Annotated in this window: 112 protein-coding genes, 1 tRNA gene and 1 pseudogene (2 of these 114 only partly in view); 30 read left to right on the forward strand and 84 right to left on the reverse strand. The window is 44.7% G+C overall.

Translation table 11 applies throughout. The features are described 5' to 3' along the window. Positions 1–155 carry the final stretch of a MerR family transcriptional regulator gene (locus AOU00_RS12240; RefSeq protein WP_061829826.1) on the forward strand. The gene continues 262 nt to the left of window position 1, outside the view, so the window shows 155 of its 417 coding nt (coding positions 263–417); its start codon lies off the left edge, out of view; it ends in the stop codon at positions 153–155. Between the two features lie 89 nt (positions 156–244). Next, positions 245–1,120 carry a GNAT family N-acetyltransferase gene (locus AOU00_RS12245; protein WP_061829768.1) on the forward strand — a complete coding sequence of 292 codons (876 nt, stop codon included), beginning with the start codon at positions 245–247 and terminating at the stop codon, positions 1,118–1,120. A gap of 48 nt (positions 1,121–1,168) precedes the next feature. Here AOU00_RS12245 and AOU00_RS12250 read toward each other — a convergent pair whose 3' ends face one another. Continuing rightward, positions 1,169–1,726 carry a GNAT family N-acetyltransferase gene (locus AOU00_RS12250; RefSeq protein ID WP_061829825.1) on the reverse strand — a complete coding sequence of 186 codons (558 nt, stop codon included), beginning with the start codon at positions 1,724–1,726 and terminating at the stop codon, positions 1,169–1,171. Positions 1,727–1,948: 222 nt separating this feature from the next. Between AOU00_RS12250 and AOU00_RS12255 the strand changes: the two genes are divergently transcribed. Then, positions 1,949–3,079 carry an RDD family protein gene (locus AOU00_RS12255; protein WP_237166365.1) on the forward strand — a complete coding sequence of 377 codons (1,131 nt, stop codon included), beginning with the start codon at positions 1,949–1,951 and terminating at the stop codon, positions 3,077–3,079. Between the two features lie 294 nt (positions 3,080–3,373). Continuing rightward, positions 3,374–4,414, forward strand: coding sequence for a CdaR family transcriptional regulator (locus AOU00_RS12260; RefSeq protein ID WP_081112444.1), 1,041 nt, complete (start codon positions 3,374–3,376; stop codon positions 4,412–4,414). Positions 4,415–4,587: 173 nt separating this feature from the next. Here the strand turns inward: AOU00_RS12260 and AOU00_RS12265 are convergent, their stop codons facing one another. Together AOU00_RS12265 and AOU00_RS12270 are read right to left on the reverse strand one after the other, a co-directional pair. Next, complete coding sequence (locus AOU00_RS12265; protein WP_061829766.1) at positions 4,588–5,733, reverse strand: glycerate kinase family protein; 1,146 nt, start codon at positions 5,731–5,733, stop codon at positions 4,588–4,590. 21 nt (positions 5,734–5,754) lie between these two features. After that, on the reverse strand, positions 5,755–7,050 hold the full coding sequence (locus AOU00_RS12270; protein WP_061829765.1) for a GntP family permease: 1,296 nt from the start codon (positions 7,048–7,050) through the stop codon (positions 5,755–5,757). 317 nt (positions 7,051–7,367) lie between these two features. On the opposite strand from AOU00_RS12270, the gene AOU00_RS12275 reads away from it, so the two are divergent. From AOU00_RS12275 to gnd, 4 genes are all read left to right on the forward strand, one after another. Further along, complete coding sequence (locus AOU00_RS12275) at positions 7,368–8,099, forward strand: GntR family transcriptional regulator (protein ID WP_061829764.1); 732 nt, start codon at positions 7,368–7,370, stop codon at positions 8,097–8,099. Continuing rightward, positions 8,092–9,630, forward strand: a complete 1,539-nt coding sequence (gntK, locus tag AOU00_RS12280; protein ID WP_069290720.1) for a gluconokinase — start codon at positions 8,092–8,094, stop codon at positions 9,628–9,630. Before AOU00_RS12275 ends, gntK begins: the two co-directional genes overlap by 8 nt. A 27-nt stretch (positions 9,631–9,657) precedes the next feature. Beyond that, positions 9,658–11,004: a GntP family permease gene (locus AOU00_RS12285; protein WP_023991059.1), complete on the forward strand. Its 1,347-nt coding sequence runs from the start codon at positions 9,658–9,660 to the stop codon at positions 11,002–11,004. Positions 11,005–11,111: 107 nt separating this feature from the next. Further along, complete coding sequence (gene gnd, locus AOU00_RS12290; RefSeq protein WP_069290721.1) at positions 11,112–12,515, forward strand: decarboxylating NADP(+)-dependent phosphogluconate dehydrogenase; 1,404 nt, start codon at positions 11,112–11,114, stop codon at positions 12,513–12,515. 114 nt (positions 12,516–12,629) lie between these two features. Here the strand turns inward: gnd and AOU00_RS12295 are convergent, their stop codons facing one another. The 3 genes from AOU00_RS12295 to AOU00_RS12305 form a co-directional block, all read right to left on the reverse strand. Then, the gene (locus AOU00_RS12295) at positions 12,630–13,001 is read right to left on the reverse strand and encodes a DMT family transporter (RefSeq protein ID WP_069290722.1); all 372 of its coding nucleotides are present in this window, start codon (positions 12,999–13,001) and stop codon (positions 12,630–12,632) included. Further along, the gene (locus tag AOU00_RS12300; RefSeq protein ID WP_069290723.1) at positions 13,001–13,552 is read right to left on the reverse strand and encodes a TetR/AcrR family transcriptional regulator; all 552 of its coding nucleotides are present in this window, start codon (positions 13,550–13,552) and stop codon (positions 13,001–13,003) included. Before AOU00_RS12300 ends, AOU00_RS12295 begins: the two co-directional genes overlap by 1 nt. A gap of 240 nt (positions 13,553–13,792) precedes the next feature. Further along, positions 13,793–14,749: an endo-1,4-beta-xylanase gene (locus AOU00_RS12305; protein ID WP_069290724.1), complete on the reverse strand. Its 957-nt coding sequence runs from the start codon at positions 14,747–14,749 to the stop codon at positions 13,793–13,795. A gap of 324 nt (positions 14,750–15,073) precedes the next feature. On the opposite strand from AOU00_RS12305, the pseudogene AOU00_RS12310 reads away from it, so the two are divergent. The 5 genes and pseudogenes from AOU00_RS12310 to AOU00_RS12335 all read left to right on the forward strand — a co-directional run. Continuing rightward, positions 15,074–15,307, forward strand: a pseudogene (locus tag AOU00_RS12310) (TetR/AcrR family transcriptional regulator); the annotation flags it as partial. Between the two features lie 226 nt (positions 15,308–15,533). Further along, the gene (locus tag AOU00_RS12315; protein WP_061829758.1) at positions 15,534–15,980 is read left to right on the forward strand and encodes a GNAT family N-acetyltransferase; all 447 of its coding nucleotides are present in this window, start codon (positions 15,534–15,536) and stop codon (positions 15,978–15,980) included. A 428-nt stretch (positions 15,981–16,408) separates the two neighbouring features. Further along, complete coding sequence (locus tag AOU00_RS12320) at positions 16,409–17,854, forward strand: DEAD/DEAH box helicase (protein WP_069290725.1); 1,446 nt, start codon at positions 16,409–16,411, stop codon at positions 17,852–17,854. Between the two features lie 854 nt (positions 17,855–18,708). Next, positions 18,709–19,299, forward strand: a complete 591-nt coding sequence (locus AOU00_RS12330) for an RNA polymerase sigma factor (protein WP_061829755.1) — start codon at positions 18,709–18,711, stop codon at positions 19,297–19,299. Then, positions 19,260–20,327, forward strand: a complete 1,068-nt coding sequence (locus tag AOU00_RS12335) for a DUF4367 domain-containing protein (RefSeq protein ID WP_069290727.1) — start codon at positions 19,260–19,262, stop codon at positions 20,325–20,327. Before AOU00_RS12330 ends, AOU00_RS12335 begins: the two co-directional genes overlap by 40 nt. A gap of 91 nt (positions 20,328–20,418) precedes the next feature. On the opposite strand, the gene AOU00_RS12340 is transcribed toward AOU00_RS12335, so the two are convergent. Next, positions 20,419–20,994 carry a histidine phosphatase family protein gene (locus tag AOU00_RS12340; RefSeq protein ID WP_069292041.1) on the reverse strand — a complete coding sequence of 192 codons (576 nt, stop codon included), beginning with the start codon at positions 20,992–20,994 and terminating at the stop codon, positions 20,419–20,421. Positions 20,995–21,183: 189 nt separating this feature from the next. Here AOU00_RS12340 and AOU00_RS25830 point away from each other — a divergent pair, with 189 nt between their 5' ends. Continuing rightward, entirely contained in the window at positions 21,184–21,675 is a 492-nt protein-coding gene (locus AOU00_RS25830; protein ID WP_081330706.1) for a MerR family transcriptional regulator, read from the forward strand. A gap of 61 nt (positions 21,676–21,736) precedes the next feature. Further along, positions 21,737–21,967 (forward strand): hypothetical protein, encoded by a 231-nt coding sequence (locus tag AOU00_RS12345; RefSeq protein WP_216637470.1) that lies wholly within the window; start codon positions 21,737–21,739, stop codon positions 21,965–21,967. 67 nt (positions 21,968–22,034) lie between these two features. Here the strand turns inward: AOU00_RS12345 and AOU00_RS12350 are convergent, their stop codons facing one another. After that, positions 22,035–22,958, reverse strand: coding sequence for an AraC family transcriptional regulator (locus AOU00_RS12350; RefSeq protein WP_061829750.1), 924 nt, complete (start codon positions 22,956–22,958; stop codon positions 22,035–22,037). Positions 22,959–23,143: 185 nt separating this feature from the next. Between AOU00_RS12350 and AOU00_RS12355 the strand changes: the two genes are divergently transcribed. Beyond that, positions 23,144–23,890: an SDR family oxidoreductase gene (locus tag AOU00_RS12355; protein WP_061829749.1), complete on the forward strand. Its 747-nt coding sequence runs from the start codon at positions 23,144–23,146 to the stop codon at positions 23,888–23,890. A gap of 60 nt (positions 23,891–23,950) precedes the next feature. Here the strand turns inward: AOU00_RS12355 and AOU00_RS27465 are convergent, their stop codons facing one another. From AOU00_RS27465 to AOU00_RS12380, 6 genes are all read right to left on the reverse strand, one after another. Continuing rightward, the gene (locus AOU00_RS27465; RefSeq protein WP_257785378.1) at positions 23,951–24,076 is read right to left on the reverse strand and encodes a hypothetical protein; all 126 of its coding nucleotides are present in this window, start codon (positions 24,074–24,076) and stop codon (positions 23,951–23,953) included. A 293-nt stretch (positions 24,077–24,369) separates the two neighbouring features. Continuing rightward, a complete protein-coding gene (locus AOU00_RS12360; protein ID WP_061829748.1) occupies positions 24,370–25,869 on the reverse strand; it encodes a malate:quinone oxidoreductase in 1,500 nt (499 codons plus the stop codon). Positions 25,870–26,230: 361 nt separating this feature from the next. Beyond that, a complete protein-coding gene (locus AOU00_RS12365) occupies positions 26,231–26,887 on the reverse strand; it encodes a P-loop NTPase family protein (protein WP_237166367.1) in 657 nt (218 codons plus the stop codon). A gap of 274 nt (positions 26,888–27,161) precedes the next feature. Then, a complete protein-coding gene (gene araA, locus AOU00_RS12370) occupies positions 27,162–28,586 on the reverse strand; it encodes an L-arabinose isomerase (RefSeq protein ID WP_069290728.1) in 1,425 nt (474 codons plus the stop codon). A 39-nt stretch (positions 28,587–28,625) separates the two neighbouring features. After that, on the reverse strand, positions 28,626–29,321 hold the full coding sequence (locus AOU00_RS12375; RefSeq protein WP_069290729.1) for an L-ribulose-5-phosphate 4-epimerase: 696 nt from the start codon (positions 29,319–29,321) through the stop codon (positions 28,626–28,628). 1 nt (position 29,322) lies between these two features. After that, complete coding sequence (locus tag AOU00_RS12380; protein WP_061829744.1) at positions 29,323–30,936, reverse strand: xylulokinase; 1,614 nt, start codon at positions 30,934–30,936, stop codon at positions 29,323–29,325. A gap of 629 nt (positions 30,937–31,565) precedes the next feature. On the opposite strand from AOU00_RS12380, the gene AOU00_RS12385 reads away from it, so the two are divergent. Beyond that, positions 31,566–32,654, forward strand: coding sequence for a GntR family transcriptional regulator (locus AOU00_RS12385; protein ID WP_061829743.1), 1,089 nt, complete (start codon positions 31,566–31,568; stop codon positions 32,652–32,654). A 218-nt stretch (positions 32,655–32,872) separates the two neighbouring features. Next, positions 32,873–34,867 (forward strand): serine hydrolase domain-containing protein, encoded by a 1,995-nt coding sequence (locus tag AOU00_RS12390; RefSeq protein ID WP_069290730.1) that lies wholly within the window; start codon positions 32,873–32,875, stop codon positions 34,865–34,867. 172 nt (positions 34,868–35,039) lie between these two features. Here AOU00_RS12390 and AOU00_RS12395 read toward each other — a convergent pair whose 3' ends face one another. The 5 genes from AOU00_RS12395 to AOU00_RS12415 form a co-directional block, all read right to left on the reverse strand. Continuing rightward, positions 35,040–36,839, reverse strand: a complete 1,800-nt coding sequence (locus AOU00_RS12395; protein ID WP_069290731.1) for a helix-turn-helix transcriptional regulator — start codon at positions 36,837–36,839, stop codon at positions 35,040–35,042. Between the two features lie 100 nt (positions 36,840–36,939). After that, positions 36,940–37,527, reverse strand: a complete 588-nt coding sequence (locus AOU00_RS12400; protein WP_061829740.1) for a sensor domain-containing protein — start codon at positions 37,525–37,527, stop codon at positions 36,940–36,942. Positions 37,528–37,799: 272 nt separating this feature from the next. Next, positions 37,800–38,402 carry a class I SAM-dependent methyltransferase gene (locus AOU00_RS12405; RefSeq protein ID WP_061829739.1) on the reverse strand — a complete coding sequence of 201 codons (603 nt, stop codon included), beginning with the start codon at positions 38,400–38,402 and terminating at the stop codon, positions 37,800–37,802. 230 nt (positions 38,403–38,632) lie between these two features. After that, positions 38,633–39,166, reverse strand: a complete 534-nt coding sequence (locus AOU00_RS12410) for a YceI family protein (protein WP_061829738.1) — start codon at positions 39,164–39,166, stop codon at positions 38,633–38,635. Positions 39,167–39,389: 223 nt separating this feature from the next. Beyond that, on the reverse strand, positions 39,390–40,724 hold the full coding sequence (locus AOU00_RS12415) for an SMI1/KNR4 family protein (protein ID WP_061829737.1): 1,335 nt from the start codon (positions 40,722–40,724) through the stop codon (positions 39,390–39,392). A gap of 275 nt (positions 40,725–40,999) precedes the next feature. Between AOU00_RS12415 and AOU00_RS12420 the strand changes: the two genes are divergently transcribed. Then, positions 41,000–41,380, forward strand: a complete 381-nt coding sequence (locus AOU00_RS12420) for a hypothetical protein (RefSeq protein WP_061829736.1) — start codon at positions 41,000–41,002, stop codon at positions 41,378–41,380. A 67-nt stretch (positions 41,381–41,447) separates the two neighbouring features. Here the strand turns inward: AOU00_RS12420 and AOU00_RS12425 are convergent, their stop codons facing one another. From AOU00_RS12425 to AOU00_RS12440, 5 genes are all read right to left on the reverse strand, one after another. Then, positions 41,448–41,966 (reverse strand): hypothetical protein, encoded by a 519-nt coding sequence (locus tag AOU00_RS12425; protein WP_069290732.1) that lies wholly within the window; start codon positions 41,964–41,966, stop codon positions 41,448–41,450. Between the two features lie 141 nt (positions 41,967–42,107). Further along, complete coding sequence (locus AOU00_RS12430; protein WP_061830409.1) at positions 42,108–42,668, reverse strand: DUF4303 domain-containing protein; 561 nt, start codon at positions 42,666–42,668, stop codon at positions 42,108–42,110. A gap of 267 nt (positions 42,669–42,935) precedes the next feature. Then, positions 42,936–44,900 (reverse strand): elongation factor G, encoded by a 1,965-nt coding sequence (locus AOU00_RS12435; RefSeq protein WP_061830410.1) that lies wholly within the window; start codon positions 44,898–44,900, stop codon positions 42,936–42,938. 554 nt (positions 44,901–45,454) lie between these two features. Further along, a complete protein-coding gene (locus AOU00_RS27470; protein WP_257785379.1) occupies positions 45,455–45,580 on the reverse strand; it encodes a hypothetical protein in 126 nt (41 codons plus the stop codon). A 53-nt stretch (positions 45,581–45,633) separates the two neighbouring features. Next, positions 45,634–46,218: a TetR/AcrR family transcriptional regulator gene (locus AOU00_RS12440; RefSeq protein WP_061830411.1), complete on the reverse strand. Its 585-nt coding sequence runs from the start codon at positions 46,216–46,218 to the stop codon at positions 45,634–45,636. Positions 46,219–46,349: 131 nt separating this feature from the next. Here AOU00_RS12440 and AOU00_RS12445 point away from each other — a divergent pair, with 131 nt between their 5' ends. Then, positions 46,350–47,501, forward strand: a complete 1,152-nt coding sequence (locus AOU00_RS12445; protein WP_061830412.1) for a YhgE/Pip domain-containing protein — start codon at positions 46,350–46,352, stop codon at positions 47,499–47,501. 146 nt (positions 47,502–47,647) lie between these two features. Here the strand turns inward: AOU00_RS12445 and AOU00_RS12450 are convergent. Next, positions 47,648–48,846, reverse strand: a protein-coding gene (locus AOU00_RS12450) for an IS3 family transposase (protein ID WP_419538110.1) whose coding sequence is annotated in 2 segments (ribosomal slippage) — positions 47,648–48,546 and positions 48,546–48,846 — 1,200 coding nt in all. Because the reading frame shifts where the segments join, the coding sequence is not laid out codon by codon here. 294 nt (positions 48,847–49,140) lie between these two features. Beyond that, positions 49,141–50,034: a polysaccharide deacetylase family protein gene (locus AOU00_RS12460; protein WP_061830414.1), complete on the reverse strand. Its 894-nt coding sequence runs from the start codon at positions 50,032–50,034 to the stop codon at positions 49,141–49,143. Between the two features lie 495 nt (positions 50,035–50,529). Between AOU00_RS12460 and AOU00_RS12465 the strand changes: the two genes are divergently transcribed. Further along, positions 50,530–51,612: a hypothetical protein gene (locus AOU00_RS12465; RefSeq protein WP_155765238.1), complete on the forward strand. Its 1,083-nt coding sequence runs from the start codon at positions 50,530–50,532 to the stop codon at positions 51,610–51,612. 106 nt (positions 51,613–51,718) lie between these two features. Here AOU00_RS12465 and AOU00_RS12470 read toward each other — a convergent pair whose 3' ends face one another. The 4 genes from AOU00_RS12470 to AOU00_RS12485 are packed head-to-tail and all read right to left on the reverse strand — an operon-like array spanning position 51,719 to position 54,787. Continuing rightward, a complete protein-coding gene (locus AOU00_RS12470) occupies positions 51,719–52,477 on the reverse strand; it encodes an SDR family NAD(P)-dependent oxidoreductase (RefSeq protein ID WP_061830416.1) in 759 nt (252 codons plus the stop codon). Beyond that, positions 52,470–53,552, reverse strand: coding sequence for a 3-oxoacyl-ACP synthase III family protein (locus tag AOU00_RS12475; protein WP_061830417.1), 1,083 nt, complete (start codon positions 53,550–53,552; stop codon positions 52,470–52,472). Before AOU00_RS12475 ends, AOU00_RS12470 begins: the two co-directional genes overlap by 8 nt. Positions 53,553–53,562: 10 nt before the next feature. After that, on the reverse strand, positions 53,563–53,781 hold the full coding sequence (locus AOU00_RS12480) for an acyl carrier protein (RefSeq protein ID WP_061830418.1): 219 nt from the start codon (positions 53,779–53,781) through the stop codon (positions 53,563–53,565). A 31-nt stretch (positions 53,782–53,812) separates the two neighbouring features. Further along, positions 53,813–54,787 (reverse strand): 3-oxoacyl-ACP synthase III family protein, encoded by a 975-nt coding sequence (locus AOU00_RS12485; RefSeq protein WP_061830419.1) that lies wholly within the window; start codon positions 54,785–54,787, stop codon positions 53,813–53,815. A 331-nt stretch (positions 54,788–55,118) separates the two neighbouring features. Here AOU00_RS12485 and AOU00_RS27475 point away from each other — a divergent pair, with 331 nt between their 5' ends. Continuing rightward, entirely contained in the window at positions 55,119–55,247 is a 129-nt protein-coding gene (locus AOU00_RS27475; RefSeq protein WP_257785380.1) for a hypothetical protein, read from the forward strand. 300 nt (positions 55,248–55,547) lie between these two features. On the opposite strand, the gene AOU00_RS12490 is transcribed toward AOU00_RS27475, so the two are convergent. From AOU00_RS12490 to AOU00_RS12500, 3 genes are all read right to left on the reverse strand, one after another. Then, positions 55,548–55,973 (reverse strand): hypothetical protein, encoded by a 426-nt coding sequence (locus AOU00_RS12490; RefSeq protein WP_061830450.1) that lies wholly within the window; start codon positions 55,971–55,973, stop codon positions 55,548–55,550. A gap of 103 nt (positions 55,974–56,076) precedes the next feature. After that, on the reverse strand, positions 56,077–56,556 hold the full coding sequence (rlmH, locus tag AOU00_RS12495; protein WP_069290734.1) for a 23S rRNA (pseudouridine(1915)-N(3))-methyltransferase RlmH: 480 nt from the start codon (positions 56,554–56,556) through the stop codon (positions 56,077–56,079). Positions 56,557–56,716: 160 nt separating this feature from the next. Further along, positions 56,717–57,568 (reverse strand): DNA-binding protein, encoded by an 852-nt coding sequence (locus AOU00_RS12500; protein ID WP_069290735.1) that lies wholly within the window; start codon positions 57,566–57,568, stop codon positions 56,717–56,719. Between the two features lie 177 nt (positions 57,569–57,745). Between AOU00_RS12500 and AOU00_RS12505 the strand changes: the two genes are divergently transcribed. Further along, positions 57,746–58,090, forward strand: a complete 345-nt coding sequence (locus AOU00_RS12505) for a helix-turn-helix domain-containing protein (RefSeq protein WP_061830422.1) — start codon at positions 57,746–57,748, stop codon at positions 58,088–58,090. An 82-nt stretch (positions 58,091–58,172) separates the two neighbouring features. On the opposite strand, the gene AOU00_RS12510 is transcribed toward AOU00_RS12505, so the two are convergent. The 4 genes from AOU00_RS12510 to AOU00_RS12525 form a co-directional block, all read right to left on the reverse strand. After that, positions 58,173–58,661 (reverse strand): DinB family protein, encoded by a 489-nt coding sequence (locus AOU00_RS12510; protein WP_061830423.1) that lies wholly within the window; start codon positions 58,659–58,661, stop codon positions 58,173–58,175. Positions 58,662–58,689: 28 nt separating this feature from the next. Beyond that, entirely contained in the window at positions 58,690–59,625 is a 936-nt protein-coding gene (locus tag AOU00_RS12515) for an AraC family transcriptional regulator (RefSeq protein ID WP_061830424.1), read from the reverse strand. A 112-nt stretch (positions 59,626–59,737) separates the two neighbouring features. Beyond that, positions 59,738–59,905: a CxxH/CxxC protein gene (locus tag AOU00_RS12520; protein ID WP_013373879.1), complete on the reverse strand. Its 168-nt coding sequence runs from the start codon at positions 59,903–59,905 to the stop codon at positions 59,738–59,740. A 105-nt stretch (positions 59,906–60,010) separates the two neighbouring features. Beyond that, on the reverse strand, positions 60,011–60,775 hold the full coding sequence (locus tag AOU00_RS12525) for a class I SAM-dependent methyltransferase (protein ID WP_069290736.1): 765 nt from the start codon (positions 60,773–60,775) through the stop codon (positions 60,011–60,013). A 233-nt stretch (positions 60,776–61,008) separates the two neighbouring features. Here AOU00_RS12525 and AOU00_RS12530 point away from each other — a divergent pair, with 233 nt between their 5' ends. After that, the gene (locus AOU00_RS12530; protein WP_069290737.1) at positions 61,009–62,730 is read left to right on the forward strand and encodes a cellulase family glycosylhydrolase; all 1,722 of its coding nucleotides are present in this window, start codon (positions 61,009–61,011) and stop codon (positions 62,728–62,730) included. An 85-nt stretch (positions 62,731–62,815) separates the two neighbouring features. Here the strand turns inward: AOU00_RS12530 and AOU00_RS12535 are convergent, their stop codons facing one another. Beyond that, a complete protein-coding gene (locus AOU00_RS12535; RefSeq protein WP_061830427.1) occupies positions 62,816–64,051 on the reverse strand; it encodes a S1C family serine protease in 1,236 nt (411 codons plus the stop codon). 503 nt (positions 64,052–64,554) lie between these two features. Here AOU00_RS12535 and AOU00_RS12540 point away from each other — a divergent pair. Next, positions 64,555–64,761, forward strand: coding sequence for a hypothetical protein (locus AOU00_RS12540; protein ID WP_025723164.1), 207 nt, complete (start codon positions 64,555–64,557; stop codon positions 64,759–64,761). Here the strand turns inward: AOU00_RS12540 and AOU00_RS12545 are convergent. The 32 genes from AOU00_RS12545 to rpsF form a co-directional block, all read right to left on the reverse strand. Continuing rightward, complete coding sequence (locus AOU00_RS12545; RefSeq protein WP_023991120.1) at positions 64,730–65,536, reverse strand: MBL fold metallo-hydrolase; 807 nt, start codon at positions 65,534–65,536, stop codon at positions 64,730–64,732. The two genes, AOU00_RS12540 and AOU00_RS12545, sit on opposite strands and share 32 nt — an antisense overlap. Positions 65,537–65,542: 6 nt before the next feature. Next, on the reverse strand, positions 65,543–66,307 hold the full coding sequence (yycI, locus tag AOU00_RS12550; RefSeq protein WP_028540969.1) for a two-component system regulatory protein YycI: 765 nt from the start codon (positions 66,305–66,307) through the stop codon (positions 65,543–65,545). 18 nt (positions 66,308–66,325) lie between these two features. Next, on the reverse strand, positions 66,326–67,666 hold the full coding sequence (locus tag AOU00_RS12555) for a YycH family regulatory protein (protein ID WP_061830428.1): 1,341 nt from the start codon (positions 67,664–67,666) through the stop codon (positions 66,326–66,328). Continuing rightward, a complete protein-coding gene (walK, locus tag AOU00_RS12560) occupies positions 67,663–69,492 on the reverse strand; it encodes a cell wall metabolism sensor histidine kinase WalK (protein WP_039272088.1) in 1,830 nt (609 codons plus the stop codon). Before walK ends, AOU00_RS12555 begins: the two co-directional genes overlap by 4 nt. Beyond that, entirely contained in the window at positions 69,489–70,220 is a 732-nt protein-coding gene (gene yycF, locus AOU00_RS12565) for a response regulator YycF (RefSeq protein ID WP_039272089.1), read from the reverse strand. Before yycF ends, walK begins: the two co-directional genes overlap by 4 nt. Positions 70,221–70,452: 232 nt before the next feature. After that, positions 70,453–71,973, reverse strand: a complete 1,521-nt coding sequence (locus tag AOU00_RS12570; RefSeq protein WP_039272091.1) for a M23 family metallopeptidase — start codon at positions 71,971–71,973, stop codon at positions 70,453–70,455. A 326-nt stretch (positions 71,974–72,299) separates the two neighbouring features. After that, on the reverse strand, positions 72,300–72,959 hold the full coding sequence (locus AOU00_RS12575) for a hypothetical protein (protein WP_061830429.1): 660 nt from the start codon (positions 72,957–72,959) through the stop codon (positions 72,300–72,302). Between the two features lie 147 nt (positions 72,960–73,106). Further along, entirely contained in the window at positions 73,107–73,823 is a 717-nt protein-coding gene (locus tag AOU00_RS12580; protein WP_081330708.1) for a GntR family transcriptional regulator, read from the reverse strand. A 27-nt stretch (positions 73,824–73,850) separates the two neighbouring features. Then, the gene (locus tag AOU00_RS12585) at positions 73,851–74,858 is read right to left on the reverse strand and encodes a CehA/McbA family metallohydrolase (protein ID WP_061830431.1); all 1,008 of its coding nucleotides are present in this window, start codon (positions 74,856–74,858) and stop codon (positions 73,851–73,853) included. Continuing rightward, positions 74,851–75,318 (reverse strand): hypothetical protein, encoded by a 468-nt coding sequence (locus AOU00_RS12590; protein ID WP_061830432.1) that lies wholly within the window; start codon positions 75,316–75,318, stop codon positions 74,851–74,853. The genes AOU00_RS12585 and AOU00_RS12590 overlap by 8 nt, the downstream gene beginning before the upstream one ends. After that, positions 75,315–76,829, reverse strand: a complete 1,515-nt coding sequence (locus AOU00_RS12595) for a hypothetical protein (protein WP_061830433.1) — start codon at positions 76,827–76,829, stop codon at positions 75,315–75,317. The genes AOU00_RS12590 and AOU00_RS12595 overlap by 4 nt, the downstream gene beginning before the upstream one ends. A gap of 31 nt (positions 76,830–76,860) precedes the next feature. Continuing rightward, a complete protein-coding gene (locus tag AOU00_RS12600; protein WP_069290739.1) occupies positions 76,861–77,703 on the reverse strand; it encodes an ABC transporter permease in 843 nt (280 codons plus the stop codon). 2 nt (positions 77,704–77,705) lie between these two features. Beyond that, entirely contained in the window at positions 77,706–78,875 is a 1,170-nt protein-coding gene (locus AOU00_RS12605) for an extracellular solute-binding protein (RefSeq protein WP_039272103.1), read from the reverse strand. Between the two features lie 98 nt (positions 78,876–78,973). Beyond that, positions 78,974–80,005: an ABC transporter ATP-binding protein gene (locus AOU00_RS12610; RefSeq protein WP_061830435.1), complete on the reverse strand. Its 1,032-nt coding sequence runs from the start codon at positions 80,003–80,005 to the stop codon at positions 78,974–78,976. 53 nt (positions 80,006–80,058) lie between these two features. Further along, positions 80,059–80,883 carry an ABC transporter permease gene (locus AOU00_RS12615; RefSeq protein ID WP_039272106.1) on the reverse strand — a complete coding sequence of 275 codons (825 nt, stop codon included), beginning with the start codon at positions 80,881–80,883 and terminating at the stop codon, positions 80,059–80,061. 203 nt (positions 80,884–81,086) lie between these two features. Further along, positions 81,087–82,373, reverse strand: a complete 1,287-nt coding sequence (locus tag AOU00_RS12620) for an adenylosuccinate synthase (RefSeq protein WP_029518946.1) — start codon at positions 82,371–82,373, stop codon at positions 81,087–81,089. 376 nt (positions 82,374–82,749) lie between these two features. Then, positions 82,750–84,108: a replicative DNA helicase gene (gene dnaB / locus AOU00_RS12625; RefSeq protein WP_013373892.1), complete on the reverse strand. Its 1,359-nt coding sequence runs from the start codon at positions 84,106–84,108 to the stop codon at positions 82,750–82,752. Between the two features lie 2 nt (positions 84,109–84,110). Next, the gene (gene rplI / locus AOU00_RS12630) at positions 84,111–84,554 is read right to left on the reverse strand and encodes a 50S ribosomal protein L9 (protein ID WP_013312788.1); all 444 of its coding nucleotides are present in this window, start codon (positions 84,552–84,554) and stop codon (positions 84,111–84,113) included. Beyond that, entirely contained in the window at positions 84,551–86,539 is a 1,989-nt protein-coding gene (locus AOU00_RS12635; protein ID WP_069290740.1) for a DHH family phosphoesterase, read from the reverse strand. The genes rplI and AOU00_RS12635 overlap by 4 nt, the downstream gene beginning before the upstream one ends. 11 nt (positions 86,540–86,550) lie before the next feature. Continuing rightward, the gene (locus tag AOU00_RS12640) at positions 86,551–87,468 is read right to left on the reverse strand and encodes a DUF2232 domain-containing protein (RefSeq protein ID WP_039272110.1); all 918 of its coding nucleotides are present in this window, start codon (positions 87,466–87,468) and stop codon (positions 86,551–86,553) included. 5 nt (positions 87,469–87,473) lie between these two features. Then, complete coding sequence (locus tag AOU00_RS12645) at positions 87,474–87,776, reverse strand: MazG-like family protein (protein WP_013312791.1); 303 nt, start codon at positions 87,774–87,776, stop codon at positions 87,474–87,476. A gap of 121 nt (positions 87,777–87,897) precedes the next feature. Further along, positions 87,898–88,326, reverse strand: coding sequence for a CBS domain-containing protein (locus tag AOU00_RS12650; RefSeq protein ID WP_013312792.1), 429 nt, complete (start codon positions 88,324–88,326; stop codon positions 87,898–87,900). Between the two features lie 45 nt (positions 88,327–88,371). Beyond that, entirely contained in the window at positions 88,372–89,430 is a 1,059-nt protein-coding gene (locus AOU00_RS12655) for an LCP family protein (protein WP_069290741.1), read from the reverse strand. A 236-nt stretch (positions 89,431–89,666) separates the two neighbouring features. After that, positions 89,667–90,608, reverse strand: coding sequence for a D-alanyl-D-alanine carboxypeptidase family protein (locus AOU00_RS12660; protein WP_061830438.1), 942 nt, complete (start codon positions 90,606–90,608; stop codon positions 89,667–89,669). Positions 90,609–90,767: 159 nt separating this feature from the next. After that, positions 90,768–91,733 carry an ABC transporter ATP-binding protein gene (locus AOU00_RS12665; protein WP_039272116.1) on the reverse strand — a complete coding sequence of 322 codons (966 nt, stop codon included), beginning with the start codon at positions 91,731–91,733 and terminating at the stop codon, positions 90,768–90,770. After that, on the reverse strand, positions 91,730–92,713 hold the full coding sequence (locus AOU00_RS12670) for an ABC transporter ATP-binding protein (protein WP_023991142.1): 984 nt from the start codon (positions 92,711–92,713) through the stop codon (positions 91,730–91,732). Before AOU00_RS12670 ends, AOU00_RS12665 begins: the two co-directional genes overlap by 4 nt. 13 nt (positions 92,714–92,726) lie before the next feature. Beyond that, entirely contained in the window at positions 92,727–93,650 is a 924-nt protein-coding gene (opp4C, locus tag AOU00_RS12675; protein WP_061830439.1) for an oligopeptide ABC transporter permease, read from the reverse strand. 11 nt (positions 93,651–93,661) lie between these two features. Next, entirely contained in the window at positions 93,662–94,624 is a 963-nt protein-coding gene (locus AOU00_RS12680) for an ABC transporter permease (RefSeq protein WP_061830440.1), read from the reverse strand. A gap of 68 nt (positions 94,625–94,692) precedes the next feature. Then, entirely contained in the window at positions 94,693–96,432 is a 1,740-nt protein-coding gene (locus AOU00_RS12685) for an ABC transporter substrate-binding protein (protein ID WP_061830441.1), read from the reverse strand. Between the two features lie 525 nt (positions 96,433–96,957). Next, positions 96,958–97,230, reverse strand: coding sequence for a 30S ribosomal protein S18 (gene rpsR, locus AOU00_RS12690; protein WP_013312800.1), 273 nt, complete (start codon positions 97,228–97,230; stop codon positions 96,958–96,960). 21 nt (positions 97,231–97,251) lie between these two features. Next, complete coding sequence (gene ssb, locus AOU00_RS12695; RefSeq protein ID WP_013312801.1) at positions 97,252–97,743, reverse strand: single-stranded DNA-binding protein; 492 nt, start codon at positions 97,741–97,743, stop codon at positions 97,252–97,254. Positions 97,744–97,792: 49 nt separating this feature from the next. After that, positions 97,793–98,077: a 30S ribosomal protein S6 gene (rpsF, locus tag AOU00_RS12700; protein WP_013312802.1), complete on the reverse strand. Its 285-nt coding sequence runs from the start codon at positions 98,075–98,077 to the stop codon at positions 97,793–97,795. Positions 98,078–98,384: 307 nt separating this feature from the next. Between rpsF and AOU00_RS12705 the strand changes: the two genes are divergently transcribed. Together AOU00_RS12705 and AOU00_RS12710 are read left to right on the forward strand one after the other, a co-directional pair. Continuing rightward, the gene (locus AOU00_RS12705) at positions 98,385–98,579 is read left to right on the forward strand and encodes a YjzC family protein (RefSeq protein ID WP_013312803.1); all 195 of its coding nucleotides are present in this window, start codon (positions 98,385–98,387) and stop codon (positions 98,577–98,579) included. A 366-nt stretch (positions 98,580–98,945) separates the two neighbouring features. Next, entirely contained in the window at positions 98,946–99,263 is a 318-nt protein-coding gene (locus AOU00_RS12710; protein WP_061830442.1) for a hypothetical protein, read from the forward strand. Positions 99,264–99,486: 223 nt separating this feature from the next. Here the strand turns inward: AOU00_RS12710 and AOU00_RS12715 are convergent. The 3 genes from AOU00_RS12715 to AOU00_RS12725 all read right to left on the reverse strand — a co-directional run bounded on the left by AOU00_RS12715 (position 99,487) and on the right by AOU00_RS12725 (position 100,819). After that, positions 99,487–99,577: transfer RNA gene (locus tag AOU00_RS12715), tRNA-Ser, on the reverse strand. Between the two features lie 77 nt (positions 99,578–99,654). Further along, positions 99,655–99,879 carry a DUF951 domain-containing protein gene (locus tag AOU00_RS12720; protein WP_025723137.1) on the reverse strand — a complete coding sequence of 75 codons (225 nt, stop codon included), beginning with the start codon at positions 99,877–99,879 and terminating at the stop codon, positions 99,655–99,657. Beyond that, positions 99,869–100,819 carry a mechanosensitive ion channel family protein gene (locus tag AOU00_RS12725; protein WP_061830443.1) on the reverse strand — a complete coding sequence of 317 codons (951 nt, stop codon included), beginning with the start codon at positions 100,817–100,819 and terminating at the stop codon, positions 99,869–99,871. Before AOU00_RS12725 ends, AOU00_RS12720 begins: the two co-directional genes overlap by 11 nt. A 251-nt stretch (positions 100,820–101,070) precedes the next feature. Between AOU00_RS12725 and yyaC the strand changes: the two genes are divergently transcribed. Beyond that, entirely contained in the window at positions 101,071–101,676 is a 606-nt protein-coding gene (gene yyaC, locus AOU00_RS12730; protein ID WP_051717975.1) for a spore protease YyaC, read from the forward strand. Here the strand turns inward: yyaC and AOU00_RS12735 are convergent. From AOU00_RS12735 to rpmH, 11 genes are all read right to left on the reverse strand, one after another. Next, positions 101,630–102,151: a DUF4446 family protein gene (locus AOU00_RS12735; protein ID WP_061830444.1), complete on the reverse strand. Its 522-nt coding sequence runs from the start codon at positions 102,149–102,151 to the stop codon at positions 101,630–101,632. The genes yyaC and AOU00_RS12735 overlap by 47 nt on opposite strands. 198 nt (positions 102,152–102,349) lie before the next feature. Further along, a complete protein-coding gene (locus AOU00_RS12740) occupies positions 102,350–103,192 on the reverse strand; it encodes a ParB/RepB/Spo0J family partition protein (protein WP_039272130.1) in 843 nt (280 codons plus the stop codon). Beyond that, complete coding sequence (locus AOU00_RS12745) at positions 103,185–103,946, reverse strand: ParA family protein (protein ID WP_013312810.1); 762 nt, start codon at positions 103,944–103,946, stop codon at positions 103,185–103,187. Before AOU00_RS12745 ends, AOU00_RS12740 begins: the two co-directional genes overlap by 8 nt. A 186-nt stretch (positions 103,947–104,132) precedes the next feature. After that, positions 104,133–104,951, reverse strand: coding sequence for a nucleoid occlusion protein (gene noc / locus AOU00_RS12750; RefSeq protein ID WP_013312811.1), 819 nt, complete (start codon positions 104,949–104,951; stop codon positions 104,133–104,135). Between the two features lie 431 nt (positions 104,952–105,382). Beyond that, positions 105,383–106,105 (reverse strand): 16S rRNA (guanine(527)-N(7))-methyltransferase RsmG, encoded by a 723-nt coding sequence (gene rsmG, locus AOU00_RS12755; RefSeq protein ID WP_039272134.1) that lies wholly within the window; start codon positions 106,103–106,105, stop codon positions 105,383–105,385. Beyond that, positions 106,105–107,994, reverse strand: coding sequence for a tRNA uridine-5-carboxymethylaminomethyl(34) synthesis enzyme MnmG (gene mnmG, locus AOU00_RS12760; RefSeq protein WP_069290742.1), 1,890 nt, complete (start codon positions 107,992–107,994; stop codon positions 106,105–106,107). The genes rsmG and mnmG overlap by 1 nt, the downstream gene beginning before the upstream one ends. Positions 107,995–108,091: 97 nt before the next feature. Further along, positions 108,092–109,468, reverse strand: a complete 1,377-nt coding sequence (gene mnmE, locus AOU00_RS12765) for a tRNA uridine-5-carboxymethylaminomethyl(34) synthesis GTPase MnmE (RefSeq protein WP_039272137.1) — start codon at positions 109,466–109,468, stop codon at positions 108,092–108,094. Between the two features lie 128 nt (positions 109,469–109,596). Next, the gene (jag, locus tag AOU00_RS12770) at positions 109,597–110,358 is read right to left on the reverse strand and encodes an RNA-binding cell elongation regulator Jag/EloR (RefSeq protein ID WP_069290743.1); all 762 of its coding nucleotides are present in this window, start codon (positions 110,356–110,358) and stop codon (positions 109,597–109,599) included. After that, on the reverse strand, positions 110,355–111,221 hold the full coding sequence (locus AOU00_RS12775) for a YidC/Oxa1 family membrane protein insertase (RefSeq protein ID WP_069290744.1): 867 nt from the start codon (positions 111,219–111,221) through the stop codon (positions 110,355–110,357). The genes jag and AOU00_RS12775 overlap by 4 nt, the downstream gene beginning before the upstream one ends. A 71-nt stretch (positions 111,222–111,292) precedes the next feature. Next, positions 111,293–111,643 (reverse strand): ribonuclease P protein component, encoded by a 351-nt coding sequence (gene rnpA / locus AOU00_RS12780; protein WP_013312817.1) that lies wholly within the window; start codon positions 111,641–111,643, stop codon positions 111,293–111,295. A 263-nt stretch (positions 111,644–111,906) separates the two neighbouring features. Then, on the reverse strand, positions 111,907–112,041 hold the full coding sequence (rpmH, locus tag AOU00_RS12785; RefSeq protein ID WP_007433250.1) for a 50S ribosomal protein L34: 135 nt from the start codon (positions 112,039–112,041) through the stop codon (positions 111,907–111,909). A 1,071-nt stretch (positions 112,042–113,112) separates the two neighbouring features. Here rpmH and dnaA point away from each other — a divergent pair. Both dnaA and dnaN read left to right on the forward strand, forming a co-directional pair. Beyond that, the gene (gene dnaA, locus AOU00_RS12790) at positions 113,113–114,459 is read left to right on the forward strand and encodes a chromosomal replication initiator protein DnaA (RefSeq protein ID WP_039272142.1); all 1,347 of its coding nucleotides are present in this window, start codon (positions 113,113–113,115) and stop codon (positions 114,457–114,459) included. Between the two features lie 186 nt (positions 114,460–114,645). Next, positions 114,646–115,343, forward strand: partial view of a DNA polymerase III subunit beta gene (dnaN, locus tag AOU00_RS12795; protein WP_069290745.1) — the 5' portion only. It continues 445 nt past the right edge of the window; only the first 698 of its 1,143 coding nucleotides appear in the window; it begins with the start codon at positions 114,646–114,648; the stop codon falls past the right edge of the window.

Consider the following 115,343-nt stretch of genomic DNA (forward strand, 5'->3'; position numbering starts at 1 on the left):
GACAATCCTTACTTGAGAAACATAATCAGAAGATTCAACAAGAAATTTCCAGACTAATGGAAACCCAAAAAATTATTGAATATAAGCTCAACCATTATCGTGACCTCTCTACCAATCCTGATCTTAGCGACACGAATTGCAACCCCCTTTTTTAAGGGGGTTTTTTATTTTCAGCGGGAGATTGATGGAGCTCCCTTAATTCCCTATAATCCAAATATAGTATGAATTTCTAGGGGGAATAACGGTGATCACCTATGTGAGATGCAATGACGTCAGTATGGAACACATTTTTCAAGCGTTTTCGCTTGGGTTCTCGGATTATTCCATTCGCCTGACCATGGATCAGGACGATTTCGCAGCACGTTTTTTTGGTCCAGAGGGTAATACACGGAATCACTCTTTCCTTGCCATGGATGAGGATCAACCGATCGGCTTAATTCTCGGCGGTGTCCGGCAGTTCGACGGGTACAAGACCATGCGTTGCGGCACGCTATGCATCGCTCCGGTTTACCGCGGTCAGGGGATTAGCAACAAGTTGCTGGAATTACATAAACAAACAGCCATCTCCGCGGGTTGCCAGCAGCTATGGCTTGAAGTCATCAAGGATAATCATCGGGCCGTCAAATTATATGAAAAGCAAGGCTATCAGCCACGCTATACGCTGAAATACTACAACGGCACTCTGCCCTCCGCGCCACCCGCTGCCCTCTCATCTTCGTATATTTTTAAGGAAGTTACATTTGATGACATCGCAGCTTTTCGAAAGACCCTTATCGACTGCCACATCCATTGGCAAAGTGACACACCTTATTACGCCACCAGTACACAGGAAGCTTTTCTCGGCATCTACGAAGTAAATCAAACGTGCCTCGGCATGGTGAGCATGAGTGCTAAGGGTAAAATCAACTTTCTTTGGGTCGATCCTAAGCATCGCAACCAAGGATTAGGATGCGCCCTCCTTCATAGAGCAGCAGAGATCCAAAAGATTGAGAAGGTGAACATCTGTCTGTCTGACAATGACTCTCTTGAAGGCTTTATCCAAAAAATAGGTCTCTTGAAAGACCCCATTGAGCAATATGAAATGGGTATGCCGCTGAAGGTCGATCATGTTGTACAATGATCAACCTTCTTCCTATCCATGCTCCCCTGCTTGATTCACCTACATCTATCATTTCTGAGAACGATTGATATACACTGATTTGAGCAATGCGCACATATAAAGATCATCATATTTTCCTAACGTAAATTCATATTGGGAGAGGAGCCCTTCTTGCCGAAAGCCTGCTTTTTCAAGCAACCGCAAGGATTGTGCATTCTCTGGCTCTACTAGCGCCTGAATGCGGTTCAATGAGAGGGTGTTAAACCCATAGTCGATTACAGCTGCAAGTACCTCCGACATTAGCCCTTGGCCCCAATAGACTCTGGACAATTCATAGCCCATTTCTGCCCGGTGATGACGTTGATCCCAGTTATGAAATCCGCAAGAACCGATGATTTTACCTTCATTTGTTTGAATAGCCCAGCGGATTCCCTGATCTGTCTCAAAAATCTGATCATACCAACTAATCTCATCCAGCGCATCCTGTTCAGACTCAAACGGGCTCAGTCCATAAAACTTCATAACCTGCTCATCTGAAAAGTATTCCAACATGTCCTTGCTGTCCGTCGCTACCATTTTTCGTAATATGAGACGTTCAGTCGTTATAACCGGAAACTCACCTTTCACATTCTCACCTTTTGTTGCCTTGTTCGCTTTTGCCAGTTCTTCTTGCATACCCATACCTCCCGAGTTCAATAATCGCTTATCGTTACTTTCTTCTTCCAATTATAGAGTAAATGGGAGGAAGGGATATTTATAATAATTTCTTTGTTTATAGAATGTTTTCCTAAACATGGATTATAAAATGACCGTTAATATAAGGAGTGTGTTTTTAATTATTAAGAAGAGGTGTATTTTTTGGACGAACAGCACATATCACACATTCCGCAGGAAACTTCAAGACAGACGTACATTCAGCATGGTCAAAATTATGGGGTAGATCCAAACAGGATGGCGGCGTTATCAAAAACATACGGGAATTCTACTCTGTTTAGACGGTGGGGAGCAACGGTTTTTGATTGCATATTTTTTGTAATCGGGTATACTTGTTTTTTTATTTCTGTCATTCAAATAACGGACAGATGGTTTTTGCCTTTAGCGATTGCAACCCGTTGTATTCTGCTTATTGCTTTCTTCAGCTATTATTTACTTTTGGAAGGTTACACAGGCTATACGCTGGGTAAGTTCGTTTTTCGTATTCAGGTGGTTAACGGGGAAGGAAAGCCTCCTGGTTTTCTTAAATCACTCATTCGTACGCTGCTCAGGCTAATCGACACCAATCCATTGCTAATGGGTGGGATACCTGCTGGTATCAGTGTGTTAGTAACTGCATCAAGACAACGAATTGGAGATTTAGCTGCAGGTACATATGTTGTAAAGGTACGGGATTTAGAGCCGATTAGCAAAAAGACAATGAAACGTTCGCTCTTTATATTTTTTACCGCAATGGTGATCTTGGGAGCCTCGTTTGTAAATGCTATTTTTATACTTGCAGACAGTTACGTACCTCCTGAAGTTCCGGTGAGTAAGAAAGAGCAAAGCTATGTAAGTAAAGATGGACGGTTTCAAATCACGGCCCCGCTGGACTGGTCAACAGACCCGGACCGTGAAGGAAAGGCAGAGATTGCAATATTCAATCCGTACATCCAAAAGTCCGTTGTGGTACTATCCCACTCAAAAAAGCAATTGGGCAATATAACTCTCCAACAGTATGGTAAGAAAGCTGAAAATAACTTAACCAAAGAGTGGAACCTGTCCAGTGTAGGACCTGTCTCTAACACAACCATTTATGGATATCCTGCCCTTGAGTTCGTGATTAAAGGCAAGAAAGATGTGGACAAATATGTTACCCATGTAGCGATTATTGAGACCGAAAGTAATTACTACCAGGTGCTTGGATATGCACCAGCGTCTAAAGATGCCCGTTTAAAGAAAGAACTACACGACATAACCTATAGCTTCCGCGAGGTTCGTCATTAGACAGCGTGGCTGGCAATAAAAAGGATAGACACAAAAAGCAGGTGCTCCTATGAGCCCTGTTTTTTTGCGTACAACTATACTCTTCCTTAGATTACACTCAATACAAAAATATATAACATCGTCTAATGGATTATCATAATACGCTGCAATTTCACATCTATGATAAAATTGACTGACATGTTCGGTAATCCGCCTTATCATATTGTTCAGATGCACAATGAATTGAAAACCCTTTCATTAAGGTGGTACATTAAAATACGCTATATCACTATAGCTAAAGGAGGAATCCGGATTTTGTTTCAGCTCTCCGAAAAACAAGCCCAAGACATCGTAGACAAAATGATGAAGGATATTCCATACAATATAAATATTATGAATGAACGAGGCATCATCATTGGCAGCGGCGAGAGTGAACGAATCGGAACCATTCACCAAGGAGCTGTTCAGGCGCTCGAAACTGGGAAAATGGTTGAAGTGTGGCAGGACGGCCACTATGAGAAAAAGGGAACCAATGAACCGATTGTCATTCATCATGAGTTAGTTGGTGTCATTGGTATTTCAGGCAATCCCGATGAAGTGCGTCCTTTTTGCAATATTGTTAAAACTACGGTGTCTCTCCTGATTGAACAGCGCATCTCGCTGGAGCATCTGGCCCATGAAGCCAATCGCAAAAAATCTGTGCTGGAAATGTTGTTAAATCATCAAGGAGCCTACACGCAAAAAATAAAAAAAGAAGCCGCTCAATATCACATTGATTTGCTTCTAAAAACTTCGGCTGTATATGTAAAGTATCTGCCTGCTGATCCAGCTCATTTAGCCGAGTTGTCCAATATATTCATGCAGCATCCGTCCTTTCGTATGGAGGAAGACTGCTATCTCATTCTGATACAAAATCAGGAGCCGACAGACAAACTGCTAGAGCCACTTGTGCGTAGCCATCCCGATGTGCTGATTACGGTCAGCAGACAGGAGCACAACATTGCGGATGTTTATATGCAAGCCAAGTCAGCTATGAATGTTTTACTGGCTTTGCGCCCGCCTGTGCAAAAAATTTCTTTTGCGGAAGTCGAGTTTCTGGTCAAATTGAGTCAAACGAACCTGACGAACACGATCTATCTGGTTAGCAAGCTGGAAGATACTGTGGATTTGCTGGATACGCTGCGAAGCTTTATTAACCATAACGGCAGTGTCTCCTTCACCGCAGATGAATTAAATATTCACCGAAATACGCTGCAATACCGCCTGAAGCGCATCCATACCTTAACCGGTAAAGATCCCCGGAACCTCCTTCAGCTTTTTGAGCTTACGCATGGCTTATTGGCACTGTATCAATGAACTGCTGTTTCACGCCAGACCATGCGCCAGTAATATCATATTTCCGCTCGCCGTCACTCCCCAATTTCTCAGTCAATCCGGCTTTGGCTAAGTTCGGGATTACAGGCGAGCGCTCGTATTATATCGTATTTGTATGATGCCGTTTTATGTTTATAACCCACTTCTCCATCTGTTCATTTCTCGCTGAACTGAAGTACTCTTGCGATATTCTCGCACGTACGCTCTACGTTTTGCGGCCCTTCGGCCAGCAGCTTACCGAGCTCCGAGGCTCCCGGCACGATGCCAAACACCGCATCGATCCCTTCCTTGTACAACGTGTCGATCCCTTCCCCAATATAACCTGCGACCGCAATGACCTTTTTACCAGACTGTTTTGCCGCCTGAGCTACTCCATAAGGAGTTTTACCGAATTTGGTCTGAAAATCAATACCGCCTTCCCCCGTCAAAACGATATCGGCAGTGGCGAGCTTTTGTTTTAAACCGGTGTATTCAATCACAATTTCAATGCCTTTTTGCAGCGTCGCCTGAGTGAAAATCAATAAGCCCGCACCCAATCCACCTGCTGCGCCTGCGCCTGGGAGATCGCGCACATCCTTGCCCAGCTGCTGTTTCACCACATCGGCGTAATGAGCAAGATTGGCATCCAATTGCTGCACCATCTCCGGGGTTGCCCCTTTTTGTGGCCCGAATACTTGAGATGCCCCATGCTCTCCGCACAGCGGATTTGTCACATCACAGGCAACAATCAGTTGTACCTGCTGCAAGCGGTCATCCAGTGATGAAATATCAACACTGGCCAGCTCGCCCAGACTACCGCCGCCGCGCGGAAGAGTATTACCTGTTGCATCCAAAAATCTGGCGCCCAGCGCTTCCGCCATTCCTATACCGCCATCATTCGTCGCGCTTCCGCCAATGCCGATGATAATTTTTCGAATTCCCTGGTTCAGACATTCACGGATTAACTCCCCTGTGCCGTAGGTTGTTGTCTTTAACGGGTTTTTGTTATCCTTGTTGACCAAATGAATTCCACTGGCGGATGCCATCTCGATTGCCGCCGTGGTGCCGTCTCCCAGCAAGCCGTATGCAGCAGTTACAGGTTCTCCAAGCGGTCCTGTCACCTCGATATAACGAATCTGCCCGCCTGTCGCATCCACCAGTGACTGCACCGTTCCTTCACCGCCGTCCGCCATCGGTACGTGGACATAATTCGCTGCCGGATAGACCTTGCGCAGTCCTTTCTCCATCGCGATACACACTTCTTTAGCCGTCATGCTTTCTTTAAAAGAATCTGGTGCCAGCACAAATGTTTTCTCTCTCATCTTCTCACCCCATCGTGAATATTAAAGTAAAAATCCATACATGATTGTCGCTACAATTGCCATCGTTCCACCCACAATAGCTTCGTAAGGAATCAATCCCATCCGTTGTTTAATGCTCATTTTCATGCTGTCTGCCGTGACGTGAAAATAGTTGCCCTGCGGCAAGGAATCAATGACTGTAGCTCCTGTATGCACCATCACAGCTGCAGCGAGTGGGGCCGTTCCCATGTTCAGAATGGCTTCCCCAAACGAGCCTGTCGCCAAAATAACGCCAGTCGAGGTGGACGCCGTAGCAGCTGCCATCAGAATACCTGCAAGCGGTGCCAAAAATGTACCGGAAACTCCCGAAGCTTCAATCAGGCCAACCACCTGAGCAGACAAGTTGGAGGCAGAGATCAGACCCGCAATCCCGCCTGCACCGATCAAAATCAGCACGGTCGCCGTCATTTTATTCAAACCGGAGGCCGAATACTTCAGGATATTGCGCCCTTGTCCCATGGCCAGCATACCTACAATCCCAGCGACCGGCAAAATATACATCGCATCCACCTTGAAATTCGAAAGTGCTTCAATACCAGAGATGGAACCAATCGGGTTAATCATCAGCAAAATAACAGCTACCAGCGGGGCTACAATCGCCCGTCCCAACGCTGGATATTTTGATGTATCGACATCACTGTCCATGATATCCTGGTCGGACACCTTCACACCTTTGGTTTTCAACAGAGATGCCACCAAAACAGTCATGATTAAACCGCATATCGCAGGAACCACACCCGCCAACATCACGTGGCTTAAATCCAGATTAAATCCGCGCGCCGCTGCAATCGTATTAGGATTGGGAGAGATGATGTTCCCCGCTTTTCCGCCTCCAGACAAAGCCAACAGGAGCGCCAGCTTGGAAATCCCCATTTTGTTACCGACCGACAATGCAATAGGTGCCACAATCAACACGGCAACGGGAATAAATACACCTACCGCCGTAATAATCATCGTCGCCAAGGCTAGTGCGAGTATCGCTTTACTGCCGCCGAACTTCTTTACAATAGCCTGCGCAATCGTCTCCGCTGCCCCGGATTCCATCATTACACCTGCCAATACACCTGCGGCAAGCACACGAATGACCGTCCCCATCACACTTTGCGTACCGCTTATTAACACGCTGATCGTCTGTTCCAAATTGGCTCCGCCCAATAAAGCGCCTACAATAGCTCCCAAAAATAAAGCGTAAACCGGATTCAGCTTTCTTAATATCAGAATAATTGCAATAGCCAGCCCTGCCAGAGCTCCTATCCAACTGATCGTCAATCCTTCCATCTGTCTAACCCCCCGGGCAATTTTTGATTACGCTTTCATTATATCGATTGCCGCACGTTAAAAATATTGAAGAACAGACGAAATTGATTGTGCATTTGAACAAAAAATCCGAACTTCAATTGGAACCTATAGTTGAAATCAGTATGGAGTCTAGCATTATATATGAGAAGATCCGAACAGGATCTATGTCTTAATATGCAATTTTCATTTTATGTATAGTGGCGTTACAAAACAAATTTAATGTATACGCTTGCAAATTTAAAATTTCAGATTATAATACCTGTATACAAGTATACTTGATTAATTGAGAAGGTGAAATGATGGTCGAATCAGAATTCCTATATCCCTCCAAATGGCTTTTAAAAGCCTCAGCTGGTGATCGCGTAACATCCGAGCTTAGAATGCGCATTATTTCTGGCGGGATTGAAAGCGGTACCATATTATCTGAAAATAAACTAGCTGCTGATTTCACTGTAAGTCGCTCACCCATTCGTGAAGCGTTAAAAATACTGGCATCCGAAAATATCATTCGATTAGAAAGAATGGGAGCCGTTGTTATTGGCCTATCAGAAAAAGAAATAGAAGAAATTTATGATGTCCGTCTGCTCATAGAATCCTTCGTATTTGAACGTCTTGTAAAGATGGACACTAATGATTTGACGAAGGAACTTAGTAAAATACTCGAAATGATGAAAGTTGCCGTCAAATATAATGATGCTGATGAGTTTTCATATCAAGATGTCTTGTTCCATGAAACGATTATTCGTGCAGTCAATCATTCACATATTCTGATGATCTGGAATAATTTAAAGCCTGTTATGGAAAGTCTCATTCTTTTGTCGATGCGTATGCGTTTCACTGAAAAGTATGAAGATTTTACACGGATTATAAACAATCACGAACTTTATATTGAAGCAATCAAAGTAAAAGATAGAGACCTCATGATCAAGTCTTTACATGAAAACTTTGATGATGTTCAAGGTAAAGTAGAAGACCTATGGATGTCACAACAAATGCTATCTAAAGGAGTCGTGCAACAAAATGACTAACTATATGTTAGGTATAGATATCGGAACCACAAGTACGAAAGCCGTTCTATTTAGCAAAAAAGGCGAAGTCATCCAACAAGAGAATATTGGATACCCGCTTTATACACCGGATATAGCGACAGCTGAACAAAACCCAGAAGAGATTTTTCAGGCTGTCCTGCAAGCCACTTCGAATATCATGAAACATCACTCACAAAAAAAGCTATCGTTTGTTTCATTTAGCAGTGCCATGCATAGTGTCATTGCGATGGATGAAAATGACCGCCCACTGACGTCTTGTATCACTTGGGCAGATAATCGAAGTGAAGCATGGGCACATAAAATAAAAGATGAGCTGAATGGCCATGAAGTCTATAAACGAACAGGAACACCCATTCACCCCATGTCACCCTTAACGAAAATAGCCTGGATTGTGAATGACCTTCCTGAAACCGCTGTCAAGGTTAAAAAGTATATCGGAATTAAAGAATATATTTTTAAAAAGTTCTTTGATCAATATGTAGTGGATTATTCCCTAGCTTCTGCCATGGGTATGATGAATCTAGAAAAATTAGATTGGGATGAAGAGGCATTAAAAATTGCTGGTATAACCCCTTCTCAATTATCTGAGCTTGTGCCAACAACCAGGATATTTACCAACTGTAATTCAGATTTAGCAAAAAAGATGGGGATCGATCCACAAACATCGTTTGTCATTGGAGCTAGCGATGGAGTCCTTTCTAATCTAGGTGTAAATGCGATACGAAAAGGCGAAGTTGCCGTCACAATCGGGACAAGCGGTGCCATTCGAACCATTATAGACAAGCCTCAAACAGACGAAAAGGGAAGAATATTTTGTTATGCCTTAACAGAAAAGCACTGGGTTATTGGGGGGCCGGTGAACAATGGCGGGATGGTCCTTCGCTGGATCCGTGACGAACTTGCCTCATCAGAAGTAGAAACAGCGAAAAGACTAGGAATTGATCCATATGATGTACTAACCAAGATTGCTGAACGTGTAAGACCAGGATCTGACGGATTGTTATTCCATCCATACCTGGCTGGTGAACGTGCGCCATTATGGAACCCAGACGTACGTGGCTCATTCTTCGGTTTAACAATGTCACATAAGAAAGAACATATGATTCGCGCAGCCCTAGAAGGAGTCATTTACAATTTGTACACCGTATTTTTAGCATTAACCGAATGTATGGACGGTCCTGTGACCCGAATTCAAGCTACTGGAGGCTTCGCAAGATCAGATGTTTGGCGGCAAATGATGTCTGACATATTCTCATCTGAAGTCGTCGTTCCAGAAAGCTACGAAAGTTCTTGTCTAGGGGCTTGTATTTTAGGCTTGTATGCCACCGGACAAATCCAGTCCTTTGAAGTCGTTTCTGAAATGATTGGCAGTACCAACAAACATACACCAAAAGAAGAAGCGACCAAGGAATATAGGAAATTGCTGCCCATTTTCATTAACCTATCCAGAGTATTAGAAGATGATTATACACGGATTTCCAATTATCAAAGAAGCTTAATTAAACACTAAAAAGATAAAAAGCAGGGGGTAATTACAATGCCATTAGTTATCGTAGCGATTGGAATTTTAGCATTATTAGTTTTAATAATGGGCTTCAAATTGAATACCTTTATTTCATTAATCATTGTATCGTTCGGCGTCGCTTTAGCACTTGGAATGCCATTAGAGGAAATTGTCAAAACCATCGAAGCCGGATTAGGCGGAACCCTTGGTCACTTAGCGTTAATCTTTGGACTTGGAGCGATGTTAGGTAAGTTGATCGCCGATTCTGGTGGTGCTCAACGAATTGCCATGACCCTCGTAGACAAATTTGGTGAAAAAAATATCCAATGGGCAGTCGTAGCTGCTTCATTCATTATCGGTGTGGCGTTATTTTTTGAAGTAGGATTAGTATTGTTAATTCCAATCATATTTGCCATTTCAAAAGAATTAAAAGTTTCTATTTTATATCTCGGGATTCCGATGGTTGCAGCTTTATCCGTAACACATGGTTTCTTACCTCCACATCCAGGGCCAACAGTTATTGCTGGTGAATATGGCGCGAACCTTGGTGAGGTTTTACTTTACGGTTTCATTATTGCCATTCCAACCGTTATTTTAGCTGGACCTGTATTTACTAAGCTTGCCAAAAAACTCGTACCTGCATCATTTACGAAAACCGGTAATATCGCCTCTTTAGGTGAACAAAAAGTATTTAAATCCGAGGAAACTCCGGGATTTGGTATCAGTGTATTTACTGCAATGCTTCCTGTTATTTTAATGTCTATTGCTACGGTTATTACTTTGCTTCAAAAAACAATGGGATTTGAAGATAGCAGTTTACTAGCAGCGATCCGTTTTATTGGTGATGCATCAACTTCCATGTTAATTTCCTTACTGGTAGCTGTCTACACCATGGGAATAGCACGAAAAATTCCAATCAAAAATGTAATGGCATCTTGTACAACGGCTATTACTCATATTGGGATGATGCTCTTAATCATTGGGGGTGGCGGAGCCTTCAAACAAGTACTGATTAATGGCGGCGTAGGTGACTATGTGGCTGAATTATTCAATGGAACTACATTATCACCCATCTTACTTGCCTGGATTATCGCTGCAATATTACGTATTTCCTTAGGTTCTGCAACTGTTGCAGCTTTAACAACCGCTGGTTTAGTTATTCCGATGTTAGGACAATCCGACGTTAATCTTGCTTTAGTTGTGCTTGCAACGGGAGCGGGTAGTTTAATAGCTTCACATGTTAACGATGCTGGTTTCTGGATGTTTAAAGAATATTTTGGTTTAAGCATGAAAGAAACATTTGCAACATGGACATTGCTTGAGACCATCATTTCTGTAGCTGGATTAGGATTTATTTTAGTACTAAGTTTATTCGTATAAACCATGATTCCCGGGCGGTAGATCCCCCACTTATTTTTCTTAGAATCTTCTAAGCCTATAAGTGAGGATCTATGGCCTATTCATTTCAAATAAAAGGAGCAGAAAAAATGTCCAACACAATTGGTGTCATTGGTTTAGGGGTAATGGGCCGTAATATCGCTTTAAATATGGCTGGTAAGGGTGAGCAAGTCGCTGTCTATAATTATACGAGGGATTTAACGGATGATCTTGTTAAAAAAAGTGAAGGTCACTCCATCCATCCCTACTACGAAATTCAAAATTTTGTTTACTCCTTAAAAACTCCAAGGAAAATCTTCCTTATGGTAACAGCGGGCAAACCGGTCGATTCGGTAATAGGTACATTAGTACCCTTCCTTGAAGCAGGCGATGTGATCATGGACGGTGGTAACTCCCATTACAAAGATACGGAACGTAGATATGATGAATTGAAGTCAAAAGGAATCGGTTATTTAGGAATCGGTATTTCCGGCGGCGAAGTTGGGGCTTTAAATGGACCTTCGATCATGCCTGGTGGAGATAAAAACGTATATGAAAAAGCAGCTTCTATTCTAACAAAAATAGCGGCCCACGTGGACGGAGACCCTTGTTGTGTTTATATGGGTCCAAAAGGTTCCGGTCACTTTGTAAAAATGGTACATAACGGAATCGAGTACGCAGATATGCAATTAATCGCAGAAACCTATACATTTTTAAGAAAAAGGTTACGTTTATCTGTGAATGAAATTGCTGATATCTTTGAAATATGGAATCAAGGGGAACTGAAAAGTTATTTAATCCAAATCACAGCAGAGATTTTACGGAAAAAGGATGATGTAACAGGCTTACCATTAATCGATGTGATTCTTGATAAAACAGGGCAAAAGGGCACAGGTAAATGGACAAGCATTCAAGCAATTGACAATGGGATTCCATCATCCATTATTACAGAGTCATTGTTTGCCCGTTACATCTCCTCTTTAAAAGAAGAACGAGTTTATGCAGAAAATATTCTAACAGGACCAGGGATTGATCAGCGAAGTTTAGATAAAGATGTGTGGATTGAGTACATTAGACAAGCTTTTTATATGGGTAAGATTTGTGCCTACGCGCAAGGATTTATACAATATAAAATGACTTCTGAACTTTACGGATGGAATTTACCTTTAAAGGATATAGCCCTTATTTTCCGTGGTGGTTGCATCATTCGTGCTGAATTCTTAAACGTAATTAGCGAAACATATCAAGAACAGCCGAATTTGGCTAATCTATTAATCGCCCCGTATTTTGCTGAAAAGGTTAAAGAGTATCAAAAAGGATTACGAAAAGTTGTCTGTGAGGGTATTAATTCTGGTACTTCGTTTCCATGTTTAAGTGCTTCACTTACTTATTACGATAGTTACCGGACAGGCATTTCGAATGCTAACCTTTTGCAAGCACAAAGGGATTATTTTGGTGCCCATACTTATGAACGAAGTGATGCAGCAGGGTCCTTTCACACAAACTGGCAGTGATTGATAGTGGTAGTAAATCTCCAGTGCCCTAATGAAGTGGTTTTTTCCCTTCATTAGGGCACTCCTTTGGAATACATTTTCGCTACAATGTTCTTGTGTCTATACTATTTCATCTCATTTTTGAACGATTGAACTCGTTGCTTCTGTTGTTCCTTTTGCCTCACCATGTCCTGCACCAAATAGGTTCAGTACCACCACGCCAATAACAATTAAAGCAATACCTGCGATACTTCCTGTATTGATTTTTTCTTTCCAAATCAATACTGAAATAAGCGTTGTAGCAACAGCTCCTACACCTGACCAGATGGCATAAGTCATATTTAAGGGGAGCGTCTTAAGGGATAAGGAGATAAAGAAGAAAGAGATCACGAACGCCACAATTGTGAATAGAGTCGGATACAGTCTGGTGAAACCTTCTGAAGCTTTAAGCATTGAAGTTCCAACAAGTTCACCAACAATAGAGATTGCCAAGAAAAGATAAGCCATTATTCATTCTCCTTTATATATGTTTTCAATTCTTCCATCATTTTTTGCCTCATTTCTTCATTGGGAGGAGCAAGCCCAAACATTTCAGCAAACCACAAACCGTCTATAGCTAATCGGACTATCGTGGAACGAACGGGGTCCAATTCGTCGTTTTCAATTTTATTTTGGATATTCTCATACTCGTCCTGAAGTAATTTTAGCATGTGAGGGTTCGTAAACTGTGCTGCTGAGAGAGCGGTATACAGGTCACTTGCATTCCGATCGCCAGAAAATGATGTATTCATATACGCGCGAGTCCATCTTCCTTTGGAATGCATATCGTTTTCTGCTCTCTCATTAAATTCGGAGACAAAGCTGGTCGATAGTTGTTCAACCATTCCCAAAATCAATTCATCTTTATTCGGAAAATGGTAAAGCAATCCTCCTTTACTTATTCCCGCTTTCTTAGCCACCGCTTCTAACGTTAATTTCTCTACTCCTTCTTCGTGCACAATCATCGAGGCCGCTTTAAGAATTAATTCTCTTTTTAATGCTTTTTTAGTTGTATTCATATTGATCACCCCTCTTTACTATACCGTCCAGACGGTTTTATTTCAAGTGGGTTAAAGTGATGGATTGGGTATGTAAGCCTAATTGAGTTGGATTAGGTTTTGATACGTTAGGTTTAAGCTAAATAAAAAGAAGCCTTGGGCGTATAACATTTCAGCCAAGACTTCGTCAAATAAACATCTACCCAGCCCAGACATTTGGCAAAAGTTCGCATCTGTTGGGTTTTAAGTGCCACCTATAGTTTAACTCTGCACATATTGTCTCAGCCATTGGAGCGCGGGACGTTCCGTGCCGTTAGAATTCAGCAGATGTGTGTTCGGCTTCCAAGTTTGTCCCTCGATATACCCCCAGAGCGTAACTCCCTTCACCGCAGAATGCTTCCATAATACCGGAAATTTCTCCTTGTATCTGGCAAGCTGGGTGTTGTCGTCACCAGTTATATCCAGTTCCGACACATAGATTGGCAATCCTGTTGCCGCCAGCTTGTTCAGTACAGTGTTCATCGTGTTAACTGAAACAGTGTCCATGCTAAACTGGTGGCATTGAATACCAATTCCGTCAATCAAGCCTCTGCTCTTGAGCTGATTAATAATATTGACATATTGGTCGGTTAACGAGGGATCGTTGATAATTCCATATTCATTAATCATCAGCTTGGCATTTGGAAAAGCTTGTCTTGCCTGTTGGAACGACCATATGACCCAATCCCATCCGGTCGATCCGTCACCGCCTATGGCATTGCGGAAGGATGGCTTCTGATGCAGGGGCTCATTCACCACATCTATAAACTCCGCATTCGGATAGCGTTGACCTGCTGCTTTAATCCACTGGGTTACTTCCGCCTTCTGATCAGCAGCCGACAGTCCGCTAATCCAACCTGGCTCCTGAGCACCCCATACCAATGTATGGAACTTGAACGGGAAGCCATTGTTACGGGCATAATTGTAGGCGGTATCCGCCTGCGACCAGTTCATGTTGTTACGGCTGCCTTCAACCGACCCCCATTTGGTCGAATTCTCTGGCGTCACCTGGTTCCAGTATGTTCCGAAACTTGCAGGGACACTTCCAGCAATGATATTCCCGAGGAATTTGCCACCGTTCGCCATACTGGCACTAGCCGGGTTTATCAGAACTGATGATAACAACACACCCGCCAACGCCAAGCTGCTTACCAACTTGCCCACTTTAAATTTCGACATACAATCTCCTCCTCATACGTATAGTTTTTAATATTCCTACCTCTAAATAAATCGCTTACATTTCCAATTATAAGAATGGAAGGTTATTGTCCGCTACATGTAAAAGTAAAGATTTTACCCGAAAAACTTTACATCATTGCGGGGCGACTGAACACCTGGTGCTCCTTTAACACATCGTTTCGATTAAAGTCTAGCCTCGTAGCATATCACTTTGGAGACTGCCCATTTAATAGTTTAAGGATTAAGCGCTCTTGCAATTGCGTCTACATAACTTTGGCTAGCACGCTGGCTTACTTCTGCTTGAGGAACCATCCCCTCAAAGTTGATGAGAAATTTGAAATTCCTACAAGGGAACATCAAATGTACCTATCGGTTATATTTCAAGAAACCATTGAACGAGGTATACAATCAGGTGAACTTGAGATCGGGCTCGATGCGAAGGCTGTATCACAGGCGCTAGTCGTATCGTTAATTGGACTGACGGTAATGATAAAGTCTCGTCCAGAACGATCATTTATTGATAACACGATAGAGGTGACACTTACACTTCTTAAGTAATTCAGAGTGAATTCAATTTTAACGAATGGGTGTATTCTCGACGCACATGTCCCCCAGCGCAACAAAGGCTGCCGGATACATTTTCTCGGCAGCCTTTGTTGCGCTCATATTACATACTTCTTCGCATTTGCATGAGTTCAAACGATTCCTTCACTGATCTTAGTTTTGCATATATATACTTAATAATGTATATTAATTCAAAACCAATGAAAAGGGAGTACATCTAATGTCATTTTTAATAAGAAACGCTAAGCCTGATGATTTAAGCAGTTTGACCGAGTTAATGTATGAATACATCGTTGGTTTTTATCAAAACCCTAGGCCACCTATCGAAAAAATTCATAATTTGATTCAAACCCTTTTTGAGCAGCAAAACGGTATACAGTTTGTGGCGGAACAAAATGGAGAATTAATCGGCTTTGCTACATTATTCTTTACCTTTAGCACGATGAAAGCAGACAAAATCACAGTTATGAACGACCTATTTGTATTGGAACCCTTTAGAGATACAGAAGTAGAATCACAGCTTTTTTTAGAATGTCAAAAGTACTCACAAAATCATGGATATGCTCAAATGACCTGGATAACTTCTACTGAGAATAAACGCGCTCAAATTTTCTTTAAAAAGATGGATGCTATCCAAGGGAGAGATTGGGTTCACTTTTCATCGTAACAATACTTTTGATACGATTTTCCGCGCTAACGGCAGTTCAAAGGGTACCCGATTGGGTGCCCTTTGTTCGTAATACATGTTTTCACGCCATGCGGATATGGAAACATGCCGATACAATTGAAGATACGTACTGGAAAACAGCAAGACAAAATTAATTCTCCATGAAATTGTTCAACGTAGATCCATGGGTAAAGTTTGTCGGTCGTTAAATTGCAAAATAGCTCAGTAGACCAACACATCAGATACCATACACGAGAAAATGGACGAGCCCTTCGTTAAACGCTCCAAGGATTCAGTTAGACAAACAGTTAATATGGATATGTATTAGAGTGAACCTGGATATAGAGTATACTATATGAGTATAAGTTCGATACACGATGACATTATATATGTAATGGTATTCAAATACAGCGCAGAAGAGGTTGAAAATGAGTCAGAAGCATTTTACAGATTACGCATTAAGTGAAGAAATTGTAAGAGCGCTGAATAGCTTGGGCTATGAGACGCCAACAGAGATTCAGACGGAAGTCATTCCAGTTGCGCTTGAGAAGAAGGACCTTGTCGCCAAATCGCAAACTGGTAGCGGCAAAACAGCTGCATATGGTATTCCACTTTGTGAGCTAGTAGATTGGAATGAGAATAAGCCCCAAGCTTTAATCCTGACGCCAACCCGTGAACTTGCATTACAGGTCACCGAGGACATCACGAATATTGGACGCTTTAAGCGGATAAAAGCGACGCCCCTTTATGGAAAACATCCTTTTCATATTCAAAAGGCCGAGTTAAAACAAAGAACACATATGGCTGTAGGTACGCCAGGACGTGTACTGGACCATATTGAACGAGGCACGCTATCGTTAGATCGAATGGCCTACCTCGTGATTGATGAAGCTGACGAGATGCTGAATATGGGCTTTATCGAGCAAGTTCAGTCGATCATTCAGGCCCTGCCTAGTGACCGGGTTACCATGTTATTCTCCGCTACTTTTCCTGAGGATGTAGCCAGACTGTCACACATATATATGAACGATCCTGTTGAAATTGAAATAAAAGCAACCGGTATAACGACCGCTACAATTGATCACTCTCTTATTCAGGTGAAGGAGTCAGACAAGCTGGCACTACTGCAAGATCTGCTGATTGTTGAGAATCCTGACAGCTGCATTATTTTCTGTCGTACGCAGGAGAATGTAGATACATTATTCAGAGCATTGGCTGATCTTGAATATCCATGTGATCGCATTCATGGTGGCATGGAGCAAGACGAGCGATTTGAGGTAATGAATGCATTTAGAAGGGGTCAATTCCGTTACTTGATCGCGACAGATGTTGCCGCCAGAGGAATTGATATCACGAATATCACCCATGTCATTAACTACGATATTCCCCTTGAGAAGGAAAGCTATGTTCACCGCACAGGACGTACGGGACGTGCTGGCAAAACGGGTAAAGCCATTTCCCTCATCACTCCTAAGGATGGCCGAAGATTAGCTGATATTGAAGCATATATTGGGTTCGCGATTCCGCAGGTAAAGGCTCCCTCAGAAGAGGCTGTTGACCTCCGTAGAGAAGATTTTGAGCAGAAACTGCATGTAAAAACCGCACTCAAAAAAGATAAGCGCGAGCAACTAAACCAACAGATTATGAAGCTGAACTTTAAAGGCGGTAAGAAGAAAAAACTTAGAGCTGTCGACTTCGTGGGGACCATCGCTAAGCTTGACGGGGTCACCGCAGATGATATCGGGATTATTACGATTCTGGATTATGCGACAGATGTTGAGATTCTGAATGGTAAAGGTCCACTGGTGCTCGAGATTATGAAGAATACAACCGTAAAGGGTAAGCTGTTAAAAGTACGCAAAGGGAATAAGTAGAAGATACGCTGCACTAAAGAGGGTGAGGCAATCCCGCCCAGCATAGCCGATGGTTTTCGTTAGCTATACGGGCGGGATTGCCGAGTTTATCTCTTGATCGTTTAATTTATCTTTCCATTTTGAATTTGCAAGAAAATCGTATGCTCTCTTGGATAAAACCATATCGTCATCTTCACCTAATCCATAGGTTATTTTGAAAAAGCACTCCTGAATCGTTTCAGAGTTTACTTACTATTGCGACGTCTAAAGTTATTAAAAATGTAATGTCTAAATAGAACAATTGAAATCTCGGGTAGCAATACAGCAAATATGTATAACAATATAATGAATGGTAATGACGAAATGAAAATTTCAGCGCCCTGGTCTGTTTTCACACGTTCAACTAGCAGCCACCACATAGGTACGGATATAATCCACACCAAGACATTAGAGATGATTACATAAAAAGTATTTTTCCATAACAGACAAAACAAAATTGCAATAATGGCCGGAACAGTCCATGAACCTATCGTATGACCATTACTTAATATAACAAATGTTATAACAGGATATAAAAGTGCAACCACCAGCTGGACTCCCCTATTATCATAAAACTTCATTTTCCCATCCCCTTTTTTCTTTACAATCTATTTTTTAATTTTTTGATAGGTATATTTATTATTCTATTTATTTCCACAATAAAAATCCAAGCTCTATGAAATCAACAACGTTGGTGATAATTGTTCTGCTTTATCGTATTCTCTTAGAGGGTTGATTTAATACTTAAAAAATTTTAGAAAAGATGTCCCTTTGGTTCATCTTCATTTGTTATACAGATATAGTTTTCTTTTTAATCAGAGGGGGTGCCTAAATCTTTGAATGAGGAAATCGAATATAGAATTAAACGGGTCCAAGCTGGCGAGATCCAGGATTACGCCTACATTGTGAAGGAGCATCAGCGTCAGATTTTTGTGTATTGCTGGCGGCTGTTAGGAAGTGAGCATGAAGCAGAAGAAGCCGTGCAGGATATTTTGGTCAAAGCTTTTGAGAAAATTAATATGTACAAGCCGACTATGGGGTTTTCTTCCTGGTTGTATAAAATGGCTTATCATCACTGCCTGAACCTGATTCGCCGGAAGAATCTGCAGCGCAAATTTAGAATTAATTTGTTTACCTCAACTAACATGACTTCAGACAGCGCCGCGCAGGTTATGGAACGTCAGCTTTTCAGTGAACCGCTAAGCCGGGCATTGGGCCAACTGAATGCAGAAGAACGAAACCTGCTGGTGCTACGCATTTTTGAAGAAAAATCGTTTGGAGAAATCGGGGAAATTATGAACAAAAGCGAGGAAGCTATCAAGAAAAAATACGGCAGAACAAAAACAAAGCTCAAAAAAATGATGGAGCCCATAAAGGAGGACCCAAAATGCGTGAATTACAAGACAGAACTCAGGAACAAGGTCTGAAATACACCGACCTGAAAGACAAAGGCTTTAAAAATATGGACTTGTTGACGGAGCCAGAGAACGCCTTAAAAATACAAGCCTTTGACGTCTCTGACAAAGTGATGGAACAGGTCTACCAAAAGGCGAAACCCAAAAAGGGACTCATCGTAAAAATGCGTCTTCAACCGCGCATCACCGCTCCTATTATGATCTTACTTTTTGTATTAGGCGCCTCTGTGACTGGGTACGCCGCTTCGCAATATCTGGAATTACGTAACGGCAAAGGCGATGTCGTATTAAATACCGCCAAAACACCTGCCGAAACGGACGCTTCCCAAACGTATACAACCACCTACACACAGTGGAACGAAAAGGTGAGAGACCGTCTACAGCCTGGAGAGTATGCCGCCTATTACGTTAAGGACGATTCTATGAATCCAAGAAATTCGTCTAATCCTGTCCTGTTTGCATACAAACCGACTGAACTTTCTAGCTTCAGCAGTCTGCAGGATGAAATCAAGCGTACAGAAGCCCCACTATTCCACAATCCTACTCATCTGCCGAATGGCTACCGATTTGATTTCGGATACCTCTATCCAGTCGCTGCATATCCTGGGATGATGAACAAAGAGGAATATCGGGCTTTAACGGATAAACTGATGCAACAGGCCAAGGCCGCACCGAAAGGTGAAAATCTGTTTATTCAAAAGCTGAGCTGGGGCAAGTCAGACTTCACCTTTGCCCGGTATGCAAGAGGAAATGACTATGTAAACATCACCGTCACCAAGTACGCTCCCGAAGTCACAAAGACGACCGTGATGCAAAATGAACAGGATTCGGCTGAGGAACTGATGATCAAAGGAACCAAGGCCTATTACATCAGGGCAAGCGAAACAAGCACGCCCTTGGAGGTAGGGAAAAATCGACTGGGATGGCTCGATGAAAAAAGGCGTTTACACTACAACATATCTGATAACCAGGACAGCCCGCTGAGCAAAGAAGACCTGGTAAAAATAGCCGAGGATTTGCTTAACGGTTCACCGCAATAGCTATAAAGGAAAAGCTTTGAAGAGAGACCATCCTTTTTTAAGAGTGGTCTCTTTTTGGAGATTAGTCCTTATACCTTTTCCTCACAAACTATTACGGCATGTTCCACAATCTTTTTACCTCAACTAATTCCTGATCATTGAATTCCATTCTGTATACGTCTGGTTTGGATGTGTGTAGTAAAAAATTCAAATCGTACTGCTTGTCATAATACCCCATCATTAAAGTCATCACAGCTCCATGAGTGCCTAATGCGACTTTCCGTCCTCGGTAGATTTTTAACAATTCCTTTAAGACCGTTATACTTCGGTTCTGACAAACTGCATTAGACTCTCCTCCCGTTAAAGAAAAGTTGGGATCAGAAAATGACTTATCTAACAAAGGGAATAATTCATCATCGGGCATTCGGTTGTCTTCACTAGAAAAAATTCTTTCTTTAAGATCCTCGAATATTAAAACTTCTTGTCCTGAGCATTGAGCTAATTCTTGAATGGTTAGGATTGCCCGTTGATATGGACTTGAAACGAAAACCTCGTTCCCCTCTCCTCTTAATAATTCAGTTATTTGAAAAGCATCTGACTTGCCTTTATCAGTCAAACCTCTTGTTCTTTCATTTCCTTCCGTCTTCGGTGATTCGCCATGTCTCACCATGTAAATGAAAGTTTTCATAGTATCCTCCATGAAGAGCTGATGAATTTTTATTACATGATATTCGTGACTCACTACCAAGTCACCTTTTGCTAGGATAGTTTTCTCTTGTTTCTTATTGCATAAGTCTTTCTTGAAGGTGACGTTACGTCATTTGCTATACTGACTGAGAACGACATGCTAGAGCAATCAATTGGATGTGAGCAATGAATGGACAAAGAGAACTGTCTGACGACAGGACAGCTTGCCAAACGTACAGGGATAACAGTCAGGACATTGCGATATTACGATCAAATTGGACTTCTGAGTCCAGGAGGTCACCGCACTGGATCCATAAGACTGTACAACATGAAGGATATGGAAAGATTACAGCGGATTCAGATGTTGAAGTATCTAGGGTTATCGCTTCAAAAAATAATGGACATTTTAGATGCAGAATCGCCATCCAACGGAGAGATCAGACATTCGTTGCAAGCACAACTCGATGTTTTACAAAAGAAAATTGCCCATACGGAGCACGTAGTGCATGCAATACGAGATGCTATGGAAATGTCGGCCTTTGGCTCCGATTGGAACCATTTGGCGGATGTTATCCAAACCGTGCAGAGTGAGCAAAATTGGGGGGAGCAATATCGGACGGCGAACCGTCTGCAAACGCGGATACATCTTTACGACAAGTACAGTACGAATCCCCAGGTCTGAAAAGAACGTCAACTACATGAATGAAATTGCTCTTCAAGTTTACGAGGCTGGTCACATGCCGGTGCTGGGAGAGTGGTATGCTTTGCCCCTTATCGCGACAGCCGGTTCCACTGCTCTGGGAGATGAGACCTTTAACAAAATCTTTCACCCGTCTTCCATTCGCCTGCTTGATTACTGTAACGCCGTGCTTCGGGTTGGAGGACCCTCTCAGGGTGCCGATGAAATGGTAAGGGTGGCGAAAGAGAAAGGATTGTTGATTTACGAACGGCTCGACGAACTTCCGTTGGTGTGATATATCCTCTTTGACCAGACCAAAGACAACTTGCTCTGGGCCTCCTCCAGATCACCCGAAGAATCTCTCAATCAACTGAGACACTAAGGGAATTGCGCAAATGTTTAACATCACTCATCGGTGGACGCCCAAACATGCGTCCATATTCCCGGCTGAACTGCGAAGGGCTCTCATAGCCGACGCGAAAGCCTGCATCGACGGCTTCCAATCCCTCCGAGAGCAGTAAGCGGCGTGCAGTCTGCAGTCGAATGGCCTTCTGATACTGCAGAGGACTTATAGCCGTTACCTTTTTAAAATGCTTGTGTAAGGAAGAAGGGCTCATGTTTACTTCCTTCGCCAATTCTTCAATCACAAGAGGCTTAGAGTAATCGCGGGTTATCAGATGGATCGCTTGGGAGATGCTATGTGCATAGCTACCAACTACGGCAAATTGCCTGATTAAAGCCCCCTGCTCACCTTGTAATACACGATAAAGGATCTCGTGCGTGATAAGCGGCGCAAGAAACTGAATATCCGCAGGCGTACCCGAAAGTCTGACAAGCCGAAGCAGCGCATCAAGCAGCAGAGGGTCAAATTGGCTCACTAGTATGCCGCGTCCAGTCTTTACGGTACCTTGAGGAGGACTCTTCTTGATAATGTCCAAAATGACGTCTGGAGTAATGGATAATTGAAGACTTAGATAAGGAAGCTCCGACGAGGCTTGAGTTATTTTACCAATTACGGGAAGTTGAACTGATGTGACCATGTAGGTTGTTGGATCGTACACATAGTTTTCTCCAGCCAGCATTGCTGTCTTTGAGCCTTGTGCAACCACGTACAGGGAGGGCATATGGACCGTATGATTCAGCTCGGACACATGGCTTGCACGTCTGAAATAAAGTCCTGGCACAGACGAGACAAACGTACCATCCGAAGACGCATGTTGATCAATTAGATGAATCAGTTCTTGTAGATTCGTAGAAATATCAGAGGGGGGCGGAGACGAAATCATTCATGCTTCACCTTCCTTTCCGTTGAACGCTAATATTGATGTGCTAATTATATGCGCGCCGAATAGGATTAGGCAAGAATTGGACTTGATCGGTCTACCTGTCTCAATCGAATTCTACTTAAAATTTACTTGCAAGGCCAACAGAGGGCCTAAGGCAAATAGATCAAAGGAAGAAGGATTGGGCTATGCATTTGGAAGGAAGAATAGAGAACAAAGTCGTCGTGATTACAGGTGCAAGCAGCGGAATTGGAGAAGCAACAGCACTGTTGCTTGCCGAGCGTGGAGCAAAAGTCGTGCTTGGAGCGCGCGGAGCGGAGCGCCTTGAAGCGCTAGCGACACGCATTTCCAATGGAGGTGGCGAAGCTGTTTATGCACGCACTGACGTGAGACGGCGCGAGGATCTGTGCAATCTCGTTAATTTAGCTTGCGAACGGTACGGGAAGCTGGATGTTCTCGTCAGCAACGCTGGCGTTATGCCTATTTCCCCTCTCGAAGATCTGTGTGTCGAGGACTGGGAGGACATGATTGATGTCAACATTAAAGGCGTTTTGTACGGTATAGCCGCAGCGTTGCCTATCTTTCGCAAGCAGGGTTCCGGACATTTCGTGAACATCGCTTCTGTAGCAGGACATAAGACTGTGCCGAACCAGTCGGTCTACTCCGGTACGAAGTTCGCCGTGCGCGCCATCTCAGAGGGATTGCGCCAGGAGGCTGGCGACAAGCTGCGCGTGACCATCATTTCGCCTGGTATTGTGCAGACGAATTTCACGGAGGGTATGACCAATCCAGCATTGAGAGATCAACTCGCTGCCATTCGGGATAAACTAGCCATGACACCTGACGCGATAGCCCGTGCAATTGGATTCGCAATTGAACAACCGGCCGATATTGATGTGAACGAAATCGTAATCCGTCCAACCGCACAAATGTAATATAAATAGATAGGGCCACCTCCTCTTGTGAGTGCGTCCCTATCTATTTAGCATAAAGCTTTACCATGGAAGCTGTTCATCCATGTAATAGAATCCGCCCGTTGGACCATCCTCCGAGAGGGTCGCCAGTCGGACCGCCGTTTTCGCTCCATCCTCCACCGACAGCTCTGCCTTTTCCCCGCCCATCTGCGTTTTAACCAAGCCGGGGTAGCAATCCGCTGCACCAGTTCATTGGACAACTGGAACTGAATAGAGCCTATAGTGCTGCTTTCTTTTCTGTCTGGCTTCATCCTATCATATTGGGAACGGTCGTTAAGTAATTATTTCCACCCCAAGGATTGCAAAATTTTGTATTGTTAAGCAAGCATTTTAGCGGTGGGGGCTTCCCACCGCTTGGTGTTGTTGCTTATTCGACTTTAAAATATATCGTAAGATTCCTGTACAGTAGTGGGATGATCCAGTTACCAGCCATGCAAAAATTAACGATGAAGCGGTTCTTTTTCGCCCAGACCCAGCACCTCCGTTGTGGAATTGTAAATTTCTTGGTAAAGCTCTGGGTTTTCCGCTAGTGACACCCCATAAGAAGGAATCATCTCTTTGATTTTTGGTTCCCACTCTTCCATATGTTGTGGGAAGCATTTTTCCAATACTTCCAGCATAACGTGAACAGCAGTAGAAGCACCCGGAGAAGCGCCGAGCAGTGCAGCTACCGAACCATCAGCGGCACTAACCACTTCCGTACCAAATTGAAGTGTTCCTTTTCCACCCTCCGTATCTTTGATCACCTGCACACGTTGGCCTGCTACCACGATCCCCCAGTCCTCGATTTTGGCGTTCGGAATAAACTCGCGTAATTCTTCCAGACGCTTTTCATTCGATAACATCACTTGCTGGATCAGATATTTAGTCAATGCCATCTCTTTTGCGCCTGCGGCCAACATCGTAATGAGATTATTAGGTTTTACAGAACCGATCAAATCCAAATTTGAGCCCGTTTTCAAGAACTTCGGTGAGAAGCCGGCAAACGGTCCAAATAGCAGTGCTTTTTGGTTACCGATATATCTTGTATCCAGATGCGGAACAGACATGGGAGGAGCACCAACCTTAGCTTTACCATATACTTTTGCATGATGCTGGGCGACAACCTTAGGATTGTTACATACCATAAATAGTCCACTTACCGGGAATCCCCCGATATATTTGGACTCAGGAATACCGGTTCTTTGTAGCAAAGGTAGACTTCCACCCCCACCACCGATAAAGACAAATTTGGCATTATGGTGTTCGATTTTACCGTTATCCAGATTATGGACCTTGACCTTCCACGAGCCGTCGCTCACACGTTTAATATCCTTTACACTATGTTTGTAATTAATCTCGACGTTTTTACTTTTTAAATGCTCAAACAACATGCGTGTTAAAGCACCGAAGTTGACATCTGTTCCAGAGTCGATTTTGGTTGCCGCGATGGGTTCATTCAATGTACGGCCTTCCATAATCAGCGGAATCCATTCCTTCAGCTTTTCAGGGTCGTCGGAAAATTCCATGCCTTGAAACAGAGAAATAGTTGAAAGCGCTTTAAACCTTTTTTTCAAAAAAGATACATTTTTCTCTCCTGTTACCAAACTCATATGAGGTATTGGTTTGATAAAGTCCTGTGGATTACGAATCAAATTGCTGTTTACAAGAAAAGACCAAAACTGTCTTGAAAGCTGAAACTGCTCATTAATGTCTACAGCTTTACGAATATCTATAGATCCGTCAGCCTTCTCGGATGTATAGTTCAGTTCGCACAGTGCAGCATGGCCTGTACCTGCATTATTCCATTCGTTAGAGCTTTCTTCTCCCGCGTTTGCGAGTTTCTCAAACACTTGAATTTCCCACTCCGGTGCTAACTCTTTCAGCAATGATCCCAGAGTCGCGCTCATGACTCCGGCACCAATTAAGATAATGTCTGTTTTTTTCTGAATGCTATTCATAAAAACCTTCCTTATCTCTTATATTTGCAAAAAAGAGCAGGCCCTCCTGCTTAGGTGATACAAGAAGCAAGGCTCCACTCAGGAACATATCTTTTCTGTCTCTATTATAACTAAAATATAATCTTTTAAAAATTATATTGTCTATTATCTGATAATTATAAATCATTTCTGCTAAAAAGTGAGAATTTTCTTTGCAGAAATAATAAGAATGGATCTCAACACGCTGTATTATTTGGGCTTCACTTACTAGCAGTCATAACAGACACCAAAAAAGCGTTTAGAAGCAAATGATATAGAGTACAATATTTCCAATGATTTAATCAATAGTCCATGTATATGAATAATTCGGTAAAATATGTCTTTACGGGATAGACCCTAATAAATACTTCATTATGATATTCAAAACGGTCTGTTGTTGATTCTCCCAATCATAATCGGAGTTATTCATAATAAACGATTGAAAAGGGAGTTGCTCAATAATTTGTAATTCTAGCTCTCGTCGATGTTCAAGGAACTGAATATATCCCTCATATCCGTAAAGCCCCTTGTTCTTTCCATAATCTTGCTCGGTATGGTACCAAATCGCGAAATCTAACCATTCTTGAGATCTCATTGTTTTAACACGCTCAATCGTCTCATGCACATTCGGTTGCTTCAAATAGAACAAAATTGGATTTAACTCCTGAATTTGCTCCGCAATCTGTAATACATGCTGAGTAAAACGATCTTCTCCAGCATCATGCCGGGCAAGTAATGCACACCCTGGGTTCTGTAAAAAACAGCATTCGAGTATTATCAACTTTTCTTTTTCTCGCTGATCTTTAACAAAAGACTTCCAACGTTGAATCATCAACTCGCAGTGCTTTTCTACGGGTACTCCATCGTAAATTTCATAACGCTGGATTTCCTCATACAAACTAGAAGGGATTCCATTTGGAGCTGATTGCTGCGCAAGTGCATATGCGATTAAAGAGTCGTTGCCATTCACAGATACAAACGGATCAATGTAATGAAACACCTCAGAATAGATAGATCGGAGCCGATCAAGTTCTTCGTTCGGCATACATGCAACCGATTCATAATCAGCGGGATGTCGTAAGTTCCCTTCTAAAAATAATTCCGATTCTATTTGATGTGTGTTTAACATGTCATGTATGTGTCTAGATAATGTGGATTTGCCAGAGCCAGGTAGCTTAGGAACCTTCCCATATCTATACATTCTTAGAAAACCAATAAAAAGCACTGGGTCCTGAGGACTGACCCAATGCTTTTAGTAGATGGCTATCTTCTAGTTACTTAATAATTACGTATTCCAGGTTAACCAGTTTTGCATAAGTAACAATTTGGTCTGTGGTTAGATTCAAGGAAACCACGGTATGGTGACCGCCGCCGTTCTCAATCCATGCTTTAACCCCATCTTGGAAGTTTGGCTTCACATTCCACAGTACACGGGCCACTGGAAGATTTGGAGCAGGAACTGTCGGTTCAAATGCAGTAACCTCATTGATCAACAGTTTATAATGCGTGCCAAAGTCAGCCATGGAAACAACTACACCGTCTCCTGCCTTGCCGTCAAACACCAGACGAGCTGGATCTTCACGATCGCCGATACCTAACGGAGAAACGATGATTTTAGGCTTGTTGCTTGCCAACGTTGGGTCAACTTCAAGCATATGGGATTGAAGTATCGATTCCTGACCAGCCGCTAATTCATAGGTGTAGTCTTCCATAAAGCCAGTGGATTGGTTATGGCTCATGACTTTAAGCAGACGATCGAGCGCTGCAGTCTTCCAATCTCCTTCACCGGCGAAGCCGTATCCTTGTGCCATCAAACGTTGAACGGCAAGACCAGGAAGTTGTTTCATACCATAGAGGTCTTCGAAGTTCGTAGTGAAGGCAGTATAGCCGCCATGATCCAGGAACCGTTTAAGGGCAATTTCATAGCTTGCTTGCACTCTTACGCTGGCTTCCCAAGCTTCCTTGCTGTAAGTACCATAATCAAGTTCATAGAGTTCGGAGTATTCCGCGAACAAAGCATCGATCTCTTCTTCTTTCACAGCATTGACGTACTGAACAAGGTCGCCAATTCCGAAGTAGTCAACGGTCCATCCAAATTGAATTTGAGCTTCGACCTTATCGCCTTCTGTAACGCCAACGTTACGCATGTTGTCGCCAAAGCGGGCAACTTTGATATTGAAGCTTTCGTTATAAGCAACCGCTACATCCATCCACTCTGCGATTTGCTTTTGCACTTCTGCGCGTTCCCAGTAACCTACGACCACTTTATTCTGTTTCTTCAGGCGAGCATTGATAAATCCATATTCACGGTCACCATGAGCTGCCTGATTGAGGTTCATGAAGTCCATATCAATCGTAGCCCAAGGAATGCTTTCATTATACTGTGTAGCCAAATGAAGTAGCGGCTTTTGCAGCAATTTAGTACCACGAATCCACATTTTTGCAGGTGAGAAGGTATGCATCCAAGTGATGACACCAGCAACCTCGTCACGATAGTTGACTTCTTTCATGAGATTGGTGATTTTGTCTGCACTAACCGCCAGATCCTGCAATACAAGCGGATAAGGCAGAACGCCACTCTTATTTAAGGCATCGGTCATTTCTTGTGCGTGTGCTTTAACTTCTGCTAATGCTTCTTCTCCATACAGATGTTGTGAACCTACGACAAACCAGAACTGTTTTGTACCTACTGTTGACATCATTCATCCTCTTCTCTTCGTTTGTTAGTTTAGTTCGTCTTATTTTTGGCCGTAGTAAGCGTCTTTCCCATGTTTGCGCAAATAGTGTTTATCTAGAATGCGCTGCGGCAATTCTTCGGCAAAATGATTCAATTCTCGTGCGAATAAATTCATTTTCGAAACTTCTTCCAACACGACGCTATTCATGACTGCCGATTTTGCATCTTTGCCCCAAGTGAAGGGAGCATGACCCTTAAGCAGAACACCCGGCACTGCTAAAATATCCAGCCCGCGCTGCTCAAAAGTTTCGATGATGACACGGCCGGTTTCCGCTTCGTAACCACGATCAATCTCCTCTTGTGTCAAGAAACGGGCACAAGGAACAGAACCATAGAAGGTGTCTGCATGAGTAGTCCCCATTACAGGTACATCCAAGCCTGCTTGAGCCCAAATGGTCGCCCAAGTCGAATGCGTGTGTACAATACCGCCGATCTCTGCATAATGCTTATAAAGTACGGCGTGAGTCGGTGTATCTGACGAAGGTCTCATCTCTCCTTCAACAACATTACCGTCAAAATCAACAACCACCATATCGCTAGGTTTCATCGTGTCATAGCTAACACCACTAGGTTTGATAACGAATAAGCTGCTTTCACGATCAACAGCGCTTACGTTACCCCAGGTGTATTTCACGAGTCCATGTTTAGGCAAATCCAGATTGGCTTGATATACTTCTTCTTTCAGTTGCTCTAACACGTCAATTCCTCCAGTTTTCCACTAGATTATCTACAGCAGCCTGTTCAATCGCCAGGCCTTGTGTGTAGCGTTCCATGAATGCTTCAAATCCCTTAACGTCGGAACTGTCGGGAGAAATTTCTTGCCCCTCAGCATCTCTAAATACTTTTTGGTCGAGGAAGTCTTCCAGACTTTCTTGTTGATCCTTGTTCATCATGTAAGAAGCCAGAATAGCAATCCCCCACGCCCCACCTTCTCCAGCTGTTGACATCACTGATACCGGGACATTCATGGCAGCCGCAACAATTTTTTGTCCGACGATAGGGGTTTTAAATAAACCACCGTGAGCCAGAATGCTGTCAATTGCGACATTTTCTTTCTTTGTCAAAATATCCATTCCGATTTTCAAAGCAGCAAACGCAGTGAAAAGATGAGTCCGCATGAAATTGGCCAAATTGAAATGGCTTTCAGGAGAGCGGACAAACAATGGCCGGCCTTTCTCTATTCCGGTGATATTCTCCCCTGACAAATAGCCATAGCTGAGTAAACCGCCGCCATCTGGATCTGCTTCCAAAGCCTTGTTCAGCAGCACACTGAACAATTGATTCGGATCCGCCTTTTGCCCCATTGCCTCAGAGAATTCTCGGAACAATCCCAGCCAAGCATTGATATCACTTGAACAGTTGTTGGCATGAACCATTCCGACCGGATTACCATTCGGTGTAGTCACCAGATCAATTTCCGGATATACCGCTGAAAGGTCCTTCTCTAATACAAGCATGGCAAAAACCGAGGTTCCCACAGAGACATTGCCCGTCCGTTTTCTCACACTATTCGTAGCGACCATCCCTGTTCCCGCATCACCTTCTGGAGGACAAAGCGGAATACCTGGTTGTAAATCTTCGGATTTATCTAAGATTTTAGCTCCCGCGGCGGTTAGTACACCTGCCTGCTCGCCTGAAATATAAACTTTAGGGAGAATTCCTTCTAGCTTCCAATCGTAACCTTTGGCTGCAATGAGTTCATCGAACTGCTTAACCATCGATTCGTTATAATCATGTGTAGTCTCATCAATTGGGAATATGCCCGAAGCATCCCCGACGCCAATAGCCTTATTGCCAGTCAGCAGCCAGTGAATATATCCAGCTAACGTCGTCATAAAATCAATCTGAGGGACATGTTGCTCTTCGTTCAATATAGCTTGATACAGGTGAGCAATACTCCATCGCTCAGGAATGTTGAATTGGAATTTATCAGTTAAAACTTTTGCTGCGGCACTGGTTGTCGCATTCCGCCAAGTCCGGAACGGAACAAGCAACTCGCCCTTGCTGTCAAAAGCCATATAGCCGTGCATCATTGCAGAGAATCCTATAGAACCAACGGTACGAAGGGTAATCCCATATTTTCGTTCAACCTCTTGCTTCATTTCACTATAAGCCTCTTGCAGACCCGTAATAATACTCTCTAAGTTGTACGTCCAATAACCGTCCACCAAGAGATTTTCCCACTCATAGCTTCCAGATGCGATGGTTTCAAAATGATGATCAATCAGCACTGCCTTGATACGTGTGGATCCAAATTCGATACCAAGTGAGGTTTCTCCCTTAGTAATCGCTTGTTTAATGTCTTGATCCATGCTCACGTTACTCCTCTCTCTGAACAACTGTTATAATCGCAATAATTGAAAGAAGGCGCTTTCTTTAATTTACAACCTTAGTATATTTTTTGTTCGTACATTTGTCAACGTGAATACATAGTTATACCTACAAATATTCTCATGAACCCATTATTAGTGCTACAGCGAGCCGTTGACCGAGGAGAGGTGTCAGACGATTGCTGAGATTGTGGACGAAGTATTCTTGCCACTTGTGTTAAAGCGGTGATTAGCAATTCCGCCCTTTGAAAAGCATATTATACAAATGCCTACCATTGTTTTTTAATGTTTTTTCAGTTTTTGATAATAGGAATTTGTATTTATGAATGTAGGTTGAGCAAGATAAAATCTGCTCAACCTTTTTTCGCCTTTTAGGTTTATTAGGTGTGTGACAATAACGTAATATGGGCTTCAAGCAGCTTCTGATATAAAACATCGTTGGCAAACCCAGGACCGCATCTCCTTCGGGTACAACTTGCCCCACTTGGCCTTTAGTATTTATACATGTTAGGCTATCGATTATAATAGTTCATAATTATGCTAAGATATGTACATACAAATATTATGGGTAGGTAAATTAGTATTAGGACAACCAGGAAAGAAGGAATAAAGTGAAACCAAAGTATCAGGTCATCCTTGAGGATATAAAGAGCAACATTCTATCAGGAGCATACAGCGTAGGAGAACAAATTCCAACGGAATCGGCTTTGCAGGATATGTATAAAGTTAGCCGCCAGACGGTACGTAAGGCAATTTTAGAACTATCCAACGAGGGTTTTTTAAGAAGTGAAAAAGGATCGGGCACTTATGTCAGTAACCAATTTCGATCAAAAAACGGCGGGAATTCCAGTAATAAAACCATCGGAGTCATCACAACCTACATTTCCGATTACATCTTCCCTTCTATTATTCGCGGGATTGAAGCCAGATTAAATGAAGATAATTATTCATTGCTATTAGCTAGTACAAATAATGATGTCGCACAGGAAAAGAAAGCTTTGGAGATGATGTTGTCCTTTGGTGTGGATGGCTTGATTATTGAGCCTACGAAGAGCAATCTATATAATCCCAATATCTCTTACTATCTGACGTTCAAGGAGCAGGATGTTCCGTTCATCATGATTAATGCTTATTATGAAGAGTTGGAGGTTCCATTCTTTTGTCTCGATGACGTACAATCCAGCTATCTGGCAACAAAAGAATTGATTGCTAACGGACACACACACATTGGTATTATTGCCAAAATGGACGATTTACAAGGGAAGCATCGAATGAAGGGCTATATCAAGGCGCTTGGAGAAGCCAAATTACGGTTTTACCCAGAGCAAGTGCTCTCATTCTATACAGAGACGAAGCAAGACCTGTCCACCAACTTAAAAAAATTCCTAACCGAACAAAGAGACGGGTTATCCGCAATTGTCTGCTATAACGACGAGGTAGGATTAGAAGTTGTACATGTATGCAGACAACTTGGTATATCTGTTCCTGAAGACATATCCATTATTGGTCAAGATAATTCCTATATTTCCAAGAATGCAAACATCAAACTAACGACATTAACACACCCACAGGAACAAATGGGACGTGATGCCGCCGATTGGGTTATCAAGAAACTGCAAGGGAAGAAAGATCTACGCAACCACACCTATTATCAACCTGTGTTAATTGAAGGAGAGACGGTAAAGAAGAAACTGAAGTGAAGGGGTCCAACATTCATTGTGAACAATCAAATGGACACACCCAAAAACGATATTACCATTGAACACTAGGCACCTAGTGCCTAATTGTCATATGACACTTTGAAGTGACTGGTATGGGTCGGTGACGAAATGTAACTTGTTGGTATGACAAGTCCTTTGCCATACTTGGTTTTGCCGGACGCTATGAGGCAAAAATACATTTCAAGGAGAAATCATTCATGAAAAAAATGATTCACACCAATCTCGTGGTTCTACTGTTATCTGCTACGATAACTACCGCCTGTATGGCACCCAACGGCGCGTCAGTTGTCGCACCCGTTAACGCACCAGTTGCATCTGAAAAGGCTAGCTTGGAGGGGCCGCGAAATGCCAAGGAACTAGAAGCTTTTGCAGATGGTGTTTTTGCGGACAAGATGAAGAAGTTTAATACAGTTGGTTCTAACTTTGTGGTCGTCACGGGTGGGAAAGTGTTGCTAAGCAAAGGTTACGGTTATGCCGACAGGGAAAAAAGAATTCCTGTTGATAAAAATACCGTTTTCCAAATCGGCTCTGTTACAAAGTCATTCACTGCATTGGCAGCTATGCAGTTGGTCGATAAGGGGAAAATGGATTTAAAACACGATATCCAAGAGTATTTAGGAGGAATAAAGGTTCCGAATAAAACAGGAAAAAAACTGACGATGTTTGATCTACTTACATATTCAAGTGGATTTGATGAACCAGATATTCTCATGGAAATGCATCCAGAATACGCGGACAAATATTTTCCAATGAAGAAGTACATTGCATCAAATATGCCAACTGTTGTCAGGCCTCCAGGAGAAGCGTACACTTATGACAATTTTGGTTTCATGCTAGCCGGATATGCAGTAGCAAACGTAACGGGCATGTCATATTCCCGATATATGGAAAAGAATATTTTCAAACCGTTAGGCATGACTTCGACGAGTGTGCGGTTTACCCCCCAATTGTTAAGCAGAATGGCTGCTCACTATGGACCAACAGGTGAATTGATACCCTTGGACGGGTTTAAACCAACGGAAAAACCTGAAGGCGGTATGGTTTCAACAGCAGATGACATGGCGAAGTACCTCATGATGCACCTGAACAAAGGCAAGTACAAAGGTAAAGAAGTGGTGAGTCCAAAGAGCATAGAGCAAATGCACACGTACCAATTATTCCCTGACAAGGAGTTCCCGGTTACAACAATTGGATTCGAAGGCTACTTTAAAGAGAAGATGAATAATCAGCATGTGATTCTAAAAGGAGGAAATGTTACAGGGCATTCTTCCTTGGTTGTTATTCTGCCTGAGAAGAATACAGCGATGTATATGTCCTACAATAACGACTCCATGATGAGTCTTGACGTGTATGAAGAATTTATGAATCATTATTATCCGAGAAAATCAGAAGTTCCAAAGTCAACCTACGCGGCAATAAGTGAGCAGCAGGCCCAAAACTACGTGGGATTATACCAAAATACGCGTATCGCTGCCTTAAGGACGAAGGTTTCGTATTCGGACGGGAAATTAATAATGGAGACAGGAACATCAGGCAAACATACACTAAAAATGATCCACCCTTTATTATTTGAAGATGAATCAGGTAATAAATTGACGTTTAATAAAAATGAAGCAGGCCATATTGCATATTTGTATTACATGCAGCTCCCAGACCTCGTTGCTTATGCGCAAAAAATAAACATTGATTCACCATTTTCTGATGTACCTGCGGACAGTAAATATATTTCATATATAAACAATCTTAATGCTTTGAAAGTTATGAGCGGAAAGTCAGCCAACCTCTTCGATCCGAAAGGAACGATGACTCAGGGAGAATTCTCAGAAGTGCTGCTGCGCGCCCATGGGTGGTATAAACAACCCTTCATGATTGAACCGAATAAGAAGCAGATGATGGCCGGACTACGTAATTATCAGCCTAATTCTCCTATCACTAGACAAATGGCGGCGGTAATGATCGAGAACCTGAAACAGGTTGAGCCTGGAACTAAGGTTAAATTGAGTGGCGAAACGGATGCTTGGGCAGTTAAAGCAGTCACAGCTCTTGTTTCCCAAGGTATCATGGACCCGGATACCAAGATCAACTCAGACGGCTCCATAAACTTCCGCTCGAAACAGCTTTTGAAGCGTCAAGAAGCCAGTGCCTTGTTAGATCAAGCATTTAATTACTATACGTTGCCAATCAGTCACTAATTCAAAAGGTTAACCAGAAAAAGTAAGATAATGATACTTTATATAAGGTTTCCTGAACCCCCGATCAAACTGGGGGTTTTCTTGTACAATAAGAAACAAGCGGCTGCTGATGCTGCCGCTTGTTTCTTAGTTTTCTCCATATCCAACGGAAATCCGCATACAGCCGTAAGGTTTATTCCAGAAGCCCTGCCTCCCGGGCTTTTTGCACCGCTTCCTCCCGGTTGCGAACCCCCAGCTTCAGATAGACCGATGACGCATAGTTTCTAACCGTACCATCAGATAAATACAATTTGGAGGCAATGGTTTTATATCGCAGTCCTTTCGACACGGACTGTAAAATTTCAAGCTCCCGTGGAGTTAAGTCATAGGTCGCGGCCACTTTGGTTGTCGACGGATCTTCCCCACTCTTGTCTGCTTCCAGCTGTGCAAACAATTTGTGCGACATCTCCTGATCGATCAGCGTGCCTCCGCGATAGACCGTGCGTATTGTTTCGGCGAGTTCTACCGGCTTCATCGACTTCAATAAGTATCCGTCCGCTCCGCTTCGCAGCGCTTCCAGAGCCTGTCCAGTATCTTCGAACGTGGTGAGAATCAAGATGCGGATGTGGGGCCACGTTTGTTTTATGGTACGGGATGCGGAGATTCCGTCCAGGTTCGGCATGTCCAAATCCATGAGCACCAGCTGAGGCTGAACCTGCCTGCACAGTTCGATGGCTTGCTCGCCATCTTCTGCCACCCCTACGACTTGCAAATCTTGCTGCTCCTCCAGAAGAGTCCGCAGACTTTCACGGATAAAAGGCTGGTCATCGACGACCAACAGACGGATGACTTCATCCTTAAGCTCCGTTTGCCGTGGTAGGGTGCAGGTAACGAGGGTGCCTTCGCCCGGTTGGGTATAGACGCCAACATGACCTTGCAAATTCATTGCTCGCTCTTTCATGGCGTTCAACCCGAAGCCATCTCGTCCATGTTCCATCCCGCGGCCGTTATCCTGAATTTCGAGCCTCGTCTGCTGAGGCTCGAATTGCACCAAAACCGTAATCTCCGTCGAGTGTCCATGACGCACGGCATTCGTCAATGATTCTTGCAAGCAGCGATACAGCGCTATCTTCGCTTGCTTCGTTACAGGGTATTCCTCCCCGAAGGCCTGGAAACGAACCGACACCTTAGCATGCTCTTGAAACTCCTCTGCCAGCTTCCGCAAAGACTGAAGCAGTGGGAGTTCTTCATGCGGCGATTCGATTTGATGCACATAGCCTCTCACTTCGTCCATATTCTGGCGGGCCAGGTTCAATAGGGAATCGAGCCGTTTCGTTCCTGTATCCGTCTCTAGCTCAGGGCGCAAGGTTTCCAATCCCATAATGAGGGAAGTGTAGGCATGACCGACAGTATCATGAAGCTCTTTGGAGAGCCGATTCCGCTCTTCGGCCAGCGTGATGTGCTCGATTTGGGACAAGTACTGCTCCAGCACCGCATTTTGCTCGCGTATAATTTCGCTTTGACGATGATTGACCATCAATAAATGGAAGGAAAATCCGAATGCATAAGCCGTCCCGAATTGAATGGTCATAACCCAAAAATCAGTCTGCTCTACAAGCAGCTTAATTATAGCGGGTAGGAGCAATACCGATAAAGGACCTGACCAAAGATATGTTCTTTGTTTGCTGTTAGCGGCAATTAAAAATGGATACAACAGGAATGTGAGGTAGGCTTCCGGAAAAAACGAAGCTAAATACAAGCACAGCCCGCCCGGGATCACAATCTCGGTAAGCAGGTAGTATCTATAATTAAGCTGCAAGCACAGCCAGGGAACGGAAAAAGCAATAAGCTGCCAAAACACAAGAACCCCAAGCGGCAGCGTGAAATGAGACTGCCGCTCTATGATAGTGAGCAGGAGAGAAGTACTGCAAATCAAGCGAATCATAAGCATGAACCAGTCGTACCAGAACCACTGCTTTACCATATCGAACAAAACCATCAACCCCTAAGAACTATCAGTATGACATTACGTAACTATTATAGAGCAGAACATCATCCAACAATACTTTTAAATCCAGACCGGGACATTTCGGTTAACGGTTCACACTCTTGATCATAAGACGGGTGTAGCCGCCTAGCATACGCGTCAAGCTGTTCGCAAGCCTATAGCTCACCATAGTGAATACGACTCCTGAGGCCGAAACCAGCATGGATTTTATCACAGTATCTACAAGCAAACCCATAAAATAATAATTAAATAACGGAAAGAGGAGCGGGGTCGCAATCATCGCGAGTGGAGTTATATAAAGCAAGGCCGCACTAATGAGGCTAAAAATCCCCACCGGGAGCTTCAGCATCAGCCAGCCGATAGCGATCCAGTTGCGCCGATTTAGCAGCTCCTTCCTTGCTTGAAGCCAGATAGAGGCATCGGTGTTTATTGGTCTAACGTAAAGCTCTGTGGTAATATCCGTATAGATCTTGGTCTGTGTGCGTTCAAATTGCAGGAAGACGTATGTAGTTCGCAAAATGCGAGTAATCAGAGGAACGCCCGCGACGGTAAACGAAAGACTCAAGCCTAATGTAAGAGCGACCAGATAAAAGCAAAAGTAAAACAATCCGGTAGCGAAAGTAAGCAGTAGGAAATAGCCATTTTGAATAAAGCTGACGACGGTTTTTGTCATCAAAGAGCCCACATCCTTTACAAGTAGTAGTCGTATCCTACGGCTCTTGATGTCAAATCTACCAGTGCCATAATGTCATATGACACAAGGCGAAAGCGGTCTGCAAACCTAATGAGGAAAAACAACTGGTTCTTCGCCATTTTTTAAATATCGCATAGTAATGGTAATCGTCTTTGCAGAGTCAAGCGGCTTTTGATCCAATCCCCTCTGCGATGCATGAGAAGACACAAAACATGGTTTCCGGTAAGGAGGGCTGATTTCTGCCTAAAATTTTATCTTTGAGAATCAAGAATAAACATAGATGCATCTTGTCCCATGAATATTTTACTTCCGTTAAAAAAAGTTTTCGACTGAATATCTCTATATCCTATTTTAGTCATAATGTCAGTCAGCTCTTCTTGATTAAATCCGTTATGAACTATATCTGAAACTACTTTTTCATTTTTATTAAAATCTACGATTAGTAAATGTCCTCCTTCATTTAGAACATCAAATAGCCTTGATAAAACAAATTCAACATCATGAATATGGAGTAGAACCTGAGCCATAAAAATATAGTCCGCATGTAAATCCGTTAGACCTTCCTTTTCAAAATCAAAACATAATGTATCTGCATTCTGAATATGAAGATCAGTAATTTTTTGCTTTATTTGATTAATCATGTTTTGTGAAGTATCCAGAAAAAGCATAGAATTAAAATCATTTAACAAGCTCATTCCGACAAGACCCGTTCCACACCCAAAATCAATAGCATTCTTACTATTAGCGTCAACCACATATTCACGAATGGCATCAGATGATACCTTTGCAATTTGAATTCTTTCAGAAGTGTCATATATATTAGCTATCATTTCAAACTTATCCGTATTTCCCATGATTACCTCTCCAATCCGATTAATAAAATCCTGAATACAACAATATAGAATGATATTCTATCGAAGCATTAGCATTTAGTCCACATTCTTATTAGTAAGCTCTTAGTCTTGGTTCGTTTCTGTACAATTTTGCTTCAACATTTTCGCCCTTATTTGTGATATGGTTCACCACCCTACCTGTAACGGCAAGTTTAAAGACCACCCCACTAAAAGGATGGCCTTTAGGACTGCTAATCTATTCTAATTGCCTCGATATAAAGCTCGATTCTCACTTCATTGCCGACAACAACCCCACCTTTTTCCAGAGGCGAGTTGAATGTCAAGCCAAATTCATTGCGTTCGATACTGGCTGTTGAATGAAATCCTACACGTTCCCGGCCGCGAGGGTCCTTGTTAAGTCCTTCAAAAACGGTATGAAAAATGATGGGTTTGGTTACTCCATGCAGAGTTAGATTGCCCGTAAGCTCATATTGCCTTTCGCCAGCAAGGACGCAGCTGGTGCTTTGAAACGTAATGGTTGGATACTTGGCTGCATGAAGGAAGTCGTCGCTCTTCAGGTGTTCATCTCGTTGCGATTGGCGAGTTGTGATACTATTTGCATCTATGGAAGCCTGAATACCCATGGTTGTTAAATCGTTGGGGTCAAAACTCAAGATCGCTTGGAAATGCTCGAATACTCCTTTAATTCTACTAATCATTAAATGCGTCACCGAAAACTCGACGGAACTGTGGTCCGGATCCACTTCCCAATTGATATTGCTCATAAATAAATTCCACCTCTATGATAAGATTTTGAGAAAGGTCGCCCCATCTCCAAACACTGCGCTATTCGCATACTCCTAATGTACAAAAAAGCTACTGACAACGGTATGTCAGTAGCCTTTTTTCATTTTTTTGGTTTCCTCGTAAATCCGATTTCGGAATGTTCAGGCTCCGCCACGTCAAAATTAAATCGAAGGTGAGCTGGATAATTCATGTACACCCTCTTCACCATTCGTCTTTGTCGAAATAATCATCTGGAAAATGTAGCTCTCGCAAACAACCGATAAATTTTTCTCTGAAATTCGGATTGCTTTTGTATTGCGGCCATACCTCCTTATAGTAAGGCAGCAACTTCTCATGTGGAATAATGCCCCAGTATAAAATCAAGTTATTCAGAACCTGCGGGCCGCCCCCCATCAACATCTGTTCAATGATCTGCCAGCTTCCCAGCTTGTTTTCGCAACTGCGCGCGGCATAGATGGCAGTGGTTTGCATTTTCGGGTCAGCATGGCACAAGAAAGGCGCAAAGTTCTGGAGAGTAATCGCGCCATAATCCTCCAAGATATACCCTGCATAACGCAACGTTTCCGGGTCGTGAATCCTGTCAAGCCTTTGCAAGATCACTGGAATAAAATCCGTTAAATTCACAGTTTTTCTGAAAGTATGTAGAATCTGTAAAGCTTGCAGAAAACCCTCATGCCCATCCGATTGCAACAGCTCCAGAAGGTATTTTCTACCCGCGTCAAAAGAAGTTTTGCAGATGAGCCAAATGGCTGTAGTCCGATTTTTTAGGCTTTGCTCCGCAGTATTTTTCAAAAAACCAAGGGTTGGCTGAGAGACTTTCTTAAACTTGAACATTCCATTAAGCGCTTTGGCTTGGATTTCTCCATTTGGAGCGCTCTGATAAGTCTGGATCAGCGCATTCTCATCACCCGGCATTCGACTACCAAACCACCCGATATCATAATCCAGAATAATTTCATCCAGCCAGCGCTCGTACCAGTCCAGAAAGCTGTCTTCATAGACAAAGAAAAAAGGATGATCGGGATGGAAATCGGAGGTGTACACAATTCTCCCCCTGTATTTCCCTTCAAGTACGAGATACATGTCGTATTCGCAGCCTTGGGTGCCTATGCACAACATGCCGCCCAGCACCTTATTACAGGTGGCGTCGTATTCCTCATCGGGAATGTCCTCGTCCTTGGTCAGGGGCTCAATCAGATGGTTCCATTCCTCTTTGGTCATCCCGGGATGCAGAACGGATTTTGCAAGGAGTGCCTGGCGCTCGGTGTAGGAAGTTGCCTTTCCAATCGGATAAATTCCATAATAGGGTCCGGCGCCTCCGTTGCCCACTTTCGTTAAAAACTGCGCGTAGGGCTCAGGAAGGGTAACCTGATTGTGGGCTTGCCAGTCCGCCAGCTCTTTTGCTGTAAGCTTCTCTTTAACCCTATATTGATGTGCGGATGCTCCAAACACCGAGAAATCCGCGTCTTTGCGCATAGCTTGACTCAGTTTGTTTTTTATTCGATCCAGTTGCGTTTCTTTCTTCCTAAACCACATATTGAACCCTCCTGTTGACCATAGCCAGGTTTCCTTTGTTTGCTTATCCAGCAATTTTATTATTTTTTCTATGGGTCGTACCTCTTTAAAATGATATGTATCTAGAGCACCACAGGAAAAATCCATATGATTGGAACCTATATGTGGATTAGACTATAATCACCTTGTTATTCATGTAAGCCACTCCTCATTTCATGGAAATTAACGACATAATTATTTAACCAAACTCATCAAACGCAGCTCATTTTAAACAACATATAGTGAGGGAGAAAATAATGAAAAGCCAATTAAGAAATATTACGGTCGACGGTTATGCCTTCGTTTATTGGTACTCAGGCGGGTCTCGCTTCATCCTAAACCTATCTCCCAAAGAGAATAAAAACATCAAAATCACGCTCATCTTTCAGGCCAATCCTCCTGAAGAAGAGTCTCATACTTTTTGGTCCTTTTATGACATTTCAGCCCAAAATATTGAAATGGAAACTGTCATCCATCTGGGTAAACCCAAGCATATTGCTGAAATCATCTCTTACTTGATGGCAAAACGACAAGAACTTTGGGTCCAGGGGAAGCCTCACGTTCTGGATAATGCCTGGGATTTACTAAAGGAAATGGGCTATTCCGAGTTAAAACCGATTTGGATTAGACAGTGGTAGTGATAATGGTTTGTGGACTAGCCCCCTTTGACCACTCAAAGGGAGCTTAAAGTTCACAGATATACGATTATTCGTTATCCGGCGTGGCCGGGGGCATCAAGCCTTTAACGGCGCCGAGAAACGGGCGAATGGACTTGATCATGCCGTAGCCCATCTTCACGACCGGGACAAATTTCTGGATCATGCCGAACAGCCGCAAGCCGCCGCCGAGCATACCGCCAAGCCCTCCTGCGCCTGCAGTAGAGCCGCCAAGGCCGCCTAACAGCGAGCCCATCATCGGCAGGAATGCCGACACCTTGGCGTCCGGCTTGCGGGAGCGCGAACGGCCAGACGGCTTGCGCGCGCCGCTTTTCCGGTTGCCGAGACGGACGCCCGGGGCATGCGCACCAGCTCTGCGCTTGATAGATCGGGAGCCTTGCTTCCCGGAAGAAGTGCGTGGAGGAGCTCCAGCACTGGCAAGTACCAACCCACCGCGATTAACATCGGTGATGTAGCCGACGTAAGTCTCTCCGCTGTGCAGGGTGACACAGACCGGACGGCCCTGAAACTTCTTAGCCCGTGCACGCATCTCTTTCGATTGTGCCATGGAAGTTCACCTCGCTCACTGATTATAATTCAGTTTACGCCAGGGGCGGGCTGTCTGCTTGTGCGAATGGGACATACGCACGCCAAAAATCGCTTGATGATTAGGCATTTTACAACTCTCCCTCAAGAAACGCGAATGCCCTTACTCCGCTGCTTCCACCAGCCATGCTTGCATAGCCGGAGACTCCGCCCGATTCAAACGTAAGGCGATTTCGGTATTGATCTCATCCGGCGGCATGACCTCGACAAGGACGCATACAGCCTCTCGCGGTTGATTCAAGGCAAACATGCCTTCATCATCGAGCATTTGCATCGCCAGCTCCATGGCCTTCAGCCTCGAATCAAATTCACGATTCCATTCGTCAGCTTCAAGCTCCGCAATAGAAGGACGCCTCATAAACAATTGTTTAACATCATCGAAGTCCTCATCCCTGAAACAACAATAGGGTGAATCGGCATAGGACCATTTGATGAGTTCCGCAATCGTTGACCCCGGCATGTCACTTTCTTCTCTTTGCCTGGCCGCTTCCCTCTCCAAGGCCTCCCATGACCAGGCGGAGATGCTTGGCGCATGTCCCTCTCCAGTAGTAAATAGCGTGCAGTAATAGTAACGTTCGCCATTTTCAAAAAGAGTGCGAAAGGACGTCCTAGCCACATCGGCAATCTCTGCCGCCAGCGCCTCTATTCCTTGCGTCGGTTTCATGACATTCGCCCCTTAGCCCTATAAAATATATATCTTATTTCCATTATAAAAATTGTTTGTCCTAAATCCACCTACTTTCTACCTGAATCCTGGAAATATGGGCGATTCACTCCCTCATGATAAAAGAGGATGTCTCTCCGTTATTTTCCGGCTTTGAGACACCCTCTTTTGAACTATTTTGCATTCACTACAACATTTTTACCATCACTTGAGGTATGGTTTTTTGCTCTCCTACCTGGAGTTTCATCTCCATTAGAGCAAGCTCATTCAAGGTTCTAATTCAAGGTGCATCTTGGCTTCCGCCTCATCCCATGGCACCGAGTAACCCGCCCCCTTGGCGCAAAAGATGGAGGAGGATGTATACAGTGGGTCTGCCCCTTTGCGGTAGCCCATCCGCTCTATGACTTCCTCCATATTATGGCAGCGGTCGTAGCCGCTGAACACGCAGCGGATACTGCCTCGTCCATGCGTAAAGGATGCAAATTCGGCACTGTAGTTCATGAAAGTCGACACGGGCACCCTGCCCGTGACCACCGCTTGCGTTCCGGTTGTCTGCGGCGGATTAAAAATACCTGAAGCACGTTGAATATCAGACAGTACCCTGCCCATTTCATCAATAGCGACCTTGATTTTGAAATCGTTATAGGGCTCCAGCAGCACGTTGTCCGCCTTCTCCAGGCCCTGTCGTAGTGCTCGAAAGGCAGCCTCACGAAAATCGCCACCATGGGTATGTTCTTTATGCGCGCGACCCCTCAGTAGCGTAATGTTCACGTCGGTGACCGGCATGCCGGTCAGCAGTCCGTGATGCTCCCGTTCATAGAGATGATTCCGAATCAGATTCTGATAGCTGACATTCAGATCATCGGCATGACACCTGCTATCGAACAGGATGCCATTGCCCCTTTCTCCCGGTTCAATCAGCAAATGCACTTCCGCATAATGCCTTAGCGGTTCGAAGTGGCCGTACCCTTTCACAGCCGATTGAATCGTTTCCTTATACAAGATTTCCGGCTGTCCAAAAGAGATAGCAAAGCCAAACCGCTCTTTAACAAGCTGCTCCAGCACTTCCAGTTGAATCAATCCCATGACGCGGATAGAAATCTCCTGCAATTTCTCATCCCAAACGACGTTCAGTGACGGCTCCTCCGCCTCCAGCATGCGAAAAGCACCGAGCACCTTCTGTACATGTATCGAATTGTCGAATACTACCTTCGATTGTAACGTCGGTTCCGACTCGTAAGCTAACTTGTCCGATATCGACCCCAGGCCTTGTCCAGCCCCGGCGGCGGACAATCCAGCAACCGCAAATAAATCGCCGGCTTCCACTTGTTCCACCGACTGCGATTTAAGGCCGTTAAACATGAAGAGCCGCGTAACTTTTTCGTCATATTGAACCCCGCCGCTCTCGTAACTAAGCTGTTCTCTCACCTTCAGCCGACCATCCAGCGCCTTAATGAACGTGAGTCTCGCTCCGCCTGCATCGTGCCGAATTTTATAAACCCGCCCCTGGAACGAAGCATTCTCGTCATAAGTGGTTGTCGTCAACAGATGCAGCTGATCCAGAAATTCAATGACGCCTGTATCCTGAAGCGCAGAGCCGCAAGCACAGGGGAAGAGAAGACCCGCCGCTATCATCCTCTGCAAAGCCTCCAGCCAGAAGCCCGAATCCTCTCTCCCCTCCAGGAATGCTTCCAGCAAGGCTTCGTCCCGCTCCGCCATGGCCTCCCGCAGTGGCTCGCCGACTATGCCGTCAGCGAAGCTCTGTGTAATGCAGCATACTTCCCCCGTCAACTGCTGACGGATATCCGCCTCGGTTCTGCCTACATCCGCGCCGATCCGATCCGTCTTGTTGATAAAGAAGAACGTCGGAATCCGATGCTTGCGCAGCAGCTGCCAGACCGTCTCCGTATGGCCCTGGACACCTTCAACTGCACTTACAATCAGGATGGCATAATCAATGACCTGAACCGCCCGCTCCATCTCCGGGGAGAAATCGACGTGTCCGGGCGTGTCTATTAAATAATAGCTATCTCCTTTATATTCTATTACCGCCTGATCTGCGAATACCGTAATGCCCCTTGCCCGCTCGATGTCGTGGCTGTCCAGAAACGCATCCTGATGATCCACCCGCCCCCGCGACCGGATACTGTTCGTATGGTACAGCAGCTGTTCCGCAAAAGTTGTCTTACCTGCATCCACATGGGCGAACAGGCCAATCGTTAGTCGCTTCATAGAATCCCACTTTCAACGCTTCTTGTTAATACTGCTCATTTTATTAAAGCATAGAAATCGGGAGAGTGGGTAGGAGTTGGTTTTGAGAGAGGGTCTTTTTTCATAGATAGAAGATAAAAACAACGAGTTACATTTATGTTGAGCGATTTCTCCAGATTAAAACATAATTAATATACTATTGCTTGAACGGAATCTTGAAACTGATTTACCGCTTGCATGAAGGAAACTTCCCTTCGAATCTACACCATTTTAATCTGCATAGTAATTGTAAAAGAAAGACGACAGTCCAACGAAAAAGTCGAAGACTGCCGCTTTTTATAGTCCTGATAAATTCGCAATTTCAAGTTTCGCCCTACTTATGATACAGTCACCGTGCTATCTACAACGACTAGATTTGGCTATCCCTTGTGGTGATGGCTTTTTAGACTGACTTCCCAAATGTTCTTTTCATAAATAATAGTTAAGATCACTTTTTCTTGAGCATATTCTCATCCCATTCATTAACACAATCAAAGTCCAGAAAAAAGCCGATTAGTACATTTTCTATTGTTAAATTAACGATACTTGCCATAATCCTCTGTCGTACATGCCTTATCTAATGCATTGTAATAAGCCAAGTATATTTTGTTAACGAGCACTTCATCTAGTTGTTTCTTCTTTAAATTAATTTGTTCGAACATGTATTCATCTCCATAGTATTTGTAGATGAATACTTCCGAGTCTTCGTGTCTCGTTATTTCTTTTGAATAAAGGAAATAATATCAATATATAATGCGGTCATTTCTTGAGGGGTTTTATCTAAACCATTTTGAACCCATTGCTCTATTAATCCTAAAAAAGCAGACGTAATAAAGGATAAAAAGTATTCCATTGGCACCTTTAAAGTTGCATTGAAGCTTTCATTTTTCTCTAAATTGAAACGTACTTTTTCTGAAAATGCATCTCTAAATCGAAGGTGAAAATTCGTTCTGCCATGATCGCTTAAAAATATCTTTAATATTGGCGAATGCATTTTAATAGAGCTAAATAGTGTAGCAGCTAATTCCTCTTGTCCTTTTTCAAACGTATGAGTAGCTGAATAGTGAGATTGTAATTCATCAATATGATTTCCTAAATCCTCAAACAACTGCTGTTCTATTTGATCTAGCAAATCGAATTTATCTTTATAGTGCAAATAAAATGTCCCACGATTAATTTGTGCTGTTTTCGTAATGTCCCCTACCGTAATCGATTCAAATGACTTATTTTCTAAAATTTGTATAAACGACGTTTGAATGAGCTGTTTTGTTTTTCGATTTTTCTCCGCATAAATGCTCACAAAAAAGTCACCCCCGCCTTAAAATTCAACAATCTGTTCAGTTTTGTTCATTGCTTATAGACTCTTAAAAATTATAAGATAAATGCATGCTACTGAACAACATGTTGAAAATTGAGAAAGGATGAAATCCATTGAGATTATTTAAAGAAAAATTAGCTTGGGCTGCCCCCATCGCTGTTATATTAATTATTGCGCTATTCTCGTTGAACTTATTTGCTCAAGGAGATCCACAAGTAAAAAATCTACCAGTTGCACTTATTACGAGTGATGAGGGAGATCACGTTGACGCTGTAAAAGCAGCAATCGAACAAATGAGTAAAGATATTGCCGATGAAGAACCGATGTTAGCTTTTACAAATGAAAAAGAAGCAGATATTGAAGAATTATTTGCTGGTAAAGAGTATTATGCAGCATTAGTTATTCCCGAAGGTTATAATGATGCCGTACAAAATGCCATGACAAGCAACACACCAGCAACCTTAAAAGTATATATTAACCAAGGCTTTAACATGACAGGTGCAAACTTTGCGAAAACTGCTTTAAATGGTTTAATTACGCAAATTAGCAACCAATATTCAACAAACTTTGTAGCACAAATGGGCGACCAACAAATCGATGCTAATCAAGCATCCGTGCTTGTACACCCAATTGTTTCTGAAGAAAAAGTATTCAATGCCATCACTACTGCTACAGCAAATGGTAGTGCACCAACATTAATGGCAGTACCTGCTTGGGTAGGTGCATTAATCGGTGGTTTCATTGTATTCCTAGCATCATCAAGCATTCTTAAAAAGGAAATGTTAACACGTAAACAAACATTCCGCCTAATAGGTGGTCAAGTTTTATTCGGTCTTATTATTGCCTTATTCTCAGGCTTTACTGTTGCAACACTTGCACAGATGGCTGGTATTAACATGCCAAGCTACTCCTTAGTTGCTTTCTTTGTATCGTTTGCAGCATTCTGTTTCTTCTTATTAGTATCAGCTATTACTGCATGGATTGGCAAACCAGCCATTACATTATTCATGGTTGTTATGCTGTTAGGTATGGGTGTTCTAATGACACCACAAGAAATGCTTCCAAGTTTCTTCGTAAACTTCATTCGTCCATGGGTGCCGATTCGCTTTGCTTCTGAGGGGTTACGTGAAATTTTCTACTTCGGTAGTGGCTTCTACACTGGCCAGTCATTCAACACCATTTTAGGAATTGGGATTGCAGGTTTAGTCATTTTCCTACTGTCTATTTTTAAACCAGCACCTGCACAAGCAACTAAAGCTGAATAAAAGGCATTGGCAATCATGTGCACCACCCATATCTAATAGATTCACCGTAATTCCTCCAATCGGATTTGCCGTTTTGAGCGTCTTACACAACTAAAGCGCGAAAATGGTCATACCCCTGTCAAGTAGACAGAACTAAAAAGACATCTTTAAGCAGCAACCGTTTCTCGGTATTCAATCGGGGAACGGTTGTTTAATTTTTTCTGAAATCTATTTTCATTATAAAATGAAATGTACTCCCGTACGTGTTGTTCTACCTTCGCTAGGGTTCCGGGTTTCGTTAAATAAATCTTCTCTGTTTTAAGATGGGAAAAGAAGGATTCTATACAAGCATTGTCTAGGCAATTTCCACGCCTTGAATGGCTCCCAAGCATTCCAAGCCGCTTAAGTTTGCGGTTAAATGGCTTGGAGGTATACTGAAACCCCTGGTCTGAATGGAGAATCACACCCTCCATGTTCACGTTCTTACTTAGAACGTCTAGCGTCTCGCTGACTAAAGCAAGGTCATTTCGTTCCGAAAGACGCCAAGCCACAATTTCATTGTTAAACAGATCTTGAATGACAGAGAGATATACAAACCGCTCTCCAGATCGTATGTATGTAATATCGGTAACCAGCTTGGATAAAGGGGAATCTGCCTGAAATTGTCGATCTAATCGGTTAGCATTTACCACAGATGCCTGTTTGCCGAAAAAGCGCCGCTTCTTTCGAATGACAGAACGGATTCCCAATTTCTTCATTAGGCGGTACACCTTTTTGTGGTTGACCAAGATACCTTCTCTACGTAAAGCAACGGTCATACGCAGATAACCAAAATAGGGGTGAATCCGGTGGATCGACAACATACGCGATTCCAGGAGTTCTTCCTCTTGCTTACGCTGCTGAGTTGTTTGCTGAGTCTTTCTCCATTTATAATATCCTGCCCGAGAAACATGGGCTAATTCAAGTAGCCATTTCAACGAATATCGTGTTCGCATTCCCTCAATAATTTCAAACCTTGCTTCTTTCCTCGTCACTCCTTGTGTAGATTTGGATACTGCTTTTTTAAATATTCAATCTCCGCCCGTAGATACGCCATCTCTTCTTCCATACTGGAAAATTTCGTTTTGGGTCGTCCCTGCCTTGTGGTCGTTGGCTGGAGGTTCTCCCCCGCTCGATATTTCATCACCCAGATTTGCACTTGGGATTTATTACGAATGTCCAATTGTTTCGTCACTTCACGAATACTCATATGTTCTTCGTTCACCAACCGGACTGCCTCCATCTTCACATCTAAGGAGTATTGCCGGAATGATTGTGTCCTTTTTAGCCATGAAAAATCCCCTCCGTTTAACAAGATTAAGTCCATCTTACCAGATGTCTTTTTTCTCTTGTCTACTAGAAGGGGATAATACCACATGTGGTTGGCTTTTTCGCACTTATTTATGACATGTTGTTACCCGATTGTCGCCGAACGCCTCAATCTCGTCATCACGATTAACCTCGATTACACGCAACTCATAAACCGTATCTCAGGCTCGATGTATCATTAATAGGGTGAAGTTTAAAGGGCACCAACGGCGAATTTTTAGGGTGCCCTCATTTCAGACCTTGTTATCTATTCATCTTGCACTTTTCCAAAATCGCGGACTTAACATCATCTTTAGTAGTTTATCTTTGCATGTACTAACTTCGAACAGTCAATCCGATCAATCCAGAACTCCCGTTCCTGCGGCACTTCCTTCGATACGGTGGAAAATGCACCCTTGAAACCATTAGCGACTAGGATTGGCGTTAATTGCTCTCTCATCGCTTTATGGTGAACACCTCCACCAAAAGCAGGAGTGTACCACTCAGGAGAAGACTCTAATACATTCTTAAGATAGTCCCGGCAAGGCTTAATTTCTCTGTCGTAGAACTGTTGAGGATTTCCACAGTAAGGCTGATGCTTGTGGCAGTGCACCCCTATGGTCATTCCTTCACGATGCATATGCTTGATTTCCTGCTCCGTCAAATAAAAGTCATCAATGAATTTAGCTCTATCCGGAAACAGGGTGTCAAATACTGACCCCAGAATTTCAGTTGCTTCTTCTGTTGTTAACTTTACATTCAACATGTACTTGTTATACCTACGCAACCTATCAAGCTCATAAGAATAGATTGTGCTTGCTTCTTCTATGCCAGTCGTATCATGCTTCAAACGAATCAGTTCCCAGATTTCCTCATCAGATACAAACGAGAGAACAGTATGCACAAGATGCATCATAGGAACAACACCCGAAACCAAGGGGCCTGACATCACTGTAAAATAAGCAGGGATGCCTTTGCGCTTCAAGATTTCAAACGCATTGATATATTGATCCTTAGTGCCATCATCGAAAGTCAAGATACACCATGGTCTTGATCTGGGTATGTCCATCTGATCCAGTGAAATAATATCATATGTCTTGCTTAGCGTATCAATTTGATGTGAGAAATCCTGAGGTGACAAAGGGAAAATACCTCTCCAGCCATCTCGCTCCCGGATATAATGGTACATTACGGCAACATTATTCATAAGCATTCCATCCTTTAGGCAGCAGCCAAATATTCGATCGGTCCATATCACAATCCGATTTTACAAAGTAAGTATCGTCAATAGAGATTGGTGCTCCCTTGTTTTGATGCGTCATTGTCAACAAAAGCAATCACTTCAAACTGCTGACTCAACATATAATGGATACACAACCCGCCGTCTCCTGCTCCAAATAATATAGCTTTACTCTATCCAACTATCTTTACACACCTCATAATAATTTCTGTAATTGATTTCTGTATCTTATATCGGTTATTTTGAACTGTTAATAAAGGTTTTGGTTGCGCCGTCATGAAGTAAATCTTCTTAATAGTGTATTAAGTTATTAATATGATTTGTCGATAATCACTTATAAAGAAAGAATTCATGTTGAACTTATAAAAAATAGCTGTATTGCTAATTTTCAAAAATTTCGCAAGGGGATGTAATTGAACTATGGAGATACGGCTCTTTAGAAGAGATGAGACTGATTTATACATGGAAGCAATAGATAAAATATGGAGGAAGAGTCATATATTAAGTAAGGATAAGGCTCTAGCTGATTTCATGTTTTATAACACCCCGCAGCATGAAAAATATGTTGGGAAAGAAAACTATGGTGCTATCGGTGTTTGGGAAGATGGTAAAATCGTTGGGCTAGGTGGCTTAATGCTATTTGAGTTTAACCTAAATGGCGAAACAGAGGCAGCATGTAACGTAACCAATTCTATCGTATTAGAAGAATATCGAAGCTCCATGGCGGGCCTATTATTATATGCTAAACCTCTTGATCTGTATCCTTTCTTCTGCAATTTTGGGATAGGTCTCAGTAAATTTTCAATGCGTGTTTCACCAGCTGCTATTTCAAGAGATATTGTAACACAACCTATCTATAAACTAGACCGGATGGTTGGCATTCTTGATAAGAAAAAAACAAGCGAAGTTTTACTAGATGGTAATGAGAATTATTTAAGAAATTATGGCATGGTTCGCAAGGTAACGCAATATGGTGACAAAACAGTTCGGCAGGAACTGGTAAAAGATAGATGGGATAGCTTTTACTACACACATATTGCCCCAAAAACTATTAGTGTTTCGCGCAACTTTGAATTCTTGAGCTGGAGATATTTAAACCATCCGACTTTTAATTATTTGGTGTATACTGCTCAAGATCAGGCTGGGAATTATGAAGGATTATTTATCGCAAGGGTTGAAAGCATCGTCAATAACACCGCTAAAATTTTGCGTATTGTTGAGTTTATTTCCAAGAACCAGGATGCTTCCATAGCACTTGCGAACAAAATCGTAGAAATCGGAACTGAAGAGGCTGTCCTTTTCGCCGATTTCTATTGCACGACAGATATGTTTAATTTTGGATTGGAATCAGTTGGATTTAAGAAGGAATTTACTTCAGATGATGATAAAATCGTCTTGCCGTCCAGATTCCAGCCTGTGGATTTATCAGTTGTTAATTTGAATGCATGCCTATCTTTTTACGGAAAGAAGGTAAAAAGATTGAATCTTTTAAATAATAATATCTATTTTACTAAAGGTGATTCGGACCAGGACAGACCTAATTAGGCTAATTACAACATGAAGCAGATCCGTTTATATGAAATAAAAGGGCCCTCTGACTGCCAAGATGCTCAGTCGTAGGCCCTTTTTACTTTACGGTATCTAAAATATTTTAGTGAGATGTTGCTCCAGCATCAATAATAAAGTCCGTTCCAGTAATATATTCTGAAGCTCTTGAAAGTAAAAAGGCAATTGAATTTGCAACACTTTCGCCCGTAAGAAATCCTGCGTATTGTTTTTCTAGTATTTTAATTTTTGCTTCTTCTCCAGCAAGAATTGTATATTCCTCAAGCAACTCAGTTTCAACAAATGAAGCACACACAGTATTTACACGTATTTTCTTATCGGCTAGTTCTATAGCCATTGACTTTATTGCACTATTTAATGCCCCTTTTGATGCACTATATGCTATTTTTGTTTTATCACCTAGAAAAGAAGCAGTAGAAGACATGACGACTATACTTGAGTTCGGATTAAAATTTCCCTTTTTCGCAAAAATTCGAGATAACTCAATGAATGAAAATACATTAACTGTAAATATATCATTTATGAACTTATGAGTTGTCATATTCAATGGGCGCATTGGGCCAATTCCTGCACAATGAGCTAGACCGTCAAGAGCCCCTGTTTCAGAAATCAATTTCTTCATAAAGCTCTCGATTCCACTAATTTCGTTAAGATCATATTTAAAAAGAAGGTGGTTGTCCCCCTCCATTTGTTCCAAGGTTTGGTTCAGCCTTTGTTCATTTCTAGCTATCATAATAACTTGAGCCCCGAGCCGGCTTAATTGAATACAGGTGGCTCTTCCAATACCGGAAGATCCGCCTGTAACTAAAACCTTCTTGCCACTTAGATCCATAGGATTAATCAAACACAATTCCTCCATCTTCGAAATAATCATCAGTTTCGATAATTGGCAAGCAGTTTTCTGCTAATACATCAAAATAATTAGTCCCCCAGGAAAGACCTATTCCAAAACCGGGCGCCAGAACTTTTTTATTCCCCTGTTCTTTGCCCCCATAAGCATCGCAAATTGTTAGGGGTATTGATGTTACACTTGTGTTTCCGTATCTGTCCATAGATACCCCGAGCTTATCAAGCGGGATATTTGCTTTTTTGGCAATATGCTTGAGCATAAATACATTTGCCTGATGGGGTGCAAACAGGTCGTAGTCATTTTGGGATATATTATGTTCGGCCATAAAACTCTTTAACATACTGGGCACTTCGGTGATGGTAAAATCGAATACCTCCGCCCCATTCATGTATAAATCATAATCTGATCGAACAATACCTTCGCCGAACTCTCTACGTTCACGACTGCCTTCTGGATTACGGCAAGCACCGGTTGGCGTAATAATAGCTTTATATCCGGTACCATCGGTATGATAACAGTAAGGTATATGCGATGCTTCATCATACTCAAGAGCTGTGGCAAACCCAGAATCACCAAATAGCATAGCAGCGGACTTGTCCAGAGGCGATATACCTTTCGTTGATGTATCTCCTCCCAAGAATAGAACACGCTTCGTATCTCCGGTTTGCATCAATGATCCGGCAATATATATACCATACACGAAACCGGAACAGCCTAAATTGACGTCAAATGCAATACAATCTTTTTTTAGGCCTAATCGTCCATGCAAAACACATGCAGTAGCTGGAGATATATAATCAGGACTTTGTGTTACAAAAATTAGACCATCAATGCTGTCAATATCCCATTTCAAATGATTCATAAGATCCTGTGCCGCTACAAAAGCTAAATCTGAGGCAGTTTGTTTTTTTGATGCCACGTGACGTTGTTTGACACCAGTCATTTTGACAAATTTCGAAACACTTTCCTCTCCAAATGACTCATTACTTTCCGATGTTTTCACTACAGTTTTAGGCACTGCACATGCAATACCTTTTATTGCAACATTTTTCAAGATCCCCTTTGGCATGTATGCCGCCTCATTCCATAAAGTCTATGATATCCTGTACTGTTTTAAATTCTTTAATCATGGCTCCGGTTAATCTCTTTTCGAAATGTTCATCAACAAGAGCAATTAATGAAATTGCCGCAACTGAGTCCCAACCTTCTATAGAATCAAGGCTTGTTGTCACCTCTAATGACCCATCTTCAAGCTCTAACATATCCTCTAACAAGTTTAATTTTGTTTGTAATTCCATATTCAATTCCTCCTATTTAAAAAGTATATAGTTACCATACAATGACGGTTGAACCCCACGATAATCCTACACCAAAACCTACAAGAAGGATGGTATCACCTCTTTTAATGCGGCCCTCCTTCTCTGCCAGACAAAGTGCAATTGGTATTGTTGATGATACCGTATTACCTGTATCAATCATGTTAATAAAAAATTTATCTTCAGGAATGTTGCACTTTTTCCTTAAGTGATTTAGCATATAGCTGTTTGCCTGATGAAACACAAAAAAATCGATATCATTAAAAGTTAGGCTATTTTTCTTTAGCACGTTATCTATAGATTTCGGAACAATATCTATTGTAAAATTGAATATTTCTGGTCCATTCATGTACAGGTTATTATCTTGAGTATTTTTTTCTTTCCTTCTTGATCTTATTCCACTTGATGGCACTATCAACTGTTCTGCGCCGCTTCCATCAGTGCCTAAATCAAATTCCTTTATTTGCGAAGCTTCATTATAAGAAATTAAAGCTGCAGCTGCACCATCCCCAAAAATGGTTACGACACTTTTTTCCTTTGGATCGATATATTTTGAATAGGTCTCTGAAGTAATTAACAGTATATTCTTTGCAATATTCGTATTTATTAATGACTTAGCCACAGCCAAGCCATATATAAAAGCTGAACAACCCAAATTAATATCAAAAGCACCAGCAGATTTGGGAATCTCTAATCGGTCTTGCAGTATACAAGCTGTTGTTGGAACATTATAATCTGGGCTCTGTGTAAAAAGGATTACAAAATCTATATCTTTGGGTTCAATTGAATGGTTCTCAAATAATTTCTTGGCAGCACAGTAAGCAAGGTCAGATACATATTCATCATCATTTGCAATGTGCCTATTTACTATTCCTGTTTTATTATAAATTTTTTCCTCTGTCCAACCCGGAAAAGTTTTTGCAAGATCTGCGTTTGAGAGAATCTTTTGAGGAAGAAAATATTCAATTGCTTTTATGCCTATGTTCATTCCAAGTCCTCCTCAGAATTTACCTAAAACCACCTATTATCAAAGGTTTTTTTCTCTACACTTTAATATCGACAGTTATGGATAAAATTTTTAGACCTAATGATAAAATTTATAGACCTAATATTGTAAAATGATTCCAAATAAAGTTCCTATCTCCCTCACAGGTGTAAGTTGTGATACTAGAACGAGGCGGCAGGGCATATGAAAAGAGCAAGTATCCTCCCGGCGCTATAATTCCAAAGAGCAAGAATTTGCATATTGAGTCCTTTCATAGCCTTTTGGAAGCACTTGCAACGGTATGAGTCCAGCAGCTACCAAGAGGCGTACGAGATTGGGACAAGCTATAATTCGTTTCTACAACGAACGACATATGCACGAGAGCTTGTATGATCTGGCACCAAAGCAGTTTCGCAAAGCCTTAGCGGCTAGAGAAGTACAGGCTAATACGGTGAAATTGTGAGAAAAGTGAAGAGAATCTAAGCGTTAGATTCGATAAGTGCATAGACTCAAGAATTTGGGTGTTTAACCGGCATGCTCCACATTACTTAAATAAAATCCACCTAAGAAAGGTTCTAGTTAAGAAAAGCAAACAAACGTTCCTATAACTACTGGTTTGAGCAAGAAAGGAGGAATAACTTCGATTTGTCCATGCGCGACCTGGTTAATAATACCATACACTTTATAAGCAAAAATTTGCGTCATTTGTGATACCGTTCAGCTAGTGGTTATTTACACCTGCAATATGGCTAACTACTGGGCATTACTTATCTGCTTTTTTATTTTGAAAGATTTCTCTCAAACCGATATGCGTTGCTATTCCGAAATCCATTAATTTACTATCTCCGGGGTGGATTTTAAGACTCATGAGTTTGAACATGAAATTACCAATTGCCAGATTTCTTTCATTATACTGATATAGTATAAATTTTTTTAAAGCATCATAAATGTAACATATTAATATAGGAAACAGTTGTTCCCACTCTTTGTTTCCTCTTAAATCATCTTGAATTAGCGCCTCATTTTTAAAGCCGATGTGACCTTGACAAGGCTCAATTACGAAATTAATGATGGCGTAATGTTCTGCCCCAGCCCCCTGTCTAATGTATCTAGCTTGTTTTCCGACCCGTTCTTCTACAGAAATAATAGATACCTTGTTTACTTCATAAGGTGGATCAATCCAAATCATAGCAACTCCTTTCTGTTCTAGCATCGGAAAAGATCTTTCCCATAAGTAACGCCCTCACACTTTTTGTTTCACTCCCGAAATAAAAATGATTTTCCCGTTGCCGTTACTTATGATACGGTTCACCGCGATTAATCTTCACCGCCCGATAAATCTGCTCTACCAGCACCAATCGCATCAGCTGATGCGGCAAAGTCATCCTTCCGAAGCTCAGCTTCTGCTGGGCGCGGCGGAGAACTTCGTCAGAGAGACCATGACTGCCGCCAATGACGAAGACAACATGGCTTGTACCGTAGGTGCCGAGCTTGTCCAATTCCTCTGCGAGTTCTTCCGAGCTCCACAGTTTGCCGTCAATGGCGAGCACAATGACATGTGCTTCACTTTTCACATGGGTAAGAATACGCTCGCCCTCTCGCTCCTTGACCTGTCGAACCTCCGCCTCGCTCAGTGTATCGGGAGCCTTTTCATCGGCTACCTCAATCATTTGAAACTTGATGTATGGCCCCAGCCGTTTAGCGTATTCCTGAATGCCCATGACCAAATACTTCTCTTTTAACTTGCCAACACCTATAAGCTGAATAAACAAATTCCATACCCCTATCTATGTCGAATGATAATGTAAAATCGTATTTACGATCTCTAACATGAAAAGATACCTTTAACATAGTTATTTTAGCACCTGAAACGTCTCTTACCTATCTATTTCCTCTCCATTACGAGCCTATCCCCTGTCAGGTTATAGCGGATCATTCATTTACGCTCTCTACAGTGAAATGTCCATCCGTTTCGTATTCATCAAGACTCTGCATTAGCATCTGCTGATATCCACTGATTTGTTCCGCTGTCGCTGACTCACGCAATGATTCGAACAATGCTGTACATCTCTTAAAATGACCATCATTACCCGACTGATCAGCTAATTGCATCGCCTGCAAAGTAAGCCCTACTGCATCCTGCAATCTATCGTACTTCCGATAGTACAAAGCCAAGTGATAGCAGTAGCTATAATAGTAAGATATGTTCTCTGCGTCTTCATAACTCCCGAATTCATCAATCTGCTCTGCAAACGTATGTAAAATATCTCCTACATCCAAATGATACATAAGCGCTGCCTGTAATATGGTATTCAGCCCCGGTAATATTTCCTCTAGATTATCCTGCAAAAAGGCTACGTACTCCTCGACAAGCTCTATATTTCCAGACAAAATATCTACTGCATATAAATTAGTTTTGGCTAAAAACCTGAATTCCTCGACAACCTGAATGTCTTCTTCCTCTAAATCCTCCATCCACCCTAGCTCAGCATACTTATAGATGCACTCCCTTGCCTGCTCATATGCACCCTGGTTCTGGTGAGCCATTCCACACATCAGGTGACTGAAACCAAAATAATATACCAACGGACGTTCTAAATTGACATGCGGGATGGATAATTTCATTGCTTTATGATACTGCCGTTCTTCATAGATACGCTGTACACATTGGTACAAAATATCCGCCGTCTCCATCACCTTTTTCCAATTTTCAAAAGCCACAGCCATCTCTAACATTTCAACAATGATGTCCGGTTTGAGTGATTTTAGAATGTCCTCTTGCAAAAATATTACCTCCTCTAGTATATCCTCATTATCGATTTAGAGTTGCTAACCACTCGTGAGGAGTGACTAAACAAATTAATTATACTACTTAAAATGCGTAATATAAACCATTTTTACTATATATTTTGACCTGACTTTTATACTGCATCTTCCATAAGCTTGTTATGAGGTGGTTATATGACAGAATTACGCAAGCAAATGGGTATAAGAATCCGTGCTATTCGAAATGCAAAGGGACTTACACAGCAAAAACTGGCTGACATCGCAAGCTTGGACTATCGATATATTGGTGCATTAGAAAGAGGCGAAAGAAACTTTTCGATTGATACGTTAGAGAAGGTGTTAACCGCCTTAAACGTGTCTATCAGTGAATTGATGTTTTCCAAAGAACATATGACTAAAGACGAAATTATTCGGCAAGAGGCGGTAGATGAATTTGTTGCGTTGACCAGCAGATTGAACGAAGAGCAAATCGGGATTCTCAGACGAGTTAGTAAAGAAGTTTCACGCGCGTTCGAGTAAGCCATTCCATCCTAAAAAAGGCCTTGAATAAAACCAAAAAGAGCACCGCACAGGTGCCCTCCATAAATCTTCACAAACATACTCAAGCGTACAACATAAAAAAGCTCACTTCATGTCCCAGTTGCTTCAGATAATTATAAATCTGCGAACGATGATGGAATACGTGGGTCAAGGTCTCAATCTGCCATTGAACCTGCAAATGTCCATGCTCCATATAGAAAGCTTTCGTCGAACGATTCAGATAATCGTCTTCGCTAAGCGAAAGAATATAAGCCTTATAGGCCTCGAAGTTTTCCCTGAAAGTCGCAGCCAAGCGCTCGGGATCTTCCACCTCGGACAGGCTGGTTTCAATGCTTCCCACTTCACCCTCGGACTTCTCCTGCATAATCGCAAGATCCGAAGCAGGAATAAGCACAAAGTGATGCACTAACTCCAGTAGTGAGCGGAAATTGTCTTGCGGGCGAAAGTTCCAATCCTCTGGGCGTATTTTACGGATCAAGGCTTCCCCCGTCCGTACTCCCGTCTCCAGCTCATTCAGCAAATGATCTCGAACTTGCAGCGTTCCACTCATATGCACATCTCTCCTTTGCCATTCTTATTCATATTTTGAGTATAGCCGAAGCCTCTGGGCGTGTATTGTAAAAATCGGACAACTTCCGTAAATCCTTAGCCGCAGTAAGCGGAGAATCGCCATAAAACCTGCGGAAATCGCGGATTAGATGCGCCTGGTCGAAAAAGCTGTGCTTCAATGCTAGCTCCGTCCAATCCAGCCCCCCGCCGCTTTGGATACTATGCAGAACACTCTGGAAGCGGACGACTTCACTGAACTTTTTGGGGCTGATTCCGATCCATTGTCCAAACTTGCGGTTAAGCTGCCTTTCACTGATCGCCTCACGCTCCGCAAGCTCCCTAACCTCCACACTCCCACCGCTCACAAAGATGCGATGCAGCAAGTTTTTCATTAGGTCACAATCGTTCGTGCGTTGGCGCAGCAGAAGCTGGTTAAGATACTCATCCATTATGCGCACCCGTTCATTGAAATTCTGCGCTTCCATAATGCGCTCACCTATGACGGCGATGCTTTCGGGCCAGAGATCTTCCAAGCGATAATTACCACCTGTAAACAAATGAGTCGGCATCCCGTGAAAATAATGTGCCCCACCGGGAAAAAATCGCACCGCAAAAATGCGTGTCTCGGACCCTGCTTGTCTGGCAGACACAAACGGTTGCGTAAATGTCCCACAGTACGAGAGTCCCTGACGCTTACTCACCGGGTCGTATTCAAATAGAATATCCGTACAGCCGTCAGGTAATACCCGCTCCATGGTTTCTTCCTGCGGCAAGCTTAGCAAAGCGGTGTCTTCGCACGAAGCTGCTAGATTCTCTTCTACCACCCTATTAGCCGGACCGGACTCCCAATAACAGGCCACGTAAGCTCTCAGCGCAGCAGACGGCTTTTGTTCGATATAATATGTGGAGGGATCACTTCCATTGACTTGAAGCGGACGAAATAGGGAATGTAGCAAAGGGTCCATCCATCGTTCACTCCTGTCTCAGCACGTGATGGGAATAAATATAGCTCTATGTATGTAATAAATCCTAGTATACAAAAAGGACGTTTCTCCCCGAAACGCCCGTGCTTGTTTTTTAGACGACCAAAAACTCTGCTTTCTTCTCACATTCCTTGCACTTCACCGGAGGGTCCCAATCCGAAAATTTCGTTTCCTTGAGATCGACGACATCCGGTGCATCCTCGTATTCATCGACGAACATATCAATTGCTAGTTCCACATGCTCTTTACATACCACGTACATTCCAGTTGCATCCCTTTCCGTTTGAAGCTCTTCCTGTTGTAGGTGTGTCAAAACTGCCTTCTTTTGTTCTACCACACTTGACGGGGAAAGGAAAGGGCTTGCTTTTTACCCGAGGCGTCTGGTTGTAAAAATAAGAAAATTACTGACATTCAAGTCCTCGTGAAAATGGGGATATTTCTCCAACATTTCGGCAGAAGGCTTGGGTTCGATCATCCCTTCCAACAGCAAACCCGCCTCAATAATGGTCTGTACATAGCTGCCCAGCGTACGGTGAAAGTATAAAAACTTTTCTTCCTGATCATAAGGGATTGCTTGCTCCAGTGGACCTTCGTTGAAATATTGATTTACTTTCCAATACAGCTTTTTTCCTGTCTCATCCTTCACCCAACCACTCTGCGGTGTCTGAAAGCACGGATGCAGAATAGAAAAAATAAAGCGGCCCCCTGGAACTAATAATCGCTGTATTTCGGCAATCACCTGCTCATAATGAGCCAAGTCCTGGATGACCATATTGGACACGATCAGATCAAAGCTCTGGTCTCCGAACATCTCCAGCTTTTCCAGATTGCCATGGTGATATGTAATTCCCAACGCTGACGTCGTTCGTTCTTTGGCTAGCCTCAGCATCTCTGTCGAGTAATCGACAGCCTCTACCAACGCACCCTCCCTGGCCATTTTCCGGCTTAGATAGCCTTCGCCACAGCCGGCATCCAGCACTCTTTTGCCCCCGAGAGATCCCATACAGGCTTGCAATGCCGGATTCAGCAGTACTTCGCGAGATCGATCCCCTTCCTCAGTGTACTTGGCAGTAAAGTTTCCTGCATGCATATTCCAACGTCGAATGGCCTCTTCCGTGTCCCACTTATTCATATTCATCTCCTTCTTTCTTTTGTATTTACAAAACCGATGCTATACTACAATCCACGTAGGGCCATAGATTCTACACTCATTTCTGTGTTTTTTCAATAATAACGCTTACAAAATTAAAATATCTAATTAACACATGATTTTTACATGAATTATACAGGTATTCCATATTCAAATCGTATGGTAATGTTTTATTGGAAATCGCTTTCAAAAATAACTTTGTAAAGGGGCCTGTTATGTTAAAACGAAGACCCGTTTCATTGCTGTCGTTGACGCTTTCCATCACCCTATTGTTATCTACGTTCGCATCCGTTGCCGCTGCTGTCGAATCTGACGGACAAGCACCACAAGCTGCGGCTGCGAGCAGCATGCAATCGTATGTGGAAGCCATGCAGCCTGGATGGAATTTAGGGAATTCTCTGGATGCTGTCGGGGCGGATGAGACAGCCTGGGGCAATCCGCGCATTACCCAGGCGTTGATCCAGCAAATTGCTGCCCAAGGTTACAAAAGTATTCGTATTCCCGTCACCTGGGATAAGCACATTGGAGCAGCACCCAACTATACCGTTGAGTCTGCCTACATGAACCGTGTGGAAGAGGTTGTTCGCTGGGCACTAGATGCCAATCTGTACGTCATGATCAATGTCCATCATGATTCATGGACATGGGTAAGCAGTATGGAGCCCAAACATGATGAGGTGCTGGCTCGCTATAACGCATTATGGACACAAATTGCCCAGCGCTTTAAAGATCAACCTAACAAGCTGATGTTTGAAAGTATTAACGAACCCCGTTTCTCTGAAGGGGGGACAACGGATGAAGCGAAAATGAATCAGATGCTCCAAGAACTGAATGTATCCTTCCACAAAATTGTCCGTGCCTCTGGCGGTAAAAATGCCACTCGCCCCCTTGTTCTGCCTGGCTTGGATACATCACCTGCTCAGGCCAAAATCAACGAGCTGTATAACACGATAACCAAGCTGAACGATCCCAACCTGATTGCAACCGTCCACTATTATGGCTTCTGGCCTTTCAGTGTGAACATTGCCGGATATACTACATTTGAGAGAGATACCAAGAACGATATTGTTCAAACCTTTGATAACGTCTATAACACCTTTGTAGCCAAGGGAATCCCAGTCATTGTTGGTGAATACGGCCTACTCGGCTTCGATAAACATACAGGCGTTATTGAACAGGGCGAAAAGCTAAAATTCTTCGAGTTCCTGACCTATTATATGAAAGAGAAGAAAATAACAGGCATACTTTGGGATAACGGCCAGCATTTTAACCGGACAACGTACAAATGGTCTGATCCTGAACTCTTTAATGTCATTAAGGCCAGCCTAAAAGGGCGTTCCTCCAATGCAGATCGTGACCTCATTCACTTGAAGAAAGACTCTCCTGTTCAGGATACCAAGGTCACTTTAAACCTGAACGGCAATCAGTTGAAATCACTCCATACCGGCAGTAAGCAACTGAAACAGGACACCGACTACACGCTGAGTGGAGACACATTAACCTTCAAAACCAGCTTGCTCACCAGCCTGACCACTTCCGGTAAATATGGCGAGAATGCCGTCATTACGGCTAAGTTTAACAAGGGGGCGGATTGGAATTTTAGAGTCGTCGTGTATGATACTCCAAAACTAAGTGCTATCGAAGGGACTACGCAAGCCTTTACCATTCCAACGGAATTCCGCGGTAGCCAGCTTGCCACGATGGAAGCCGTTTATACGAATGGTGGCAATGCCGGTCCACAGGATTGGACACCTTATAAGGAATTTGGCAATACCTTTGCCCCTGCCTATGATGCCAATGGCATCAAGCTGCTGCCTGAATTTTTTAATAGTGTAAAAGATGGTGACGTCACGCTGAAGTTCCATTTCTGGAGTGGCGATGTGGTGACATACAAAATCACCAAGAGCGGAACCCGTGTGACGGGAACGACATCTTAATCTAAGGCGCAGCAGAAGATCGAAAAAAGGCGTTCCCGGAACTAAGCCGGTGAACGCCTTTTTATAGTTAAGCCTATAAGTTACCTTAGCCTTCCGGCTTATCTGTTAATTTTAATGTCACGGATTCTTCCTTGCCTGCCCGGTAAAAAGTAACCTTCAGCTCATCGCCAATCTTCTTGTTATCGTACAAGTAGCGACGTAAATCAAGCGTAGAGTTAATCGGTTCGCTATCAAACGCTGTAATGACATCGTTCAGCTTCAAGCCACCCTCCTTGGCAGGACCATGGGCCTCCAGAACGACTGCCCCATTTTTCACGCTGTCCGGCAACTTAAGCTCCTTGCGCTGAGTTTCATCCAGCGGTGCATATTCATTATTGAGGTCGACCGTGTATACCCCTAGATAAGGGCGGGTGATCTTGCCGTCCTCAACCAGTTCATTCACCGTCTTCATCACCTCATTGGCGGGAATGGCGAAACCAAGTCCCTCAACACCTGTATCAGCGATTTTCATCGTATTGATGCCAATCACACGTCCGTCCAGATCGACTAGCGCGCCGCCGCTGTTTCCCTCATTAATCGCCGCATCGGTCTGGATAACATGCTGCTCCCAGTCGTACACGCCATCCTGGTTAATAGAAATCGGAATGATGCGATTGGTATAACTCACAATACCGGAGGTAAGCGTGTCTCCCAGGCCGAGCGGATTGCCAATAGCAATGACCGTCTCACCCAGACGAAGTTTACTGGAGTCGCCAATATCCGCTACCGTGCTAATGCCCTTATCGTCCACTGCGAGTACAGCGATATCACTAATGCGATCCTTGCCGATCAGCTTTGCCTCTTTTCTGACACCGTCTACCGTTACAATATCCAGATCATCCGATCCTTCGACCACATGGTTATTTGTCATAATGAAGGCTTTGCCCGAACTCACTCGGAAAATGACACCCGATCCAAGCGCGGATTGTTCCGTGCTTTTACCATCTTCCTCTTTTAGATTCACAATGCTGACGACGGCTGGGCGCACCTTGGCTGCCGCCTGCACAATCCGGTCATACGGATCACCCGCTGCTTGCCGCAAGGGATAGTGACTGGCTCCGGTTACCGCCGTAGTGGAGGGCAGACCTGTAATAAAGCTGAACAGAAGCACGGCAATCACTGCACTGACTGCACCGCTAATGACAGCAGCTTGCACCGGACTTACTCCACGCTTCCTGTGTGGCCAACGTCCCCGTTCTCCACGGCGCGCCTTAAATGCCATTTTTTTAGCCGCACGTGTGGATACCTTCGTTGAATAAAAATCGTCCTCAAACAAGCCCATGCTAATCCTCTCCCCTTCGTTGTCATGCACCGACACTCACTAAAAAATTAGGGCTATTCGGGCTTGCGCCAACCTATGCTACAGAGAACCTGCTCCGTTGAACATCTCAAATGGATTGAATATCCCTTATCATCGGAATCCAGCAACCAATCGTTCCGGCCTACTTATTAATCACCACAAATGGTGCCTTCCTAAGCAACCGAATCTCATAAATTAGCATACACGCCGAATCTGACTCCGAATAGAGGAAAAAAGAGGAATGATTTCCAAACCAATGGACTACAATAGTAACAAGTCTTCTATTCTATTATAAAATGATCGTCTCATAGAGACGTTCTGGCCTGTTCCCGTCCGCTTAAAGCTGCCTATACTTTCGTTGAGAGCCTTCCTTCAGAAAGCTTTCCGTTGTTAGCTTTATTGTATCACAGCACCCAGCAAAACCACAGGCAGAACCAAGCTCATTGCACGCCATTTCTAAAATATTTTTACAGGAGGAATATATGATGAATTCACATCGTTCGGCTATGGATGAAGTTCGCATGGCTGCCAAGCTTGCGGATTTGAAAGACGAGCATTACCGCAATACACTGGCGCTAAGTACATTGATTGAACTACTGGTGGACAAAGGCGTCGTGACCCGTGAAGAGGTAGAACGCAAAGCCGCCGAGCTGGACAGCTTTATGGCTCACTTACCTTATCCCAAGGTGTAGGACGATCATAGTACGTATCGCACAATCGAAACTCACTGTCCTTGTAAAAACAGCCGCGGTCTTCCATCGCCCCACGTACAGTCAGCTTCGCAAGTTCCATCATATTGTGGTCGCGGCTCAAATGTGCCAAATACGTTCGCTTCGTACGACCTGTCAGCAGCTCGCTAAGAATCGCGCCCGCCATCTCATTGGATAAATGACCGATATCGCTGAGAATACGGCGCTTGATGTTCCACGGATAACGCCCCATACGCAGCATTTCCACATCATGATTAGACTCCAGTACCAATACGTCCGCGTCTGATATCGCCTGTTTCACTTTGTCGCTGACATAGCCGAGATCGGTCGCTACACTGAGTTTCTCTGCCCCATCATAAAAGCTATACCCTACAGGCTCAGCCGCATCATGGGATATGCCAAAAGACTCCACGCGTAATGACTCAAATTCCCGCGTTGCGCCTGTCTCCAATATTCTGCGGTTATCGTCTGCGATTTGCCCAACAGCATTGCTGATGGCAAACCATGTCTTCTCGTTAGCATATATAGGTAAATTATATTTACGCGCCATGGCGCCTAGTCCTTTAACATGATCTGAATGCTCATGCGTGACCAAAATACCATCCAACTCTTCTCCGCTCAGATCGCGTTCTTTCAGCAATTCGTCAATACGCTTCGCGCTGAGACCTGCGTCGATGAGCAATGTCGTGTCTTCGTTCCGCACAACGGTAGCGTTGCCGGTCGAACCGCTCGACAGCACGGTAAATGAAATCCCCATATCTGTTCAAGACCCTTCTGTATGTTCTGTCTTTGGACTAATGACATCTCCGTTCATCTGCACATAATACACACCTTTCCCGTTGTCCAGCATAAACCGCCACACGGGGGCAGCCACCTGGCTATCGGAGTTAAAGGTCTGTCCGTAATAACCGAGCCGGATATCCTTCACAATCGTATCACGCGGCAAATAGCCATCGATCAGCCTTGCCAGTGCTTTGGACGCAGGCAGCATTTTCTTTGCCTCATCCGAAGGCTGGAGATCGACCTTAATTTTGCGATACCCTGTAATCTTCTGATTGCTGTAAAACAGAGCCAGCTTCACATTAAATAGCGGCCATTTGCCCTGAACCAGCGGATGAAGTACAAAAGCATCTGCTTGTCCGGATGCCAATTCCTCCTGAACATCCAGCGGATCGTACTGAAAGTTATCGATATCCTTGATTTGTGGCTCCAATGCCTCAACTAGCGCGTCATGGGTGAATACCAGTTTGCTGTCCACCGGCTTCACCAGCTGCACACGATCATCCTTTTCTCCACTATGAACGTATGTGTAGGAAAGTTTAGGCAGCTGCGGGGTATCGCCGGGAATCGGAGCCAGCACCTGAATGCTTTTCTCTTCCATTAAACGCTGCGTATTTTCATCCAATGAAGTAAAATCCAGATTCGGCCCTGCCGTTTCCTGTGCATCATGCCACAATTGGTAACCCAATACCACATTGAGCAGCAAAAATGTACAAATCAATACGTTCTTGGCGCGGCTCCAATCCATTCCCGTTCCCCCTTCCTGTCACCTCTTTGTCTCCCGGTCTGGCTTCGTTTGTGTTGTGTTGGATGCTGTCGTTACAGGAACAGCATGAATTTCTGCAACAGAACCGTCACTGAGCGTAACGCGCCATTCAGGAGCAAGCTTCAATCCATCATTGGTCAGCTCCGGTTGATATACAGGAGTCAGATCACGAATTGTCTTCCCTTTTGCTACAGTCTCCAGTTGCTTCTTCAAGGGCTCGCCACCCAGCAGCATAACCTTCTTCGAGGATTGCTCTCCTCCCTTGAGATACAGTAGCGAACGTTCATAGACAGAAGCCGTTTCCTGCTGGATTTGCAGCGAAATAGTACCAAAGCGGAACGATGGTGTATCCAGCACCGGATAAGCACCATAATACTGCTGAAACATCACAGTCGTACGGTTTTCATCGCTGCTTCTTAATTTCATTTGGTACGAAGCATCCCAACCGCCATGCTGATTCACAAAATCAACTGCGGCCAGCACATCCCTAATTGGACTGCTTCCACTTGCCCCTGGCGCACTGGGATCGGTATAGCTCATCCATCGTTGCTCCTGCTTGATTTGCAGACTACGCTTGCTGTCCGTGTAAATTTGTGAGCCGTCCTTCTCCTGAATATTGCGCGTAATCCCCGGATCGAAGAACAAGTTCCGCTGCATTTGCTCCGTCGTAAACAACCCGGCATACACCACAGGCTGCACAGTTTCCAGGTCATTCACGGGAATGTAGTACTGATTATCCACCAGCTCGTACAACGGGGCATTTTCACCGAAATTCACATGCTGCCGAATGTCCTCTACCGTCATGTCGAACTGGTTCGCCTCATACACGACATCGCCTCTGGCACTGAAAAAGAGCGCATGTGGCTTGGCATTCTTTTCGTCTATATAGATCCAAATGCGGTTAATCGTCTCTCCCTGAAACACCGAATCCGGCGTCAGACGCATGACCCGTTCCAGTAATGAAACCGGGACTCCGCCTGAAAAAGATAATTCGATGCCTTCATTTTCGCTGCGAATCTGCGTCCAGTCTGCCGATTGGATACTTCGACGTTGGAAGTTGTTAAAGCTCCGGCTTTCCAGCCGTGTATAAATTAAATCGTAAAAAGTAACACCCGGATAAAAAACGGTATGCTTCTTCTCACCTTGGTGAATGAGCATTTTATCAGGAAACACGAGGTTCTCAATTTTTTTCTCCTGCCCCATGCTTTCGGTTTTGACATAGTTCGTTTCTGAAGTGAGTACAGAATCACTGCCTGGAAGGCGGTAAATCAAAAAATAAGTCTGTACCAGGCTGGAAGCAACCAGCAAAATAAGCGTCCAGGACTTCAAACGTTCCTTCACTGTGCTTCCCTCCCTTCACTCGACATGGGTAGCGTAAAGGTCGTACAGGTTCCCTGACCGTATTCCGATTCCAGAAAAATCTGGCCCCCATGCGCCTTTACAATTTCCCGGGCAATCGACAGCCCCAGTCCCGTGCCACCCATATTGCGCGATCTCGCCTTGTCTACACGATAAAACCGTTCAAAAATCCGGTCCAGATCTTTTTTGGGAATACCAATTCCGGTGTCCTGTACCGAAATGGACAGCATTCCCTCACTGTTGCGGCGAGCTTCAATCCGAATACTCCCGCCATCTGGCGTATATTTCAACGCATTGGACATCAGGTTGTCCAGCACCTGCTCAATTTGGTCCCGGTCGATCACGACCTTACCGATTCCCTGCTCTACGAACATCCCTGAGCGAATGTGCTTTTGCTTCATTTGAAAAGAAAACCGATCTGCGACTTCGTCCAGCATCTCCATCACATCCGCAGGCTGCATCCGCAAAGGTGCCTCATTGGAATCAAGCCGTGACAGATGCAGCAAATCCGTAACCAACCGGATCATACGCTCTGTCTCGTTGCGGATCACACCTACAAAACGCTCCGCGAGTTGCGGTTCAGCCATCGCGCCGTCATCCAGCGCTTCAGCATAGCTGCGGATGGTCGTCAACGGAGTACGCAGCTCATGTGATACATTCGCTACGAATTCCCGGCGTGTCGTCTCCATTTCCTCCTGCTCCGTCACGTCCTGGAGCACGGCAATCGTTCCCGTAATGCCAATTTCCCGCCGATGAATTGGCGTGAATGTCACACGGATGACGATGGGTTCATCCTGACCGGCTGGCTCCAGCTGCAAGAGCGTGGAGGCCGAAGATCCGCTATACAGGGCCTCGGTTTCCTCCGGGTCGATCCCCAGCAGTACCGCGATATGCCTGCCGGTCATTTCGTTTTCGTTCACGCCCAGCATGGCGCTGGCCCGACGGTTGACCAGAATGACCCGGCCGTTGTCATCAGTAGCGACCACACCGTCGCTCATATTGGTCAAGATGGAGGAGAGCTTCTCCTTCTCCTCTTCATTTTGGGATAGCGCTTCACGCAAACGGCCTGTCATATAGTTAAAGGCCACGCTGAGCCTGCCGATCTCATCATCCCCAAATACAGGCATCTGCTGGTCAAATTTTCCTTCGGCAACCTCTGTTGCATGACGTGTCATCACCTTAATCGGATGCGTAATCGTGTGGGCCAATACCACGCCCAGCACAGCCGTTAGCGCCAGAGCAATGAGCATACCTGAGAGAAACACATTGTTAATGCGTTTCATCGTATCGTAGAGCTCGGTCATCGAAGCGGCGATGTACACCGCGCCGACAATCTTGCCTTGGCTGATAACAGGCTTGGCGACTACCTTCTTGCGGACATTATCCTCGTCCACCATGTATTCCTCGTTATCACGGATACCTTGGAGTGCGCGGCTGACCACTGTCTGCGTATTTTTGCGTCCAACATAATCGGCGTGTGAGCCTTGGGAAGTAATCAACACTTTGCCGCTGGCATCCAGCACCTGAATTTCCGCGCCGCTGAAATCGAACAAATTATTCACGCGTGCACGCAGGCTTTCCACGCTGTCTTCTTCCATTTTGCCGTCACTGCCACTCAGATCCTGCTCCGCCAGCACGGACAGCATCTCCGCCCGTGCTTGCAAATCCTGCGTAAAATTACTCGTGAGAGAGTTCTTCATCGAGCTGACAAAATAAACCCCAATCAGCTGCATAGCCACCAAGATAAGCAACACATAGATAATAATCAGCTTTGCATGAATGGTACGAAAGAAAGACAGCCATCTCATGCCCGCAGGCCACCTTTGCCCCCGCTCACGATATATCCAAGGCCACGGCGCGTCAGGATGGTCTCCGGCTTGCTCGGGTTCTCCTCAATCTTCTCGCGCAACCTCCGAATGGTCACATCTACTGTCCGTACATCCCCGTAGTATTCGAAGCCCCATACCGCCTGGAGCAAATGCTCCCGCGTCATGACTTTTCCGGCATTTTTCGCCATATAGTGCAATAGCTCATATTCGCGGTGCGTCAGATCAAGCGGTGTTCCGTTTTTGTAAGCTGTATACATGTCCGTATCAAAGAAGAGATCGCCCACGCGCAGCCCCTGCTTATCCTCCTGCGGCCGGCTTTCCGACTGGCCTGCCCCGCCGCGTTGCTGTCTGCGCATCTGTGCCTTCACTCGTGCCAGCAATTCCCGCGTGCTGAACGGCTTTGTCACATAATCGTCCGCGCCCAGCTCCAGCCCCAACACTTTGTCGATTTCGCCGTCCTTAGCAGTCAGCATAATAATCGGCGTCTGGAGCTGATGCCCACGTACCTCGCGGCATACGTCCATGCCATCCATGCCTGGCAGCATTAGATCTAGCAGAATCAGGTCAGGCTGCTGCTTGACCGCGATATCCACTGCGCTGATTCCATCGAAGGCGCAAATCACCTGGTAGCCCTCTTTTTCCAAGTTAAATTTTAAAATATCAGCGATGGGCTGTTCATCATCCACTACCAGAATCGTTCCCTGCATACAGCGTTCACCTCTCTTCACGGATCATAATCTATAATTAACTTTCGTTTGTCAGTACCTATAAGATGTTTATTCTATTCTATCATACCCATGCGCCATTCCCTTACTTCTCCAGACCCTTTTCTTTACGCAGAAAAAAACCATGCCTGCACCTACTGTTAAGCATGCAGAAAAACATGGCCTTTCCCCTTGATCCTCATAAATCATGTAACTCTCGATATAAACATCCAGCCTATCTTAAATACGTCATTGGATTGCGTGGCGTATTATCTTTACGAATTTCAAAATGCAAATGCGTTCCGGTCGAGCGTCCTGTGTTCCCCATGACCCCGATCGACTCGCCTTGCTGAACCACCTGTCCTACATGAACGCCAATGCTGCTCAAATGCCCGTACACGGTTTGGTAGCCGTTGCGATGATCGATCATAATGACATTGCCGTATCCATTCTGCTGACCTGCAAATGTTACCACGCCTTCATCTGATGCGTGAATGTCAGCACTACCGACCAAATCGACACCCTCATGCATACGTCCCCAGCGTGCGCCAAAGCTACTCGACATCGATGCGCCGGACACCGGCCAAGCGAACTGTCCTGAGCCTTCTCCCACGACCTTCGTTCCTCTAAGAACCACCTCAGTAACAGACGGCTGCAGCACCTTTTGACCGAGCCATTCCTCTTGCACAACCTCACCGTTCTCCTTGGTCAAACGATAGTCCATCTCTTTAAGACCTACTTGTCCTGGTCTGACTACTTTGGTAACCCCTGCCTTCAGTTCATCGCTCTGGCGAATCTCAACCTCAGGCTCGATGGCAATCTGTTCGACGACCTTCTCTACTGTTCGCACTGTAACTGGAGCCTTCGGAGCAGTGAGCTTCAATTCGTCTCCAATTTGCAAATACAGCTCACGCGAGCCGGGATTGTTCTGCTTAATCTCCCAAGCGGTCATATTAAATTTAGTTGCAATCGACGACAAAGAATCGCCTTCTTGCACTGTATACGTGATAGGAGCCTCACGCCCCTCAGTCAACACTTTGACTGCTTCAGCCTCTGTCAGCACCTTGTTCGGGTCTGCTTTCACAGGCTCATACGCGATTTTCTCACGGATACTGGCAGACTCCAGCCATGCCTTAGGGGTTTTAGTACTAGCACTCGCATGACTACTGCCCACAGATGTTTTGCGAACCAGCCCCTTGATACCTGTAGATGTACCCTCACCCACAGGTGTGTACTTCTTCTGTACTTGCTTTAAAGCCGCCTGTGCAGTCGCTTTATCCTTTACAATGCCAACCGTCTGTCCGTTGACCTTCACTTCTACCCCTTTGGCATACGCTGTCAGCATACCATCCAGCTTCTTCAGCGTAGCTGCGCTGTCGATATCCGCTTTATATGCCTTCTCAATGTCTGTCGTTACCGCGCTCGTATTGAGCACCATATCGACGCCGGGATACTTATCCTTATACTGCTTGCTCTTCGTTGCGTACAGCTGTTTAAGTTGTTGCTCATTCAAGATATTTCCGACCTCGACGCCTTTTACATACACTTTATAATAAGGAACTGTGTTAGCTCCGACATACTGATTACTCGCAAAAATAAGACTGCCTGCAATCACCACACCGCCTGCCGTCCAGCTCAACCATTTTCTCCGACCGCTCAACCACTTTGCTATTTTCCCCGCTTTCACAGCAGACTTATCTGCAACGTCGGAAGCTGCATTCCTGCTGTCTGGTGAATCCTGCTCCTTCAAATCCAAAATGACTCTCTCCTTTTCAGCATATCTTATCTCTATATAAATGCGTTCGTTATTGGTCTTTCACACTATGGATCTAGCCTGTATTCACAAGCATCTATGATATTAGTCGCTATCTACCATTGCATAGTTGCGTAAAAGGTTTCAAAAATTTAACCTTTTCACAACACTGTTTACTTTAACATAGCCTTTACAAAGAATTCAACTACACTCCAATTCCTTCCTGGAACGCAAAAAAATCCGCGCATGGCGCGGATTCTACAGTCCTATTTTGAGCATACACATTGCCCCTGAATTCATCGTTATTTATTCAGGATTTTGCAAAATACTCATTTAAGCAAATCCATCAGCTTGTTATATTCCTCTTTGGTCAAATACTTCGCTAGCACCTGTTGAATATCCTGAAGCTCCTGCTCGGTGAGACCGCCTTCCATCGCAGCTGATATCTTCTGCATCTCCTCCGGCGGCAGCTTATTCATCAGAATCGCAAAAATCTCCTGCTTCTGTGCCGCCGGTAAATTGTTCTTCTTTTCCGTCAAATGGTCGGGCGTAATAACCAAATCGTGGCCTTCAATACTTGTTTCAGGTGTAGCTGTTGTACCTTCTGCCTGCTTCCGAGACTCATTGCCTGATGTTCCCGCCGACGTGGCACCCTCCTGAGATGCCTTGCCATTGGCTGCGCCACCAGCCTCACTTCCGCTTTCTTCTAAGCCCTGTCCCATGACAGGCAACGCATCATCAGGCGGTGTTACACTTCCCGAGTTGCTCCCTGTCGTCTTGTTCTTCCCCGTGTCTGTGCTTTGGTCCGTACCCGCATTGCCCTTTAGCCAACCCAATCCCCATATGGGCTGATGATCAAGCTGAATGTTAAACTGCCGCAGCAGCGATTGAACATAAGCATTAACGACTACACCTGTCACTGCCAGCGTCAGTGCGCTAACCAACACGACTGTCATTCCTTTTTTGAGCAGCCATCCAAGCCACCTCATATCCCGTTACCTCCTTATACGCATCCTGCCATGTGTGTATCATCATGAAGTGCATATAGATCAGTATTGACGAGATATGACGATTTTTAACCCATGGAATATGTAAAACTAGCACAATTCAATAGGAGATGCCACCTTCTGATCGAATCAGCGCGTACGACGCACCCAGAAACGGAAAATGTCACTGCGGACGTAATCCAGAGAATACAGCACCCGCCTGTTCATTTCATCATAGTGAAGCTGCTTCAATAGTAATACCGTAGCCTGCGGATGCTTCAGCAGACGTGTCATATGTGCGTCGTCATAGTTGGGAACGGTGAGCTCAGAATACGCTCCGACAATTCGTACCCCCGCCTTGAACTCAAGACTCTGAAAAAGCGAGCCTGAAAAAGAGTCACCTTCCAGAATGGGTCTGGCTAATTTCTCTGGCATCCAGTTGATAGAGTGGGCTACAGCCTCTCCGTTGGCAGTGCGTGTACGCTCTAGAGCAATCATGGGCTCATTCTCGGAAAATCTCATCTGTTCGGCAATATCAGGAGGACAAACCGAGATTCTCTGAATGGATTCTAGCTGCTCGTCTTCCCGTAACCCTGCCGAACGAATCATGTCCCCGATGCTGTACAGGCGGTCCAGCGAGCTTGGAATACTCGGCAGCGGGCAAGTCGCAAACGTGCCACTCCCGTGTTTTACAAGCAGCTTACCTTCCGATTCCAGTTGGCGAATAGCTCCCCGTAGCGTCGTACGCGAGACACGAAACGATTGGGAAAGTGCAGTTTCCGACGGCAGCCGATCCCCCGGACCCATTTCATTAACCTTCATATATTCTTCTATACGCTGCTTTATGTTCTCTTGTTTTGTTGACACCGTCCGAAGCCCAGCCTTTCTATTGTGTTAAGCCATATAAATCGGATTCGTAAAAGCAATCATCATCACGCAGTCTTCCATGCAGCCGTAAAGCTCAGCTCGTATCCAGCCCTTACCTAGCGGATCTTGCAATGATAGCGTATATTCTCCTGTGTGAGCAGGGATCTGAATCTCGGAGCATATTCCGTGACTACTTGTCAGCAGAAGACGAAGATTCTGAGGCTTGAGGTTGTAATGGGCTGCTCTTGCTTCCACATCCAATTGAACCGTCACCGATAGTGAATCTTCTACAGTCAGCTCTATGCATTCGCCGATGTGATAACGATGTTCTCTGCCCTTAATCTGTGCCCACATCGTCAGTAACGGTCCCATCGTAACTGACACTGAACCGTGGCGAATCGCCTCAACTGCCCGGTCTGCTAAGCCTTCTCGCTCTTCTGCTTCATCATGAACCCCCAGATACGTAACAGCCGGAAGCGCATCATCCGGTTTAGATACATGCCAGTCCCGACCGCTTACCGCAGTGATGCGATACCCCTGATTCAACAAATCGGTCCACATGGCAAACGCCCGCTGGCTATCCCGCTTAATAGATGGCATAAGCGTTGACCAGACTTCTATATAATCCACCTCATGCCAATCCTGAATCGTGTATTCCCAAAAACACCCCGTACAGATCGGACTTCCGATCCTAAACGGATGGGCAATCCCTGCAATGCCTCCCTGCTCATGCACCTGCCGAATCCCCTCATGGATGTCATCTGGTCCCAGCACACGCCAGTCGATAAAGCGGTCAACCCCAAGCGTCAGCATATGCCCGTAAAAGGTCGTCCACTCCATCCCTGAAATGATCGGGAGACCAAACTGCCGCTGAACCTGTTCCTGATCCGCGAGTGCCGATTGCGTGTTGTGATCCGTCATAGCGATGCACTCAAGTCCCAGATCCACTGCGCTTTGAACAAGCTCCTCCAGCGTTTGCTTTCCGTCGCTGTGAAGCGTATGGGTGTGAAGCTCAGCTGGAATCCATTTAAGCATATGCTGCTTCCTCCCCCAATACATGAATTTGGTAGGCAAGCGTCTCGGTTACAACGGCATGCAGACTGACCGTAATCCGCCACATGCCCGCCGGATTATCTCCTGCGAGGAATCCCGGCGAAGCCGCAGACGAACCGAGCCAATGCTCCTGCTGCATCTCGGGACGGTGCGCATTTCCACGGTGACGGAGAGAATCATCGACAGACAGCGTTAATAAATTTTGCAGCGGGATATACTTCTTCCACAGATCAGATGAATGCCCCGGCTCGTCGTATCCGTATTTGCACATGCTTTCCTCAATGATTCCTCGTGCTTGCTCTTGATCCTCCAATAACTTGGGCGTGTAAGAGAAGTGAATACGGATCGTTTCAGTCGGCTGTGGAATATGAAAAGAGTACGTAATATGGCTCTGAGTGCAGGTTCTGTCGACCGTTCCTTCCACATACAGTAGTCTGCTCATGGCTCCCCATCCTGGCTAGACAGTTCATCCACAACATGCTTTACCATATCATTCACAGGATGTTCTTCATCACCCGACATGTCTTTGTCTGCCGCCCATAAAACACCCACGGGTTGAAGCCGCGTCAGCTTAATCACCCGGTCTGTACGAATACCTGGAAACTGCGGGAGATTATCCTTGTTTAACGTAAAGGCACACAGTCCGGCTACTTCCATGCTGTCAGCACCGCCTTCCAGCAATACGGCTCTGATTTCAGCTATATCCTCAAGCACAGCCTCTCCAGACAGCTTGATTGTGGTAGAAAAATGTGACTCTGCCCCCTCATAAGCGGCTCTAAAATCCCCGAGTCTCAGATCATGATGGCACGATGAATACCACTGCTCCGAGCCATGAAGACGAAGCTGGATATCGACACAGGCATCTTCCTCACGCCGATTGAAGCCCGGCTTGGACCCTGGAGTCGATTCTCTGTCTGAATCCCGTAAGGGGCGTTTGGAAGTCTGGATAAACACATAGCTACGCTGGTGTGCAAGTGCAATGGAAGACGCTTGTGACGGTATTTCCAGCTCCTGCTGACGTTCCATCTCCCACCCAGTGACCTGATAGGCAAAAGGAAAACGGTTCATGACCGCCTCACGCGGCTCTTCCTCTGGTTTCCACTGGAAAGCAGGTGGCAGCATAAAACGATAGTCCGATGAAATGTCATCCTTAAAGTTTCCGTTAGTTGTTGCGGATTGGAGAACAGGATGCCCACCCAGATCATAATTGCCATTAAACGCAGTCGTAATATGATGTGCCCCCTGGAAAACAGCTTCCAGAACATTGTCCCCTGCATCTAGCTCGACGCGGTACATCCATTCGATATCGGTGGTTCTTCCCCATTTGCTCATAAGCAGCGGCGCGGGCGTTCCCTCATCTTCATGGCTGAACATCATCTGGTATTCGATGACTGTCTTCTCCTCATTCCCTTCCACGGAATAGAACAAAACAAGCGGTGTATCCGTAAAGCGATTCTCATAGGGATGTGACAGATTGCGGCCATATAAAAGCGGGGTATGGCGATAAATCAGCGATCTTGGAGAGGAATCAGCCACGCAGCGCAGTTCAACCCCGTCGATCCATGCTCGAGATACAAGCGGAGCCGATTCCAGTTCGCGAAATTCGGCATAGACCTCATAATCGCCTTCTTTTAAATATCCTAACAAACGGGTATACACTCCCTGACTGCTGCCATAGTACAAAATGACATCTTGATTATAGGCTTCATTCAGGTAGAGGCGTACGAAGGCAGATTCTCGATCTGTCGCAGCCCAGTCACTGTCTGATCTGGCGAACAGATCAAGCTCCGCGTATCCGTCTTCTGGCATGGAGAACCTAAACCGGAACCCGTTTCCCGGGCTGAGCTCAACCTCCGCTTTGTGTAATGCAATCCGATAACCGCAATCCAGCAGATCCTTTTCCCACACTCGCCCACTAAACCCGGTAATTTGCACCTCTGCTTGGCTGTTCATCCCTGTAACCTCCTTAGTGTATAACGGCGGTCTAGCTGGCATCCGCATCCTTCACCATTGTCCGAATATAAAAGTAGCCCATAAAAGAACACAGTAAAAACATAAACACTGCCATTGCGCTGGCCGTACGCGTCTCCTGATAGCTGGAAAATACCTGCTGCATCGCAACACCCAGCACCTGCGGCGAGTTGGCACCGATCAGGAAGGGAGCCGTAAAGCTACCCATGATCCCCATAAAAATGAAGGTCACCGCAACCCACATCGTTTTGTAGGAAAGGGGTAAAATAAAGCGCCCAAACAGCTGCATCGTACTGGCTCCGGCATCTCTGGCGCTTTCGACGACAGCGTTTGGAATGCTGGCAAGTGCCGAGCTGAGCAGCATGGTTGCGAACGGAATGTTGAACCACAAATTAGCCAGCACCAACCCTTTGTAGTCATAAATAATCCTCGGAATCGTCTCAATGCCGAGCGGCAGCAAAAGACGTGCAGCCCAACCGTGATTGCCATACATGGTAATGATCGCATACGTTGCAATTACACCGGGAACAAACATCGGAATAAAATACAAGCGGCCTATCCACTTCACGACAACTCCTTTGCCGAATCTCAGATAAATCGCCAAAGCATAGCTGATGACCAGAGTAAGGGCCGTCGAGACTAACGTGACATTAATCGTATACATGATATTTCTACGCATGGCAGGTTCCGTGAACAGCCGAATATAGTTAGCTAGACCGTAGCCCGTTCCATATTGATCAATCAAGCTTTCCTTCACGGCATAGAGAATCGGAATAATAACGACGACCAGCAAAATGAGAAAAGACGGGATGACCAGGGCAAGCCCCAGCATCCCCCTTTTGGACAATGAACTCATGCTCAACCGCCCGCTACTTCACTTTGCCAGCGTTTGTAGATTTCCTGCTGAAGCTCTCCGCTGTTAAAGCTGCGGTATCCAGAAGATACACTGTTGAATTTCTCTTGCAGTTCCGTTGGCATCAGATTCCACTTAATCCCCGGATAGCCGTACATTTTATTAATAACCACCGTTTGCGCTTCAGGCGTCAGTATATAATTCAAGAATTCCTGGGTTGCTTCTTTTTTGGAGGAAAGTGAAGGAACCATCAGATAAGAGGGGCCACCTGTAAAAGCAGGGTCGATCTGTGTCAGTTTCACCGTGTCTGGAAGCAGCCCTTTAGCCAGTTGTTCGAGCGCCATATCAGACCAGGCTGGAACCATGTCTACCTCTCCACTTGCTAAAATATCAAGCGTACCTTGGTTCTTCTTAGGATAGACTCCTTTTTGGTACATTGAAGGGCCCAGTTCCTTGAGCAGTGAGAAACCTTGATCCCATTTTTTCATATTTGCCGGATCATCACTGTTCATCGCCTCTGGCGGAAGGAAATTATAGATAACCGTGTTCACAAATGAGCTGCCTGATCCACCTGTGGACGGATCATTATAGGCGAACTTGCCCGGATGCTGGCGAATCCACGTGTACAGCTCTTCGGCTGTTTTGGGAGGTGTCGCTACTTTTGCACTGTTATAGGCAAGGACAACCGAAGAAGCACGGTATGGAATGGCCTGATTGTTGACTTGCTTGAGATACGTTTCATCCACATTCTTCAAATTTGGAACCTTGGCAGCGTCCACCGTTTCCCACAGTTTTTCGCCTACCCCTTTAGTGATGTCATCCAGACTGCCTTCGTACAGGTCGATATCTGTATCGGTTTGTCCGCTTTTCTTGGCTGCGATCAGACGGTCCAGTGTAGATGCACCTCCGGTTCCTGCTGGCAAATACACCAGTTTGACCTTAACATGATCATTTTTAGCTTCAAAGTCCTTGATTAACGTTTCCCACAGCTCTTTGACGTTCAGAGACCCTCCAGTGTACAGGGAGATTTCCGTCGTTCCGGTAGCGGCTCCCGCTTTTGTAGACTTGGCTTCCCCTGTAGCCGTGGCGGCATTACCGCCGTTTCCACAGCCAGCCAACAACGATAAACTAAGTACCCCTGCCAAAATCAGACTCATATTCTTTTTCCCAAACACGTTGTTGCCTCCTTTAGATAGTTGCACAAGTTCGCAGCATCACCAGATGATGCGTTCGTGATGGACATTGATGCGATATAGAGGTTGATCGTGAATCTTCACTGTGCTGCTGGAAAAGTAACAATTTTACTGAAGCTGAATCTGATATGCTCTCCACTGCGCAGCTCGGTCGCTCGTTCACGCGGCACAAACATTTTCAGATGATGGGTACCGCTATCCAGCGAAACTTCCGCATAATGCCCGAGAATCATCACTTGTCTGATCGTTCCGGCTAGAGAACCTTTTTCTTCCGTCGTCAGAACAATATCCTCTGGCCTTACACCAACCATGGATTCACCCGTGTATTCATGCTCTTGTGCAAACGGTATTCCGCTCACAGAGACACTGCGACCTGTACTCACCCCCTTTAATAAATTGATCCGGCCAATAAAACCTGCTACAAAAAGTGACTGTGGCTTGTCATAGATCTCCTGCGGTGAAGAGAGCTGCTCAATCCGGCCCGCATTCATAACGACGATGCGGTCGGAAATGGACAGCGCCTCCTCCTGATCATGGGTGACGAACACCATCGTCATCCCCGTCTGGGTCTGGATATCGCGCAGCTCCTCTCTCATCTCCATACGTAATTTGGCATCAAGCGCGGAAAAGGGCTCGTCCAGCAGCAATACATCAGGCTTTAGCAGCAAAGCCCGAGCGAGTGCTACCCGCTGCTGCTGACCGCCCGAGAGCTGTCCCGGCGTTTTACGCTCTGCGCTCTCTAGCCGAACCAGCGCTAGCGCTTCCTTCACCTGACGGTCGATCTCTGACTTCTTCACCTTTCGAATCTTCAACCCGAAAGCCAGGTTGTCATACACGGTCATATGCGGCCACAAATTATAGCTTTGGAACACCATAGCCGTCGGACGCTTTTCGGGCGGCAGCTTGAGTACGCTTTTACCCTGAATCTGAATGTCGCCACTGTCCGGGTCCAAAAAGCCGCCAATGGAGCGAAGCACGGTTGTTTTACCACAGCCGGAAGGTCCCAGCAGTGTCACCAGCTCTCCCTTCATCACGTCAAGTGAAATGCCTTTGACTCCGTCTCCTGTCTTGAAGCGCTTGGTTAACTCTTGAATGGATAATTGAATGGGCATTAGCTTAGGCTCCTTTTTCAGGATTTTACAAACTCCTCTTTTGACCAATTACGTTATTTCACCTGAAATCCGCCTGCCAGGACATCGGCACTCACAAAACGCTTGGCTGCCAATAGCAGAATGATCGTTGGCAGAGTAAGAATGACTGAGAAAACAGCGCCTGTTGTGCTCGGATAATCAGCAATGATGGAATACATGATGACCGGCATTGTTTTATAGTCCGGCGTTCCGACAAGGAGTGTCCCCTGTGCTTCATCCAGTGAAGCAAGAAAGGTAAAAATGGAGGCGACCACAATGCCGGGCAGCGCCATAGGAAAGGTGATTTTCCAAAACACCCGAAATGGTCCGGCTCCAGCATCCCGCGCTGACTCCTCCTGTGCACGATGTACGCTGCGGAAGGCAGAGGAAGGAATCCAGGTCATATACATGAGCGTGTTTACCATATGGATAAGCACAATGCCTGCAAAGGTGTTCATCAACCCGAATTGGTAGAATAGTACGGCAATAGACACATACAAACCCATCTTTGGAAAAGCATGCGTAAGTAGGAATGAGAAAAGGAACCACTTACTGAACGGGAAAGAAATTCGTGCAAAGGCATAAGCAGCAGGAATACATACGATAATGGAGCAGACCGTAACGGTAATCGCAATCAGGAAGGATAGAGAAATCGAGCTGAGTACATCATCCTGGGTAAGTACAAACTTCCACCATTCCAGTGACAAGCTCTGCGGGAGCGGTGCAGGATACTGCCATTTTCCCGAAACCGCCAAAAGGAGAAGATTGGTCAGTGGCCCCAGGAAAAAAATGACGAAGATGATAAGCACAATGAATTCTACAATTTTGCGTGTGCCGAGTGAGCGAAGATACCAGTTCATAATTCATCCCTCTCAAGACGTCTAGACGTCCGAATCTCTTTTCTATTTGGATTATAGAGAGGGTTTGTTATCACAAATCGACAAGGAAGATAAGATTATGTAAAGGGGAAGATACCATTTAACACTTCACAGAATAAAAAAAGAGAGAGGCTACTAACAGCCTCTCTCTTTGAACGTGTATCAATAGCTATATCATTCTTGTCCTACAAATAAATCGGAAGCACCTGATTCGTTTGATCGCGATTACGCCCAACCGAGAAAATAGCGATTGGGATACCTGTCAGATCAGACACGCGTTGTACGTAATTGCGTGTAGTTTCAGGCAGCTCCTCCAGCGTTTTCACACCAGTGATGTCTTCGCTCCAACCTGGCATTTCTTCATATACCGCTTCGCATTCCGCCAGCATTTTCAGGCTAGCCGGATAATGCGTAATCACCTCGCCGCGGTACTTGTAACCTGTGCAAATTTTCACCGTTTTCAGGCCAGTCAATACGTCCAGCGAGTTCAGGGAAAGACCCGTTAACCCACTGACACGACGGGCATGACGCACAACGACGCTGTCAAACCAGCCCACACGACGAGCACGACCTGTAACCGTACCGTACTCATGACCTGTTTCACGAATGTAATCGCCGACTTCATCGTTCAGCTCAGTTGGGAAGGGTCCATCACCTACACGAGTTGTGTACGATTTAGCTACACCGATGACTTGTTGAATCTTGGATGGTCCCACACCGGAACCAATACATACGCCGCCAGCCGACGGGTTAGAGGACGTAACGTATGGATACGTACCTTGGTCGATATCGAGCATAACGCCTTGCGCACCCTCGAACAGTACCTTTTGATTTGCGTCAATCGCATCATTCAACACGACAGACGTATCGCCTACATAAGGACGGATAAATTCAGCATATTCCAGATACTGTTTCAGTATTGCTTCTACATCCAATGGCTCGCCGCCATATACTTGTTCAATCACTTGATTTTTTTCTTTCGTTTGGTGGCGCAGCTTCTTTTCGAATTCCTCTGCATCCAGCAAATCAGCAATACGAATACCGTTACGTGCAGCCTTATCCATATAAGCAGGGCCAATCCCTTTACGGGTAGTACCAATTTTGTTAGGACCTTTGCGGTCTTCTTCCAGCACATCCAGCGTCATATGGTACGGCATAATCACATGTGCACGGTCACTAATGACCAGATTTTTCGTGGAAAATCCATTATCATGAATGTAAGTAATTTCTTCAATAAGAGCGGCTGGATTTACTACCATGCCGTTGCCAATAACACACTTTTTATCTTCATAAAAAACGCCGGATGGAATCAGGCTCAGCTTGTACTTTTTACCGTCAATGAGAATCGTATGACCAGCATTGTTTCCGCCTTGGTAACGGGCTACCACTTCAGCGCTTTCCGCCAGATAGTCCGTGATTTTACCTTTGCCTTCGTCTCCCCATTGTGTTCCCACAACGACTACAGTTGACATGTTTCATTCCTCCGTGGAGTGCCCACAGACACTCTGATTTTGAGCTGACACACTACGCATATCCAACCTCAACCGCCTGAGCGAGCAGATATGGAGCGTTCTCGGACAGCAGGAAAAAACGTCCGTCGCAGACATTCCGTAGGTTCGGAAAGCCCCGGGCGTAATGATCTCCCCACTGCGTTGAAGCAGCACTATAAGTGTAACAGCACCATTTTTTAAAGTCAAATAAAAAGCGAACATTATATTACATGAAAATAGTATTGTTCGTAATTGAGAGTTTCATTCCTTATATGAAAATACGTGAATCCTATAAAAAAAACCCTTTCGAGATCGCGAAATCCGCGTCGAAAGAGCCTTTTCTAATGATACTAATATGTTATCCGGCGAACGCATCCGAATGGGCACGCTCGTAATTAGCGAATTTATTATAATTTTTGAGAAAGACCAACTCTACCGTACCGACCGGGCCGTTACGCTGCTTGGCAATGATAATCTCAATAATATTCTTCTTTTCTGTTTCCTGATTATAGTAATCATCCCGGTACAGAAACGCCACGATATCAGCATCCTGCTCGATAGAACCCGATTCCCGCAAGTCACTCATCATCGGCCGCTTGTCTTGACGCTGCTCCACACCCCGACTCAGCTGGGAGAGGGCAATTACAGGCACTTCAAGCTCACGAGCGATTTGTTTCAATGTCCGTGAAATTTCAGATACCTCCTGCTGCCGGTTCTCGCCTGCTTTACCTCGTCCGTGGATCAGCTGCAAGTAGTCAATTACGATCATACCCAGTCCCTTTTCCGCTTTAAGACGACGGCATTTGGCACGGATATCAGCCACAGTGATGCCGGGTGTATCATCGATATAGATTTCCGCCTCTGACAAGGCTGCAATGCCCATCGTCAGCTTCGCCCAATCGTCGTCACCTTTAAATTCACCTGTCCGCATGACGTTCGCGTCCAGATTGGCCTCGGCGCAAATCATCCGCTGCACGAGCTGAGCGGCCGACATCTCCAGACTGAAGATGGCTACTGTCTCTTTTGCCCGAACTGCAACGTTTTGCGCAATATTCAGAGCGAACGCTGTTTTACCTACGGATGGACGGGCGGCCACAATGATCAAGTCATTGCGCTGGAAACCCGCCGTCATCTTGTCCAAATCAACAAATCCAGACGGAATTCCGGTCGTATTGCCCTTATTCTGATGCAGCAATTCAACGCGGTCAAACACTTCCATCACGACATCGCGGATGGCAATAAAGCCACTACCTGAGCGCCCGTTGGATATCTCCATAATCTTGCGCTCAGCATCGCTCAGCATACCAGCGACATCCTCGCCACTGCTATAGCCTTCGCTCACAATCTGTGTAGCTGCACGAATCAAGCGACGAAGCATCGCTTTTTCTTCAATGATCTGGGCATAGTAATCCACGTTAGCCGCTGTTGGCACCCCGTGAGCCAGCTTCGCCAGATAACTGACACCGCCGATATCCTCTAGCTGTCCCTTGTCCTGAATTTTCGAGGTCAGCGTAACCAAGTCAATCGGCTGTCCGGATTCACCCAGCTCAATCATTGCTTCGTAAATCATCTGATGAGCCTTATCATAAAAGTCCTCGGTCTGCACCCGCTCCATTGCGGTAATCAGTGCTTCAGACTGGAGCAAAATAGACCCGATAACCGCCTGTTCAGCCTCCAGATTTTGCGGAGGAATCCGATCAAAAAATTCGCCGCCCATAATTATTCTTCTGTCACCTGTACTTTCAGCGTAGCTTTGACCTCAGGATGAAGCTTAACGGTCATTTGAGTCACGCCCAACGTACGAATCGGTTCTTCCAGCTCAATTTTGCGTTTGTCCAGCTTGATGCCAGTTTTAGCTACTGCCTCCGCGATTTGCTTGCTTGTAATCGCGCCGAACAGCCGTCCACCTTCACCAGCCTTCGCCTTGAGCTGAACCGTTGTCTCTTCCAGCTTTTTGCCGAGCGCTTGCGCCTCTTCCTTTTCCTCTTGCTTACGCTTTTCCTCCGCAGCATTCTGATTTTCCAGCGTCTTCATATTTCCTTCTGTCGCTGGACGGGCAACACCACGCGGCAACAGGAAATTCGCTGCATAACCGTCCGAAACTTCCTTAATTTGCCCCTTCTTGCCTTGGCCCTTCATATCTTTAATGAATATCACTTTCATTCAAATAACCCCTCTTCCCCATCAATTTCGGCCAGCACGTCGACCACTCTGCGCTTGGCTTCCTCCAGCGGGCAATCCAGCTGAACCGCCGCATTCGTCAGATGTCCTCCGCCGCCTAGCCGTTCCATGACGACCTGTACGTTCATGCGTCCGAGTGAACGGGCGCTGATCCCCACCAGGCCGTCAGGACGTTCACTGACCACAAAGGAGGCCAGTACATCCGTCATATTGAGTAATGAATCCGCCACCTGAGCAATCAGGAGCTGCGGTATTTTCTGTCCGGGCTCTGTCACCGCAATTGCGATATGCCCATATATCATTTTAGCATGCTTAATAATTTCCGCCTTAGCAATATATTCATCCAGGTCCTCTTTTAACATGCGCTGGATCATAACTGTATCTGCCCCGCTACGCCGTAAAAAGCCGGCTGCCTCGAATGTACGCGAGCCTGTATGCAGGGAAAAATGCTTGGTATCCACCGTAATCCCTGCCAACAGTGATGTTGCCTCCAGCGGTGTCAGTTGGACCTTCTCATGGATATATTGCAGCAGCTCGGTCACCAGCTCACAGGCCGATGACGCATAGGGCTCCAAATAGATCAGAACCGAATCGTTAATAAATTCCTCGCCCCGACGATGATGGTCGACAACCACCACCCGGCTGGCCGTCTGCACTAGACGCGGCTCAATCGTCATGGAGGCCTTATGCGTGTCCACCACGACCAGCAGACTATGCTCAGTCATTAGCTGAAGCGACTGCTCTGGCGTCAGGAGCGCTTGCGATAACTTCTCATCCTTGTTTACCTGCTCCATCATTCGGTCGATAGACGGATTGGATTTATCCAGTACGATATGTGCCTCTACATTGTAAAGTGCCGCAGCCTTCCACACACCAATGGCCGCTCCCACTGCATCCATGTCCGGTATTTTGTGTCCCATAATCAGCACACGGTCGCTCTCCTGCATCAGATCACGTAGCGCATGTGCAATGACTCGGGCACGTACCCTGGTCCGCTTCTCGACAGCATTGGACTTGCCTCCGTAGAAGGACAGGCGTTGTCCCGCCTTCACTGCTGCCTGATCGCCCCCACGTCCAAGCGCCATATCCAGACTGGATTGGGCCAGCTCGCCTAGCTCCTTGATGCTATCTGCACCGAAGGACAAGCCAATACTCAGTGTCATCGGTACTTTCAAATCCGCCGTCATTTCCCTTACGGTATCCAGAATGACGAATCGACTTTGCTCTAGCTCCTGAAGCGCTTTATGATTTAGCATAATGAGATAACGCTCAGAAGATAATCGACGTAAATAAATATTGTACTGATTAGCCCAGGATGTAATCTCGCTTGACACCTTCGCAATAAGCGCGGTGCGCTGCTGATCGTCCATCCCCTGAGCAGCCTCGTCCATATTATCGAGCATGACGATACCGAGCGCCAACCGCTCGTTTTCATACTGCTTGCGTAGCACCGCCAACTCCGTTACTTCATACAAATATATCAGACGCTCATCGGGCACAATCAGAAACTGATAATGACGCTCATCATGCTGTAGCTCCACCTTCAGCTCGCGAGCAGGCTCCTTTGTTTCCTTTTTGGTGCTTAGAGCACCTGCGAGTTGAGGAAACAAATCCTGAAGAGACTCACCAATCAGTGATTGCTCCTCGAACATCTCCCCGGCAAACCGATTGTGCCATTCTACCGTTCGATTTTCACTGTATAAAATGATGCCGAACGGCAATGCACTAATCGCTTCCCCTTCCACCCGCTTGATCCGGAAGGAAAGACCGCTGATATATTGATTCAGTTCCCGACGAAAATCCAATTCCGTCTTCAGCATCAGCCCGCCGAGCAAGAATGACAGCAGCAGTCCTATCACACCCAGTTCCCAGTTGTACATGGAAATACATATGACAAGCACCAGCAGCAGTAAAAACGCCCAGACCGTCTGATAGCCGTGCCAGCGTTTTTGTAGAAATTTAGGCATGACTGTTCACCCTATTTCTTTGATCTTGTAATAGCTTCACGCAGCGGAAAGGCCAAATCAATAATACCTATAATGCGGAGCGGCTGGAACACCAGAACGACGAGCGACAGCAGCAACGCAATCACCGGGCTCATTTTACGGCTATGCGTCCAGAAGTATACAAAACCAATCGTCTGGATAATAAAACATGCATGAATCAGCGGTAGCATACTAATGGAAACCATTTGAATCCAGCTGCTATCGGAAGACCCTGCTATCCATTCAATTACAATTGCCAGCAGATAATACCAGATCAGCGCGCGCGGTAGCCTCCACTCGCGGGCAGGCTTCATTTTGCGTACCGGTACGTCGAGACTGCTCAATGCCGGACGTGCCAAAGCATGCGTAATCACCGCCAATATGAACGAGGTCACGATCAGCACATACGGAATTTTTCCAATCAGCATTGTGCCGAGTTTCTGCGTATCCTCTGCCGTCCAATTCATGTTTGAAAACATCGGATTAGCACTCAAAACCTGCTGTACAATACTTGCCGATATCGCAGCCTGATCACGAAGGTACTGCGAAAGATCAAATCCAAAGGAATACGTAGCGATAAACAGAACAACCAACAACTCGGCTAAAATAATGCCCATTCCGGTCATCAACGCTTGAAAAGCAGGTCCTCCCTTTTTATAAATCCGTCCCATCATTATTGAAGGAATCAGAAAATAAATCGCAGGGAGCAGCGAATACACATCGAGTAGCGCTATAATTAACAGCACCGGTATGACGTGGACCAGAAATCCTTTGAAAGGCAGCGATGAAAACAATACAGCGCCAGGCACAATCAGCAAAAATACGGTAATGATTCTTAATGGTGTCAATAGAGTCAGCAGCAGAAGCAAATAAATGACGCTCCATGCTACAGTTGCCAAGCGGAATTTCAACGTTTTCACCTCTTACGCATATGTTCTTCCAGTGCGGAAATGTCCTGATACCAATCCTCCAGCTGGTGTCCTTCTTTTCTGTGCTTTCTTAGCTTGTCGATGAGTAGATCATCCAATTCACGGTAAGACACTCCAAGGCGCCTCCCCAAAATATAACTGCTCATCACCAAACTCGCCAAACAATCACCGATGCGGGCTGTACTGCCTTCCCACATCGCCTTAAACAGACGGGAGACTTGGTCAAGCACCTCTGTTTTAAGCCATTCAATAACCTTGGCTCGTTTAACTACATCCATTTCTTTAGGCATATGATGAAGAGTCACACCCCTCTGAAAAAGCTTTATTCTCCATTATAGCATATCCTATTCTGAAAATAACTGTTACCCCATAGGGTAAATCGTTATTTTCGGAGCAGCTTTTCTGCTTATTTTAGCTTGAAGTATTAAGCGATTCCCTGGATACAAATTTTTCACAATACTCAATAATCTGGCTGCGACGTACAATGCCAATAAACCGTTCCATATCATCTACGACGGGCACAAAATTCTGTACCTTAGCCAAATTAATTAAATCCTCCATGTTCGCGTCAATGGATACGGGCTTCATCGTAACCCGCAACGGAACGTCCTTAAGCATGAACTTAGAAGCGTTTTCAAAGGTGATTTTCCCCTCGGACTCTTTCATATGCCACAACAGATCACCTTCTGTAACCGTACCTGTATATCTACCTTCTTTATCCAAAATAGGAACCGCTGTAAAACGGTGATATTCCATCCGTTCCAACGTTTGCCGTAAAGTAGCATCCGCCGTTACACAAGCAACTTCCTGTTTGGGAAGCAAGAAAAAAGCGATATTCATGAGAAACGAATCCCCCTCAAAATCAAATATAAATCCATTGATTATTCACTGAATGTCCTGCTTGTCGGGAAGCCTCAGCGTCTGCGGGGTTGTATCGGAATCTAGCCAGTTGGCAATCATGAGTCTGGCATATTCAAGTTCCTGTTCATTAGCCCGGTCATAATACAGGCCCTTCTTCTTGAACCCTTCCCCCGTAATCGTAAAACTTGAAATTTGTGGATTCCCCTGCGAAATAGCTTGCTTGCCAAGCCCAGTAATAAAAGTAGGTTCCATATCGGTTTTGAAATTGGCTCCCATAATATCGAGCAGCTCCGGGATCTTGGTAATTCCATTGATATTCAACAGCTTATCCGCCATAGCGTTCAAAAATATTTGCTGCCGTTTTGTACGGTTGAAGTCACTATCTTCCCGATATCTAACATAATACATGGCTTCCTCACCATTATAAAGCGGCTTGCCCGCCTCAATACGGAACTTGATATGCAGCGGGTTCTTATTCTCAATGGGCTTGTCGATTGGAAGCACAACTCCACCTACTGCATTCACCGCCTCCTGAATACCCTGGAAATTAATCGTAGCATAATAATCGGCCTTATGCTCCATCAACTTCTCTACTGTAGCCATGGACATATCTTCGCCTCCGAACGCATAAGCATGCCCCAACTTATCAAAATCATCCTCGCCATCGCGATTCGGATCATGTCCGGCAATCTGTACGTACGTATCCCTTGGAATGGAAACCAAAAGCACACGCGATTCCGCGGGCCGTACTACTGCATACATAACCGTATCCGAACGACCACGCGCCTTTTCATTTGGCCTTTGATCCGTACCCAGTAACAGCACCGAAAAGGGTTCCTTACGGTAAGCTACTGTCTCTTGCTGCTGCTGTTCCCCGGATCGTCGCGGCTGATAGGATTTCTCCAGCTTGCTTTCCAACGTCGGTGATACAAACCAATCAAAAGCCACCAGTGTCAGCTGTTTGCGGAACAGGTAGCCTCCCACTGCAATCAAAAATAAAACAATACATGAAATATATAGAGCGGTAAACCTCTTTTTCTTTTTGGGCTTTCCACTGGTCCTTCTCTTATGTCTTCTCTCCATAACAGGTACCTTCCTTCTTTCCGTCACAAATCCCATCTCTTCATTAAACCAAATTGGTCCCACATGAAGCTGAAACTTCCCCTCAAAGCATAAAAGGTCTACTACCTTGTTGTCAAAAGTGTCATGGCGTGGTCAGCTCCTCGAATTCATACCAAAAAAGGCTTCGACCTCACGGTCAAAGCCCCAATTCATGTTTATATCCGTATCCTATGTAGCTTTCAAAGTCATTTTTCGCCTTAATGTGGAGCCAGTTTCACCAAATTTTGCAGTCTCACCGGGAAAGAAGTCGACAGGGAAAAACCATAATCGAACAACTTCCGTGTCTGCTCAAAACGCTCTTCCTTGCTCGGTGCACCCAGCACCACAGCAACTAGCCGTCTTCCATGCTGCTCAGCTGTGCCCGTGAAGCAGTATCCAGCATCGCTTGTGTACCCTGCTTTCAGTCCGTCCGTTCCTGCGTAAGAGTACGGTCCAGCCAAGGAAGGCAGCATCCAGTTCGTATTACTAATGTAGATGCCTTTATCCTTCAACTCCATCTGCGTACGGCTGGAAGTTCTCAAAATCTCCGGGTGTGACGTAATCAAATAGGAGGCCAACTTTGCCGTGTCGCTTGCTGTCATTTTCGTTTCTCCCTGAATATCCTCAGGGTGATTCGGCCCCAGTTCACTCTGACCTGCCCCAGAGGCATTGCTAAAGCGACTATCGGACGACAACCCAATTTGGGCAGCCTTTCCATTCATGCGCTTCACAAAAGCTGATTCGTTCCCTGCTGAACGCTCCGCTAACGCGACAGCGGCATCATTCGCTGAATACACAACCATACTCTGGAACAATTCGGATACGGTCATCCTTTCACCATACCGGAGGGAGAGATTTACACCGCCCACTGTACTGGCGTAACGGCTAATTCGCACTTCATCATTCCAGCCTAACCGTCCGGCCCGAATATCCTCCAGCACCAATAGCTCAGTCATGAGCTTGGACATATTTGCGGAAGGCATAGGCGTATCACCATTCACATCCATCAGCAATTCCCCAGTATGCATGTCCATCAGCACCGCAGCCTCTGCATCCACATTCGGCTTTCCGATCAACAGGCGGGGTCCAAGCGTAATAAAAATCAATATAATAAGTACCGGGACGACAATAGCCCAACGTAACCAATGTTTTTTCATCATCGTAATAACCTCCATACTTTATTAGACGATGAAAAATCCATTTTGTCTGCAATTTTTCGAAAAAAAGATACAATTTTTTTACCTTTTTTATTCCACGCCAAAATATCCGTCAATTCTGCTTTCAGGATGACGGATATTTTGCTTCCTAATTATTATATTTTAGGCAAAGTGACAGGCTACAAAATGCTGATCGCCCGCATCGCGGTATACCGGAGTCTCTGTTTTACAACGTGCTTCTGCCATAGGACAACGTGTATGAAACTTGCATCCTGAAGGCGGATTGGCCGGAGATGGGATGTCTCCTTTCAACACAATCCGTTGTCTCTTGATCGTGGGATCGGGAATCGGTACAGCCGATAGCAGCGCCTTCGTGTACGGATGAAGCGGATTACTGAACAGTTCCTCCTTGGAGGAAAGCTCTACCATTGAACCCAGATACATCACACCAATCCGGCTACACAGATGCTCGACTACACTTAGATCATGCGAGATGAACAGATAGGTCAATTGGCGTTCCTGCTGCAAATCACTTAACAAGTTAATGATCTGGGCCTGAATAGACACATCCAGAGCAGATACCGGCTCGTCAGCCACAATAAAATCAGGATTCAAAATCAAAGCCCGTGCAATCCCGATCCGCTGGCGCTGACCGCCAGAGAACTCATGCGGATACCGATCATAATGATACGAGGACAGCCCGCAAATGTTCAGCGTTTCATTGACCTTCTTCCGCAGCTCACTACGATCAATCAACCCGTGATCCAGCAACGCCTCTCCAATGGCTTCACCGACCTTAATTCTCGGATTCAGTGAGCTAAAAGGGTCCTGAAAGACGATTTGCAACTTCGGACGAAGCGCACGGATCTGCTCTTTGTTTAACGCGTGCAAGTCTTCGCCTTTATATCGTACCGATCCCTCTGTCTTATCCATCAATCTGAGAATCGTACGTCCAATCGTACTTTTGCCGCAACCCGATTCTCCTACCAGACCGAAGGATTCACCCTTATGAATGTTAAAGGATACGTCATCGACTGCTTTCACATGTCCGACAGTACGCTGAAAAATTCCGCCTGTGATCGGGAAATACTTTTTTAGCCCTTCCACTTGAATCAAAGGCTCGCTCATATCCGTTGCCCTCCTTCTTTCTCATATAGCCAGCAGGCAACCTTATGACCATTCTCCTTTTCATTCAAGGGAGGAGCCTGATCCTTGCAAATTTGCATACAATGGGAGCACCGATCATGAAAATGACAATTTTCTCCCAGCTCAATTGGGTTTGGAACCTGTCCTGGGATGGAATAGAGTCGGTCCATTTTCTGATTAATGACGGGCTTCGCCTTTAATAAGCCTTGGGTATATGGATGTTGCGGATTTTTAAACAGCTCAATGACAGGCGCCTCTTCAATGACGTTTCCAGCATACATAACAACTACATAATCAGCCATTTCTGCCACGACGCCCAAGTCGTGCGTGATGAGCATAATGGACGTTTTAAGCTTATCCTTCAAATCCCGCATTAAATCCAGAATCTGAGCCTGAATCGTAACATCCAGTGCCGTTGTCGGTTCATCCGCAATCAATAGCTTCGGATTACAGCTTAATGCGATGGCAATCATGATCCGCTGGCGCATACCGCCACTCAATTCATGAGGATAGGAATGAAATATTTCCTCTGAACGTGAAATCCCCACCAAATTAATCAGCTCAATTGCCCGAGCATGTGCTTCTTTTTTACTCATTAATGTGTGCATCAGCAATGGCTCCGTGATCTGTTCCCCAATCGTAAGCACGGGATTCAGAGAAGACATGGGTTCCTGAAAAATAATCGAGATGTCATTGCCGCGAATTTGCTGCATTTGACCTTTATTGAGTTTTAGGAGGTCCTTGCCCTCAAACCAGATTTGTCCGTCTGAGGTGTGGGGAGAATCAATCAACCGCATCATCGTCATCGCTGTTACACTCTTACCGCAGCCTGATTCTCCTACCACACAGAGCGTTTCACCCTCACGAATTTTAAAACTGACGTCATTGACCGCTTTGACAGTTCCGTTAGAGGTATGAAAGTGGGTTTTCAGGTTACGAAATTCAATCAAAGCATTTTCCATAAACGTTCGTCTCCTACTTCTTCATTTTAGGGTCCAGCGCGTCACGCAAACCGTCGCCAATCAGGTTAATCGCTACAACGGTAATGAGAATACACATTCCCGGTGGGACCCATATCCAAGGCCGTTTGCGGAAGTCAATCAGGTTATTCGCAGCTGATATCATGTTTCCCCACGAAGGTGTGGGCGGCACAACGCCAATCCCCAAGTAACTGAGCGCAGATTCTGTAATAATCGCACCCGCTACTCCAAGCGTAGCCGTAACAATAATGGTAGGAATCGTGTTCGGCAGCAAATGTCGGAATATTTTGCGGCGGTCTCTCAAACCTAGCGCTTCCGTCGCCTGCATAAACTCCTGTTCACGCAGCGTGAGAATCTGCCCTCTGACCAGACGGGACAAGCTCGTCCAGCTCAGAATCCCGATAATGAGCATCAGAAAATAAATGCGATTCGACGGATCGACCTTCAAATCCGACAGAACAGCACCTAAAATAATAAGCAGCGGTAATGTAGGGAGTGCCATGAAAATATCGGCAATCCGCATAATAACCGTATCCACGCCTTTACGATAAAATCCCGCCAACGCACCCAACGTCGCTCCGATCATGACCGAAATAAACGTGGCAACTAGCCCCACCGTCAAGGAAATACGGCCGGCCAGCATCGTACGCAGCAAAATATCTCTACCAAACTTATCCGTCCCAAGCCAGTACTTAGCATTAGGCGATAAATTTTTGTCAGCTAGCTTGTAATCATCTAAATGATAAGGTGAAATCATCGGTCCAAATATACAAATGGTAACCATCAGAATTAATATAACGAGACCAGCCAAAGCCAGACGGTTTTGGTTAAAACGGCGAACGGCGATTCTCCATGGAGACGCTTCAGGACGGATCGCCGCCTTTTGATTCGTTTCAATCGTGACTGTTTCTGCGGACAATAGTATCCCTCCTACTTCAAGCGAATTCTTGGATCTGCCATGCCATACAATACATCAGAGAGCAAATTACCGATAAGCGTAAGTACCGCTAGGAAAATCGTGAAGCCCAACATAAACGGATAATCTCGCATACTGATCGACTCCAGATAGACCTGACCCACACCCGGCCACACAAATACCTTCTCCAGAATCATCGCTCCACCAAATAAGGCCGGAAGCTCGAAGCCGAGTAGTGTGATGGCTGGAATCAGTGCATTGCGCAGTGCGTGCTTGAAAATAACCGTACGTTCCTTCAGGCCTTTGGCGCGTGCGGTACGAATGTAATCCTGACGAATGACCTCCAACATGCCTGTACGGAAATACCGGGTCAGACTTCCTGTGCTCAGCATCGTAAGTACGAGTGTCGGCAGGAACATATGCTTGAGAACATCCACCATATAAGCCCATGAGCCTGGCTCCATCCCTGCTGTGGTCATGCCCCCAACCGGGAGAATCCCCCACTCCAGGGCAAATATTTTGATGACCAATAGACCAATAAAAAATGAAGGCAGCGACATACATAAGAAAATGAATAATGTGACAAACTTATCGAATAACGAATATTGGAACTTGGCTGAAAATACCCCTGCAATAACCGCAATCAACCAGCTAAAAATAAGACTAAAAAAAGCGATAATAAATGAGTTCCATACATAATTGCCAATGACCTTCGTTACCGGCTGCTTATGCTGTAATGAATCCCCCATATTCCCCTTTAACATATTACCGGCCCATATAAAATAGCGTTGGTATTCCGGTTTATCCAGCCCGTAGATATGTCGTAGCTGCTGCGCCTTTTCGGCCGTCATATTCGGGTTCTGCTTGGCTGTAATATAATCACCCGGCACCATGGCTGAAATCGCAAATACGATAATGGATATGCCAATAAGTGTGGGGATGAGTTGCAGCAGTCTTCGAATAATGTACTGCTTCATATTCATTCCTCCAGACGAATAAAGTGATATGCCCAGCTCGTGAGAGCTGAGCATACGATTGGCAACCCTTATTGAGCGATCTGAGCGTTATGCAGAGTGAACTCAAAATCTTTGTATGGTGTAATTTCCAAGCCGGTTACACGTCCATTAACTGGCCACATATCTCTGCGTTGGTACATAAAAATAGTTGGCAGGTCTTTGTTTAGCTCCTGGTAGAGCTGTTTGTAAATCTGTTTGCGTTTCTCTTGATCCAGCTCATGCTTACCAGCAAGCGTTAGTTCATCGACCTTCTTATTGGAATAGCCGATATCATTTTGTGCACCATTCGTAATAAAAGTCGTTGTATCCGGGTCTGGAGTTAAGCCCCAAGCCGCGAAGAACATATCAAACTTGCCTGTGTCCTTTTTATCCATAATGGCGTTAAAATCTAAAGTTTCGGAAGTCAGCTTGATGCCTAGCTCCTTATAGTTATTGGACATGATCGGTAGCAAGGCCTCTACTACTGGATTATCAGCAGTCGCAGAGAAGTTAATGGTCAGCTTTTCGCCGTCCTTTTCACGGATTCCGTCAGTACCAACCTTCCAGCCTGCCTCATCCAGCAAAGCCTTCGCCTTAGCTGTATCAAATTCATATTTGTTGATACCTTCATCCGTATAAGACCAAGATTCTGTAGATTGTGGAATGTTAATAACATTCGCATATGGACCATATACACCCTGCACAATCTCCTTGCGGTTTAAGCCAATCGTTAGAGCCTGACGTACTTTAGGGTCCTGAAATTTCTTTTCCTTGTGATTAAACGCTATATATCCATAGCCATTTGTCGGCATAATATTCACGTCCAAGAAGCCTAGAGCCTTTAATTCCTCTACATTGTCTTCCGTAACTGTGATGTTGTCCATGTCCGTTTCGCCTGTTTGCAGCATAGACAGGTTCGTTTCTTCTGTTGTTGTTTTGAAAATAACCGATTTCACCTTAGGTGCGCCTTTAAAGTAGTTTGGATTCGCATCCAATACGACTTGTTGACCTGGGGAGAAGCTCTTCAGTACATACTGACCAGAGCCGATCGGCTTATTATTAAGCGCCTTGATGCTGTCCAGGCTACCTTTTTTAAATCCTTTTCCGTAATAAGCTTCTGGCATGAAGTATTGCTCACCCAGAAAATCCTTTGTATAGGCTGTTGCTTCTGTAACGGTGACCTCTACTGTATTATCATCAATGACCTTGATCCCCGAGATATCATTTGCTTTGCCATCGTGATATTCTTTACCGCCTTTAATTTTAAAAGACAATACATCGGTTTCTCCATCATAATTCGGATCATGCAGCACTTTGAGTACAAAAGCATAATCCTTCACGGTTACTGGAGTGCCGTCACTATACTTCACACCTGGTTTCAGATGGAATGTGTATTTTAGACCATCCGGCGATACATCAACCTTTTCAGCCAAACTATTTTCATATGTACCATCCGCCTTCACCTGTAAGAAGGAATCAAATACTGTTCTGACTACATATAAATCGTAAGTCGTTTGCCAGAATAGCGGGTTGAATACCCCTTTTGGTGATGTCATACCTACTACAATATTATCTTTCCGATTAGTCGCTCCCGAAGGGTTTTGCGACAGATCAGTTGCTTTAATAACGCCCTCCGTAACAGGTGCACTTGCTTCATTTCCCTCTGTTTTATTGCCCGCATTGCCTTGCTGTGGCTGTGCCTCATTGGCACCTCCGCTACATCCTGCAAACAGAACACCAACGATCGTAAGCATCATAAGCAAAGAAACCCATTTCTTCGTCTGCATCATCCTGTTAATCCCCCTTAGTCGGTTCTTTATTTAACAGCCTGTCTCATTCCTGCGGTGATTCGTTAAAGCTTGAGGTTTGAAAATGAAGTTTGCACATCCTCCTTACTGTCTTTAATAGCGTAAACACGTGTTTTAGACCTCTGGTCAATTTTGTGCATTAACAACCATTACATTTTTATTAAGGTTTATCTTAAGTGTAAAATAATATCACGTCAATATCTTTTTTTATGTAATATAAAAATGCAAAATATCTATTTATGTAAACTTTATGAATTTTACTTGTGGAAAATGACAAAAAATAAGATTACATGTAATATAAAATAACATTCCAGAAGGCCGAAATGTTTACTCTGGCGAGTTGAGGAGCTTGTAATTTCACAAGCCATTAAAAGGTATACTATAGTTTATGGGTAAACATGGATTGTATTATTAGTAAGTTACAATAGATGGCACTTGTTGTCAATATAAAAGATCACAAAAAAAGACATTCCCGGAATCGGGAATGTCTCTTTTTTCCACCCACTACTATTCAGTAGTGTAAGGAAGCAATGCGATTTGACGGGAACGTTTAACAGCGATTGTCAACATACGTTGATATTTCGCGCTTGTTCCAGTCACACGACGAGGAAGAATTTTTCCACGTTCGCTGATGAATTTTTTAAGCAGGTCTGTATCTTTATAGTCAATGTGAGTAATTTTGTTCACAGTGAAGAAACATACTTTACGACGTTTGTTGCGACCACCACGACGAGCTGGTCTTTTGTTATCGTCTCCGCCTTCTCTTTGTCTGAAGCCCATTCTTTGTCAGTCCTTTCCCAATTAAAATGGTAAATCATCATCCGAAATATCGATCGGTTTTCCGTCATCGGAAAAAGGATCCTGATTGTTTCGCGAGTTATTATTCCCGCGTCCACTATTGCTGTTACCGCCTCCGAAAGGAGACTCCTCACGCGCAGCTCCACCGCTATTGCCGCCACCGTTACCGCCATCGCGGTTAGATTCCAAGAAACGCACATTATCAGCTACAATTTCAGTCACGTATACACGTTTTCCTTCATTGTTCTCATAATTACGCACCTGAACACGGCCTTCAACAGCCGTTAAACGACCTTTGCGAAGATAGTTAGCGCATGTTTCAGCAAGCTGACGCCAGGTTACGATCGGCAAGAAATCCGCTTCCCGTTCGCCGCCTTGACTCGTAAACGGACGGTCTACAGCCAGGGTGAACTGGGTTACTGCTACACCAGACGGTGTATAGCGCAGCTCTGGATCTTTGGTCAAACGACCGATCAAAATGACACGGTTCAACAATCCAATCCCCTCCTTTGAGCGTTGTTCATTACATAATCACGTACAATAATTAAGCTACGTCGTTCGTAATGAGATAACGAATTACTTCGTCAGAAATTTTCATGATACGCTCAAGCTCAGTAACAACAGCAGGTTCTGCTGTGAAGTTTACCAGAACAAAAGAACCATCACGGAATTTCTTGATCTCATACGCAAGACGGCGTTTAGTTACATCGTGACTCGTAATTTCGCCACCGCCGTTAGAGATGATACCTTGGAATTTATCGACTGTCGCTTGAACAGCTTCTTGTTCAATGTCAGGACGAATAATATACATCGCTTCATATTTGCGCATTCTTTACACCTCCTTATGGACATAAGGCCCTCAATCTCAGTTGAGAGCAAGGAACGAGCCTAAGCTCGCACTAAAACAGTTTACCAAATTGAGCAACTGAATGCAACCTACAAATTCAATACACAAGCCTAACACTGCATATCATTAGCTTTATACAATTTTATAGAACATCAAAAATTTCGCATATATAAAGGAAATCATTTGATTCACTCACTATCTGTATACCTTCATTTCGCATGTTTCTGTTCAAGACAGCGCACAATAACCGTTGCAGTTCAAATTCATTTATCTAAGGAGGCACCACTGTATGGGTGAAAAGACTGAGTTCGAACCAGGGGATAAGGTCCCAAACGACGGCGTATACATGGAGGTCGGAGAAAAGAGCTTCCATACTGAAATCCAAAACCCACAGCAAGTAACGCTTGAAAGAGGCGATTCTTTTCCCGAGACCGCCAACCATAATCGCAAATGGAAGAAAAAAACGAAAGCTCGTGTCCACTAATGTATATTTCCTCGGAATCCTGGCCATATTATGATTAGGCGATACAACAGAGAGGTGTGGTTCCGTTGGATGACGTAGCCGGACAAACTGTTAGGAGATCCATTCCGGGCATTAGAAGCGTTAGGTTTGTGTAAAAGGACACTGTCTTTTCAACACGGTATTGCTTGTCAGTACACCGAGTTTCATGATGTGATTGGACAGATCGTATCCTGTTAAAAATGTATCGCCTACGATGGAGGACCTTTGTGGTCCTCCTTTGTTGCATTATCGGACTTTTTGCATATCCTGGTAAAATGCAGATTAATTCAGCTCCTTCTGCTAGAATATATCCAAGTACAAAGACCTACTATCTACGGAGGTTTAAAGATGAGCTATTCTCGAATATTAAAGTGGATATCAGGTATATTCGAATTGGTGCTTGCCGTACCGATTGTGGGGGGAGCTATTGTCATGGGGACCGGCTACTCGGCTCTGGGATTTATGCTTGTCCTACACGCAGTAACACTTATCCTGTCGTTACGCAATCAGGAAGCGATCTACGGCTCCGTATGGGGAGTACTCACTTCTTTGCTGGCCTGGATACCCTTTGTAGGCTGGGTTCTCCATTTGATTGCAGCGATCCTTCTGATGATCTCTGGCTCAAAAAAAACAAAACGCTATCATTACCCGCCTAACCAGCTATAACAAAAAAGTGCTCCTAACGGCAATGTTTCTCTGCTGTCAGGAGCATTTTTTTGCTATAACGCCTTATTCATTCCCCAATAGATTTGTAATCGTTTCTTCCATCTTACCCTCATGGTTTATCTTAGTGCCTTTCACTTTATCACAGTCTGTTGACCTTTTATACCACAAACAAAAAATCCCCTACGTCACAGACGTAAGAGATTGGTTTATTTAATGAAGTTAGTGGCGGAAAGAGTGGGAGTCGAACCCACGCACGCCTTGCGACGCCTAACTGATTTCGAGTCAGCCCCCTTAGACCTCTTGGGTACCTTTCCGCAGCAAGGATAATTATATCATCATTGCAACTGTGACGCAAGCTGATTCTGGTTCATCGCCATTCATCTTTCTTGGCTCAATTTGCTTCTGTGTTTTGCTCGTCGGCATTAGCCTTTGATCGCAGCACTTTCTTCATATTCTTTTCGAACTTGGCACGCGGAATCAGCACACTATGCTGGCAACCGACACATTTGATTCGAATATCCATCCCCATGCGGATAATTTCCATTTCATTCGTTCCACACGGATGAGGCTTCTTCATCTGTACAATGTCCCCTAGTTCAAATGACTTACGCTCCACCCTTCTCTCCCCCTTTTCTTCCTTGTTCATCTTCTTTTTCTAGGGTTATCGCTGTCTCCAAAGCGGCTTGACGATGTTCCTCATCCTCTAGGGCCTTCTTGATGTTATTCTGAATATCACGCTCTACCACGGCCCCTGTATTCGGCATACATTCTGCCACAACACGCACAATATACTCTGAGGTAGTCATGGACTGAACCCCTAACACATCCGGTATATTAAGTATTTGTACATTGGACTCTTCAATGCCGTGGATTGCCTGTTTTACCAAACCTACCGCTTCCTCCAGGCTACGCTCTGCCTTCATTGGCACATCCACTACCGCTAACGCGTTGGACATAGAGAAGTTCGTTACCGTTGTAATTGAGCCGTTTGGTAAAATGTACACCTCACCCTTCCAGCTCACCAGTCTGGTTGTACGCAGCCCGATCATTTCCACTGTACCCTTGAAAGTACCTGTCTGAATGACATCTCCTACGGCAAATTGATCTTCAAAAATAATAAAGAATCCGGTAATTACATCCTTAACCAAACTCTGTGCCCCAAAACCAACAGCCAATCCAAGCACTCCAGCTCCAGCAATCAGAGGGCCGAGATTAATACCCATTTGCGATAGCACCAGCATAATCAAAATGAAATTAAATACAATATTGGTTACATTTTTCAGCAGTTCCCCAACAGTCGTTAAGCGTCTTGTATTCAATCGGAACCTGCCGTTATCTCCTTTTTGTTGCATCGACTTATCTATAATTTTATTAATAACTCGAATAAAGATACGTGTGATGATAAAAATAATCCCAATTTTCAAAATCACAAACAAAAAGGTTGACCACATCGTACTATCAGTGAGCCATTTCCATACAGCATCCTTCCATTGAATCGCATCTTTCACTACGTCATCCGTACCTACATTACCGGCCAACCAATGTATTAAGGTCATGCTGTACTCCTCCTTAAACAAGGGAACTACTCTTCCTGCTTCCCGAATTCTATTTTCTACTATATAAGCTTATCTACTGACTTTAAACATATGGCTATGAATAATCTACTTCCTTCGAGTATAAAAGCACAAGTTTATCCATATACTAGCTACTATCTTGAGCATAAATGTTACCCGCAGGCTAATTGTTATTCTCCAAGGTACAGCGAGCGTAACCCGCACACTCCATTACAGAGCGAAAGGAAGATTCCATGACTCATCCATCTGACTTTATTCCGGGGCAAGAACCCCTAAGCCTAAAAATATCACACACAGACCCCGGGATCCAATCAGCCATCATCCATCGTCTGCTGTTCCATCTGCACCAGGCGCCGAGTCTGCAAAATATCGTCATTATTTGCATCGGCACCGACCGTTCCACTGGAGATTGCCTGGGTCCGCTCGTAGGTACGCATTTAGCACGCTACAAAAGCCCTCTGTTTAACCTATACGGTACATTAGAAGAGCCTGTACATGCCATGAACCTGCAAACGACGCTGAACGGCATACAAGACCGGTATGAACAGCCTTATATCATTGGTATAGATGCATGTCTTGGACAAACCTCCAGTGTTGGATGCATTCAGGTTTCAGAAGGCCCTCTCAAGCCGGGAGCAGGTGTAAATAAAGAATTACCGCCGGTCGGCGATATCCATTTGACTGGTATCGTTAACGTCGGCGGCTTCATGGAATACTTCGTGCTACAAAATACAAGACTAAATTTGGTAATGAAATTATCAGATATCATTGCTGGTAGCCTATACTCCGCGATTAAGGAGTGGCATTACCGTTCTGTCCTGCTTGCTGCGCAAGAGTAACGGCTTCTTTTTCTTCAGGTGATAAGGAATAGGTGGATTGTCCCGCTTCTAGAGGCTTGGCATACACATATGAACCATCTCGGTTATAAATGCCGGTTAATACCATACCATCCTGATTGTCGTCTACAATAGCCAGAGAGAAGCTTAAATCACTTCCTCTCTCACCAAAGGCATTATAGCGTTTAATGCCTATATGTCCCTTCAAGCCAGTCAGTTTGCTGCGTAGTGATTTCATACTTGCACGATGGGTTTCCTGCTCATCCTCAATCGAATCCATCTGTACCTTCAAATCAATCAGCAGCGTTTCCAAATTCTCGACACCGCTGCCTGCCATCATGGTTTCATACTTTCGCCGCATCTTCTTCAGCTTTGCACCCTGCACGATAATAACAATCAACAGGATGAGCAAAATAAGCACGATCCCTGCAACGATTCCGGCAAGCTGTTCCATGATTAGTCCATTCAATTCAGCCATATGCTTGCTTCTACTCCTCTACCTCAAAAATCATGTACCTGCATACTTATATTTTATACGTTTGAGAACAGCGAAACAAATAACACAAGGCTATTAGTTTATCCATCAAAACCATTCTAATTCCTGCAATTCCAGACAAAGCAAAGACATATCTCACTTTCCATTTTGCTCAAGGAGACATGTCCATATTTCAACAAACTACTGTAATAGCTCCAGTAATCTTTCCAAATCCTGCTGGCTGTAATAATTCAATTCAATTTTGCCTTTATCCTTATTGTGCTTGATCTTTACAGTTGTTTTAAAGCGTTCACGCAGGGACTCTTCCATATGGTCAATATAGGGGTCCTTTTTTCGTACCTTTGCTTTGGCTTTCGCCTCACCAGGTTTATGATCCAACTGCTGTACAGCTTCCTCCAGTTCGCGAACACTCCACTGCTGTTCAATACATTGCTGTGCTAACTGTTTTACCATGTCTGGATCTTTGAGCCCAACAATAGCTCTAGCGTGTCCCATAGACAATGTTCCACGTGAAACATGATCTTTAACTTCTTCAGGCAATGCGAGCAAACGAAGGAAATTGGCAATATGAGAACGTGATTTTCCCACTTTCATGGACAACTCTTCCTGAGTTAAAGAAAATTGATCCATCAATCCCTGATAAGCCACTGCCACTTCCATTGCATTCAAATTCTCACGCTGCAAATTCTCAATCAGGGCAATCTCCATCACTTGCTGATCCGTAAAATTGCGAACAACTACAGGTATAGTCGGATTCCCACAAAATTGAGACGCCCGAAACCGCCTTTCCCCGGCTATGATTTCATATCCTCGCAATACACTACGTGCAATAATAGGTTGGATAACACCGTGTTGACGAATGGATTCGGCTAATTCTTTAATGGACTCTTCATCAAACGTTTTTCGAGGCTGGTACGGGTTTGCACGCAACTGGCTGAGCGGAATGTCAACTACCTTATCTTCTTCATTGACCATAAGGGAGGGAATGAGTGCATCAAGTCCTTTTCCCAACCGTTTACTCATAAGATACCACTTCCTTTGCCAACTCAATATATACCTCTGCCCCACGGGAACGGGGATCATACGTAATAATGGACTGGCCATGTGATGGTGCTTCGCTGAGTCTCACATTGCGTGGAATAATCGTCTGATAAACCTTGCTTTGAAAATACTTTTTCACTTCTTCAATCACCTGAATACCCAAGTTCGTGCGGGCATCAAACATGGTTAACAATACACCTTCAATTTGCAGTGAGGTGTTCAGATGTTTTTGCACTAATCGCACGGTATTCAACAATTGACTTAATCCTTCTAATGCGTAATATTCACACTGGATTGGAATAATGACTGAATCGGAAGCCGTCAATGAATTAAGCGTCAAAATACCCAGCGATGGCGGGCAATCAATTAATATATAATCATAATTATGCTTAACGAGTTGAAGCGATCTTTTTAATCTCAATTCGCGAGAAATGGTCGGCACCAGTTCAATTTCCGCGCCTGCTAACTGAATGGTTGCCGGAATAATATCTAATCCCTCAACCTGTGTACTCATAATAGCTTCGCTAGGATCAACCTCGTTAATGAGTACATCATAAATGCAATTTGCCACGTCCGCCTTATTGATACCCACACCGCTGGTTGTATTACCTTGCGGGTCGATATCCACGAGCAATACCCTTTTGCCGAGGGAAGCAAGTCCGGCGCCCAAATTAACGGAAGTAGTTGTTTTGCCTACTCCGCCCTTTTGATTGGCTACGGCTATTATTTTTGACACTTCATTCACCTCATAATTTAATCGGAATCCTGCTACACTCCATAACTACAAAACGCTCTATGGAGACGTTACTTAGTCCTTAACTTACGGATAACGGCAATTTTAGAATAGAATTGAGTATGCTGCGGTTTTATTCGGCGTTAGACAGAAAAAGCGGCAATTGCTGCCGCCTGAACGCTTCATCCCTTACTTACGTTTGGGAATTTGAATGACAATCTCATAGTGATCCTCATGATCAGATTCCTTGGTCTTGATATCCAAGCCTGAGCCAGACACCATATCAATGGATTGACGAATCGTATTCAGCGCAAGCCGGACATCCTTGGTAAAGGAAATCCGCTTCGATTTCTTATTGGTGGATACTTGTTTATAAAAGGCAACTCGTGCCTCTGTCTGCTTCACATTGAGTTCCTTGGCAATGACTTCATCTAAAACCTTGTACTGTAGTTCTTCAGTCTCTAATGACAATAATGCACGAGCATGACGCTCGGACACCTTCCGTTCCATTAGAGCCTCTTTCACTCTCTCCGGCAGATGAAGCAGCCGTATCTTGTTAGCAATAGTGGATTGGCTTTTGCCAAGTCGTTGAGCGAGGCTTTCCTGGGTGAGCTGATGTAGATCAATCAGCTTTTGGTAAGCTACAGCCTCTTCAATCGCAGTTAACCCTTCCCGTTGAAGATTTTCAATCAACGCGATGGATGCAGCTTGTGAATCATTAAACTCACGAACAATGGCTGGAATAGTTTCCATACCCAGCTTGGTGACAGCTCTCCAACGACGTTCCCCTGCTATAATCTCATATTGTCCATTACGGAAACGAACGACAATCGGTTGAATTACACCATGCGTCTTAATGGTCTGGCATAGCTCATCAATCTTCTCGTCGTCAAATATGGTACGGGGCTGATAAGGACTGCTGACAATATCCCGAACTGGAATTTGTTTTATTTCGTCCCCAGTAGATCGCTCCGTCAAACCAAATAGCTTGGAAAATTGTTCTTTCATTCCGTATAATACCACCTAATTTCATAATAGCACCATACTAACAGCGCTTCGTGAAAAACAGTTCCTTACGCGGATCGTAGACCCTTTTATATGAAACAGCGCCGTAAGCGGGTACACTCCACGTACACCCCTGACATTTGTTGTCCCACTGCCCTATATGTATATCTGAATTCATGGGTACGGGAGCAGTCAACTTACATTAAAACGATTATCTCTATTCTATCACTTTTCCAGCCATAATCCTATCGTCTCTATCAGCTTTTCGGAAGGATCAGATAATAAATTATGCATCCTCTTTGACAACTATCTATCCATCTTCTTCCCCCATGTAAACAAGAACACATGTTAGCAAAGTGTCTTTTATGTAAAGAGTTTGTCAGCCATAAAAAAAGTGAATGTTTCACGTGAAACATTCACTTTCTTTCAAACAATTACACTAACGGCGTCTTCAAAGGAGTACCCGGCTTACGTGGATATTTCCGTGGTGTAGCCGCTTTTTTCTCAATAATAATCATATGTCTGGCTGCATCTTCAACAGGTAGCTGGAAAGCCTGAACATGTTTGATTTTTCCCTTTAGCTCTTTCAAACTGTAGGAAGCTTCCTTGATTTCCTCCGTAGGATCACTACCCTTCATCGCGGCAAAGTGTCCCCCTTCACGGACAAACGGCAAACAAAATTCATTCAATACGGCGAGACGAGCAACCGCTCTGGCTGTCACTAGATCATAGCTATCGCGGTATCCTGGTTTACGCCCCAATTCCTCTGCCCTGCTGTGAACCAGTTCAACATTTTCCAAACCCAACTGCTCTACTACATGGGCCAAGAATTGTATACGTTTGTTCAATGAATCTACAATAGTCAACTGAATCTGCGGAAAGCATATTTTCAAAGGAATGCCTGGAAAACCTGCACCTGATCCAATATCAGCCAAGCTTCCCACATCATTTAACGGAACATAAAAGGCCAGGGAAAGAGAATCATAAAAATGCTTGGTGTACACTGCATCGCGCTCAGTAATACCCGTCAGGTTCATTTTTTCATTCCACTCAACCAGCACACGGTAATATGTTTCAAACTGATCTAACTGACTGTCATTAATCACAATACTATGCTCTGCCAGCCGCTGCTTAAATTGCTGTTGTATCGCGTCCATTATAATCCCCTTGCTGCCGTTACGCGGTTATAATGCTCCAGATAAACCAGCAAAATGGAAATATCCGCAGGAGTTACACCCGAAATACGGGATGCTTGACCAATCGACATCGGACGGATCTTTTCAAGCTTCTGCTTGGCTTCAATGGCCAGTCCTTGAACTTCATTGTATACAATATCCTCTGGGAGCTTCTTCTTCTCCATCTTTTGCAGACGCTCCACATGCATCAATTGCTTTTCAATGTAGCCCGCATACTTAATCTGGATTTCCACCTGCTCCTGTTCTTCCTCAGTAAGAGCTATAGGTGAAGGTGAGATTTGTGCTACTTGCGCATAACTGATCTCTGGTCGACGTAGCACCGTTAACAAATTACTGCCATCCTGTATTGGTGCAGATCCGCCTTGCTCCAGCATCTCATTTATATCAACCGGACGAACCTTCGCCAAGCGCAAACGCTCAATCTCTTGCTCTACCTTTTGCTTTTTATCCAAAAAGCGCTCGTATCGTTCATTCGTAATTAGACCAATATCATGCCCGATCGGAGTCAATCGCAGGTCCGCGTTATCATGACGCAATAACAGACGGTATTCTGCACGCGACGTCAGCAGACGATAAGGCTCATTCGTCCCCTTCGTCACCAAATCATCGATCAGAACCCCAATGTAGCCTTGCGAACGGTCCAATACGACGGGCTCTTTGCCCTGCACCTTACGAGCTGCGTTAATCCCTGCCATAATTCCTTGGCCCGCAGCTTCTTCATAACCAGAGGTACCGTTAATCTGACCTGCTGTGAACAAGCCAGGAACTTTCTTCGTTTCCAAAGTAGGCCATAACTGCGTAGGTACCATTGCATCATATTCAATAGCATAGCCATTGCGCATCATCTCTACCTTTTCCATCCCCGGAATCGAACGCAGCACAGCTAATTGCACATCCTCTGGTAAGCTGGTCGACAAGCCTTGAACATAGTATTCAGATGTGTTTTTACCTTCAGGCTCCAAAAAGATTTGGTGCTTAGGCTTATCACTGAAACGTACCACTTTATCTTCAATAGATGGGCAATAACGTGGTCCCGTTCCTTCAATCAGACCAGAGAACATGGGCGCACGGTGCAAGTTATCATTAATAATCTGATGCGTTTCTACTGAAGTATATGTCAGCCAGCAAGGAAGCTGTTCATTATCCGAAGACTTCGTTTCATAGGAGAAGAACTTCGGTTGATCATCACCCGGTTGTATTTCCGTTTTGCTAAAATCAATCGTGTCCTTGTGCACACGTGGTGGCGTTCCTGTCTTAAATCGAACCAGATCAAAACCCAGCTCTCTCAAATGCTCAGACAATCTCAACGAAGGCTGTTGATTGTTCGGACCACTCTCATACATCAGCTCGCCCATAATGATTTTTCCGCGCAGATAAGTGCCTGTGGTTAGGACAACTGCTTTACTTCGATACTCTGTGCCCGTCTTCGTAATTACACCTACGCAATGGCCGTCTTCCATAATCAGCTCTTCAACCATACCTTGGCGTAAGGTGAGATTCGGTTCCTTTTCCATCGTTTCCTTCATCGCATGCTGATAAGAGAACTTGTCTGCTTGTGCACGCAATGCATGAACCGCCGGACCTTTACCAGTATTTAACATTCTCATTTGAATAAATGTCTTATCGATATTCCGACCCATTTCGCCGCCCAGTGCATCAATTTCTCGCACCACGTGCCCTTTTGCAGGACCGCCAATAGACGGGTTGCAGGGCATGAACGCGACCATATCCAGGTTAATTGTGATCATCAACGTGCGACAGCCCATCCGTGCTGCTGCCAAGGCTGATTCTACACCCGCATGGCCCGCGCCTACGACAATTACGTCATAGTCGCCTCCTTGGTAACCCATACCTTTCTTACCTCCTTATACATTCCGGTCTTCACTCCGAATATGCTCTTGTATATCTATAACGATAGCAGGCTTATACCAGCCATACTTGAATGTTCTATTTGCCCAGACAAAATTGTGAAAATATTTGATCTATCAACGCATCATGCGCAGTATCGCCTACAATCTCACCCAAATGCTCCCATGCCAGTCTTACATCAATCTGGATCATGTCGATCGGTACAAATTGATCAGCGGCTTCATAGGCATCTACCAGCGATTGGCGCGCCTTCTTCAACAAAGCAATATGCCGTACGTTGCTGACATATGTCATATCCGCTGATTCCAGCTTGCCACTAAAGAATAACTTGGATATCGCCTGCTCCAGTCGGTCCGCTCCCTCATTTTCCTTCACAGACATCGGTACGATAAGCTCTTCGGGAACATAACGCAGCAACAAATCCCGGTCTACTTGGGCCGGTAAGTCCATTTTATTCATAATGACGATCGCTTGTCTACCGCGGATTTGTTCCATTAATGCCATTTCATCCTCATGCAGTGGTTCGTTGGCGTTAATAACGATGAGCAGCAGATCCGCTTCACTAACCGCCGTTCTCGAACGTTCTACTCCGATCCGTTCCACTACATCCATCGTTTCACGAATCCCTGCTGTATCCAGCAACTTGAGCGGAATACTATTAATCGTCACATATTCCTCAATAACGTCACGAGTTGTGCCCGGAATATCGGTCACAATGGCCCGCTCGCCCTGAGCCAATGTGTTCAGCAGTGACGATTTGCCCACATTTGGCCTTCCAACAATCGCTGTAGTCAGCCCTTCGCGCAAAATCTTTCCCTGCTCCGCCGTATGCAGCAGCCGATCAATTTCCGTCATAACCTGACTGCTTTTATCCTTGATTAAGTCAGATGTAAAAGATTCAACATCATGCTCAGGATAATCAATGTTCACTTCAATATGAGCAAGTGTCTCCACCAAGACATGACGCAGACGACGAATATTCTGGGACAGTTGTCCATCTACCTGCTTCAAAGCCACCGAAAAAGCTTTATCTGATTTGGAGCGGATTAAGTCAATGACACCCTCCGCCTGACTCAGATCAATACGACCATTCAGAAAAGCACGTTTCGTAAATTCACCTGGCTCAGCCAGACGTATATTTTGCAGTAATAGTAAATCCATCACCCGTTTGACGGCTACGACCCCGCCATGAGTGCTGATTTCTACGACATCTTCTGTCGTAAAAGAGCGTGGCGCCCGCATCACTGTAACTAAAACTTCCTCCACCTTTTCCTGGCTTTGAGGATCTATAATATGTCCATAATGTACTGTGTGAGTTGGAGCCTTGCTTAGAGGTGTTTTACTACGGAACAAAGCCTCCACTTCTGTGACCGCTTCTGGACCGCTGACTCGTACAACCGCAATGCCGCCCTCGCCGACAGCCGTTGCAATGGCAGCTATAGTATCACTCAGCATAAAGTTTCTACCTCCTATCAAGTAGAAACGACATTGCCGTCCTTCATCAAGGACGGCAGCCGTTTCAGCGAGAAATATAAGAAAAAAAGCAATGGCTTCTGCATCTTGCAGAGAGCCATTGCGTCGGATTATTTTTTAGCAATGATGACGCGCCGATTGGGCTCGTCCCCCTTGCTGTATGTTCTAACCAGCGCATGCTGTTGGAGCTTGGCATGAATCAGCTTCCGCTCCTGTGACGGCATTGGCTCCAGTACCACTTCCTTGCCATAACGAATAGCCTGGTTCGCCAACCGATCTGCCAAATCCTCCAGCGTTTTTTGCCGACGTGCACGAAATTGCTCGGCATCCAGCACAATTCGGATGAACTTGTCAGAATGACGGTTGGCAACGATATTCGTCAGGTATTGCAATGCATCCAACGTCTGTCCTCTGCGGCCGATCAACATACCGAGCGACGGACCGGAGATATCCAGTGTACTTTCATCCTTGCGGTGGCGGACATCGACTTTAACGTCCAGTCCCATTCCTGCTGCTGTTTCACGGATGAAACGCACCGCCTCTTCATAAGCATCTATATGTCCCGAGGGTGCTTCCGTGTTCATCTGTGCTTCCTGTGCAACAGGCCTAGTTTCTTTTGATAAAGCCTGTCCCACGCTAGAAGGTGCTTGAGCCGATACATGAAGTTCAGCCGCGTGTGTGGTTTCAGGAGACGGCTCAGAGAGCAGCGTAAGCTCCACCTTCGCCTTCTTGACCCCGAGCCACCCCAGGAATCCTTTTGACGGCTGTTCCAACACGCTTACGGTTACCCGTTCACGGCTTACTCCCAGCTGGGAGAGTCCTTGTCTTACAGCATCTTCAACGGTTTTTCCTGATGTCACGACTTTGGTCATCTCGACTTTTTAGCCCCCTTCGTGTTTTTACCACCTTTTTTCTTACTATTGGAGGAACCAGTTTTCGCGAGACTGCCTGTTTTCACATTCGCCAGCGCTGCTTCTTTATCCTTATTCCGATAAAGGAAATAGTTTTGAATGATCGTGTAAATATTACTGTAGAACCAGTACAACGGCAAAGCGGATGGGAAGTTGTACGACATGAACAGAATCAGCACCGGATAGACGTACAGCAAAAATTGCATCGGTCCCTGCTGCGGCGTCGGATTCATTTTCATCATCATCCAAGTTTGGACAAATGTCGTAATCGCTGCCAAAATCGGCAGGATAAACAAGTGATCCGGTTTACCTAACTGGAGCCACAAGAAGTCATGATCCCGCAATGCCGAATTATAATAAATGGCATTATAAAGCGCGATGAAAATTGGCATCTGTACTACCAAAGGAAGACAGCCAGCCATCGGGTTGACTTTATTTTCCTGGAACAACTTCATCGTCTCTTGCTGGACTTTTTCAGGCGTATCCTTGTACTTCGCTTGGATTTCTTTTAATTGCGGCTGAATGGCCTGCATAGCTTTGGAACTACGTACTTGCTTGAGTGTAAGCGGCAAAATAATGGTTCGCACGATAATCACCAGAACCAGTACGGCCAGGCCATACTCTCCAGAGAACCATTGGGCAAATGTATCTAGCGCATACGAAAACCAGTAAACGACATATCTTTGCCAAACTGATCCATTGGCCAAGTCTGCCGTCGTGTAAGAATTGTGGGCCGTCTGGGCACATCCGGACAGCACAGCAACAAGTGCCAATAAGGCAATCAGGAGGAACCATTTTCCCCGTTGAGTCTTCAAACGCGACACTTCATAACCCCTTTCTTAACCAATCCATTCCAACGTAAATCATACCATATCCTGTAGGACAAAGATACTGACTATCGGCGTGAAGACTTGAGCAGCGAGGCTTTGCGTAGAACGTGCAGCACGCTTTTCTCCAGCTCTTGATACGACATTGTAACCGCACCTTTACGAACGATAAAAATCAGGTCAATCTGCTCCACCAATTCATGTTCATGATGGCGCACAATTTCCTTAACGATTCTACGCATCCGGTTGCGAACTACTGCATTGCCGATCTTCTTGCTGGCCGAAATTCCGACGCGGAACTGCTCTACCTCTCTGCGGCGGAACCAGTACACCACAAACTGATGGTTGGCAAAAGATTTGCCATGGCGGTATACGCGCCCAAAGTCCGCCCGGTTTCGTAGACGCAATTTTTTTTGCACGGCGCTTCTCCTTGCTCATCTCTTTTACACATGTCGGTAAGCTTACCTTCACCTTTTATATAGTAAGAAGTATGGACAACATTCCAACATGGTAATCTCGCTTATTTTATATCCGTTTTCAAAAGCTTCATCTAATATAGGACAGGATGCTGGACTTCTTCCTCTTCTTTCACTACATTTCCACAACAATAGAAGAAGGGATCCGATCCCTGAATACCTCAATTATGAAAAAAAAGACCACCGTAGTGGTCTTTATGCACGCATTACGCACTCAATACTTTTCTACCTTTTTGGCGACGAGCTGCCAAAACTTTACGGCCATTCTTCGTGCTCATTCTTTTACGGAAGCCGTGAACTTTTTTACGTTTGCTGACATTCGGTCTGAAAGTCGGTCTCATTGTGCTGCACCTCCTTACAAGGAATACGTTTTATATGGAATATACCTAACGTAGCAATCTCCACAAAAAACACCTTTGTACATTTAACCACAAATAGCGGCAAAAGTCAATGTACTTGTGAATCCTCTCCCTCTTTTTCGAATCAGGAAGCCTCCTCCCCTTCCCCCGCTCACTCACTTCGCTCTTTTATCCCTTATTCCAAAAAAATTCTTTCGCCTCTCCTCCATCATCAGCATTCTATTTGTAGTTTTCACTCCTCCAAAAACTGCTCTTTTTACATTCCTTCATTCTTTGACTTGAATCCATCCTATTTTCAGATCGACGTTATCGGGTTCGTTCAAAAATAATGTCGGAAACGTTACCGGAAATTTTCAACAGAAAATTAAGCCTCTGTTACCAAAAGGCAACGGCTGTTATACACAGATCCACAAAAAGAACTGAATTGTGATTTAAATGGTCATAACCTGTGCATAACATTTTAGAGTAAAAAAGAGTTATTGTCGAAAACTGAACAAATTATAAACAATATCTTGTGTTGTGAATAAAAATTGTACACAACAGATTGAATTTGTGGATAAATAACCACCAGTCATTGAAATACAAGGCTTCTTTTGCTATGATGATATTACTTTTGAATGTGAATATGTTGTTTTACCCTCCATATTATCAACACCCTGTGGATAAAGTTGTGAACAAGTTCAATTTATCCATCTTTTTATTTTTGTGCGGATTTGGGATTCTGGGGATATATTCTACATTTTTCATTTGATTTCGACATATTGCAGTCCCGTTTTGGCCTGCGGGATCAAGAGAACGGATCGTGCCGCACATTCCCTCCTGAGAAATATCGCCTCTCTTCTGCTGATCAGCAGCGGAATTTCCATTAGCTATTTTTCAGGGTCATTTTGTGCTGCGTTCTCTCACCACACTGCCGCATGATTTAGGCGGCGGTATGTCTTTTTATGGCCTTCAACAACATTTTTGGGATTTTAGGCGTTTTGCCGAAGCGCCGAGAGCAGCTCTCTGCAGCTTAATTCGGTAAAATGTCAGGATTTAAAAGGAGTGACGTCTGTGGACAGCCATACCTCTGAACTATGGCAGCAAATTCTATCCATTATACAAACCAAGCTGAGTAAGCCGAGTTACGACACTTGGTTTAAGGCTACCAAGGCAGCGAAACTAAATGACCACTCCATTGTGATTTCTGCACCGACAACTTTTGCCGTGGAATGGCTTGAAAGCCGCTATACCAAGCTAGTCGGAGCAACGGTTTATGAAATTTTGGGCAAACAGCTAGAGGTCAAGTTCGTTATTGAAGAGAACAAGCCCGCCGAGTTCGACCTTCAGCAACAACCTCAGCAGCAGCCGGTCGTTCATGAAGAAGCTGTGTCCCATATGCTGAATCCCAAATATACATTCGATACATTCGTCATCGGATCGGGGAACCGTTTTGCCCATGCGGCATCGCTGGCCGTCGCCGAGGCGCCGGCCAAAGCTTACAATCCGCTGTTTTTATACGGTGGTGTGGGGCTGGGGAAAACACATCTGATGCACGCTATCGGGCACTATATTTTGGAGCACAATCCGACCAGCAAGGTCGTTTATTTATCGTCGGAGAAGTTTACGAATGAATTCATTAATGCCATCCGGGACAACCGCGGGGAAAGTTTCCGGAATAAATATCGCAACATTGATATTTTGCTCATTGATGATATTCAATTCATTGCGGGCAAGGAATCGACGCAGGAGGAATTTTTCCACACGTTTAACGCGCTTCATGAGGAACGCAAGCAGATTATAATCTCAAGCGATCGGCCGCCTAAAGAAATTCCAACGCTGGAAGAACGGTTGCGCTCTCGCTTCGAATGGGGACTTATTACGGATATTCAACCGCCGGATCTGGAGACGAGAATTGCTATTCTTCGGAAAAAGGCGCGGGCGGAAAACCTGGATATTCCCAATGAGGCCATGATGTATATCGCTAATCAAATTGATACGAACATCCGTGAGCTGGAAGGGGCGCTAATACGCGTTGTCGCCTATTCTTCCTTAACAAATCAGGATGTAACAAGTCATCTTGCGGCTGAAGCGTTGAAGGACATTATCCCGTCCAGCCGTCCAAAAATGATCACGATTCAGGATATACAGCATCAAGTCGGGGAATTTTACAATCTACGGCTGGAGGATTTTAAAGCGCGTAAGCGGACGAAGGCTGTAGCTTTTCCACGACAAATTGCCATGTACCTGTCTCGTGAGCTAACCGACTATTCTTTGCCGAAAATCGGCGAAGCTTTCGGTGGGCGTGATCACACGACTGTCATTCATGCGCACGAAAAAATCTCCAAATCCATTCAAGTGGATCAGGATCTGTTTAAAGTTATCAACAACCTAATAGAAAAAATCAAAAATCCAACCTGAACAAGTTCAGAGCCTATACACAATTTATACACATGTGGATAGGCTTGATTTTATTAGGGTTACAGTGACTTATCCACATATTCAGTGCGCCTATTACTATTACTAATATATTTTAAAGATATACATCACCTAAATAAGGCCCGCGTCAACGCGTGCTTGAAGGATTAAAACCCGTAGGAGGAACTTATGAAGATCAGCATTCTGAAAAACGTTTTGAACGAGGCTATACAACATGTATCCAAAGCGATATCAAGTCGGACTACGATTCCAATTCTGAGCGGTATTAAGCTGGATGTGAATCACCAGGGAGTAACGCTGACCGCCAGCGATACAGACATCTCCATTCAATCCTTTATTCCGATGGAGGATGGTAACCAAACGGTTGTTCAGGTCGAACAACCCGGTAGTGTTGTACTGCCAGCCAAATTCTTTGTCGAAATTATCAAAAAGTTGCCGTCTCAGGAGATCCGTATGGAGGTAAAAGACCAATTCCAAACCTTTATCTCGTCGGGTGCAACTGAAATTCAGATTGTTGGCTTGGACCCTGAAGAATTCCCAGTGCTTCCCAACATTGAAGAAAATCAAGTCATCTCTGTGCCAGGAGATTTACTTAAAAATATGATTAAACAGACGGTGTTCTCCATTTCCACCCACGAAACGACACCGATTTTAACCGGCGTGTTATGGAATCTGGCTGAGGGGGAACTGAAGTTTGTGGCAACGGACCGCCACCGCCTTGCCACCCGCAGCGCTCATTTGGAGACGTCTGAAGGCTTGCGCTTTAGCAATGTTGTCATTGCGGGCAAAACGCTGAATGAGCTGAGCAGAATTATTCCAGACCAAAATATGCTTGTGGATATCGTAGTAGCGGACAATCAGGTATT

The organism is Paenibacillus polymyxa (assembly GCF_001719045.1).
GTDB classification, from domain to species: Bacteria; Bacillota; Bacilli; order Paenibacillales; family Paenibacillaceae; genus Paenibacillus; species Paenibacillus polymyxa_B.

Bases quoted from the DNA above. Each gene is read 5' to 3' on its own strand.
- AOU00_RS12265 (WP_061829766.1), bottom strand. From the start codon at position 5,733: ATGAGAGAGAAAACATTTGTGCTGGCACCAGATTCTTTTAAAGAAAGC.
- AOU00_RS12270 (WP_061829765.1), bottom strand. From the start codon at position 7,050: ATGGAAGGATTGACGATCAGTTGGATAGGAGCTCTGGCAGGGCTGGCT.
- AOU00_RS12275 (WP_061829764.1), top strand. From the start codon at position 7,368: ATGATGGTCGAATCAGAATTCCTATATCCCTCCAAATGGCTTTTAAAA.
- gntK (WP_069290720.1), top strand. From the start codon at position 8,092: ATGACTAACTATATGTTAGGTATAGATATCGGAACCACAAGTACGAAA.
- AOU00_RS12285 (WP_023991059.1), top strand. From the start codon at position 9,658: ATGCCATTAGTTATCGTAGCGATTGGAATTTTAGCATTATTAGTTTTA.
- gnd (WP_069290721.1), top strand. From the start codon at position 11,112: ATGTCCAACACAATTGGTGTCATTGGTTTAGGGGTAATGGGCCGTAAT.
- AOU00_RS12295 (WP_069290722.1), bottom strand. From the start codon at position 13,001: ATGGCTTATCTTTTCTTGGCAATCTCTATTGTTGGTGAACTTGTTGGA.
- AOU00_RS12300 (WP_069290723.1), bottom strand. From the start codon at position 13,552: ATGAATACAACTAAAAAAGCATTAAAAAGAGAATTAATTCTTAAAGCG.
- AOU00_RS12305 (WP_069290724.1), bottom strand. From the start codon at position 14,749: ATGTCGAAATTTAAAGTGGGCAAGTTGGTAAGCAGCTTGGCGTTGGCG.
- AOU00_RS12315 (WP_061829758.1), top strand. From the start codon at position 15,534: ATGTCATTTTTAATAAGAAACGCTAAGCCTGATGATTTAAGCAGTTTG.
- AOU00_RS12320 (WP_069290725.1), top strand. From the start codon at position 16,409: ATGAGTCAGAAGCATTTTACAGATTACGCATTAAGTGAAGAAATTGTA.
- AOU00_RS12335 (WP_069290727.1), top strand. From the start codon at position 19,260: ATGCGTGAATTACAAGACAGAACTCAGGAACAAGGTCTGAAATACACC.
- AOU00_RS12340 (WP_069292041.1), bottom strand. From the start codon at position 20,994: ATGAAAACTTTCATTTACATGGTGAGACATGGCGAATCACCGAAGACG.
- AOU00_RS25830 (WP_081330706.1), top strand. From the start codon at position 21,184: ATGGACAAAGAGAACTGTCTGACGACAGGACAGCTTGCCAAACGTACA.
- AOU00_RS12350 (WP_061829750.1), bottom strand. From the start codon at position 22,958: ATGATTTCGTCTCCGCCCCCCTCTGATATTTCTACGAATCTACAAGAA.
- AOU00_RS12355 (WP_061829749.1), top strand. From the start codon at position 23,144: ATGCATTTGGAAGGAAGAATAGAGAACAAAGTCGTCGTGATTACAGGT.
- AOU00_RS27465 (WP_257785378.1), bottom strand. From the start codon at position 24,076: ATGGGCGGGGAAAAGGCAGAGCTGTCGGTGGAGGATGGAGCGAAAACG.
- AOU00_RS12360 (WP_061829748.1), bottom strand. From the start codon at position 25,869: ATGAATAGCATTCAGAAAAAAACAGACATTATCTTAATTGGTGCCGGA.
- araA (WP_069290728.1), bottom strand. From the start codon at position 28,586: ATGTCAACAGTAGGTACAAAACAGTTCTGGTTTGTCGTAGGTTCACAA.
- AOU00_RS12380 (WP_061829744.1), bottom strand. From the start codon at position 30,936: ATGGATCAAGACATTAAACAAGCGATTACTAAGGGAGAAACCTCACTT.
- AOU00_RS12390 (WP_069290730.1), top strand. From the start codon at position 32,873: ATGAAAAAAATGATTCACACCAATCTCGTGGTTCTACTGTTATCTGCT.
- AOU00_RS12400 (WP_061829740.1), bottom strand. From the start codon at position 37,527: ATGACAAAAACCGTCGTCAGCTTTATTCAAAATGGCTATTTCCTACTG.
- AOU00_RS12405 (WP_061829739.1), bottom strand. From the start codon at position 38,402: ATGGGAAATACGGATAAGTTTGAAATGATAGCTAATATATATGACACT.
- AOU00_RS12410 (WP_061829738.1), bottom strand. From the start codon at position 39,166: ATGAGCAATATCAATTGGGAAGTGGATCCGGACCACAGTTCCGTCGAG.
- AOU00_RS12415 (WP_061829737.1), bottom strand. From the start codon at position 40,724: ATGTGGTTTAGGAAGAAAGAAACGCAACTGGATCGAATAAAAAACAAA.
- AOU00_RS12420 (WP_061829736.1), top strand. From the start codon at position 41,000: ATGAAAAGCCAATTAAGAAATATTACGGTCGACGGTTATGCCTTCGTT.
- AOU00_RS12425 (WP_069290732.1), bottom strand. From the start codon at position 41,966: ATGGCACAATCGAAAGAGATGCGTGCACGGGCTAAGAAGTTTCAGGGC.
- AOU00_RS12430 (WP_061830409.1), bottom strand. From the start codon at position 42,668: ATGAAACCGACGCAAGGAATAGAGGCGCTGGCGGCAGAGATTGCCGAT.
- AOU00_RS12435 (WP_061830410.1), bottom strand. From the start codon at position 44,900: ATGAAGCGACTAACGATTGGCCTGTTCGCCCATGTGGATGCAGGTAAG.
- AOU00_RS27470 (WP_257785379.1), bottom strand. From the start codon at position 45,580: ATGTTCGAACAAATTAATTTAAAGAAGAAACAACTAGATGAAGTGCTC.
- AOU00_RS12460 (WP_061830414.1), bottom strand. From the start codon at position 50,034: ATGAATAATGTTGCCGTAATGTACCATTATATCCGGGAGCGAGATGGC.
- AOU00_RS12465 (WP_155765238.1), top strand. From the start codon at position 50,530: ATGGAAGCAATAGATAAAATATGGAGGAAGAGTCATATATTAAGTAAG.
- AOU00_RS12475 (WP_061830417.1), bottom strand. From the start codon at position 53,552: ATGCCAAAGGGGATCTTGAAAAATGTTGCAATAAAAGGTATTGCATGT.
- AOU00_RS12480 (WP_061830418.1), bottom strand. From the start codon at position 53,781: ATGGAATTACAAACAAAATTAAACTTGTTAGAGGATATGTTAGAGCTT.
- AOU00_RS12485 (WP_061830419.1), bottom strand. From the start codon at position 54,787: ATGAACATAGGCATAAAAGCAATTGAATATTTTCTTCCTCAAAAGATT.
- AOU00_RS12490 (WP_061830450.1), bottom strand. From the start codon at position 55,973: ATGATTTGGATTGATCCACCTTATGAAGTAAACAAGGTATCTATTATT.
- AOU00_RS12505 (WP_061830422.1), top strand. From the start codon at position 57,746: ATGACAGAATTACGCAAGCAAATGGGTATAAGAATCCGTGCTATTCGA.
- AOU00_RS12510 (WP_061830423.1), bottom strand. From the start codon at position 58,661: ATGAGTGGAACGCTGCAAGTTCGAGATCATTTGCTGAATGAGCTGGAG.
- AOU00_RS12515 (WP_061830424.1), bottom strand. From the start codon at position 59,625: ATGGACCCTTTGCTACATTCCCTATTTCGTCCGCTTCAAGTCAATGGA.
- AOU00_RS12520 (WP_013373879.1), bottom strand. From the start codon at position 59,905: ATGTACGTGGTATGTAAAGAGCATGTGGAACTAGCAATTGATATGTTC.
- AOU00_RS12525 (WP_069290736.1), bottom strand. From the start codon at position 60,775: ATGAATAAGTGGGACACGGAAGAGGCCATTCGACGTTGGAATATGCAT.
- AOU00_RS12530 (WP_069290737.1), top strand. From the start codon at position 61,009: ATGTTAAAACGAAGACCCGTTTCATTGCTGTCGTTGACGCTTTCCATC.
- AOU00_RS12535 (WP_061830427.1), bottom strand. From the start codon at position 64,051: ATGGGCTTGTTTGAGGACGATTTTTATTCAACGAAGGTATCCACACGT.
- AOU00_RS12540 (WP_025723164.1), top strand. From the start codon at position 64,555: ATGAATTCACATCGTTCGGCTATGGATGAAGTTCGCATGGCTGCCAAG.
- AOU00_RS12545 (WP_023991120.1), bottom strand. From the start codon at position 65,536: ATGGGGATTTCATTTACCGTGCTGTCGAGCGGTTCGACCGGCAACGCT.
- yycI (WP_028540969.1), bottom strand. From the start codon at position 66,307: ATGGATTGGAGCCGCGCCAAGAACGTATTGATTTGTACATTTTTGCTG.
- walK (WP_039272088.1), bottom strand. From the start codon at position 69,492: ATGAGATGGCTGTCTTTCTTTCGTACCATTCATGCAAAGCTGATTATT.
- yycF (WP_039272089.1), bottom strand. From the start codon at position 70,220: ATGCAGGGAACGATTCTGGTAGTGGATGATGAACAGCCCATCGCTGAT.
- AOU00_RS12575 (WP_061830429.1), bottom strand. From the start codon at position 72,959: ATGAGGTGGCTTGGATGGCTGCTCAAAAAAGGAATGACAGTCGTGTTG.
- AOU00_RS12585 (WP_061830431.1), bottom strand. From the start codon at position 74,858: ATGCTTAAATGGATTCCAGCTGAGCTTCACACCCATACGCTTCACAGC.
- AOU00_RS12590 (WP_061830432.1), bottom strand. From the start codon at position 75,318: ATGAGCAGACTACTGTATGTGGAAGGAACGGTCGACAGAACCTGCACT.
- AOU00_RS12595 (WP_061830433.1), bottom strand. From the start codon at position 76,829: ATGAACAGCCAAGCAGAGGTGCAAATTACCGGGTTTAGTGGGCGAGTG.
- AOU00_RS12600 (WP_069290739.1), bottom strand. From the start codon at position 77,703: ATGAGTTCATTGTCCAAAAGGGGGATGCTGGGGCTTGCCCTGGTCATC.
- AOU00_RS12610 (WP_061830435.1), bottom strand. From the start codon at position 80,005: ATGCCCATTCAATTATCCATTCAAGAGTTAACCAAGCGCTTCAAGACA.
- AOU00_RS12615 (WP_039272106.1), bottom strand. From the start codon at position 80,883: ATGAACTGGTATCTTCGCTCACTCGGCACACGCAAAATTGTAGAATTC.
- AOU00_RS12620 (WP_029518946.1), bottom strand. From the start codon at position 82,373: ATGTCAACTGTAGTCGTTGTGGGAACACAATGGGGAGACGAAGGCAAA.
- dnaB (WP_013373892.1), bottom strand. From the start codon at position 84,108: ATGGGCGGCGAATTTTTTGATCGGATTCCTCCGCAAAATCTGGAGGCT.
- rplI (WP_013312788.1), bottom strand. From the start codon at position 84,554: ATGAAAGTGATATTCATTAAAGATATGAAGGGCCAAGGCAAGAAGGGG.
- AOU00_RS12635 (WP_069290740.1), bottom strand. From the start codon at position 86,539: ATGCCTAAATTTCTACAAAAACGCTGGCACGGCTATCAGACGGTCTGG.
- AOU00_RS12645 (WP_013312791.1), bottom strand. From the start codon at position 87,776: ATGCCTAAAGAAATGGATGTAGTTAAACGAGCCAAGGTTATTGAATGG.
- AOU00_RS12650 (WP_013312792.1), bottom strand. From the start codon at position 88,326: ATGAATATCGCTTTTTTCTTGCTTCCCAAACAGGAAGTTGCTTGTGTA.
- AOU00_RS12655 (WP_069290741.1), bottom strand. From the start codon at position 89,430: ATGGAGAGAAGACATAAGAGAAGGACCAGTGGAAAGCCCAAAAAGAAA.
- AOU00_RS12660 (WP_061830438.1), bottom strand. From the start codon at position 90,608: ATGATGAAAAAACATTGGTTACGTTGGGCTATTGTCGTCCCGGTACTT.
- AOU00_RS12665 (WP_039272116.1), bottom strand. From the start codon at position 91,733: ATGAGCGAGCCTTTGATTCAAGTGGAAGGGCTAAAAAAGTATTTCCCG.
- AOU00_RS12670 (WP_023991142.1), bottom strand. From the start codon at position 92,713: ATGGAAAATGCTTTGATTGAATTTCGTAACCTGAAAACCCACTTTCAT.
- AOU00_RS12680 (WP_061830440.1), bottom strand. From the start codon at position 94,624: ATGAAGCAGTACATTATTCGAAGACTGCTGCAACTCATCCCCACACTT.
- AOU00_RS12685 (WP_061830441.1), bottom strand. From the start codon at position 96,432: ATGATGCAGACGAAGAAATGGGTTTCTTTGCTTATGATGCTTACGATC.
- rpsR (WP_013312800.1), bottom strand. From the start codon at position 97,230: ATGGGCTTCAGACAAAGAGAAGGCGGAGACGATAACAAAAGACCAGCT.
- rpsF (WP_013312802.1), bottom strand. From the start codon at position 98,077: ATGCGCAAATATGAAGCGATGTATATTATTCGTCCTGACATTGAACAA.
- AOU00_RS12705 (WP_013312803.1), top strand. From the start codon at position 98,385: ATGGGTGAAAAGACTGAGTTCGAACCAGGGGATAAGGTCCCAAACGAC.
- AOU00_RS12710 (WP_061830442.1), top strand. From the start codon at position 98,946: ATGAGCTATTCTCGAATATTAAAGTGGATATCAGGTATATTCGAATTG.
- AOU00_RS12725 (WP_061830443.1), bottom strand. From the start codon at position 100,819: ATGACCTTAATACATTGGTTGGCCGGTAATGTAGGTACGGATGACGTA.
- yyaC (WP_051717975.1), top strand. From the start codon at position 101,071: ATGACTCATCCATCTGACTTTATTCCGGGGCAAGAACCCCTAAGCCTA.
- AOU00_RS12735 (WP_061830444.1), bottom strand. From the start codon at position 102,151: ATGGCTGAATTGAATGGACTAATCATGGAACAGCTTGCCGGAATCGTT.
- AOU00_RS12740 (WP_039272130.1), bottom strand. From the start codon at position 103,192: ATGAGTAAACGGTTGGGAAAAGGACTTGATGCACTCATTCCCTCCCTT.
- noc (WP_013312811.1), bottom strand. From the start codon at position 104,951: ATGAAAGAACAATTTTCCAAGCTATTTGGTTTGACGGAGCGATCTACT.
- rsmG (WP_039272134.1), bottom strand. From the start codon at position 106,105: ATGGACGCGATACAACAGCAATTTAAGCAGCGGCTGGCAGAGCATAGT.
- mnmG (WP_069290742.1), bottom strand. From the start codon at position 107,994: ATGGGTTACCAAGGAGGCGACTATGACGTAATTGTCGTAGGCGCGGGC.
- mnmE (WP_039272137.1), bottom strand. From the start codon at position 109,468: ATGCTGAGTGATACTATAGCTGCCATTGCAACGGCTGTCGGCGAGGGC.
- jag (WP_069290743.1), bottom strand. From the start codon at position 110,358: ATGACCAAAGTCGTGACATCAGGAAAAACCGTTGAAGATGCTGTAAGA.
- rpmH (WP_007433250.1), bottom strand. From the start codon at position 112,041: ATGAGACCGACTTTCAGACCGAATGTCAGCAAACGTAAAAAAGTTCAC.